The sequence below is a fragment of the Mucilaginibacter pineti genome (genome assembly GCF_900101875.1).
GTDB classification, from domain to species: domain Bacteria; phylum Bacteroidota; class Bacteroidia; order Sphingobacteriales; family Sphingobacteriaceae; genus Mucilaginibacter; species Mucilaginibacter pineti.
The window spans coordinates 57672-148316 of record NZ_FNAI01000016.1; the positions used below are offsets into that span (position 1 = coordinate 57672).

At 41.8% G+C, this 90645-nt stretch carries 77 protein-coding genes and 1 tRNA gene (1 of these 78 cut by a window edge); 30 read left to right on the forward strand and 48 right to left on the reverse strand.

The window, feature by feature from the left end; translation table 11 throughout:
- The 12 genes from BLS59_RS25725 to BLS59_RS25780 all read right to left on the reverse strand — a co-directional run.
- A protein-coding gene (locus BLS59_RS25725) for an NADP-dependent malic enzyme (RefSeq protein ID WP_091154644.1) crosses the window boundary here: on the reverse strand, nt 1-1066 show its start. Its footprint begins 1247 nt before the window's first position; only the first 1066 of its 2313 coding nucleotides appear in the window; the start codon lies at nt 1064-1066; its stop codon lies off the left edge, out of view.
- 159 nt (nt 1067-1225) lie between these two features.
- On the reverse strand, nt 1226-2500 hold the full coding sequence (locus tag BLS59_RS25730) for a lytic transglycosylase domain-containing protein (RefSeq protein ID WP_091154648.1): 1275 nt from the start codon (nt 2498-2500) through the stop codon (nt 1226-1228).
- Nucleotides 2501-2563: 63 nt separating this feature from the next.
- On the reverse strand, nt 2564-3988 hold the full coding sequence (gene gatA, locus BLS59_RS25735; protein WP_091154652.1) for an Asp-tRNA(Asn)/Glu-tRNA(Gln) amidotransferase subunit GatA: 1425 nt from the start codon (nt 3986-3988) through the stop codon (nt 2564-2566).
- A 109-nt stretch (nt 3989-4097) separates the two neighbouring features.
- Entirely contained in the window at nt 4098-4280 is a 183-nt protein-coding gene (locus BLS59_RS25740) for a Sec-independent protein translocase subunit TatA/TatB (RefSeq protein WP_091154655.1), read from the reverse strand.
- A gap of 78 nt (nt 4281-4358) precedes the next feature.
- The gene (locus tag BLS59_RS25745) at nt 4359-4799 is read right to left on the reverse strand and encodes a Sec-independent protein translocase subunit TatA/TatB (protein ID WP_091154658.1); all 441 of its coding nucleotides are present in this window, start codon (nt 4797-4799) and stop codon (nt 4359-4361) included.
- Between the two features lie 54 nt (nt 4800-4853).
- Nucleotides 4854-6143, reverse strand: coding sequence for a murein hydrolase activator EnvC family protein (locus tag BLS59_RS25750; RefSeq protein WP_091154662.1), 1290 nt, complete (start codon nt 6141-6143; stop codon nt 4854-4856).
- A gap of 16 nt (nt 6144-6159) precedes the next feature.
- Nucleotides 6160-6951, reverse strand: coding sequence for a lipoprotein insertase outer membrane protein LolB1 (locus tag BLS59_RS25755; RefSeq protein WP_091154665.1), 792 nt, complete (start codon nt 6949-6951; stop codon nt 6160-6162).
- Nucleotides 6929-8557, reverse strand: a complete 1629-nt coding sequence (locus BLS59_RS25760) for a tetratricopeptide repeat protein (protein WP_162842776.1) — start codon at nt 8555-8557, stop codon at nt 6929-6931. The genes BLS59_RS25755 and BLS59_RS25760 overlap by 23 nt, the downstream gene beginning before the upstream one ends.
- 170 nt (nt 8558-8727) lie before the next feature.
- Nucleotides 8728-9162 carry a dUTP diphosphatase gene (gene dut, locus BLS59_RS25765; protein WP_091154671.1) on the reverse strand — a complete coding sequence of 145 codons (435 nt, stop codon included), beginning with the start codon at nt 9160-9162 and terminating at the stop codon, nt 8728-8730.
- Nucleotides 9162-10664 carry a lipopolysaccharide biosynthesis protein gene (locus BLS59_RS25770; RefSeq protein ID WP_143014245.1) on the reverse strand — a complete coding sequence of 501 codons (1503 nt, stop codon included), beginning with the start codon at nt 10662-10664 and terminating at the stop codon, nt 9162-9164. The genes dut and BLS59_RS25770 overlap by 1 nt, the downstream gene beginning before the upstream one ends.
- Nucleotides 10665-10705: 41 nt before the next feature.
- Nucleotides 10706-10984, reverse strand: a complete 279-nt coding sequence (locus tag BLS59_RS25775; protein WP_091154675.1) for an acylphosphatase — start codon at nt 10982-10984, stop codon at nt 10706-10708.
- Between the two features lie 116 nt (nt 10985-11100).
- Entirely contained in the window at nt 11101-12273 is a 1173-nt protein-coding gene (locus BLS59_RS25780; protein ID WP_091154679.1) for an amidohydrolase family protein, read from the reverse strand.
- 153 nt (nt 12274-12426) lie between these two features.
- Here BLS59_RS25780 and rlmN point away from each other — a divergent pair, with 153 nt between their 5' ends.
- Nucleotides 12427-13494, forward strand: coding sequence for a dual-specificity RNA methyltransferase RlmN (gene rlmN, locus BLS59_RS25785; RefSeq protein ID WP_091154681.1), 1068 nt, complete (start codon nt 12427-12429; stop codon nt 13492-13494).
- A gap of 23 nt (nt 13495-13517) precedes the next feature.
- Nucleotides 13518-14216: a ComF family protein gene (locus BLS59_RS25790; protein WP_091154684.1), complete on the forward strand. Its 699-nt coding sequence runs from the start codon at nt 13518-13520 to the stop codon at nt 14214-14216.
- Between the two features lie 187 nt (nt 14217-14403).
- Here BLS59_RS25790 and BLS59_RS25795 read toward each other — a convergent pair whose 3' ends face one another.
- The 3 genes from BLS59_RS25795 to BLS59_RS25805 all read right to left on the reverse strand — a co-directional run bounded on the left by BLS59_RS25795 (nt 14404) and on the right by BLS59_RS25805 (nt 19825).
- The gene (locus BLS59_RS25795) at nt 14404-17532 is read right to left on the reverse strand and encodes a PAS domain S-box protein (RefSeq protein WP_091154687.1); all 3129 of its coding nucleotides are present in this window, start codon (nt 17530-17532) and stop codon (nt 14404-14406) included.
- Between the two features lie 3 nt (nt 17533-17535).
- Nucleotides 17536-18822: a serine hydroxymethyltransferase gene (gene glyA / locus BLS59_RS25800; protein WP_091154690.1), complete on the reverse strand. Its 1287-nt coding sequence runs from the start codon at nt 18820-18822 to the stop codon at nt 17536-17538.
- Between the two features lie 250 nt (nt 18823-19072).
- Nucleotides 19073-19825 carry a segregation and condensation protein A gene (locus BLS59_RS25805; protein WP_091154694.1) on the reverse strand — a complete coding sequence of 251 codons (753 nt, stop codon included), beginning with the start codon at nt 19823-19825 and terminating at the stop codon, nt 19073-19075.
- 231 nt (nt 19826-20056) lie between these two features.
- Here BLS59_RS25805 and dxs point away from each other — a divergent pair, with 231 nt between their 5' ends.
- From dxs to BLS59_RS25820, 3 genes are all read left to right on the forward strand, one after another.
- On the forward strand, nt 20057-21988 hold the full coding sequence (gene dxs, locus BLS59_RS25810) for a 1-deoxy-D-xylulose-5-phosphate synthase (RefSeq protein ID WP_091154697.1): 1932 nt from the start codon (nt 20057-20059) through the stop codon (nt 21986-21988).
- Between the two features lie 108 nt (nt 21989-22096).
- Nucleotides 22097-22963 (forward strand): ABC transporter ATP-binding protein, encoded by an 867-nt coding sequence (locus BLS59_RS25815; RefSeq protein ID WP_091154700.1) that lies wholly within the window; start codon nt 22097-22099, stop codon nt 22961-22963.
- 4 nt (nt 22964-22967) lie between these two features.
- A complete protein-coding gene (locus BLS59_RS25820) occupies nt 22968-24551 on the forward strand; it encodes a hypothetical protein (protein WP_091154702.1) in 1584 nt (527 codons plus the stop codon).
- 11 nt (nt 24552-24562) lie between these two features.
- On the opposite strand, the gene BLS59_RS25825 is transcribed toward BLS59_RS25820, so the two are convergent.
- From BLS59_RS25825 to upp, 16 genes are all read right to left on the reverse strand, one after another.
- Nucleotides 24563-26152 (reverse strand): gliding motility protein RemB, encoded by a 1590-nt coding sequence (locus tag BLS59_RS25825; RefSeq protein WP_091154704.1) that lies wholly within the window; start codon nt 26150-26152, stop codon nt 24563-24565.
- Nucleotides 26153-26170: 18 nt separating this feature from the next.
- Nucleotides 26171-27307 (reverse strand): GDP-mannose 4,6-dehydratase, encoded by a 1137-nt coding sequence (gmd, locus tag BLS59_RS25830; RefSeq protein ID WP_091154710.1) that lies wholly within the window; start codon nt 27305-27307, stop codon nt 26171-26173.
- A 195-nt stretch (nt 27308-27502) separates the two neighbouring features.
- Nucleotides 27503-28066, reverse strand: a complete 564-nt coding sequence (locus tag BLS59_RS25835) for a DUF3109 family protein (RefSeq protein ID WP_091154714.1) — start codon at nt 28064-28066, stop codon at nt 27503-27505.
- A gap of 8 nt (nt 28067-28074) precedes the next feature.
- Nucleotides 28075-28851: a DUF3108 domain-containing protein gene (locus BLS59_RS25840; RefSeq protein WP_091154717.1), complete on the reverse strand. Its 777-nt coding sequence runs from the start codon at nt 28849-28851 to the stop codon at nt 28075-28077.
- 167 nt (nt 28852-29018) lie between these two features.
- Nucleotides 29019-29534 (reverse strand): DUF2480 family protein, encoded by a 516-nt coding sequence (locus tag BLS59_RS25845; RefSeq protein ID WP_091154720.1) that lies wholly within the window; start codon nt 29532-29534, stop codon nt 29019-29021.
- 288 nt (nt 29535-29822) lie between these two features.
- Nucleotides 29823-31943, reverse strand: coding sequence for a peptidylprolyl isomerase (locus tag BLS59_RS25850; RefSeq protein ID WP_091154724.1), 2121 nt, complete (start codon nt 31941-31943; stop codon nt 29823-29825).
- 93 nt (nt 31944-32036) lie between these two features.
- Nucleotides 32037-32621: an LPS export ABC transporter periplasmic protein LptC gene (gene lptC, locus BLS59_RS25855; protein ID WP_091154727.1), complete on the reverse strand. Its 585-nt coding sequence runs from the start codon at nt 32619-32621 to the stop codon at nt 32037-32039.
- Nucleotides 32622-32632: 11 nt separating this feature from the next.
- On the reverse strand, nt 32633-33823 hold the full coding sequence (locus BLS59_RS25860) for a BamG family beta-barrel-assembly machinery protein (protein ID WP_143014246.1): 1191 nt from the start codon (nt 33821-33823) through the stop codon (nt 32633-32635).
- A 124-nt stretch (nt 33824-33947) separates the two neighbouring features.
- A complete protein-coding gene (locus BLS59_RS25865; RefSeq protein WP_091154733.1) occupies nt 33948-34691 on the reverse strand; it encodes a type III pantothenate kinase in 744 nt (247 codons plus the stop codon).
- Nucleotides 34691-35383, reverse strand: a complete 693-nt coding sequence (gene purQ / locus BLS59_RS25870; protein WP_091154737.1) for a phosphoribosylformylglycinamidine synthase subunit PurQ — start codon at nt 35381-35383, stop codon at nt 34691-34693. The genes BLS59_RS25865 and purQ overlap by 1 nt, the downstream gene beginning before the upstream one ends.
- A gap of 45 nt (nt 35384-35428) precedes the next feature.
- Nucleotides 35429-36415 carry a DUF6427 family protein gene (locus BLS59_RS25875; protein ID WP_091154741.1) on the reverse strand — a complete coding sequence of 329 codons (987 nt, stop codon included), beginning with the start codon at nt 36413-36415 and terminating at the stop codon, nt 35429-35431.
- Between the two features lie 44 nt (nt 36416-36459).
- On the reverse strand, nt 36460-37467 hold the full coding sequence (locus BLS59_RS25880; RefSeq protein ID WP_091154744.1) for a glycosyltransferase family protein: 1008 nt from the start codon (nt 37465-37467) through the stop codon (nt 36460-36462).
- 237 nt (nt 37468-37704) lie between these two features.
- Nucleotides 37705-38559, reverse strand: a complete 855-nt coding sequence (locus BLS59_RS25885) for a UDP-2,3-diacylglucosamine diphosphatase (RefSeq protein WP_091154747.1) — start codon at nt 38557-38559, stop codon at nt 37705-37707.
- Nucleotides 38560-38815: 256 nt separating this feature from the next.
- Nucleotides 38816-39337, reverse strand: a complete 522-nt coding sequence (locus BLS59_RS25890; protein WP_091154750.1) for a DinB family protein — start codon at nt 39335-39337, stop codon at nt 38816-38818.
- On the reverse strand, nt 39334-40023 hold the full coding sequence (locus tag BLS59_RS25895; protein ID WP_091154755.1) for a YjjG family noncanonical pyrimidine nucleotidase: 690 nt from the start codon (nt 40021-40023) through the stop codon (nt 39334-39336). The genes BLS59_RS25890 and BLS59_RS25895 overlap by 4 nt, the downstream gene beginning before the upstream one ends.
- 194 nt (nt 40024-40217) lie before the next feature.
- The gene (gene upp / locus BLS59_RS25900) at nt 40218-40862 is read right to left on the reverse strand and encodes a uracil phosphoribosyltransferase (protein ID WP_091154758.1); all 645 of its coding nucleotides are present in this window, start codon (nt 40860-40862) and stop codon (nt 40218-40220) included.
- Between the two features lie 130 nt (nt 40863-40992).
- Here upp and BLS59_RS25905 point away from each other — a divergent pair, with 130 nt between their 5' ends.
- The 8 genes from BLS59_RS25905 (at nt 40993) to BLS59_RS25940 (ending at nt 48159) form a co-directional block, all read left to right on the forward strand.
- Entirely contained in the window at nt 40993-41490 is a 498-nt protein-coding gene (locus BLS59_RS25905; RefSeq protein ID WP_091154761.1) for a GNAT family N-acetyltransferase, read from the forward strand.
- A gap of 12 nt (nt 41491-41502) precedes the next feature.
- Nucleotides 41503-41982 carry a MarR family transcriptional regulator gene (locus BLS59_RS25910; protein ID WP_091154765.1) on the forward strand — a complete coding sequence of 160 codons (480 nt, stop codon included), beginning with the start codon at nt 41503-41505 and terminating at the stop codon, nt 41980-41982.
- Nucleotides 41983-42170: 188 nt separating this feature from the next.
- A complete protein-coding gene (gene uvrB, locus BLS59_RS25915; protein WP_091154769.1) occupies nt 42171-44195 on the forward strand; it encodes an excinuclease ABC subunit UvrB in 2025 nt (674 codons plus the stop codon).
- A 167-nt stretch (nt 44196-44362) separates the two neighbouring features.
- On the forward strand, nt 44363-44611 hold the full coding sequence (locus BLS59_RS25920; RefSeq protein WP_091154773.1) for a DUF4834 family protein: 249 nt from the start codon (nt 44363-44365) through the stop codon (nt 44609-44611).
- A gap of 3 nt (nt 44612-44614) precedes the next feature.
- Nucleotides 44615-44911: a hypothetical protein gene (locus tag BLS59_RS25925; RefSeq protein WP_091154776.1), complete on the forward strand. Its 297-nt coding sequence runs from the start codon at nt 44615-44617 to the stop codon at nt 44909-44911.
- A gap of 176 nt (nt 44912-45087) precedes the next feature.
- A complete protein-coding gene (locus tag BLS59_RS25930; RefSeq protein WP_091154780.1) occupies nt 45088-47574 on the forward strand; it encodes a YfhO family protein in 2487 nt (828 codons plus the stop codon).
- Between the two features lie 122 nt (nt 47575-47696).
- Nucleotides 47697-47894 carry a DUF2683 family protein gene (locus tag BLS59_RS25935; RefSeq protein WP_091154784.1) on the forward strand — a complete coding sequence of 66 codons (198 nt, stop codon included), beginning with the start codon at nt 47697-47699 and terminating at the stop codon, nt 47892-47894.
- A 34-nt stretch (nt 47895-47928) separates the two neighbouring features.
- On the forward strand, nt 47929-48159 hold the full coding sequence (locus BLS59_RS25940; RefSeq protein WP_240315344.1) for a Txe/YoeB family addiction module toxin: 231 nt from the start codon (nt 47929-47931) through the stop codon (nt 48157-48159).
- A gap of 4 nt (nt 48160-48163) precedes the next feature.
- Here the strand turns inward: BLS59_RS25940 and BLS59_RS25945 are convergent, their stop codons facing one another.
- The gene (locus tag BLS59_RS25945) at nt 48164-48916 is read right to left on the reverse strand and encodes a glycosyltransferase family 2 protein (RefSeq protein WP_091154790.1); all 753 of its coding nucleotides are present in this window, start codon (nt 48914-48916) and stop codon (nt 48164-48166) included.
- A complete protein-coding gene (locus BLS59_RS25950) occupies nt 48909-50201 on the reverse strand; it encodes a glycosyltransferase (protein WP_091154793.1) in 1293 nt (430 codons plus the stop codon). The genes BLS59_RS25945 and BLS59_RS25950 overlap by 8 nt, the downstream gene beginning before the upstream one ends.
- An 89-nt stretch (nt 50202-50290) precedes the next feature.
- Between BLS59_RS25950 and BLS59_RS25955 the strand changes: the two genes are divergently transcribed.
- Nucleotides 50291-50773 (forward strand): hypothetical protein, encoded by a 483-nt coding sequence (locus BLS59_RS25955; protein WP_091154796.1) that lies wholly within the window; start codon nt 50291-50293, stop codon nt 50771-50773.
- A gap of 3 nt (nt 50774-50776) precedes the next feature.
- On the opposite strand, the gene BLS59_RS25960 is transcribed toward BLS59_RS25955, so the two are convergent.
- From BLS59_RS25960 to BLS59_RS25970, 3 genes are all read right to left on the reverse strand, one after another.
- Nucleotides 50777-51676 carry a glycosyltransferase gene (locus BLS59_RS25960; protein WP_091154799.1) on the reverse strand — a complete coding sequence of 300 codons (900 nt, stop codon included), beginning with the start codon at nt 51674-51676 and terminating at the stop codon, nt 50777-50779.
- Between the two features lie 15 nt (nt 51677-51691).
- A complete protein-coding gene (locus BLS59_RS25965; RefSeq protein WP_240315345.1) occupies nt 51692-52465 on the reverse strand; it encodes a class I SAM-dependent methyltransferase in 774 nt (257 codons plus the stop codon).
- Between the two features lie 230 nt (nt 52466-52695).
- Nucleotides 52696-53706, reverse strand: a complete 1011-nt coding sequence (locus tag BLS59_RS25970) for a glycosyltransferase (protein WP_091154802.1) — start codon at nt 53704-53706, stop codon at nt 52696-52698.
- A gap of 55 nt (nt 53707-53761) precedes the next feature.
- Here BLS59_RS25970 and BLS59_RS25975 point away from each other — a divergent pair, with 55 nt between their 5' ends.
- Nucleotides 53762-55237: a lipopolysaccharide biosynthesis protein gene (locus BLS59_RS25975; RefSeq protein WP_091154804.1), complete on the forward strand. Its 1476-nt coding sequence runs from the start codon at nt 53762-53764 to the stop codon at nt 55235-55237.
- A 226-nt stretch (nt 55238-55463) separates the two neighbouring features.
- Here the strand turns inward: BLS59_RS25975 and typA are convergent, their stop codons facing one another.
- Nucleotides 55464-57275 (reverse strand): translational GTPase TypA, encoded by a 1812-nt coding sequence (typA, locus tag BLS59_RS25980; RefSeq protein WP_091154808.1) that lies wholly within the window; start codon nt 57273-57275, stop codon nt 55464-55466.
- Nucleotides 57276-57463: 188 nt separating this feature from the next.
- The gene (locus BLS59_RS25985) at nt 57464-58279 is read right to left on the reverse strand and encodes an alpha/beta hydrolase (protein WP_091154812.1); all 816 of its coding nucleotides are present in this window, start codon (nt 58277-58279) and stop codon (nt 57464-57466) included.
- 132 nt (nt 58280-58411) lie between these two features.
- Between BLS59_RS25985 and BLS59_RS25990 the strand changes: the two genes are divergently transcribed.
- From BLS59_RS25990 to BLS59_RS26010, 5 genes are all read left to right on the forward strand, one after another.
- Complete coding sequence (locus BLS59_RS25990) at nt 58412-59119, forward strand: esterase family protein (protein WP_091154816.1); 708 nt, start codon at nt 58412-58414, stop codon at nt 59117-59119.
- 95 nt (nt 59120-59214) lie between these two features.
- Nucleotides 59215-60297 (forward strand): ATP-grasp domain-containing protein, encoded by a 1083-nt coding sequence (locus tag BLS59_RS25995; RefSeq protein ID WP_091154819.1) that lies wholly within the window; start codon nt 59215-59217, stop codon nt 60295-60297.
- 2 nt (nt 60298-60299) lie between these two features.
- On the forward strand, nt 60300-60758 hold the full coding sequence (locus BLS59_RS26000; RefSeq protein WP_091154822.1) for a DUF4262 domain-containing protein: 459 nt from the start codon (nt 60300-60302) through the stop codon (nt 60756-60758).
- A 149-nt stretch (nt 60759-60907) separates the two neighbouring features.
- Nucleotides 60908-62005, forward strand: a complete 1098-nt coding sequence (locus BLS59_RS26005) for a carboxylate-amine ligase (RefSeq protein WP_091154825.1) — start codon at nt 60908-60910, stop codon at nt 62003-62005.
- A 207-nt stretch (nt 62006-62212) separates the two neighbouring features.
- Complete coding sequence (locus BLS59_RS26010) at nt 62213-63043, forward strand: type 1 glutamine amidotransferase (protein ID WP_091154828.1); 831 nt, start codon at nt 62213-62215, stop codon at nt 63041-63043.
- Between the two features lie 207 nt (nt 63044-63250).
- Here the strand turns inward: BLS59_RS26010 and BLS59_RS26015 are convergent, their stop codons facing one another.
- A complete protein-coding gene (locus BLS59_RS26015) occupies nt 63251-64600 on the reverse strand; it encodes an efflux RND transporter periplasmic adaptor subunit (RefSeq protein ID WP_091154831.1) in 1350 nt (449 codons plus the stop codon).
- 99 nt (nt 64601-64699) lie between these two features.
- Nucleotides 64700-66145: a TolC family protein gene (locus BLS59_RS26020; RefSeq protein ID WP_091154902.1), complete on the reverse strand. Its 1446-nt coding sequence runs from the start codon at nt 66143-66145 to the stop codon at nt 64700-64702.
- Nucleotides 66146-66240: 95 nt separating this feature from the next.
- Between BLS59_RS26020 and BLS59_RS26025 the strand changes: the two genes are divergently transcribed.
- The 3 genes from BLS59_RS26025 (at nt 66241) to BLS59_RS26035 (ending at nt 70115) form a co-directional block, all read left to right on the forward strand.
- Entirely contained in the window at nt 66241-66861 is a 621-nt protein-coding gene (locus BLS59_RS26025; protein WP_091154906.1) for a polysaccharide deacetylase family protein, read from the forward strand.
- A gap of 409 nt (nt 66862-67270) precedes the next feature.
- Nucleotides 67271-69538 (forward strand): aconitate hydratase, encoded by a 2268-nt coding sequence (locus tag BLS59_RS26030; RefSeq protein WP_091154834.1) that lies wholly within the window; start codon nt 67271-67273, stop codon nt 69536-69538.
- A gap of 181 nt (nt 69539-69719) precedes the next feature.
- Nucleotides 69720-70115, forward strand: a complete 396-nt coding sequence (locus BLS59_RS26035) for a hypothetical protein (RefSeq protein WP_091154838.1) — start codon at nt 69720-69722, stop codon at nt 70113-70115.
- Nucleotides 70116-70220: 105 nt separating this feature from the next.
- On the opposite strand, the gene BLS59_RS26040 is transcribed toward BLS59_RS26035, so the two are convergent.
- Nucleotides 70221-70787, reverse strand: a complete 567-nt coding sequence (locus BLS59_RS26040; RefSeq protein WP_091154841.1) for an REP-associated tyrosine transposase — start codon at nt 70785-70787, stop codon at nt 70221-70223.
- A 233-nt stretch (nt 70788-71020) separates the two neighbouring features.
- Nucleotides 71021-73933: an excinuclease ABC subunit UvrA gene (gene uvrA, locus BLS59_RS26045; RefSeq protein ID WP_091154843.1), complete on the reverse strand. Its 2913-nt coding sequence runs from the start codon at nt 73931-73933 to the stop codon at nt 71021-71023.
- A gap of 509 nt (nt 73934-74442) precedes the next feature.
- On the opposite strand from uvrA, the gene BLS59_RS26050 reads away from it, so the two are divergent.
- From BLS59_RS26050 to BLS59_RS26070, 5 genes are all read left to right on the forward strand, one after another.
- Nucleotides 74443-75027, forward strand: coding sequence for an RNA polymerase sigma factor (locus BLS59_RS26050; protein ID WP_091154847.1), 585 nt, complete (start codon nt 74443-74445; stop codon nt 75025-75027).
- Nucleotides 75028-75263: 236 nt separating this feature from the next.
- On the forward strand, nt 75264-75458 hold the full coding sequence (locus tag BLS59_RS26055) for a hypothetical protein (protein WP_091154850.1): 195 nt from the start codon (nt 75264-75266) through the stop codon (nt 75456-75458).
- Between the two features lie 269 nt (nt 75459-75727).
- Nucleotides 75728-76492: an endonuclease III gene (gene nth / locus BLS59_RS26060; RefSeq protein WP_091154853.1), complete on the forward strand. Its 765-nt coding sequence runs from the start codon at nt 75728-75730 to the stop codon at nt 76490-76492.
- 158 nt (nt 76493-76650) lie between these two features.
- Nucleotides 76651-77670 carry a recombinase RecA gene (gene recA, locus BLS59_RS26065; protein ID WP_091154910.1) on the forward strand — a complete coding sequence of 340 codons (1020 nt, stop codon included), beginning with the start codon at nt 76651-76653 and terminating at the stop codon, nt 77668-77670.
- Between the two features lie 350 nt (nt 77671-78020).
- Nucleotides 78021-79652 (forward strand): ABC transporter substrate-binding protein, encoded by a 1632-nt coding sequence (locus BLS59_RS26070; RefSeq protein ID WP_091154855.1) that lies wholly within the window; start codon nt 78021-78023, stop codon nt 79650-79652.
- A 14-nt stretch (nt 79653-79666) separates the two neighbouring features.
- Here the strand turns inward: BLS59_RS26070 and BLS59_RS26075 are convergent, their stop codons facing one another.
- The 3 genes from BLS59_RS26075 to tsaD form a co-directional block, all read right to left on the reverse strand.
- Entirely contained in the window at nt 79667-80065 is a 399-nt protein-coding gene (locus tag BLS59_RS26075; protein WP_091154858.1) for a contact-dependent growth inhibition system immunity protein, read from the reverse strand.
- A gap of 35 nt (nt 80066-80100) precedes the next feature.
- Nucleotides 80101-80271: a hypothetical protein gene (locus BLS59_RS31845; protein WP_162842778.1), complete on the reverse strand. Its 171-nt coding sequence runs from the start codon at nt 80269-80271 to the stop codon at nt 80101-80103.
- A gap of 130 nt (nt 80272-80401) precedes the next feature.
- Nucleotides 80402-81403, reverse strand: coding sequence for a tRNA (adenosine(37)-N6)-threonylcarbamoyltransferase complex transferase subunit TsaD (tsaD, locus tag BLS59_RS26080; RefSeq protein WP_091154861.1), 1002 nt, complete (start codon nt 81401-81403; stop codon nt 80402-80404).
- Between the two features lie 171 nt (nt 81404-81574).
- On the opposite strand from tsaD, the gene BLS59_RS26085 reads away from it, so the two are divergent.
- Nucleotides 81575-86011 (forward strand): translocation/assembly module TamB domain-containing protein, encoded by a 4437-nt coding sequence (locus BLS59_RS26085; RefSeq protein WP_449406546.1) that lies wholly within the window; start codon nt 81575-81577, stop codon nt 86009-86011.
- Between the two features lie 280 nt (nt 86012-86291).
- Here BLS59_RS26085 and BLS59_RS26090 read toward each other — a convergent pair whose 3' ends face one another.
- The 3 genes from BLS59_RS26090 to BLS59_RS26100 form a co-directional block, all read right to left on the reverse strand.
- Nucleotides 86292-87497 (reverse strand): bifunctional 3,4-dihydroxy-2-butanone-4-phosphate synthase/GTP cyclohydrolase II, encoded by a 1206-nt coding sequence (locus tag BLS59_RS26090; protein WP_091154867.1) that lies wholly within the window; start codon nt 87495-87497, stop codon nt 86292-86294.
- Nucleotides 87498-87622: 125 nt separating this feature from the next.
- The gene (locus BLS59_RS26095) at nt 87623-89044 is read right to left on the reverse strand and encodes an LptF/LptG family permease (RefSeq protein ID WP_091154870.1); all 1422 of its coding nucleotides are present in this window, start codon (nt 89042-89044) and stop codon (nt 87623-87625) included.
- A gap of 110 nt (nt 89045-89154) precedes the next feature.
- On the reverse strand, nt 89155-89535 hold the full coding sequence (locus tag BLS59_RS26100) for an START-like domain-containing protein (RefSeq protein WP_091154873.1): 381 nt from the start codon (nt 89533-89535) through the stop codon (nt 89155-89157).
- A 163-nt stretch (nt 89536-89698) separates the two neighbouring features.
- Between BLS59_RS26100 and BLS59_RS26105 the strand changes: the two genes are divergently transcribed.
- Nucleotides 89699-89772 (forward strand) — tRNA-Met (locus BLS59_RS26105).
- The last annotated feature ends 873 nt before the right edge of the window (nt 89773-90645 follow it).

Here is a 90645-nt window from a genome sequence, read left to right on the forward strand (position 1 = left end):
TAGCCATTTCGGCAATAGCATGGGTGGCGGCTATTTTCATTTCCTCGTTAATAGCGGTGGCTCTTACATCAAGCGCACCCCTAAAAATGTATGGAAATCCTAATACGTTGTTTACCTGGTTAGGGAAATCAGACCGGCCTGTAGCCATGATGATATCCTCGCGGGCATTAATAGCCAAATCATAATCAATCTCTGGTACCGGGTTTGCCATAGCAAATACCACGGGCTTTTTGGCCATTGATTTAAGCATATCTGGCGTTACCACGTTGCCTGCCGAAAGGCCAACAAAAACGTCGGCATTTTTCATCGCATCGGCAAGGGTTTTAACATCGGTACGATCGGTGGCAAATTCCATCCTGATGTCGTCAAGATCGGTACGGTCCTGAGACAATACCCCGTTGATATCAAACATTACGAGGTTCTCTTTTTTAACCCCTAATGACAGGTACATTTTTGAACACGACACCGCGGCGGCACCTGCTCCGTTAACCACCATTTTTATCTTATCCAGCTTTTTGCCCTGAATTTCGCAGGCATTCATTAAGGCCGCGCCCGATATGATGGCTGTACCGTGCTGGTCGTCATGCATTACCGGGATTTTCATTTCGGCCTTTAACCGGCGTTCAATTTCAAAACAGGTTGGTGCCGAGATATCTTCGAGGTTAACACCGCCGAAGGTTGGCTCTAACGCCTTAACTATATTTACAAAGTCATCAACACTTTTGGCATTTACCTCCAGGTCAAAAACATCAATATCAGCATAAATTTTAAATAGCAGACCTTTGCCTTCCATTACGGGCTTGCTGGCTTCGGGGCCTATATTACCTAATCCTAATACGGCGGTACCGTTACTGATCACGGCTACCAGGTTGCCCTTAGCGGTATATTTATATACGTCGTCTACGTTTTCGGCAATCTTAAGACAGGGCTCGGCAACACCGGGCGAGTAAGCCATAGTAAGATCACGTTGCGAATTGGTAGGTTTGGTTGGTACTACTTCTATTTTTCCCGGACGGCCTTGTGAGTGGTAGTTGAGGGCGTCCTGTTTACGGTTATTCTTGTTCATCTTCTTCTCAAAATTATCAAGCGCCCAAAATTACAATTCTTTTTACGGTAACCTCAAATAAAAAAGCCCGGCTTTGAAACATATCAAAATCGGGCTATCGGATGGTTGTATTTTAACTGATGCTTATTTAAACACAGTCATCAAAAACTTATCTGTATATTATAACTCTGCACGCCTGTTACCAGAAACATTTGCAGATATAACACCACCGGCAGTTACCTTAATGGTTTTGCCAACAGGTGCCCGGTTACTTTCTAAATTATTCCAAACCTTCAGGTCATGTACCTCAACACCGTATTTATCGGCAATGACGGCCAGCGTTTCACCCTTTTTTACTTTATGATGGGTTGGCATCCGGCGCTCGGGTTTACTTTCAGACTCTTGTACCTGGGCATAAACTGCCTTTGGCTGCATAGCTATAGGCGCTACGGCATCACCTGTTCCATTCAATACATTATATAAAGCCGCATAGTTTTCTTTCGCTGTTTGCGGTAATATCAACCTGCGCGGGGTTGCCGGTGTTCCGTTCACTATTAATCTGCGATAGGCGGGATTTAATATAGCCAGTTCACTTAAACTGCAATTTAATGCCTGCGAAACATTGCTTAGCGAAACAAACTTTTTTACCATAACCGTATCTGTACGAATGGAGAAGTTACAAGCCTGTTCAACAATATTATGCTTGCCAAAATAGTTCATTACATAGTTCATGGCTATAAAGGCGGGCACATAACCACGGGTTTCGTTTGGCAAATACTGGCGGATGCTCCAAAAATCATTGGCGCCGCCTGCTTTTTCAATAGCATGTTCTACATTGCTTTTACCGCAGTTATAGGAGGCTATGGCCAGCAGCCAATCGCCAAATTCCTGATAGGCATCTTTTAAGTAGGCTGCAGCTGCATAGCTGGCCTGTATAGGATCGCGGCGCTCATCTACGTAATTATCTACATTTAAGCCGTACAGTTTACCTGTCGTCGACATAAATTGCCACGGACCGGTAGCCCCTACTCTTGATACCGCGTTAGGATCAAGCTTTGATTCAACTATGGATAGGAATTTTATTTCTTCGGGAATGCCCGCATCGCGAAAAGCCTTTTCGTAGATAGGGAAATAATATTTTGAAAGCCCTGCAACCATCCCCATTTCATCGCGGTTGCGCATGTACAGGTCTATATAGCTTTGCACAAATTCGTTATAGTCAAGCGGAATATCCTTGCGGATAGAATCAAGGCGGCGTTTATAAATGCCTCCCTGCGAACCGAATGATAAAGGTTGATTTATAACGGGAACTAAAGTGGTATCGGCATTGGTGGATTCACCATGAAAAGCAGCAAAGTGACTGATCTGTTTTGATGATACTCCAGAAAAAGAAGTTTTTGCGTGAACGATTTGCAGTAACAGAAGGCAGATGGTAAGCGTAAATAATTTCTTCATTCTTTAGTATTTTGTTAACTAAGCATAAAAACAGGATATATATTCTACTAAAATATTACTTTTTTATAGTTCAAGGAAATATTTAGCAAAATCTAACAGCTGTTGTTCGTGAAAATGTTTGGTTAATAATTGTAAACCTAACGGCAAACCCTGGCTATTATTGCCGGCAGGCAACGATATGGCGGGTACGCCGGTTAAAGATGCTTGTACGGTAAATATATCAGAAAGATACATTACTACAGGGTCTTTTTCTTCGGTGCCCAGTTTAAATGCCGGTTCCGGGGCTGTTGGTACTAATATAAAATCGTATTCATTTAATATCTGGATAGTTTTTTCTCTTATCAATCGGCGTACTTTTTGGGCCTTTGCATAGTAAGCATCGTAATACCCGGCACTTAATACAAATGTACCCAACATGATACGGCGCTTAACCTCCTTACCAAACCCTTCAGAACGGGAACGTTTGTAAGTGGACTGCAGGTCCTCCGCCTGTGGGCTGCGGTAGCCATAATGCACACCATCAAACCGGGCAAGGTTTGACGAAGCTTCGGCAGTGGCTAAGATATAATAAGTGGGAACTAAGTAATCCAGCTGCTCAAAAGCTATTGGAGTTACGGTATGGCCTTCGTCGCGTAGTTTATCTATGTATTTTACCAAGGTATCTTTTACCTCGCCGTCTACACCGGGGCTTGAGATGGCTTCCTGCAGATAGGCAATTTTCTTTTTTCCGGGCTTTTGTATGTTGATTGAAAACGATGGCACCGGCTCGCGCGACAAAGTGCTGTCGTAGTCATCCGGGCCTGCCATAACTTCCAGCAGTAAGGCTGCATCTTCTACAGAGTTTGTTATTGGACCAACCTGGTCAAACGACGACGCGTAGGCAATGATGCCATGCCTTGATATACGGCCGTAAGTTGGCTTTAAACCAACTACCCCGCAAAACGAGGCTGGTTGTCTTACCGAACCACCGGTATCGGTACCGATAGCAGCATGGCACATACCGGCCTGAACCGCTACTGCCGAGCCACCGGATGAACCGCCAGATACACGCGTTTTATCGGCATAGTTTTTTACAGGACCATAGTAAGATGTTTCATTGGCGCCACCCATGGCAAATTCATCGCAATTGCAGCGGCCTATGATGATAGCATCCTCGGCAAGCAAGCGCTCAACTACTGTTGAGGAGTAAATTGAATTGAAACCTTTAAGAATTTTTGACGAAGCGGTTACTTCGTGTCCTTTGTAGCAGATGTTATCCTTTATCGCGATAACCATACCAGCCAGCTTACCTGCCGTACCGGCTTTTATACGATCATCAACAAGTTTGGCATTTTGTAATGCCTCGCTTTCAAACACTTCATTGAAAGCATTTAACTGGGCGTTCTTCTTGATCTCGCCCAAATACCCTTTTACAAGGGTTTGTACCGTAAACTCCGCACGCTGCAACCCGCCCTTTATTTCACTTAAAGAGGAATAAAATTTAGCCATGGGGCTAAAATAAAAAACTTATCCGTTGAAATAAGAAATAAATCAACAGATAAGTTTATATCATAGCGAAAGCTGCAAGCAAACCCTACCTGGGGCGTAGCCTAAAGTATTAAACTTTAGGTTTTTCTTCGGTTGAGGTAGTAGTTGTGTTGCTTTCGCCGTTTTGCGCGTCTTTAAATTCTTTAACGCCTTTGCCTAAACCTTTCATTAGTTCGGGTATTTTTTTACCACCAAACAATAAAAGTACTACTCCAAGAATAAGAATGATTTCTGGTGCTCCAAATGACCCCATGATTTTTAAGTTTTATGTTATGTTAATATTATTATTAGGACTGTGTATTCTCTTGTTGTTGTGCCCGTAAAGGGCTTATTATTTTTTGGTAAGATCAATTTTTGTTTCACTTACCGCAGCGCTTTCACTACCTACGTGATTATCACCTACAGGGATTGTATGCGCCACTTTATTTTCTTCCATTACCGGCGTGTATTGGGTTTCGCCAATTGAATAGCGTTCTCTATCATCGGCAGCATGCTCTTCAATAAGCGGGGTGCTGTTGTGCTCCACGCTATTTTCAATAAGCGGCGTTTGTGTGGTAAGGGGTTCGTTCTTTTTCTCGTCGTAATTATTGATCTGGTTATTGATCTCGCGCTTAACATCTTCAGATGCATCTTTAAAATCACGTATTCCCTTGCCTAAGCCACGTGCTAAACCCGGCAACTTATCACCCCCGAAAAGCATTAATGCTGCAAAAAGTATCAGTATCATCTCTCCTGACCCGATATTTAAAAATAAAAAAACTGTACTTAACATCGCATTTTTTTAAGGTTACAAATATAAACAATTAATATCTCTTATAGTTTACAACTAATTAGGCGCCAGCCATGTTTTGGGATTTACGGCGTCTGATACCTTGTAAACTTCAAAGTGTGCTTCGGTTTCCCCGGTCGAAGGATCGGTTGCAACAACTCCCAAAATTTGCTTGGTTGTTACTTTTTGCCCCTTTGCTACACTTACCGACCGTAAATTAGCATAAGCTGTAAAATACTCTCCATGCCTGATCATTACCAGGTAGGTACCGCTTACATCAACCACCCCAACAACGGTTCCATCAAAAACAGCCCTTACCGCGCTGCCCGGGTTTGTGCGGATATCAATACCAGGGTTATTGATCTTGATACCCTCTGGTGATGTATACATACCAAAGCCCTGTGTTACTGCTCCATTAGCAACCGGCCATGGTAAACGACCGCGGTTACCCAAAAAGTCGTTTGATAACTTAGCCGCCTCTGGCGTAGCGTTCAAATTGCTTGATTCGCTACGTACAACGGGTTTGGCTGCTACCACTGGTGCCGGCCTATTCTCTGCCTTTGCCTTAGCAGCCGCTATCCTTGCTGCTTCCTTAGCCTCTGCATCAGCCTTGCGCTTAGCCTCTTCAATTTCCCTGCGAATAGTGGCAGCAATCTCTCTGTTGGTTTTGGCTATCTTAGCCAGAACCTCTCGTTGCTGTTGTTTTAACTGCCCCTGATGTTCAGAAAGGTCGCTCACTACCTTTACCTGGTTGTTTTTTTCTTTACCAAGCGTTGCCTTTTCTTTTTCCTGATCTTGCAACAGGGTACTTTTTTCCTGCTTTGTTTTATCAAGCTCGGTTATTTTTACATGCAGTTCTTTCTGCGTGCCTTGTATGTAGCCGGCCTGCCGCTCGCGGTAGGTACCAAACTGCTGTAAATACTTTAAACGTTTATAAGCCTGGTTAAAGTCTTTTGATGCAAAAAGGAACATCAGTTTATTATAAGCACTTTGGTTACGATAAGCAAAAAGCACCATAGCGGCATATTCCTTTTTAAGCTGATCTAACTGGCTTTGTAAGCTATGTACGGTATTATTGCTCTCAGAGATCTGATTATCTAAATTTCTTACCTCGGAGTTGATTACGTTGATCTTTTCTTCACGCAGGTTTATCTGCGCCTTTAAAATACTCAACTGTTTTAACGTTGTTTTTTTGTTGTTAGCGGTTTCCTGGTAATCCTTATTCAGCTGCTCCAGCTCTTCAGATAATTTATCACGACGACGTTTTAATTCGGCGCTGCTTTGAGCATGAACATCTACAGCTATAAATACTGCTATAATTAGGAAAACTGCTTTTAATAATTTCATCAAACAAAAATATGAATTAATTGGCCTGCTCATACCGTTCAGGTATACTAAACGGATATTCCTGCTGTTGATCAAAGTCAACCTTGGTATAATGCAAATTAACCTGTATTTTTTTATCTTTCACTACCGATGCAATATCTATTTGCGACGGCATTATTCTGTTGGCAGCCTGTATAAATGTATTATTGGCCACTTGTAATGATTGCCCCTGTGCCTGGTTGCTAAGGTTAGTCTGTGTAACCTTATAATCGGCACCTATTACCAGTTTGTATAACAGATCCTCTAAATTACCGCTGATAGTGAGGTTATCATTAACCTGTGTAAACTCGGCATTTTCATCTAAAAGCTCTGGTATGGCATTACCTACCAGTAACGATTCAATTGTTTTATAGTTAACCTGTTTGCTTGCATAATTGTACACATAGCTAAAAGGTTTACGGGTATACACGCCTTGCAAACGGTTAACCACTAAAATACTATCGGGCGTTATTACCGCGCGGGCAACCTCCACACCTAAAATGGCGGTAATTGATACCCATATTTTTTTATCCTTCGCTATGCGGATATTAAGCGTTACATCATTACTGTTACCGTTGATGTTAAGGTTAGTTTTTGCTTTACCGGCAAAGGAGTTAAAGCTTACCTGCTTTGACCTTATGCTGGCCAGCTTACTGCTGTTCTTATTATCAGCCGGCTTCGTTGTCGAATCGGACTTACGGGCCACTACCAGCGGCTTTCGTGTCTTACAGCTTACAACCGCAAGTACGCAGCATACTATCAGCAGCTTATTCAGTATATTTTTTTTCATTTATCTTACGATCTAAAACCGGTGAATGACCGCCGGCGCTTTTAGCCTTTTTCCAATTTTGCACGGCCTCATCTATGTTACCCAGGTAAAACAAAATATCGCCATAATGTTCGTACTTGGCCGAACTATTATCTTTATCGTGTGCCAGCGCCTTCTCCATCCAAACCTTTGCATCGGCATATTTTTTTTGTTTGAACAATACCCATGCATAAGTATCTTCAAACGATGCCGTGTTGGGCTGCAACTCATTTGACCGGGCCGACATTTTTGCCGCCTTATCCAGCTGCTCATTTCTTAACGATAAATAGTAAGCATAATTGTTTAGGGTAAATGCATTATCCGGAATATAGCTCAATGCCTTATCATAGGCTTCGTCAGAACTTTTATTGTTCTTCAGGTCATGATAACAATCGCCCAGTAATGAAAAACTAAGCGAAAGTAAATCCTTATCCTGAAGTTCTAATGAAGTTGCATTTTTTACATAACCCAACGCCTTGCCAAAATCTTTTTTCTGTGCCCATGCCACGCCTACAAGATAATTCATCCACGCCTGGTTAGGGAATAGCGATAAAGCATTTTCGCCATCCTTAATAGCGCCATCAAGGTCGTTATCACTTAAATCGATACGCACCAGCTGATCATGCACAGTATATACCTGTTCATTAAGCTCGATAGATTTTTTATAGGCCATCTTGGCATCTTTAAATTTTTCGCTTTGCAGCAGCATATCGCCATATATAGCAAAAGCCTTTGAGTCGGCAGAATGGGCAATAGTCAGGATACGGCTTAGTTCAAGCGCGCTGGCCTTGGCATTAACATCTGGAAACTTGGGGAAATAACCGGCAATTATATTTATCTTTTGATCGATGGCTACATCCGGATTTTTAAAGGCCAGCATTATTTCATCAAAGCTGGCATCGGTATTCTTTTTATCCCGATAAATATCGGCAAGGGCCAAATGTATCATCCCATTATTGGTATCTACCTTTTCGGCCTGCAATAAAACCTTCAGCGCTTTATCATTAAAGCCATTTGAGTTATAAATTTCTGCCAGCAGCAGGTAATAACGTACCTGACCGGAATTTGCAGCTATTGCTTTTTCAAGATCTGCAGCGGCAAGATCAACTTTGCCTTGTTTAAGGTAGATTTTTTGCTTATTTACCAGAATGTCATCCGACGGACCATCTATTTGTTCCAACTGATCGTAAACCTTCAGTGCCTCGTCGTACCGTTTTAAAAGAAAATAGGCATTAGCCTTATCAAAATAATATTCGGGCTTATCGGGATTTATACGAATAAGCTGGCTGAACACATTTTCCAGCTTATCTAAATTATTGCTTTTCTCATAGCTATCCGCAAGTGCCGACCAATACCATTCGTTATTGGGTTTTATGGCTACAGCACGCTCCAGCAATGGCTGCGCATCGGTATATTTATTCTGTATTTTTTTAAGGTTAGCCAGTTCGTAAAGCGAAGCATCATTCGAAGGATCTGTTTGCAGCACACGTTCAAACATTTCGCCGGCCAGTTTAAGATTTTCAATGGTTTTTTCACGCAGGGCCGAAAAAAACAGCTGTTTCACCATAACACTGTCGCCAGCGCTCATAGACTTAACCTGCTTTTGAGCATACGCATTTGGAGCAAGGAATAAGGACAAAAGACAAAAGACAGCTACGATCCTGTAGCCGTTGCTTTGTATGATAGTATGATGTAACCGCTTATCCTTCATCCTTTTTTCCTTTATCTTTTATCCCAAAATCCTTGTTCAAAAAGGGCTTACTTCACTGCCGTATGCCCAAAACCGCCTTCTCCGCGTGTGGTATCGTTCAGGGTTTCTACCTCATCCCAATTTACGGTTTCATGTTTGGCAACTACCATCTGGGCTATCCTGTCGCCGTTATTTATTTCAAAAACTTCTGTACCTAAATTAACAAGCAGCACTTTTATTTCGCCGCGATAATCGGCATCAATAGTACCTGGCGAATTAACAATGCCGATACCGTGCTTAAACGCCAGGCCGCTGCGCGGCCTTATCTGTGCTTCAAAGCCTACAGGCAATTCAATATGTAAACCGGTGGGGATAAGTTTACGCTCCATGGGTTTAAGCAATATAGTTTCGGCAGTATCGGCACGCAGATCCATACCCGCTGCGTGGGCGGTTTCGTAAGCCGGTAAGCTATTCTTCGATCTGTTGATTATCCTGATGGTCATTATCTTTTTAAGATGGCTATTAGTTGTTTACGTTCAAAATAAAAAGCTCCTGCCGCAAATAACAGCAAAAGGCCGTTACCAATAAAAATGTTACGCTTAAATATCGTAAATGATACAAAAACCATCACTATGGATGTAACTATATATGCCAGATTTTTTTTAAGGTTGTATGGAATAGGATAATTTTTCTGTCCCCAAATATAAGAAAGCATCATCATACTGGCGTAGGCGGTTAATGAGATCCAGGCAGAAGCTATATACCCATAATACGGGATAAAGATCAAATTAAGTATTATGGTTACCAGTGCACCAACTCCCGAAATATACAAGCCGTATTTTGTTTGATCGGTTAATTTATACCATACCGATAAATTCATATATATGCCAAGGCTTACATAACCAAACAGCAGCACAGGTATAACATCAATACCCGACCAATATATCGCAGTCTGGGTAGCATCCTTACCTTTTATAAAGTATTTAAGCAATTCAATATTGGCAACCAGCGCTACAAATATCATACAAACTGCTATCACAAAATAATTCATGATGCTGGCGTAAGTTTGGGTAGCATTTTTATTTTTTGCGTGGCTAAAGAAAAAGGGCTCGGCCCCAAGTCTGAAAGCGTTTACAAATATGCTTAGGAAAATAGATATTTTGGCACAAGCCGTATAAATGCCTACTTGCGTAGCGCTAACATTAACCGGCAAAAGTTTACCTAATAATATTTTATCGAGGTTTTCATTTATCAGATATGAAAAATTGGCTATCAAAACCGGCCAGCTATAAACCAACATTTCAATAAATAATGCTTTACTAAACCTTGGCCGCAGTTTCATAAACTCGGGCAAAAGCATTAACAAGGTTGCCACACTTGCTATAAGATTTGACATGAATACGTAACCCAGCCAACCGTGTTTATACCAGCCGTTTAGCCAAATTGTACCTGGCAGGTTATGCTTTATGATAAATGGCAGGCCGTAAATAAAAATCAGATTTAAGCCAACGAAAATTACAATGTTCAAAAACTTTATTAATCCGTACCGGCCGGGGCGACCGTCTGCGCGTATCTTGGCAAAGGGGATAACGCATAGGGCATCGATAACTAAAATGCCAATAAAATATTTTGTATACAAAACATATTCGACAAAAGGAGTGGTGGAATCAATTTCTATCCATCCGGTTATAATGTTCGAAAACGGAAAGGTGACCAGTAAAAAAAGTAAAGCCACGGCAAGTATTGCACCGAAAGCATTATTATAAACCTTTTGTTTATCATCAGGCCTTTTATTAAGATAACGAAAAAAGGTGGTTTCCATTCCAAAAGCCAGCAACGCGTTAAGCATAGACGCATAGCTGTATAAATTACCAAATATACCGTATACTCTGGCAGAATAAGCCCTTGTATAAACCGGTGTAAGAAAGAAACTTAATACCCGGCCTGCTATAGTACTTAAACCATATACAGCAGTTTGCCCGGCAAATTTTTTAGCTGTTGACAATGTAGATGTTCGGTGTAATTAATAATTGCTAACCGTACCCGTTACGGACGCCTTTTTACAACCTCAAAATTACGATAGTTTTTTAATTCGCCCTCATGGGTTTCAACAGAAGTTACTTCGCCATACTCGGGGCCTTCATTGCACCAATCCATAAACATATCCATCGCAAAATCATCGCCTTCGGCCTCAATATATACATCGCCGTTGGACTCATTTACAATAAAGCCGCGTACACCCAACTGATCGGCAGTTGCCTTGGTTGATTTGCGGAAGAAAACGCCTTGTACCTTACCTTTAACAGTTATATTGAGATGTTTCATTTTGATTTGAAGATTTGGTAATTTGAAAATTTGAAAATTATCACAAGACTTATGCCTGTATTATTTCAAGTGCAAATTACTTCATTTTCAAATTACCAAATCTTCAAATTTTCAAATTAAATTAAGCGACGTACTTTACTCTCAGGGGTTATCTTAAAACCATCCAGGCCGGTAATAAGGTTCAAGCCAGGTGTTTTGCCTGCTTCAAGCGATCCTTTTTCGTCATCGATACCTAAAAACTCTGCACCGTTTAAAGTACCCCATTGAATTAACCTGGCAGTACTTATAGCCGGAAATTTTTGCTGAATGGTACGCATTTCGCTCAACAGGCAAAGTTTATCGTTTGATGCCAGACTATCCGTACCCAGGGTAATATTAAAACCCTGGTCAACAAACAGTTCAATTTTAGGCAGCTTGCCTTCTATATATAAGTTTGCCTTGGGGCAAAAGCACCAGTTTATTTTACGGTCGAAACGTTTTATGAAATAAATATCCTTTAAGTTGGTACAGGTATTATGCACCAGTAAAACCTTCTGTTTGTTGGTTAACAACGGAATGATTGATTGCATGGAGTTACGCGCCTGTGGCTTAAAGTACTCTATATCGATACCAAAATGCTTGTACAGATCAAGAAACCCACCCAGTTTGTAGCGGTAAAACTTATTCTCGTCCTCACATTCCTGGTTGTGGATACTAATGAGGTTATGTCCTATTTCGCTATGTTTCCTGATGAGTTTAAACAGCTCCTTTGATACCGAATATGGCGCGTGCGGGGTTATAGAAACCGGCAATGGCTTAAACTCATTAAGCACGTTAATAGCTTTATTGAACACGTCCTCGGCATTTTGCGGTAAAAAGCCAAACGTTTCTACAAAAGTATGGTAATATAGTTTGCTTTTGGTTTTTACCGGAATGCTGTGATTGGTATTGGAGATATCGCCAACGGCAACTATACCGTTATCATACATATCATTATCTGCCTTTTCAATAGCATCGTTCACCAACTGCTGATCGGCACCCCTAACGGTTTGGATATCTTTAATAAAGGAAACTAATCCGCCACCTGTTTTAATTTTATCTTTAAGATGCGATAGTTCTGTATGGCAATGGGCATTTATAAATCCGGGGGTAATAATACCACTTAACTGTTCAATTGGGCCGCCATCTGGCGGTGGATTATTGGAATCGGTAACGGAGATGATTTTTCCGGCATCATCAACAGTAACAATTCCATTCTTAACAGGATCGGCATAAACGGGAAAAACGTAATCGGCTCTAAAACTTTTCATTAATGTTTAACTTAGTATCAATCTCAATACGTTTTCTCCAAAGTAAAACTTTTTACAATTAAAAGCAATTAACTTTTAGTTATTGTTTTTAGCCGATCAAAAGAATGACTTTAAATAAAGACAGATTTTTTTAAATTTAAGTACTTTTGCAATGTGAAAACAGCAAAAGATAAAATAGACATCCGCAGCCTTACCCTGGAAGCCTTGCAGGAACATTTTATCCGTATGGAGGAAAAAAGCTTCAGGGCTAAGCAGGTGTATGAATGGCTTTGGAAAAAATCATGCTTTTCTTTCAACGAAATGAGCAATATTTCAAAAGAACTGCGTAATAAGCTGGATGAAAATTTTGTTATAAATAACGTTAAAATAAATTCATCGCAGATTAGTGCTGATAAAACTATAAAAAATTCTTTTATTTTACACGATACGCATTTAATTGAGGGCGTTTTAATTCCTACTCCGGGCCGAATGACCGCCTGTGTATCATCCCAGGTGGGTTGTAGCCTTACATGTAAATTTTGTGCTACAGGATATATGGAGCGCAAAAGGAACCTGAATCCCGATGAAATTTACGACCAGGTGGTACTTATAGACCAGCAAGCACGCGAACATTACGGCGTTCCGCTTTCAAATATTGTGTACATGGGCATGGGCGAACCTTTGCTTAATTATGCCAATATGATAAAATCGGTAGAGCGTATAACTGCTGAGGACGGACTCAATATGTCGCCAAAGCGCATTACTGTATCAACTGCGGGCATTGCAAAAATGATAAAAAAGCTTGGGGACGATGAAGTAAAATTCAACCTGGCCCTGAGTTTACATGCCGCTAACGACGAGAAACGTAACACCATAATGCCTATTAACGAGCAAAACTCATTAAAAGCATTGGCAGAAGCGCTGAAATATTACTACGCTAAAACTAAAAATCCGGTTACTTACGAGTATATAATTTTCGACGGAGTTAATGACAATATTCAGGATGCGATTGAACTGGTTAAGTTTTGCAAACACCTGCCCTGCAAAGTAAATATCATTGAATACAATCCTATAGCTTTTGCCAGCTACATTAATGCCGGCGAAGATAAGGTGGAGGCTTTTGCCAATCACCTTATTAAACATGGCATTAACACCCATTTACGCCGTAGCCGGGGTAAAGATATTGATGCCGCCTGCGGACAGCTTGCTATCAAAGAAAAAGCAAAAACCGTCGAAGTTTAAAAAATCTGCACTAAATTCATGGCGTGAAATTACCCGGCGGCTATCTGGCCGATTTTGTGTCGTTGCTGTTTCCTGAACTTTGCCCCGCCTGCAATGCCAGCCTGGTTGCAAACGAGCACATTATCTGTTCAGATTGCAGGTATAATTTACCTTACACCGATTTTCATTTACAGGCCGATAATATTGTTGCCCAGCAGTTTTACGGCAAAATAAAGGTGGAAGCTGCTTATGCCCTTTACTACTTTAACAAGGGCGGCAACGTTCAAAACATGATGCACCACTTTAAATACAGCGGAATGCACAAAATAGGTAAAGTGTTAGGCGGCATTGCCGGCAGTCAATTAGCACAAAACACCATTTTTAATACGATAGATTATATTATTCCCGTACCCTTGCATAAAAGCAGGCTCCGGAAGCGGGGCTATAACCAAAGCGCCTGCTTTGCCGATGGCCTCGCCGAAAAGTTAAATGCCGGAGTGGAAATTGATAACCTTGTACGGGTAGTGGCTACAGATACCCAAACCCATAAATCGAGGTTTGCCAGGTTTCAGAATATGCAGCAAGTGTTCAGCATAGCTAACCCTGAGAAGTTGGCAGGCAAACATATTTTATTGGTTGATGATATAATAACCACCGGTTCAACGCTGGAGGCCTGCGGTATGGAACTGTTAAAAGTACCGGGGCTAACGTTGAGTATTGCTACTATTGCCTATGCGGTGTAAATTCAAAAGGGAAAATCAAACTATTTTGTCATCCTGAGGAACGAAGGATCTGTTGTACTATTTGCAAATCCGAATTACTTGGGCATGAATAGATTCTTCGCTACGCTCAGAATGACAGAATTTAAAGTTTTAAAACTTCATAAATCTGGTATCAAATCTGAAATCTGCCCATCTATAACTTGAAACCCTACTGCTGCTGGTAACGGCTTAGTTTGTCGTAAAGCACTTTAGGATCAAATGGCTTCAGGATGTAGTCATTCATGCCGGCGTTGCCAATTTCGCCCATTTGATTGCTCAGCATTGAGGCGGTTAGCGCTATGATAGGTAGTTGCTGAAAATACGGCTCCTGCATAGCCCGGATAACCTGCGTAGCTTCAAGCCCTCCCATTTCTGGCATGTGGATATCCATTAATACAACATTATAGTTACGGTTAGCTTCTATTTTATTAACTGCTTCAACACCGTTTTCTGCAAAATCGGCATTTGCACCCCATTTTTTCAGGATCTTGTTTATCAGTAACCGGTTAATCTGGTTATCATCAACTACCAAAACGTTAATCTTTAATCCCTCTTCCACGTTGTTATAATTTGAATTTAAATGGTTATCAGCCTTGTTAAACGTTATAGTAAACCAAAAGGTTGAGCCCTGCCCCAATACACTATCTACATTTACCCTTGAATCATGCAGCTCAATTAACCGTTTACTTATAGCAAGACCTAACCCGGTGCCGCCATATTTGCGTGTGGTATCAACTTCGGCCTGTTTAAATTGCTCAAATATGGTATTAATCTTATTACTTGCAATGCCTATCCCAGTATCTGAAACCGAAAACCTGATCCTTACATCTTTATCACTTTGCTGTATAACCTTCAGATCAATGTTTACGCCGCCGGTATCTGTAAATTTAACCGCGTTGCCAACCAGGTTTAACAATATCTGGCATAGCCGCGTACGATCACCTAAAACATAGGCCGGTATGGCATCATCAATACTTTTGCTAAGGTATATATTTTTTTCGGCCGCCTTATACTGCATAGATGCAGTGATACTTTGAACAAGTTCGCCCATATCTACCCGCGTTTTTTCCAGTTCGATATTACCTGTTTCTATCTTCGCAAAATCCAGCACATCATTTATCAGCGTCATCAAATTCTCAGCCGAAAACTTCAATATCTGCAGGTTTTCCTTTTGTGAATCTAAAGGACTTTCCTCCAGTAACAGGTGCGACATTCCTATCACCGCGTTAAGCGGCGTACGGATCTCGTGGCTCATTACCGAAATAAACATATCCTTGGCCCTGCTTAATTGCAGTGCTTCTTCCTTTGCAGTAATCAGCTCAATTTCAGTTTTCTTTTTGGCCGTGATATCAATAATTACCTCAATGTATTTATCCACATCGCCTTTATCATCAAGAATTACGGAATTGATGACAGAGATCCACAACGGCTGCCCGTCGCTGCGATAAATCAGCAGATCAACCTCAAAAGATTGTTTGTTTTTTGACAACTCACGCGCTTTTTGAATGCTGGCCACATCGGTAAGTTCTCCTTTAAGTACATCGCCCAGATGGGCACCGTTCACCTCGTGTAAAGTATAGCCAGTAATATTTTCAAATGCCTTATTTACCCACTCTACCTGGCCATCGCTGTTATTAATTACCACGCCACTGGTAGCCCTGCTTGCCACTAATGAAAGTAATGTAAGCTCTGCTTCGTTCTTTTTACGCTCGGTAATATCAACCATTACGCCAATCTGCCTGTCAACTTTCCCCACCTCATTAAAAATAGGACTGTTGGACAAAAACACCCATATAGGAGTACCATCCTTCTTGTATATCTGTATCTCTACCTCGTAGGGTTTATTCTCTTTAACAGCCTTAACTGCACTTTCAAAAACGGCAAGATCAGTACCGGGACCAATTAAGGTGGTGCCTATGACTTTACCATATAGCTCTTCAAAAGAATAGCCTATAATATCTTCAAGAGCTTCATTTGCCCATAAAAACTTGCCTTGTATATCCCGTATAAAAATACCACTTGGGGATTTGCGCGCAGCGAAGGATAAGATCTCCAGGTCCTGCTCAATTTTTTTACGCGGAGTTATATCTATAATAACGCGTATAAATTTATCTATCTGCCCTTCGTTATTATAAATAACCGAGTTAATAACCGAAATCCACAACGGTGAACCATCCTTGGTAGTAACCAGCAGATCAGTTTCGTATGATCGCCTGTCGCGAATGGCTTCATCAAGTTTGCGGGTAGCTTCCGCATCAACAGGCACACCTTTCAGCACATCGCGCAGTATTTCATTTTCAACATCACGCTGGCTATAACCGGTTATTTTTTCAAATGCCTCGTTAGTCCAGATGATCTCGTCAATACCGTTACTTATTACAACACCGTTGCTCACCTTGCTGGCCACTAATGATAATAGTTCCAATTCCAGTGATATCTTTTTTTGATAGCTGATATTACGACCGCTGGCAAACCACTTATCATTTTTAAAGGTAACCGACCAGCTAACCCATTTTTCCGTCTCTCCCGGTATTAAAACGCGGGTTTCGATTTCAAATTTACGCTGCTGCCTGCTTAAGCCTTCTTTTAACGTTTTTAATGACGAAGCTCTTTCTTCCTCGGGGAAAAAATTCCAGATGGGCTGACCTGTTACCTCCTGGGAACTATAGCCCAAAGTAGCTTTAACAGCTTCGTTGATATGTTCAATCCTGAACTGCCTATCCATAATGCAATGAATATCTGGCGAGCTATCAAAAAGATCATAAAATTCTTTGTAGCGGGTAAGGCTTTCTTCCAGCGCGTACTGTTGCCTGCGTAATATCAGGTGCGACATCACCTCGTCGGCCAGGGTGCGCAGGGCATCGCGCTGTTCTTCACTAAGTTTATGGGGTACCGAATCAATAACACAAAGGGATCCTAAACGATAACCATCCGGGTCAATCAGCGGGGCGCCCGCATAAAACCTAACATTATGACTGGTAACGTATTCGCTGTATTTAAAGATTTCATCCTCCAGCGTATCGTTTATTTCCAGGATCTCGTTGGATAAAATGGTGGTATTGCAAAAAGCGCCGACACGGGGGGTTTCACCCAGGTCGGCGCCAAATTTTGATTTAAACCACTGCCTGTCGGCATCTATTAAGGTGATTAAGGCAACAGGAACACTGCAAATATAGGATGCCAAACGGGTGATGGCATCATACTGCTTCTCAGGCAATGTATCCAGCACATGGTATGATTGCAGGGCCGCTAAGCGCTTATCTTCTGCAGTTAAAAATCCATGTTGCCTTATTGTCATTTACTATTCAGAGCCGTTCTCTCTGTACAACGGATAGTCGTACATCAGCTTATGAACCCTTTTACGAATTTTCTTTATAGAATGTTCGTTTTCAGGATCAATTAATACAGCATCTATCAGTTCCACAATATGTTCCATTTGCTTCTCTTTCATACCACGGGTTGTGATGGCTGCGGTACCTACACGGATACCTGAGGTTACAAACGGCGACTTATCATCATAAGGAACCATATTTTTATTTACGGTGATATCTGCACTAACCAAAGCATTCTCTGCAGCTTTACCAGTAATATTTTTATTGCGCAGATCAATCAGCATCAGGTGGTTATCTGTGCCGCCAGATATGATCTCATAGCCCCGGGCTACAAATGCTTCGGCCATGGCTTCGGCATTCTTTTTAACCTGTACAATGTATTTCATGTAGCTATCGCTCAAAGCCTCGCCAAAAGCAATGGCTTTAGCGGCAATGATATGCTCTAATGGACCACCCTGCGTACCGGGGAACACGGCCATATCCAACAATGACGACATCATGCGGATTTCGCCTTTTGGTGTTTTTACACCGAAAGGATTTTCAAAATCTTTTCCTAACAAGATTAGTCCGCCGCGTGGACCGCGTAATGTTTTGTGAGTAGTAGTAGTAACAATGTGGCAATGCGGCAGTGGATCGGTAAGTAAGCCACGGGCAATTAAGCCAGATGGATGCGAAATATCGGCCAGTACCAAAGCACCCACTTCATCGGCCACTTTACGTATAAATTCATAATCCCAATCGCGCGAGTATGCAGATGCACCGCAAATGATAAGCTTTGGTTTTTGCTCTAAGGCTACTCTTTTAAGTTGTTCGTAATCAATTAAACCGGTTTCTTTAACTACCCCATAAAAATGAGGTTGGTATAATTTACCAGAAAAATTAACCGGCGAACCATGTGTTAAGTGACCGCCATGTGAAAGATCGAATCCTAATATTTTATCGCCTGCCTGCAAAACTGCCAGCATTACTGCCGCGTTTGCTTGTGCACCTGAGTGCGGTTGTACGTTTGCCCACTCGGCATTGAACAATTGCTTAGCGCGTTCAATAGCTATGGTTTCAATTTCGTCAACAACCTCGCAACCACCGTAATAGCGTTTGCCCGGTAAGCCTTCGGCATATTTGTTGGTAGCAACAGAACCGGCCGCTTCCATTACCTGACGGCTTACAAAATTTTCAGATGCTATAAGTTCAATGCCTTCTTCCTGGCGTTGCTGCTCTTCATCTAAAAGTTTAAATATTAGTTTGTCTCTTTTCATTATGTGTATTTAAGCGCCGCTAAGATAAGCAATTGATATAGATTTGAGATGTGAGATATGAGATTTGAGGCTGAAGTGATTAGATTTTACCTACAAGATAATCAGCGCAATATAATTTGCCATACAAACATTTCTCACTAATAAGTTTTTGTAAAAATCACCTTCGGGTACTATACGGGTAAATTAATTGATGATATCAGTTTTGTAGAATCCTGTTTTCCATTCTGTCTCACATCTCAAATCTAATATCTCACGTCTTAATTTCCCTCGCCGAAATCCAGAAATTGTTATAGCCCAAGCCTATCTGTATATCAATCAGTTCCTGCTGCAGCATTTCAAGCACGGCTAAAAAGTTGTAAACAAAATGCACCTTATTTTCTGATTCTTTGGCGAGGCCCTTAAAATCGAGCATTTTGTTGATCTTCAGCAGATCGGCAACAGCTTTTTTTTGCTTTTCAATGGTGTACGGGTATTGTACAACAGTATGCTTTACCTCTTCGCTGCGGTTGAGGTAGTTGCGCATCAGCCGGTCATGCACCATCATGAGCCGATAAAGGCTCAGTTCCGATAGCTCCTCGCCCGGTTGGGTAACTTTTTCAATCTGCTCCAGGTCGGGCTTAATATTGCCGCGTTTCTCCTGTTTAAAGCGTTCTTCTTCAAAGGGGCGCAATTCATCGCACAACTCTTTGAACTTTTTATATTCAATCAGTTTCCTGATCAGGTTTTCTTTGGTGTCGGCTTCATCAGCGCCATTTTCGGCCTCATAGCGGGGCAGCAACATTTTGGCCTTGATGCGCATGAGCGTAGCAGCCACAAAAATAAACTCACTGGCCAGTTCCATGTTAAGGCTGCTCATCTGGTGAATGTAGTTCAGGAAATCGTCGGCAATTTTGGCGATGGGGATATCATGGATATCAAGCTCATCGCGCTCAATAAAAAAAAGCAACAGATCAAACGGACCTTCAAACTGGGGCAATCTTATGGCAAAACTATCGTCGGTCATAACTGTAAAAGTATAAAGGAGAGTTAAGAATCAAGAATCAAGCGTCAAGATTTTTTGCAGCTTCGTCGTAATTCTCTGCTCTCTATTCTTGACCCTTATTTTGAATAAGTAAACCGGTGCTCCTCTTAATTCTTGATTCTTAACTCTTGATTCTATTTTTAATACATTTTCGTGTCAAGTATTTATAAATAAATAGTTTACTTTGTAAGTTAAATACCTTTACAAATGTCAATGCAGGTACCGGCCGGAGATTTACTACAAACAATAAACTACCCATCTGATTTAAAGCAACTTAATGAAGATCAACTGGAGAAAGTTTGCCAGGAGCTACGCCAGTATATAATTGATGTGGTATCAGTAAATGGCGGCCACTTTGCCGCCAGCCTGGGTGTTGTTGAATTAACTGTTGCCCTGCAATATGTTTTAAATACCCCATACGATCAATTGGTTTGGGACGTTGGCCACCAGGCTTACGGTCATAAAATACTTACCGGCCGCCGCGAGGCATTTCATACCAACCGGATTTATAAAGGCATCAGCGGTTTTCCAAAACGGTCAGAAAGTGAATACGATACCTTCGGTGTAGGTCATTCTTCTACCTCTATATCCGTTGCGCTGGGCATGGCGGTAGCTTCGCAATATAAAGGCGAAACCGACAGGCAGCACGTAGCCGTTATTGGCGATGGTGCCATGACTGCCGGTATGGCTTTCGAGGCGCTTAACCATGCCGGTATTGAAAATTCAAACCTGTTAGTGATCCTGAACGACAATAACATGTCTATTGACCCCAATGTGGGTGCATTAAAGGAATATCTTACAGATATCACTACCTCAAAACCGTATAACCGTTTCAGAGACGATATTGCCCATGTGCTGGCAAAGCTATCGGCCATAGGACCTGATGCTTTCAAAATTGCCCAAAAATTAGAGAAAAGCGTTAAAGGGACCCTGCTTAAACGCAGTAACTTTTTCGAAGCCCTAAAATTCAGATACTTTGGCCCGATTGACGGACACGATGTAAATCACCTGGTTAAAGTACTGAAAGACCTTCGGGATATCCCCGGACCCAAACTATTGCATTGCGTTACCACAAAAGGTAAAGGCTATGCCCTGGCCGAAAAAGACCAAACCAAATGGCATGCGCCAGGCCTGTTTGATAAAATTACCGGCGAAATTAAAAAAACCAAGTACGATAAGCCACAACCGCCTAAATACCAGGATGTATTTGGCTTATCTATAATTGAACTGGCCGAGGCTAACCCTAAAATAATGGGTATCACTCCGGCTATGCCATCGGGCTGCTCGCTTAACCTCATGATGAAAGCTATGCCAACGCGTGCTTTTGATGTGGGTATTGCCGAACAGCACGCGGTAACATTCTCTGCCGGTTTGGCTACTCAAGGACTGATCCCTTTTTGTAATATCTACTCCAGCTTTATGCAGCGCGCGTATGATCAGGTGATCCATGACGTTGCTATTCAAAAGCTTAACGTAATATTTTGTTTGGACCGAGCAGGTTTTGCCGGTGCCGACGGGCCTACCCATCACGGCGCTTATGACCTTGCTTTCATGCGTTGCATACCCAACATGACGGTATCTGCCCCCATGAACGAAGAGGAACTACGTAACCTCATGTATACCGCCCAGCAAGACAATATGGGCCCGTTTGTGATCCGTTATCCGCGCGGTAACGGAGTTATGGTTGATTGGCAACGCCCTTTTAAAGCAATACCAGTTGGTAAAGGCCGCAAAGTATGCGATGGCGAAGATGTCGCCATTTTATCTATCGGCGCCATAGGTAACGAAGTTGTAAAAGCCACTGCCGATTTGAATAATGAGGGTTATTACCCTGCTCATTATGACCTGCGTTTTGTGAAACCGCTTGATGAGGCTTTGCTGCATGAAGTATTCAAGAAATTTGATAAAGTAATAACTGTAGAAGACGGTTGCCTTGAAGGCGGCATGGGCAGCGCGATATTAGAATTTATGGCCGATAATGGCTACCAGAACACCCAGGTAAAACGCTTAGGCATCCCAGATCGCATCATTGAACACGGCGAACAGCCCGAGCTATGGGCCGAATGTGGTTTTGATGCCAAAGGTATTGCCCAACAGGTTAAAAACTTAGGCGCTAAAAAAAACGCCCATACAATAGCATCGTAAATAATAACAATTAAGATAATCGGGAGCGGCAATTAGCCGCTCTTTTTGTTTAAACGAGGTGTAACTTACGCTGTAATCCGGTGTCATACGTGCATATATAAAATCCCCATGTCCTTAGTCATAAAAAACCTTACCAAACAGTATAATCAGCATAAAACCGGTCTTAGCGATTATTCGATCACCATTGAGAAAGGAATTTTAGGTTTATTAGGACCAAATGGTGCGGGTAAATCAACGCTGATGAAAATTATTGCTACCATCAGCAAGCCCACAAAAGGCACTTTGTTTTTAGATGGTGAGGACATTGTTACCAACCCGGATCATATCCGCAAGGTGCTGGGTTATCTACCTCAAGACTTTGGTGTATACCCCAATCTTAACGCATACGAGTTTCTGGAGTACATAGCGGCAATGAAAGGCGTTGGCGGCAATGGCTTGCGCAAACGGATAGATATGCTGCTGGAGGGCGTTAATTTAATTGCAGATGCCAAACGACCGATAGGCACCTACTCGGGAGGGATGAAACAACGCATAGGCATTGCGCAGGCTTTACTTAACGACCCCAAAGTTTTAATTTTTGACGAACCCACCGTTGGCCTCGACCCGGAAGAACGGGTACGGTTCAGGCAGCTGATCTCTGATATGGCGGATGATTGTATTATCATCCTGTCGTCGCACATTGTATCAGATATTGAAACCATTGCCGATGAGGTGGCCATTATGAAAAACGGAATATTGTTAACTAAAGGCATCCAGGCTGATATCATTAATCACGTAGAAGGAAAAGTGGTTGAAACATTAGCCAGTACAGATGAAGTTGCACAGATAAAAGCAAAGCATTTAATCATCAATACCAGCCGGCAAAAAGATAAAACACGGGTACGCTACATCACCAACCAGCCCGAAATGGGCGCAGCGCCTGTAAACGCCGGCTTAGAGGATGCTTATTTGTTTTTGACACACAATAACGCCTAAGCCCGTGAAATACATTTACAGCATTATAAAGGCCGATTACCAACAACGTACGCGCAGCTACAGTTTTCTTATTACGCTTGCTATTACCATGTATGCGGCCTATTCCTTTGTACCGCCGCCAACAGCCTCCTACACCACATTAACCATTGTTGGTTATAAAGGCATTTATAACTCGGCATGGGTGGGTTATGTGTCGGGAATGATGACCGCCATTATGCTTTCCATGTATGGCTTTTTCCTGGTGAACGGCGGTATTAAAAAAGATATAGATACAGAAGTGGGGCTGATCATAGCTACCACTCCTATCACTAATTTCGGCTACCTGCTTAGCAAAATGCTCAGTAATTTTATGGTATTGCTTACCATTGCAGGAGTAACCTTTTTGGTGAGCATTGTGTTGTTTTTCTTGCGGACTACCGGCTATCCGTTCCTTATCAGCACTTTTTTAATCCCGTACCTGTTATTTGTTGTACCTGCCTTATTTTTCATCTCTGCGCTTGCGGTGGTTGCAGAGGTATTTTTAAAAAAAGGGGCCATGTGGCAGTACATCGCGTTCATTTTCCTTTTTGGCATAATCATGTCAAACGTAACCAATACCAAGAGCAGCTCAGCCATTATTTTTATGGATTCCTTTGGTATTAAAACCATGACCGGCAGTATTGAAAATAAGATAAATAAACAGTACCATACCACATTAAGTAAAGGCGTTAGCATGGGTTTTATATTTAACACCAAACACACCGACGTTAAACTTTTTGAATGGAATGGCATAACTATAACCGGTCTGTTTTTGATAAGCCGCCTGTTCTGGTTAACATTTCCTTTGGCACTGGTTTACCTGTCCTCCTTCTTTTTCCACCGCTTCGATTTTAGGCAGAGCCCGGGCAAAAAAATAAAGAAATTAAAAAACGAGCAAATAGCAGATTCCCCTTTACCCGCACTTGCAGGTTTCAACAGGGCATTACTACCTCCGGTAGTTACAGACTATGGCATCCTCCCATTCATAAAAACCGAATTATTACTCTTGCTCAGAAAAGGATCAAAATGGACCTGGCTTTTTTTAGGTAGTATATGGGTAAGTATATTCTTTGTTCCTTTAGATATAGCACATGCCTACATCCTGCCCATATTATGGTTTCTGCAGGTAACGCGCTTGTCGGAGTTGGCAACCAAGGAGGAAACCTACCGGCTGCACTATTTTACTTATGCATCTTACAAACCCTTGCAGCGTATGCTGCCCGCTCAGATACTGGCAGGGGTTGTATTGGCTATAGCACTGGCATCGCCATTGATTGCCCGTTATCTTATTGCTTCAAACGGTAATGCCATTATCGATATTCTTGGCGGCGCGGTGTTTATCGTTCTGTTCGCAGTTTGCCTTGGCATATTAAGTCAGGGTAAAAAGCTTTACGAGATCCTGCTATTTTTAATAACCTATGCGCTTATTGAAAAAGCACCAATGGTTGATTACCTGGGCGCTATAAAACACAATAGCCATATTGGTTATATGGCTATTGTGTTGGTGATCAATATATTTTTATTGCTGGTTAGCCTTACAGTTCGCCAATACAGGTCGAGGCATTTATAGCGATTGTTTATTTAGTGATTTTTATAGCTCACCAGATCATTATACATACTGCGGAACGAACTGCGGATGCCAAAGGTTAGTATACCGGTTTTATCGTTAAACTGGTCGTTTTTATCTCTGCGGATTATGCCGCCAAGTTCTAAACGCAGGTTATATTTCGGATTTAGCAAATAAGCTACTTTACCTTCGGCATATACCATATTGGTAGTTAAACCCTGGCCTGTGTAATTGCCTGTTTGCCTTGCAGGGTCAATATATCCCTGAAACAGATCTTTACCGTAGTTAAGTCCGTTTATGTCCAAGCCGTAGTGCCCATAATCGGCTTCGAAAGAAAAATCAAAACGTTTGTACGAGTAATTAAGCAAACCAACCACCTCGCGGAAGTTTGCGCCCCATGGGTGTGCCAGCGGCTCGCCATTTTCAGAGTAGTTAATTACAGATGCACGTTCAGAATAGGTGTAAGGTTTTACACTATTACTTTCAACCAAATAATTCAAGCCTTTTATATTGAACAGGTTTGCCCCTCTGAAACCCAACTGCCAGCCATATTTATTACGCGAGCTTCCATTGCTGGAAAAAAAGTTTTTGGCTTCAAATTCATCCAACGCAAACTGACCGTAAATGGTAATACCGTCGGTAATTTTGTATTTACCTGTAAGGCCAATCAAGGCATTATCCGGCGAGCCGTTGGATGCTTCTACCGGCCTCAAGAATATAACCGGGTTTATGTAGGTAAAATCAAACCCGCGCTGGTGGCCGGCATCATCTTTTGCACCCCATACTATGGCATCAAAGAAACCGAAAGATAAACGGTTGCTCACATTCCAATCGAGGTAATGGAACACCCCAAATTTCTTCCGCTGACCATCGCCTGCTATTGGAGTAGACCTGGGATCATTAAAATATGCCCACATGGCCATGTATTTTACATTACCTAATGTAGCGGTTAGTTTTATGAAAGGATAGGGCGATGCATAATCTGACAATAATTCTGACCGATAGCCATCACCTATAAAGGTTTTATCATTACCACCGCTAATGTTCAGGTATTTATTGGGCGTGTAAGATAATAAAGCCGTAATGTACGACCAACGATACTCGTTACCATAAATGCTTGCGTATGCTTGCCCACGTGCAATACCTGTTTGGTTGGTATAGGTAGCCAGATAATCTGGCAATACTGCCCTGTTTTCGTATGCGCTTACATTGTAGTAAAATTTACTGCCAACGGTACCCCCTATTTGCAAACCAAGCGAACCGAAATTGGTATTCTTTTTACCCGAAAAATCGCGGCTTACATTAAAATCGGGCAGCAGATCGGCATAAAAAGTTGAATTGGCATTCTTTACATCTATTTGGTGTTCGTTAAAAAACTTACCGCTAAGGCCGCTAATGTTCATTATAGAATCATAATGCGAGCGCAACAGCGAATCGTCTGCAAACATCGGTTTCAGAGAACTGTGTACCCGTGTTTTGGTTGAGTAAACATCCTCATTAAGTTTTTGATAAAACTGATAAGAGTACGGTTGATAAACAGACTGTGCCTTTACGACAGCGCCAGTTAAAAACAATAAAATAATGCAGGTAAATATTTTCTTCATGTAGTATTAAATTATTGTTTATTCAAAATAATTGAGCGTTTTAAAACCGCCTTTTTTTAAGTATTCGTCTTTTTTAATCAGGTGCAGATCTGATGCCATCATATCGGTAACTAAAGCTTGCAGGTCATATTTAGGTTTCCAGCCCAGCTTTTCAAAGGCTTTGGTGGCGTCGCCTACCAAAAGATCAACCTCAGTAGGTCTGAAATATTTAGCATCAACCTTAACCACGGTTTGGCCAAAGCGTAAATTATCTATGTTTAAACCAACTTCAATAGCTTTTTGTTCGTCGATATCTATAATAACACCACGTTCATATTGATCTTTGCCGCTAAACTCCACCTCGATACCCAGTTCATTAAAGGCCATTTTTATAAAATCACGCACAGTGGTTGTTACGCCTGTGGCTATCACAAAATCTTCGGGCTTATCCTGTTGCAGCATCAGCCACATAGCTTCAATATAATCCTTGGCGTGGCCCCAGTCGCGCTGAGCCGATAGGTTACCTACATACAGGCAATCCTGTAAGCCTAAAGCTATTTTTGATGCAGCACGGGTTATCTTACGGGTAACAAAGGTTTCGCCGCGGATGGGGCTTTCATGGTTAAATAAAATACCGTTGCATGCATACATACCGTAAGCTTCGCGGTAGTTTACAATTATCCAGTAACCATACATTTTAGCTACCGCATACGGCGAGCGCGGATAGAAGGGTGTGGTTTCACTTTGTGGTACTGCCTGCACCAAGCCATAAAGCTCTGAAGTGGATGCCTGGTAAATGCGTGTTTTTTTTGTGAGCCCCAATAACCTGATAGCTTCGAGGATGCGCAGCGTCCCGATGCCATCTGCATTGGCGGTATATTCCGGCGTATCAAAGCTAACCTTTACATGACTTTGGGCAGCCAGGTTATAAATTTCGTCGGGCTGAACTTCTTGTATAAGTCTAATAAGATTGGTGGAATCGGTAAGATCGCCGTAATGCAGGGTAAACTTTACATTGGGCTCATGCGGATCATGGTACAGGTGATCAATACGTTCGGTATTAAATAATGAAGAACGCCTTTTAACACCATGCACCTCATAGCCTTTTTTCAGTAAAAACTCGGCTAAATATGCACCATCCTGACCAGTAATACCTGTTATTAAAGCTATTTTCATTAATGATACCGCGCAAATGCGTATGTATTACAATATTATCCAAATTAATTGTAAAAACTGCATGACGGATAACTTATGTTAATCCCGATTTGGGAATTCGAATGTTCGGATTCGGATTTAAAACCCAATTTTAGGATTTAGAATTTCAACTTTAGAGTTTAGAATTTAGAATTTGATATATAGAGTTTATCCTCCTTAACTTCCCGCTACCTGGTTCTCCAGTTCTTCATACCATTCGGCTCCGTATTTACGGATCAGCGGGCCTTTCAAAAATTCGTGAACACGTACTTTTAATTCATCGCCAAAGGTACAAGCCGGGCTACAAATACTCCAACGATCGTAATTTAACACATCAAACTCGGGGTAAGTGGTAATGCGGATGGGATACAGATGGCAAGAGATGGGTTTTTTCCAGCTTATTGCGCCTTCTTCGTACGCTTTTTCGATACCGCATTTAGTGATACCGTTTTCCCAGATCACATATGCGCACTCTTTATTTACGTCAACGCATGGAGTAGTAAAATCACCTTCAAAATCTTTCACATAAGTACCAACCCGTTCAATGGTCTTGATACCTTTTTCGGTAAGGTATGGTTTTACTTTTGGATATATTTCATTCAGGATATCCAGTTCGTCGGCATTAAGGGGTGCACCAGAATCGCCTTCAAGGCAGCAGGCCCCTTTGCACTTGTTAAGGTTACATACAAAATTCTCTTTTACTATATCTTCATGAACCAAAACATTACCAACCTCGATCATATTTTTTCTTAATTACTTATAGGGTTTAACGGATATTTAAGTCCGCTTGCCGATTTTAGCTCCATTGTTATACTACCTAATATAACTTCCACATGTGCCCTTACGGGAATGCGGTTGCCATCATTGGTGATCCAAAGGTACAACTTACTATCCTTTCTGAAAATTCGACCGGGGATAATTGTAGGGTTAAATTTCAAACAGTTGAATTTACCCATATCGCACTTAATGGTTTCGGTGCCAGAATAGGTGATACTCATTTTATGAAAGCCATCTTCCAGGAAATATTGAAGATCGAAAGTTTGTCCAACTTTAAGCTTTGACACATCAATAGTACGGGCAAAATAATAGGCCGATACAAAATCGAACGTTTTTCCGGTAAACGCGAATGTGCCTTTATTGGCGGTTACTTTTTTGTCCTTTTGATCGAAGGTTACATTATCGCTATGCTTCCATTTACCTTCGCGCCTGTTTTCAGTATAAAAAAGAGGTTCAAGCGTGGTTTGATCAACGTATGACTCGTACTTGTTACGCACCTTATAAAACAGATCAAACGAGCCGGCGGTATTCCCCTCGGCTATCAGGTGAAGAGCGGGAACATCGAATTTCTTGTCGCTGGCCTCAACACGTATATTGGCTTCGGCGGCGGTAAAAAAACCATATTTCATTTTATAGCTCAGCTTTTCGCCCGCCTTAAAAACGGGTTCGCTTATTTTGGTTAGCTCCTGCGAGAAAGCGGCACTACAATATAAAATAAGGATTAGCGTATAAAAAAGATATCTGTGCATTAACAGGGTTTGCTTTTCTTTGTAATAAATCTGCCTCAACAAATTACATTAAGTTTCAGTTGCGGCGTACATGTATGACGGTTGCTACTATAAATGGTTTAAATCCACTTTTATTGTACCGGCATGCAAATTATCATCGCGGCAGATTCATTAGCAAAAAGCAAGCCTTAATCTTTACGCTTATAAATTGGCACCGTTGAACATGGCTCGCCAAACATAAGGCTTTTTACAATGGGGGTTAATTTTTTTGTGAGCTCAACATAAGCCGAAGTAGGTACATCAATATCGCCGCAGCCTTTTAGTACAATACGCTGCCCGGCATATTGCTCCAGGTTGGCTTTGGCAATTTCCTTTTCAAACAGTACAGTTTCCAAAACGTCGCTATTACCGAAAACAACTTCGCGGGCGTATGGCGCCATGCGGTTGGCCAGCAGCATGTAGGCCCACGCAGGTACAATAGCGTCGGCGCTGCAGGTGATGCCTACGTTTTTACCTTCGTATTGCGTCCAATCGTGTTCTTTTATAAACTCCCTGAAATCCTTTTCGCGCAGCATAAGGCCATGAAACAGGTTATCTTTTATATCATAGATAACACGTTCGCCCACCGGATAAAAGGCAGCAGGATCTAACGTAACCAGACCACTTTGGGCCACTTTATTCACTATATTTTCCTGTATATCCATCTTTGTAAAATCAAATTCTAAACACGAAATTCTAAATCCTAAATGTGAAATTCTAAACTCTAAAATGAAATTCTAAAACAAAAACCTTAAAGGTTAAACTCCCAACCCTCAATGCTTGTCATTCTGAGGAACGAAGAATCTGCTAATCCGCTTCATTTATCGCCTGATAGATCCTTCGCTACGCTCAGGATGACATAAGGCCTTACTTAAACCTCAATTTCAAAGCAAAAAAAAATCCGGGAACAGGTTTTAAACTGCTCCCGGATGTAAAATTACTTTAAAATTTGCTTATAACAGTTTTGCTCTGTTATCTTTTACATTGGCATTATCTTTCAAGGCATCCAGTACCTGTCCTTCTGAACGTTGTAGCAATACCTGGGCAATTTGTTGTTTTTGTTTTGTAGCATTTGCAAGCGGTGCCGGGTTTGTGAAACCATCAACAACAAATACATAAACACCTTGCGCTCCGTTTATTGGTTTTGAAAGCTTATTAGGCTGTGAACCAAATATAGAACCTACAACTTTGTACTCTGCAGATAAACCTGGAATCATAGGGTTTGCAAAAACAATATTTTGAACGGGAACAACTTTAGCACCTGCCTTTTGAGCAGCCTGATCTATAGTTGAAGCACCAGCAAATTTTGCGGCAAGCTGTTTAGCTTTAACATCGTTACGTACAGCCGGGGTAATTTGAGTTTTAACGGCTTCAAGCGATAAGGTACCTTTTGGCTTGATAGCACTTAAACGGGTAATGATGAACTGATCACCTACGGTAAATACTTTATCGGTAAGATCACCTTTTTCTGCTTTGTATGCCCATCTTACAACGTCACGCGCATTATCTAAACCTGGCAAACCAGATGCAGTACCGGTAACATCATCAGCAGTACGTTTTGTTAACCCTTCTTTTTTAACTTCGGCATCAAAGTTATCTTTTGTTAAATTACCTAAAAATGCCTGCGCTTTGCTGTACGCAATAGTTTGCGTTTTGCTGCTGGCAGTTATCGGTTTATCAACAACGGCAACTTTAACAACCTTTACAGATCCTTTCTGATCTTCAACCTGGATAAGGTGAACACCAAATTGTGAGGTTACCACAATAAGCTCGCCTTTAGCCGCTTTATAAGATGCATTGGTATATTCAGCAGCAATCTGGCCCTGGCCACCGGCCATTAAACCGTTAACATCAAATGGAGGTATCTCACCACCTTTAGATGCGCTGCCTTTATCTGTTGAATACATTAAGGCCATCTCAGCAAATGATTTACCGCCTTGTATCAGCTTTTTAACTGAATCGGCTTTTGCAATTGCCTTTTCAACGCCACCTTCTGTTGCAGGGTTAAACAAGATATGTTTTGTTTTAACCGAATCAAAAGTGCTTTTTACATCCGCAAGCTTAGCAACCTTGTAGCTGCCACCTGAAATGTATGGACCATAAATGAAACCTTTAGCGGCATTAAACATGGCCGAATCAAGTCTTGGTTCAAGCGCTCCTTTTTTCTGGAAAGCAAGCGGTGTTTTTGTTTCAGAGTTTATCTGAACAAAAAGCGAATCATTAGTGCTCTCTTTAAATTTTTCGGTTACTTTATCAATATCTGTTTTTATAGCTGCAGTATCTTCTTTTGATGGTGCAGCGTTAAAGCTCACATATTCAAATGATCTTAATTCCTGCTGATTTTTAAATTCGCCTTTATGCTCGTTGTAATAAGTGTTAAAATCGTCATCACTTAAAGTAACTTTTGCATCAGGGATAGATGCGTAATCAAGCATGGCATATTTAAATGCAACCAGTTTGTTTTTCGCTTCGTAATCATCTTTAGCTTCCAGCGCGTTTACATACAGGCCATTGGTAACAAGTGCCATGTATTTTGTAGCTTTTTTAGCCTCGATTAATTGAATTAAAAAATCTGCCCATTGCTGTTTAGCATCGGCCGGGGCCTGAGCCGAGTTTAGATAGCTTAAATACTGGTTAAGTTTAGCTTTATCAAACTGACCGGTTTGCGGGTCAGTAAACTGACGGGCAATTTGAGGATCGGGGTTGTTACCGCTAACCATTGCCGATGCTTCGTCGCCGCCAACAATTATTCCTAACTTTTCGATCTCTTTTTTCAGCAACAGGGTGCTCAACGTTTGGTTCCAGGTAGTTTCCTGAATGTAGTTGGTTATCTGCGGAGAGATAGCCTGACCAGACTGTTGTTTAAACTGATTAGTGTTTTGCTCAAGTTTTTTATTAAACTCGTCAAGAGGAACCTTTTCGCCATTTACAACGGCAAGTTGGCTGTTATCGTCCCTGAAAAACGAACCACCTGATCTTACAACTTCGCTCACAATAAACGCAAGCAGCGCGAAACCAATAAAGAATGCGAGAATTTTCCCCATTCTTTCGCGCAAGAAACCCATTAAACCCATATACTTCTATAATTTTTATATTCTTTTAAAAGAGGGCGCAAGATACAATTTTTAGTAAAATTCTATAACACAAAATTTTCCTGTAAAAATTTACTATTGCGTGGCGGTTTTTTCATCTACATGATACACCCCTCTCGTGTGCGTCATGTTTTGATGTAAAAAGTTATCATCGCTTTCAAAATCATCACCGTTCGTCACGCTGCCATCGCTCATCACAAAAGATACAGATTTATGCGAGTAGATTTTTTTTGTCCCCTGATCCCAAAAAAGTTCGTCGGATCTAAAGGTATCACCTTGGGCGTTAACAGCTACCACGTTTTTACGAAACTCTATTATTTTGCCATCGCCATGGCGTATGCCGGTATCTGCAGTAATGGTACCCTGTTCCAATTGGGTTTTTTTATCATAAAGCACCACTTTAACGCCTTTTGGCATTACGGTATAGGGTGGTTTTGCTTCGTAATCTAATGATAATGGAGCGGTAAGGTGCATTTCAACTTTCGCCGAATCGCTCATAATAAGGTCGACGCCTTTGGTTTCGTCAACAACAATTGCTTTTTCGTTAGAAGCGATCTGTTTAACCTTATTCAGGTCGTTTTCACAAGAGGTTATGAAAAGCACAAGAATGGGCAGTAACAGCAGGCGCAAGCCCGTAATATGTTTCAACCCCTTATGCATAGCAGATATGGTTAGTCAAATTTATATCTTGTAAACCACTTGTCGTTAAGTGTAAAGCCAAGGTGCAGGTTAATGTAGTTTTCCTTTACCAAGCCATTAACTAACGATCCTCTTTTACCAACTTCGGCAGAGATGTTGATCTTGTAGATGCTGGTATTGCCTGGTCTTAATGGCAAACCTAAACCTACAGTAGCAGCAATTCTTTTCACTTTGGTGTTATTAATGTTCATGTAAGTTTCATCATATATAGCACCCAGGCGGTAATCAACCGTAGCAAGGTAGTTACGTATGGTATTTATGTTTGGTGTATATGAACCACCCACGTTTATGGTACGGCTATCCTGCAGACCCTGGTTAACCCCAGAAATGCTCAGATCAGACCATTTACCCATGCTGTAATCGGCACCTACCAGGAACTTGCCATCACTTTGGAATGATATACCAAAACGGTTCATGTGCGGCAGTACTAATTTTCCTTTAGGGTCAGTTTTGTTGATAACACTATCAATAGCCACCTGCTGGTTGCCATTGGCATCATTTAAATACTGGCTTACTATAAAGCTGCTCTGCGAACCAATTTTTGATCCTATAGAACCTGAATATCCCAAAGTAATACGTTTGGTATCGGTAACCGGGATAGCATATTGAACACCGTAATCATAATTTAAACCGCCTATTGAGGTACTTTCTTCAATGCGTGAATTTATAGTACCGTATAGGCCAGGAATTTCTGTTGTGCTGATATCTTTCAGGTTACCAAATATGTATGATACGTTGGCTCCAATTAACAAGTTTTTACCTATACCAAAACCATAACCTAAATATGCTTTTGATAAACCGCCATCGCCGCTGTAAGTATAGTTGGTAACATTGGTATCTGCCGGCGATGCGTTGCCGCCAAATTTATTGATTGACTGTTTGTAGTTGTAACCACGCTCGCTGTATGGCAACAAACCAAAGCTAAGGGCCGATTTTTTTGAAACCGGTACCGCGAAAGCCAGGTGACTAAGCCTGAAGTTGCTGTTACTTTGACTGGCTGAACCGGTTTGGCTAAGGGTAGAAATGTTACTATACAAACCAACATCAAAAGTAGTAAGCCTGATAGCACCGTATGATGCAGGGTTTATAACGTTGATATTGCTAAATAAACCTATTTGGTTTGTTGCAACCGCTATACCACCCATACCCAGATTTTGTGGCATCAGTTGTGGGGCTGTTATACCCAAACCGTACCTTGAATATGGTGAACTTGAAGTTGCTGTTGATTGTGAATATGCTGCAAATGCACTAACAGCAAATAAAAGTGTTAAAAAAAACCTGGTATATTTAATCATTATGCTTTTGTATAGCTGCGTTTAATCCTTTTAAAACCAAATAAGGTTCAATTTTTATATAGGGGGCAAAGGTGCTATTTTTTAATAGCTTATCAAAAAAAATACTGTCGCCCCCGCTCAGTATAATATTTAGTTGTGGGTTAAGCTTTTTATAGCTTTCAATAAACCCTGTTAACTCGTATTTTATGCCATTCTGCACGCCCGAGCGTATGGCGGTTTCTGTGTTATTTCCGTGCCCGCCGATAAAATTGTCGTCGGCAGTAATAAGCGGTAAACCCGCTGTATAATAATTTACTGCCTTATAACGCATATTTAAACCCGGCGATATACTGCCACCAAAATAATTTCCGCCGGCATCAACATAATCATACGTAATGCAGGTACCACCGCTAATTACCAGGTTATTTTGGCCCGTATAACAATCCTTTGCACCTATTACAGCAGCCAAACGATCGGGGCCAAGTGTTTCTGGGGTTAAGTAATGGTTTATTATGCCACCGGTTATTGTTGTATTGAAATACGTTAACTGAAGTTTTGTTGCCAGATCAGTTTGCCAGGGCTCAACGGCTTTTTTAACCGATGATATAATTGCCCTACCTACTTTGTAATCATTCAAAAAACTATCCAGCGTATTGTTTTCAACAGCTTCAAACTGCTCAACTGCAAGCAATTCATCGTGTTTAAAAACCGCAATTTTTGTTAACGTGTTACCAATATCGATAACCAGATTGGTCATCAGGCCCTAGCAATTGATAATATAGATTCAAAAATAGCCAGTCCATCTTCATTAGCCAGCAAGCTATCGGCAGCACGCTCAGGGTGTGGCATTAAGCCAAACACGTTACGGCCCGCATTACAAACGCCCGCAATGTTCTCTAACGATCCGTTAGGGTTTGCATCATTGGTAATGTTACCTGCTTCATCGCAATACCTGAAAATTACCTGGTCATTATCATTAAGCCTTTTAATTACATCGGCATCGGCAAAAAACTTACCCTCGCCATGAGCTATAGGGATACGTAAAGCCTGCTGCTGATCTAATTGGGCCGTAAGTAATGATTGGGTTGTTTGCGGTTTTAAGTAGATGTTGCGGCAAATGAACTTGCGGCTTTCGTTGTGCAGTAATGCACCATCAACCAAACCTGCTTCGGCCAGTATCTGAAAACCGTTACAGATACCCATAACATAACCGCCTTTTGCAGCAAATTGGATAACCTCCTGCATAATTGGGCTGAAACGGGAAATGGCACCTGAGCGAAGATAATCGCCAAAAGAAAAACCGCCTGGTAAAACAACAAAGTCAACACCTTGCAGATCATGGTCTTTATGCCATAACCTAACTACCTGCTGACCCATTATTTTTTCTAATACATATATGATATCTTCATCACAATTAGACCCGGGAAATATAACTACTCCAAACTTCATGGTACAAAACTAATATAACCGCTGAAATTTGAACGAATGTAAAAGTTAAAAATTGTTAAACTGAAAGCAGATAAGGCTGATTAGCAGCAATAAATACAAACTTTCATAGAACCATTTTTTGCTGGCATATAAAAAATAATAGGCAAAAAACACCGCTGCGGGCACAATACACAATATAAAGTGATTTAAATGGAATGCGGAGTTCACATAAAATGAAAAGGCGGCTATTAAAAAAATGAAAAATAACAACTGAAAAGATTTTCTGATCTGCACGTAACTTTTGAAGAAGTTTTGCTGTAATTTGAAAAAACAGAGCACCAATATCAAAATAACAGGTATCAGCAGTAGGTAACTTTTAACGTTGATACTGATGTGATCTGGAAATTTTGTACCAAGCGGCAGGAATATATTAGAGAATTTCCCCAATCTATCATTAAGGTAATAAAACACGGCCAGAAAGAAGAAAATGGTACCATAACCTAATACGCCAGCCAGCCACTCGCGCCAGTTGAAGGGTTTAAAGAGTACCAGCGCTATCCAGATGGCTAAAAACAAATAGATAAAAGGGAAATAAATAAGTGAGCCGAGCGCCACTATCATCCCCAGATCATAGGAGGTTGATTTGGCATCATCACCCTTGTATAAATTAAACAGCTTAAACAGCATCCATATCACCAGAAAATTGCAGATGAGCGGCGCGCTGAGCATTAAAAACGGCGCGAATAACCCTGATAGCGTTACATACATTAACGCGGGCAAAAACGTAGGCTTGCCCAGCAAATTATAAAAGTTTATTAAGTAGTTAAGCAGTAAGGCCTGTATAAAAACCAGCACCCCGGCTATCAGTACATTTAATACCGGCGAAAATGCGTACTCATAAGCTACCGGCACCAGCAGCCGGGCAAAGGGTTCCACAAAAACAAATTCCAGCTTATCGGGTACATGAAATAAATAGCCCAGGCGCGAAAGAAATAGCACTACCACCAGCCATATAACATTCAAAGGATTAAACGATCGGAAAATATTGATCATACAAGGCGGTGTTTTGCGCGGGGTAAAATTAGCACAAAAACCTATTATGAAACAATGCTTTGTGGTTTTGCATATCGCTTTACCAAATTATCAACTATCTGCGCCGTTTCATCAGGAAAATCGACTATAATTCTTTTATCATCACGAATCCAGTTATCCAGATGCGCACCAAACTTGTCGTTTATTTCGGAAACCACGGGCACACCCAATTTTGAGGCCGATAATGCATTACATTGCTGCTCGTATTGCCCTTTCATCGGTATCATCATCACCTTCTTTTTCAGGAAGAGGGCTTCGGCAGGGCCTTCAAAACCGCCGCCGGTAAGCAGCCCTTCGCAATTGGCCAGGCTTTTATTAAAGGCCTCGTTATTTACCGGAAAAATCTCCACATTGCCTGACTGATAAGGTGTTTTTTGGCGTTTTGAAAAGATCTGCCATTTAACATCAGTAGCCTTACTAAGGTGTTTCAGCAACGTTTTATCATCATAAGCTGGTAGGTAAACGCTGTAATGCCCCTGGTTTGATGTTTCCATCTGCCTTATTTCGCTGCGGATAACCGGGGTATTTATAAAAGTATCGTAACGCTCAAAATGGAAGCCAACGTGATGCGTGGTAGGCGAATAATTCTTTAACAGCCATTGCGCAAAAGGATCTTTTTTTGATGGCCGAGGTGAATTTGGCGATACAAAAGAACATTGGTGACTTAATGATACCGCCTGCACCTTTTGCAGTTTGCATGCCCAGGCACTTACTGGTTCAAAATCATTAATAATTAAATCGTACTGCTTTAAGGGCAGGCTGTGCATATCGCGCCAAAACTGGCGCAGGTTCATTATTTTCCAGGTGGCCCAGTTATCAACGCCGCCGTTGGTGCCAAATACAAAGCTTACGCCATGGAATTTATATTTAAGGGGTTGCGCCAATGAAACCTCGGCCTCGGTACCGCTTACTAAAAGATCAACCTCGCCATATTGCTGCAACAACGGCACAATTTCTCGGGCCCGGCTAATGTGCCCGTTACCGGTTCCCTGTATGGCGAACAATATTTTCATTGGTAGTTATAATTGGGGCAATTTAGTAAAAGAAATGTTTTGAGGGTAAAGAAAACAATAGTTGAGCATGTTTTATCAAAGATGAGATTGACTTAATGAAACATTAAATCTTCGTGTCATTGCTGGTGTAGCCTGACAGGTAATAAACCTTGCAATGTCAATCTACATGATGAGATTGCTTCGTTCCCCGCAATGACAATAAGCGATTTTTTTACCGGGACCCGGATTTAAATAAACCTATTCCGCTTCCTGCTTAAATCTGTCCAGTAAACTTTTCACATCCATTTTTGCGTCGAGGTCTTCGGCATCGGTTTTATCGTCTTCGTCGGCATCAGTATTGAAGTCGTTGGCGTTATATTTAAATATCGTCCAGTTTTTATTGTGGTACTCCAATGCGGTAAGGCTTTCTACCCAATCGCCAGAATTCAGGTACAACACCGAGCCGGTTTGCTCTGTATCGGTTATCTCTCTGATCTCGGCATGGTGGATATGCCCGCAAATAACATATTGATAATTTTTATCAACAGCCAGATCGGCGGCTGTTTGCTCAAACTGATTTATGAATTTCACCGCCTCTTTAAACTTAGCCTTTATCTTTTGCGAAAAGCTCATTTTTTGCCTTCCGAAAGCTGTTAAAAACCAGTTAGTAAAGCTATTAATGAGGATCAATGTATCATACCCAACGGCTCCCAATTTCGCCAGCCATTTGGAGTGCTGCATGGTTACGTCAAACACGTCGCCATGAAAAATCCAGGCTTTTTTGCCATCTATATTTAAAACTACTTTATTGAGGAGTTTGAAGGAACCAAGGTCAAAATCAGCAAATTTGCGCAGCATTTCATCGTGGTTACCGGTTAAGTAATACACTGGGATGCCTTCGGTTACAAATTTAAGGATGCGGCGCACCACTTTCATGTGTGCCTCTGGCCAATACGATTTGCTAAACTGCCATATATCAATAATATCGCCGTTGAGGATGAGCATTTTGGGCTTTATGCTTTTTAAATATTTAAGCAATTCTTTTGCGTGACAACCATAGGTACCAAGGTGCACATCAGATATTACTACGATATCTACTTCACGTTTTGCCATTAAAGTTTGGGGGTTAGTTTTTTACCCGGCATGTTTTGCCGGCGAGTGCTTTGTGTTGGATTACTTAACAAACGATTACTCGTCGTCTTCGTCTTCATTAACATTTAATTCATAAGGGCTGAGATAGAATGCGCCTACTAAAAGCAGCAAACTAATGACAACCAGATATGTATATTCAAAATTCATTTTAAATGATCTTTACAAAGATTGAAAACTAACATTACTTTATTGTTATGACTCCGTTAAATGTAAAAGGTTACTTCGTACTGTTAAATTTATTTTGAATCCGGTTTAATTGCTTTAAATGATGCTCCAGATGAATCCGGATGAACCTGAACCACTGCCTTGCATTAAGCATCCCCATACGCGGATGCTTGTACCTGCTTGCTGCCGATGACGCCTGTATAAGCGGAGCGGTTGTCTCCATTCGTTTGCGGCATTTTATGATAAGATTTTTCGCATCTTCCTTAGTTATCTTATTCACAATCAACGTATCAGGCGCCTGGGTTTTTGCCCTCGGAAAGCGACCAAACAATAGTAAAATCCGTCCCTCCCACGTAAGCCCATCTTTTGTTGGCGGGCAGCTACCGTGGGTACACCTTTCTAAGGCTATTGATGAACCCAGCGTTGCTTGAAGTATATGACTGTAAACTTCGGCAAAAGACCAGCCACCACCCGGCGGGGTTTCTGTAAATAGTTCATCAGGAATAGTATCCAGTTCCTGGCGATAACTATCAAGAGCTGCTTCAATGGCTTGGCGTTCTTTGGCGATACTCATAATAATAAAGTTAGCTCTTTTAAATGAGTAATCTGCATTGGCACATCATCGGGCTTTGGGGCATTAAAGGGATTGAAGAAAATGGCGTCCATACCAAAGTTTATTGCACCGTAAACGTCGGCTTCCAGGCTGTCACCAATCATCAGGCTCTCGTCAGCCGTTGTCAGTGCGATGTCAACAGCGTATTTAAAAATAGCAGGGTCGGGTTTGTTAACCCCCACATCTTCGGATATAATAATGTGCTGAAAATACGGGGCCAGGTTGGTGCCGGCAATTTTTATTGCCTGCGATTCCTTAAACCCGTTGGAAATTAAATGCAGTGTATATTTTGATTGCAGGTAGGTCAGCGTTTCATGCGCGTGCGGAAAAAGATTGGTTTTGGTAGGACAAAGTTTTACATAAGCATCCTCAAAACCATCAGGCATTACATCGGGGTGCAGGCCAAGCTGTACAAACGTTTTTTTGAAACGCGCCTCACGCAACTCCTCTTTGGTGATCTCGCCCATATGGTACTGCGCCCAAAGCTGGTGATTATTGCGGGTATAAGTTTCGATGAACACATCTGCAGAGGTTAAACCGATACTATCCAGTTTATGGATATGATAAAGTTCATGCAGGGCCTCCTCGGCATTTTTATCAAAATCCCAGATGGTATGATCAAGATCGAAGAAGATGTGCTTTTTCATTTCGGATTTGTATTCATTTCGGATCCTGTCTGAACCACGATTTTCCTGATTAAGGGGTTAAAGGATTTTTATTTTCAAACCCGAATCATGGAAATCCTATTAATCCCATAAATCATAGTTCAGACAAAAAAACAAAATTAAAAAATCTTAATTACTAATTCCGAAATGGACAATCCGAAATCCCAAATCCAACGCTAAACCTTATCCCCAAATGCCAGGTCGCCTGCATCGCCCAGACCGGGTACTATGTAGGCTTTGCTGGTCATCTCGTCGTCTATAGCGCATAGCCATAGTTTTGCCTTGGGCAGGTTGGCGCGTACATGGGCTACACCTTCGGTACTGGCTATTACAGCGGCAATGTGCAGCTCTTTTATGCTGTATTGCGCCATCAGTTCCTTACAGACTGCTACTATGCTTTGCCCGGTGGCCAGCATGGTATCGCACAAAATAAACACCTTATCGTCCAGATTTGGGGCCGAGATATGATCAACCTGGATAATAAAACTACCATTACGTTTTACTTTACGATATGCGGTAACAAACGCCGATGCCGACTGATCAAAATAATTCATAAAGCCCTGGTGAAAGGGCAGTCCGGCACGCAGGATAGTCCCCAAAACGGGCTCATCTGCCGGTATATTTATATTGGCAGTGCCCAGCGGGGTTTGAATTTCTTTAGCCTCGTACTTTAGCGTTTTGCTTAGCTCATAGGCCAGTATTTCGCCAAGTTTTTCCTGGTTTTTCCTGAAACGGGCCTTGTCCTGCTGTATATCGGCATCGCGCAGCTGCGCCAGAAACTGGTTGGCAATGCTGTTGGTTTTATTAAGGACGAAAATCATACTTAAAATTAACGTTTTTAAACAACAACAGCATTTTTATTTTCCTGCTCTGTCACAAAAATATCTTTTTAATAATTTCACTTTGATTATATGTAGTTAACTACGTAGATTTGTACATAAATAAAACATCATGAACACAATAACAACTATAAACACATTAAATAATAGTCATTGCAAACAGATAATTGATATCATCCTGCCCATACAACAGATAGAATTTAACGTACCCGTAACCCTTGAAGGCCAACCCGACCTGCTGGATATTGAAAGCAATTACCACCAAACGGGCGGTAATTTCTGGGGTGCTTACCACAACGGCGAGTTGGTTGGCACCATAGCTCTTATTGCAATTGGCAATAATGCCGGCGCACTGCGTAAAATGTTTGTGCGTAAAGAATACCGCGGCAAGGAGTTGGGGATAGCGCAATTATTGTTAGATAACCTGCTGGCTTATTGCAAACAAAACCAAATAACCGCTGTGTATTTAGGTACGGTTGATTTACTAAAGGCCGCACACCGTTTTTACGAAAAAAACAACTTTACGCAACTACCCAAAACAAACCTACCTAAATCATTTCCGCTGATGGGTGCCGATAATATTTTTTATGAGTTACATTTGGATAACTAATCAGTGCACCAAATGAACGTTATTGACGAATCGGGAATCTTAGCAATATCGACAAGGCTGCAACGCCTTGCCGATACAATTCGTAAAGATGGCGTATTGATTTACAAAGCAAACAACATTGATTTTGAGCCCAAATGGTTCCCGGTTATTTATACCCTGCACTTTAAACCTGTTTTAAGTGTGGTTGAAATTGCCAACGAAATTGGCTATACCCACCCATCCACCATCAGCCTGCTCAAGGAGCTGGAGAAAGAAAAACTTATCCGGTCAAAAAAAGATAAGGCCGATGAGCGTAAGCGGCTTGTTCAATTAACAACCAAAGGGCAAGACTTAGTTGAACAAATGAAACCCGTTTGGAAAATAATAGAGGCCGCCACTGCCCAACTTATCGACACCCAAAACAACCTCATGAAAGCCATTACTGAAGTGGAGGAACAAATAAGCGAACAAAGCTTTTTTGCCCGGGCGCAGCGATTGAAGGCTGCTAAGTAGATTGGTTGATCCGTAAATAAAATTTGTCTTCCGAAACCCCGAATCGAACATAAAACATCCCGGCTTGTTGTAATCTTAATAACAAAATATTGGTGATAATAACACTGTTGACATACGGTTGTCATTATCATGTACTTATTTTGATTTGCAAACCCTATTGTAGTATTATTCGTATTTTTACATTATACATGGATTTTAATTTAACCTCTCAATACTTCCCCACCGGCGACCAACCCGAAGCCATACGCCAGTTGGTTGAAGGTGTAAACAACGGCGATCCGTTTCAAACCCTGCTGGGTGTTACCGGATCGGGAAAAACTTTTACGGTTGCCAATCTTATTGCGCAAACACAAAAGCCTACGCTAATATTGAGCCATAATAAAACGCTTGCGGCACAGCTTTACGGCGAGTTTAAACAGTTTTTTCCTGAAAACGCTGTTAACTACTTTGTATCCTATTACGATTACTACCAGCCCGAGGCATTTATACCCACCACCAATACTTATATTGAAAAAGACCTGCAGATAAACGAAGAAATTGAAAAACTTCGTTTACGTACTACATCGGCGCTTATGTCTGGCAGGCGCGATGTTATAGTGGTATCGTCCATCTCCTGCATTTACGGTATGGGTAACCCCGAGGATTTTGCGGCTTCAGTTTTCAAATTCGCGGTTGGCACCCGTATTAGCCGAAATGCGTTTTTACATCGACTTGTAGAGATTTTATATGCCCGCACCACTGCCGATTTTAAGCGCGGTACCTTCCGGGTTAAAGGCGATACGGTAGATATTTTTCCGGCCTATATGGACCACGCCTACCGCATTTCGTTTTTTGGCGATGATATTGAAGAACTGACCACTTTTGATGTGAGCACCGGCAAAACCATCGAAAAAATGACACATATGGTGGTTTATCCGGCCAACCTTTATGTAGCCCCACGCGATCGTTTTGTACAATCCATCTGGGCCATACAGGAAGAGCTGGAAACCCGTAAAAAGCAATTTATTGACGATGGCCGTTTCCTGGAAGCCAAACGTTTGGAAGAAAGGGTCAACTACGATCTGGAAATGATCCGCGAATTGGGCTACTGCTCAGGGATAGAAAACTATTCACGCTTTTTTGATGGCAGGCAACCCGGCGCAAGGCCTTTCTGCCTGTTGGATTATTTCCCGGATGATTACCTGATGGTGATTGATGAAAGCCATGTTACCGTTCCGCAGATCAGGGCAATGTATGGCGGCGACAGGTCGCGCAAGATCTCGTTGGTTGATTACGGTTTCCGTTTGCCTGCCGCTTTGGATAACAGGCCGCTCAACTTCCAGGAATTTGAACGTTTGGCTCCGCAAACCGTTTACGTGAGTGCAACCCCCGGCGATTTCGAACTGGAAAAATCGGAAGGTGTGGTAGTGCAGCAGGTAATTCGTCCAACTGGCCTGCTTGACCCCGTTATAGAGATCCGCCCGGTTATAAACCAGGTTGATGACCTCCTTGATGAGGTTGACCGTACCATTAAAATGGGCGACCGCATACTGGTAACCACCCTCACCAAACGCATGGCCGAAGAACTGGCCAAGTATATGGACAGGCTGGGTATCAAATGCCGTTACATTCACTCCGAGGTAAAAACCCTGCAACGGGTAGAGATTTTAAGGGGATTACGATTAGGCGAATTTGATGTGCTGATAGGGATCAACCTATTACGTGAGGGGCTCGATTTACCGGAGGTATCATTGGTAGCTATTTTGGATGCGGATAAAGAAGGCTTCCTGCGTTCGGAACGTTCACTGATCCAGACTATTGGCCGCGCCGCCCGTAATGATCGGGGCCGTGTGATTATGTATGCCGATAAGATAACCGATTCGATGCAGGTAACGATGGATGAAACCAACCGCCGCCGCGAAATCCAGATTGCCTACAACACTTTGCATGGCATAACGCCGACAACCGTAGGTAAAACGCGTGAGGAAATTATGGAACAAACATCTGTTGTTGACTTTCAGGGTGGTGTACAAAAAGCTTACGTTGAAGCCGATGTAGCCTCGTTAGCTGCTGATCCGATTGTACAATACATGACAAAACCCGAACTAAAAAAATCAATAGATAATACTAAAAAAGAAATGCTGGCCGCCGCCAAAAACATGGATTTCCTGCTGGCAGCCAAACTACGCGACGATATGTTTGCTTTAGAAAAAATGATGGAAGAGAAGTTTTAGATTTCAAATGTGCAAATTACAGATGTGCAGATGATTAAAAACAGACGTATATGTTTATACAATGAAGTTCATTTGCACATCTGAAATCTGTAATTTGCATATCAGCACATCATATTAAAACAATTTTATCGTTATATACTTATATTTGTACGCGTAAAATTAATCAAATGCTTTTAATTCGTTTCCTGCTCATATCAGTTTGTGTTTTATACATCATCCGCAGTTTGATGCGGTATTTGATACCTATGCTGTTTCAAAGTGTGGTAAATAAAGCCCAGCAACAGGCACACCAACAAAATACCCGTCAGCAAAAAAGACCCGAAGGTGCCGTTAAGGTAGATTACATTCCCGAAGGTAAAAGAAGCACCGTGCCCGATTCTGAAGGTGAATTTGTTGATTATGAAGAAGTAAAATAATTTATGGTACCAGGCGGAATTTTTAAAAGAAGACCAAACCACAACAATACCCCCGAGTCTATAACACTCATTATTGCCAACTTTATAGTATTTATTGTTGCAATGCAGCTTTTTGCCAATTGTACCAAAATCAATACCTTTTTTTGGGTGGTATTGGGGGCACTGGGCGTTTATAACTTTTTCTCCATTCGTAAATACCGCGAAGATTACGGAAAGCCGCAGGTTATAGCCTACATAGTGAGCCTAATAGCCCTTATATTACTGTTTGTTTTGCTGCGCAGCCGCCCGCAAAGCTGCTAATTGAAAACGCCCTATTGTGAACTTTAACTCTCGAAACATCGATAGTTTTCTTCATTATACACATTCCAAATCCCCTATTGGACATTTAACCGCCGCAAATCGTTAACTTAACACTTAATTCTCATTCAAATTTCTATTTTTGAGGATTATAATATTATCCATTTCAAAAAACTTAAATGAATAACTGGTTCAAGCGTAATAGTGTTCACCTCATTATTGTAGCAATTTTAATCGTCATTTCCTTTGCTTATTTTTTTACTCCAATAATCCAGGGAAAAGTGTTGATGCAGAGCGACGTGCTACAGGCGCAGTCAATGCAAAAAGAGATCAATGATGTTAAAGCGGCAACAGGTCATGCCCCATTATGGACTAATCAGATGTTTGGCGGTATGCCGGCTTACCAGATCTGGGCGTCATTTCCATCAAACATCGCATCACATGTTATTGATATCCTGAAAGCGGTATTCCCTAATCCGGTTGATACCGTGTTGCTATACCTTTTAGGAGGCTATCTATTATTCAGCGTTTTACGCCTTTCGCCATGGCTTGCCGCGGCGGGTGCTATTGCCCTGGCTTTTACATCCTATAACTTTATTTACATTACGGCCGGCCACGCCAACCAGGCCTATGCTATAGCGTTCTTCGCGCCGATACTTGCGGGTATAATTTTAACCCTTCGTGGTAAATACCTGCTGGGTGCATCCATAACGGGCCTGTTTTTAGCCATGGAGATTCGCAGCAACCACGTACAAATGACGTATTACCTGCTGCTTTGCATAGCTATATTATTGATCATCGAGCTTTACCACGCTATTAAAGACAAACAAGCCAAACCTTTCCTTAAATCTATGGCGTACCTGCTTGCAGGTGTTGTACTGGCTATAGCAGTAAATGCAAGTGTTTTATGGACAACCTATGAGTACAGCCAATACACTATCAGGGGCAAGGCTAATTTAACTACCAAAGGTACAACCGGACCAACTCATGGTTTGGATAAGGACTATGCTTACACCTGGAGCCAGGGCGTGAGCGAATGCCTTACCTTTTTAATACCTAATGCTTACGGCGGCGGTAGCAGCACAGCTGTTGGCGATGATTCAAAAGCTGTAAAAACCCTTGTTGATGCAGGTGTTGACCCGGCGCAGGCACATGGCTTTGTATCCCAGTCGTTATATTACGGTAATAAATCGGTCACATTTGGCCCATGGTATTTCGGTGCCGCGGTATTCTTCCTGTTTGTATTAGGATTACTGATAGTTAAAAACCGCATCAAATGGTGGTTATTAAGCGCGGTGCTATTGAGTATGTTCTTATCCTTCGGTAAAAACCTACCCTTCATTTCCGACTTTTTCTTCAACTATGTACCCATGTACAATAAATTCAGGACGGTTGAATCAACATTGGTAATAGCGGCATTGTGCTTCCCTATACTGGCTTTATTGGCCATTAATGAGGTAATAACCAATACAGATAAAGCGCTGATCTTTAAACGCGCCAAAATAGCTTTCTATATCACAGGCGGTTTGCTGCTTATTATGATAGCCGTCCCTGATGTTCTTTTAAGCTTTAAAGCCGACGATCATTTAGGTTTCATTAACAACCTTACCCAGATGTTTAGAGGCAACAGCGGCCTGGCCACTACCGTAGCCGCCCAGATAGTTGACGACAGGATAAGCCTTGAGCGTGCCGATGCTATCCGCTCGTTAATTATCGTATTGTTAACAGCAGGTTTGGTATGGCTGATTATTAAAGATAAGATCAAAGTAAACATTGCCGCGTTGATTTTGGCAGCTATTATACTGTTTGATATGTGGGGCGTTGACAAACGTTACCTTAAAGATTCAAATTTTGTTGAAAAATCTGAGATGGCGCAGCAATATACCCCGCGCGAGGTAGATCAATTTATCATGAAAGATCCAGACCCCAACTTCAGGGTGTTTGATATGGCTTCGGGCGATCCTTTTCACGATTCGCATTCATCATATTTTTATAAAACAGTAGGTGGTTTCCACTCGGCCAGGTTAAGGCGTTTTGATGAACTGGTAGAAAACCAGTTTACCAAAAGCGTAAACCAGGATGTACTGGACATGCTGAACACCAAATACATCATAACCGCCGATCCTAAAACCGGCACCGCCAGCATGAGTGCCAACCAAACCGCGTGCGGTAACGCCTGGTTTGTAAAAAGCGTAAAATTTGCCGACAACGCCGATCAGGAAATGCAGGCTATCAGCAGCTTTACACCAAAAGATGAGGCTATTGTTGATAAGCAGTACAAAAGCTTTATCAACGACGGCTCAATTGGCAGCGCTACTACAGGCACCATTAAACTGGTAAATTATGCTCCGGAGCACCTGGTTTATGAAAGCGGTTCAACCTCAGCCCAAATAGCTGTATTCTCTGAAATATACTACGATAAAGGCTGGACGATGCTTATCGACGGCAAAGAGCAACCTTACTTCCGTGCCGATTACCTGTTACGTGCCGCGCAAATCCCGGTAGGTAACCACAAAATTGAGTTTATCTTCCACCCTACATCATACTATGCAGGCGAGAAGATCTCTTTAGCAGGTTCCATACTTTTAGTACTTGCACTTGGCGGCGCGTTATACAACGAAACCAAAAAGAAACAAGCAGCTAAACCAGCTACTAAAAAAGCATAAAAGCTTAATAAGTTTCAAAATGCAAAAGAGCGATGGATTAATAAACTCATCGCTCTTTTTTATGTATTTGTATTCCACTGGATGAGCTATCTCATTTTGTGTATTTTTATGTATTTTTGTGTATGGAAACGCTAATTGTACAACCAAAAACTAAAGAACAATTAACTGCTTTAAAGGCTTTTATTAAAGCTATGAAAATTGATTTCAAATCTGAAAAAAGCCCATACGATCCTGCCTTTGTTGAGAAAATAAACCAGGGAAGAAAAGATATTAAAAATGGAAAAGGTGTTAAAATAGACACTAAAGATCTATGGAAATAATCTTTAGCCCAAGGGCTTTTGAAGATTTAAAATATTGGAAGAAACTGGCAATAAAGCTATCCAAAAGAAAATAGAGCAACTCCTTGATGCAATAGTAGTTAATCCCTACGAGGGAATTGGTAAACCAGAACCGCTAAAACATAATCTTTCAGGAGCGTGGTCACGCAGAATCACCTCGGAACATCGATTGGTATATGAAATAAATGAAAATAATGAGATTATTGTTCTCGATGTGCTTTCGCTAAAAGGCCACTATTCTAAATAGCCCCCTAATCATTTGTCCGTCTATTTTTCAACCAATACCAGCCCAGGTTAAACGCTATCACAAAATGGTTTAATACAGTTGGCACTAAGCCGTAATAGCGTTTCATGATATCAAAACGTTCCTTCAGGCTTTGGCGATGCTTTGCTTTAGACATCCCCCCTACCAGGTATTTAGCCACGTAGCGGTTTACATTAACTATAGTTTTTGCCTTTTTCGCGGCGCGGATAATCCAGTCGATATCAGCGCTTAACTGATATTTTCTATCGTAAGGTTCTGCAAGCGTTCGTTTCACATAGATGGCCTGGTGGCTGATACTCATACCATATTTAAAGTCCCTCCATATAAAGTTGGCCGGCGCCTTGTGCCTGCGCTGGCCAAGGCTTTCACCTTTGTCGCTTATCATTTCGGTTTCGCCGTAATAAATATCGGCATCATTGGCCGACGCAAAAACGGCGGCTACTGTACCGGCATAATAAAACTCATCGCCGGAGTTCATGAACATTACATAATCACCGGCGGCCGCTGCAAGTCCCTTATTCATAGCATCATAAATACCATTATCTTTCTCGCTGATAAGCTTACTGATCCCGCTGTCGTATTTATGTATAATATCCAGTGTACCGTCGTTAGAGAGGCCATCTACCACAATATATTCAATATTAGCATATGTTTGCCCTAAAACCGATAGCATGGTACGTTCAATATCACGTACATTATTATATACAATGGTAATAACACTAAGCTTTGGATTAAACATTGATACTCTCCTTCTTAGGTTTCATTAGCAGGCTTTGGTATAGTTCGATATGCTTTTTCCCTATAACCTCCTCCGAAAAAACGTCTATAACCGTTTGGCGGGCCTGTTTTTGCAATTGTTGCCTGTCGGGATGTTTTATCACCCACTCCATACCTTCAGCAAAGCTCTCTGCCGAACGATAGGTAGCCAGATAGCCATTGTATCCATGCTTAACCATATCGGGAATACCACCCGTGGTAAAGGCAATTACAGGGGTGCCGCAGCTAAGACTTTCCATTACCGTATAAGGCAGGTTATCTTCCAGCGAGGGGATCAGAAAAGCGTCGGCGGCAGCGTAGTGCATGGCCAGTTTTTCATCGTTATTAATGGTACCCAGGAAGGTGGTTTTAAAAGGAAAATCGGGCACGTCTTCGTCGTTTTTATTGCCGAAAATGACCAATTCTATGTCGTCAGCATCCGTCAGCAGGGCGTCAGCAAGCAAAGCCATACTGTCAAGCAGGTATTGAGTGCCTTTATGCAGGTCTTTACGCGATGGCATAAAGCCGCTCAGGAAAATAAATTTATCCGTTGGCAACCCGGACTGTTGTTTAGCCAGTTGTTTATCGGTGGGTTTAAAAATATCTGTTTCTAAAGTGTTAGGGATATGATGCACCGCCTTGCCCTGCATCAAACTGCTGGCGTTAACCGAAGTCTGCATCCAGGTGCTGGGTGCGGCAATGGCAAAATTCAATACCTCGTAAGCCTTATGTTTTTGCTGCCAGATGCGGTGCGAAATATCATCAGCAGCAGCATTGATGAGCAGCGGACAGTTACCGCATGCGCGCTTGAAATGATCGCAAGTGTAGCGTACGTGGCAGCCGCCGGTAAAGGCATTGCTATCATGAAAAGTCCACACCACGGGTTTCCCGAGTTGGGCAATTTCGGCAAGATGTTTAGGGTCCAGAAAACCGTGATTGATCCAGTGCAGGTGGATGATATCGGCAGCCTTAACATCGGGATGGTTAATAACCGACCTGCCGAACCATGCAAATGAAAACGGTGTTTTCATTAAAGGTTTTAAAAAACGTTTGGCCAGTATCCGCTCCAATATTATTGTAAACGCGGTGTATGATTTTTGGAGTTTATTTTTGTTAAAAGTACCTATTTGCGGATTTTTCCCAAACTTATAGTGCACCACTATTTTTGAATCGACACCCTGACTTATCAACGCCCGATTAAGGCGCATACAGCCCCTGCCGGCCCCGCCATTGCCATCATAAGTATTCAGGTGCACTACTTTTAACATGCTTCAAAAATACATTATTCATTTAAACCTATATATTTATAGTGCAGGAATGCGCAAATTAAAATAACTAACCTGTTACACCATAAATAATGAACGGCATATATAAAATCGAACAAGAAAAAATAAAACAGGTAGCGCTACGGGCTATAAAAAAGGTGATTTTTATTTTGTTGATTGTAATGGTGATAGGTACCATACCTGCTATGCAACTAATGGCAAGAGAAGGAAAACCGGAAAACCATATACCCTCTATGCTGTATTCCTATTTTTTTACTATACCCGTTTTCGGCCTCATATTGTGGCTTGCCTATAAAAACTTGATAAAGCATTTTAGTGGTCCCTTACTGGAAATTAACGACAATGGAATTTATAAATGGAACAGTGGCAAAAACCCTAATGTATTTATTAGCTGGGCCGAAATAACAAGCATCGAAGAAAAAAAGCATAGCTTACTAATAAAAACTTCAAAAGCAAGCGGCTGGAGTGGTACGGGATTAATAGATATTCCTAAAGAATTGGAAGGATATGAAACAGTAAAAAATACAATTAACCTTAAAGCCGGCCGAGCTTAATCATCAGGCTACCTTTTGCTTTACAAAACGTACCGCACGTTGCCATAGGTTGCCTTTGCGGTGCGCCAGGAAATGTTTAATAGCGTTATAGGCCTTTTCGTTTTCGGTAATTATATCAGGAAATTTCTTAACGGGCTGCTGCGAGATATGCACATCGTACATATTTTCGCGGTTGGAGTGTACCCCGGTACCATCATGCCCTATATTATTGATGAGCGAACGTGCGGGGTTAAGCGTTAAACCGCCTTTTAAAAATATGGAGGCATACCAGCGGATGGCCCAGGAATTATTTTTCCCGGCCTTAAATTCCTGAATTTGTTTCCAGAAATTCATTTTACCTTCTATGGAAAAACGGAGGATACCCAGCGTATCAAACCGGGCAATCAGCTTATCAATATCGGGTTCAAAGCTGTTCCAGGCGCGGGCCCAGGTTGCCCAGCCCCAACTGCTGGCGGCCCGGTAAAAAAAGGATTCGGGCAGCTCTTTTTCTTTGAGGTTATACATATAGGCACCAATGTGCATCACCTTTTCTTCGGTGGCGTAGCGGGTAAGCGCCTCATTAAAATATTGCAGGGTGTAGGGCGATGACAGCAAATCGTCCTCAAAAACTATTACTTTGCCATACTCATAAACCAATTGGGTAACACCGCTGATGATGGATTCGGCCAGGCCGAGATTATGATCGCGCAGGATAACTTTTACGGTTTTAAAGCCCGTGGTTTCTTTTGCTATTTCGCGAACCTCGTTAACTTTTGCCTTATCGGCATCTGTTTTAGGGGCATCGCAAAAAATATACAGTCGGGATTCATCGGCAAGCGTATTTTTTTGCAAATGAATAATGGTACGGCGCGTATGATCTGGCCGGTTATAAACAAATAAGGCAATTGGGGCAAGTTGCTGCATTTATCAGGAAAAAAATCAGAATAACTCGGGTTGCTGGCTGGCTTTTTTACATAGAACGGTGTAAGCGTTTGCAAATTGTTCGCTCACCTTTTTTCCCATCAATTTACTTAAAGTCTGTTTCACGGTAAACTCGGCCGCTATACGTATATTCTTCAAAAGGCTTTTGGATTTCTTTTGATTAACGTACATATTAAACCTGGTTACCTCGGGCTCAATCATTGATGTAAGATCATTTTCTACCTCCAAACCCTCGGTGCTTAGCAGGTAGCGCAGGGATGTTGGGGTGTATACATTAATGTGGCCGTAAGCCAAAAAATGTTTAATGCGGGTATCAACCCCGGCTTTATAATCTCTCGGTACTTCAATAACGCAGCGGTGGGCTACTCTTTTAAGTTCGCGCAGCAGCATACGTTCATGTTCTACATGTTCCAGCACGTGTGAGAGGATGATAAGATCGAAGCTATCATCGGCAAAGGGTAGTTTATAGCCATCAAACACCTGCACCGATTTAAGATTTTTTATCTCCCGCGATTGGATATATTCCACCCCGCTACCTGAGATCTCTACCGCATAGTACTCGGGTGCAAAGTTTTTATCAGACAGGTATTTTAAAATACTGCCGTCGCCGGCGCCAACCTCCAGTACATTTTTAAAGGTAAGCCCCTTGCATACCTCAATAATATGCTCGGCTTTATACCTGGCCCCCAGCATTCGCCAGGCCTCATCGTGCTTTTGATAAAATTGATCGTATGCGGTTTTAAATTCGCCGCCTATAATTGATTCCTGCATTTAATACGAAGGTAAATTTTATTATTTAATTTCTTTAGCGATTAAGTGTTTTGCCTTTGTGAAGAAACGCACCGCTTTTGATAGTCACTTCCAAGTTCCCCTCTTGAGAGGGGGCGAGAAGGAATTGTGAAATGGCAGGGGTGTGTTCTGCGGCAAGAAACACACCCCTCCGCCCCTCTCGAGAGGGGAATCGCACAAGGCCCTGGCTTTGATATTCGTCATTCTGTCCGCTAATACTTATCGGCGCTTACCTTGCCCAATTTACCGGCAAGGCCGTCATTTACCGCTGCAACCAGTTTTTTATATTCTTTTTGTTTTGAGCTGATGATGCTTACTAACCATAAATAAGCCAGGTACAATCTTTTATTAAGGTTGAATGTGGCTTCGGATCGCACGGCTACCTTTGAATAAAAATACATCCGGTTGCGCACTGCGTAATAGTTCCTGAAACCCCAAAGATCCAGCAGGTGCGAATGAAATGGTTTCTGCTGATAATTTATCCCCTGCGACATATCGATATCAATAACCTTACATGCCGGGACCAGCCAAATAGTAGCTCCCGACTGGGTAATCCTATACGTATATTCCGAATCATCTACATAAACAAAAAAACGTTCATCGGGATAGCCGATTACTTTTATGAGCGCCCGGTGCATAAGCAAACCACCATAGGGTACGTAAGGCATCATGGCTTTATCCTGGTATGGCGCATTTTTTCCAAACCTGTCCTGCTGCTTATATTTCCGGTTGTTGAGGATGTTGAACGCACTGAAGCCCATGAAATTGTCGGGTACCAGGTAGTAGCGGGCGGGGTTTTCGCCGCGAGCTATTTTTACGTGGGGCAGCCTGTCTTCGCGTAAGCAATAGAGGGCTTTTTTATCATCGGGTTGGTTTATTTGCTCCCACTTGGCAAGCAGACCGCTAAGTGCCTGTTCGTCGGGCAAGTTATCATCATCCAGCAGCCAAACCATATCGGCACCGGTATTATTATAAGCGTATTCAATAGCCTTCTTATATCCTCCTGCCGAACCTTCATTTTGGGCATTGGTTAACACGGTAACACGGTTATCGCCTAAACCGGTAACGTTGGCAGCTACGCTGTAGGCCGAAGCGTTATCAACCACAACAACCTGCGTTACCTGTTCAAACCCAAGCACACGCTTTAGCACCTGCTCTAAAAATTGCCACCTATTTGCATAGGTAACAGTTAACACACACACTTTATATTTTATATTTGCCATTGAATGTTCCAAAATTATCATTTTACAACAAACAATACAGCGGTTAATAAATTGAATGGGAATAATTAAGCAACAAACTATTAAGGGTTCCCTTTATTCGTATCTGGGTGTATTTATTGGTTTTTTAACGGTAGTTATCATTCAGCCCCATTCATTAACTAAAGAACAAATAGGGCTTTTAACTATATTAACTTCGTTATCATTAATGTTTGCCCAGTTTTCTATATTGGGTTTTAACGGTACTGCAAGGTATTTCCCCTACTTTCGCAGCGAAGAAAAGAAGCACCACGGCTATTTATTTTTGGCCTGCATGGTATCATTACTCGGCACCATCCTTTTTGTTTTATTGGCCTGGATTTTTAAAGATGAGCTGGTGGGGCGGAATGCTAAAACTGTTCTTTTTGAAGATTATTACTGGTACCTGATCCCGCTTACCGTTTTCACGCTGTTTTTTAACGTTTTTGACCTCTATGCCCGTTTGCTCTATAACATGACTACCGGACTGATACTGCGCGAGTTTACCAAACGGATATTTATATTGGTACCACTTATACTTATCTATTTTCATTTGGTGAGCTTTAACACGTTCATGCTGCTATGGCTTACTGCCAATATTATTACAACGGTACAAATAGTAATAAGGCTGATAAAAGACAAACACTTTTCACTTAAACCCAACTTTGAATTTTTAACAAAGGATATGGTGAACAAGCTGGTGGGTATTTGCTTTTTCACCATACTAACCGGTACATCACCGCTGATCATTCAAAATATTGACAATTTGCTCATTTCCAAGAAACTGGGGTTGGATAATACCGGAGTTTACGCCCTGGCCTTTAGTTTCGGGAGTATTATTTCACTGCCTTCACGCTCGTTGTACAACATCGCTTATACTATTGTTGCCGAATCGTTTAAAACAAATGACCTAAAAAACATCAGTACGGTTTATGCTAAAAGCTGTATTAACCAGATCATTAGCGCCTTATTCATATTTATAGTAATGTGGGCAAGTGTCGACAATATTTTCGCCATAGAACCTGCCGGTTTTAAGGCAGGCAAGTATGCCATTTTTTTCGTGAGTTTAGGTTACTTTATTGACTCGGCCACAGGCATAAACCTGGTAATACTGGCTACATCAAAATATTTCAGGTACGAGGCGCTGTTTAACCTGTTGTTGGTGCCCGTTATTATAATTGCCAATATAATCCTGATACCCATGTACGGCATCACAGGTTCGGCAATAGCATCGGCATTAACGTATTTTATTTTTAACCTGTTCAGGTATATATTTATATGGGTTAAATTCAAAATGCAGCCGTTTACCATCCAGTGCCTGCTGGCGCTTATTACCGGTGTAGGCGTTTATTATTTATCTGTTTGGGTAATACCACACCTGCAAAATTTTATTATTGATACCATTGCACGCACCGCTTTTATCACTGTGCTTTATTTGCCGGCGGTTTATTTCATGAAACTATCTGAAGATATTAATGGAATTATTGATGGGTTAGTTGCTAAGGTGAGAAGGTAGGTATTTTAAAGTTAGCAGCCTTTCCCACTTCCGCGAGGTTAACGCAGCGTAACTCGTGGTTGATATGGTGTAAGCCTCCGGCTTACCTCAGCTGCAAGCTGAAACCATGCGCCCCACGAGCTGCAAGCTCGCGGGAGGTTGCAGTATCCCAAAAAACTTCCCCCAACAAAAAAGCCCTCCGGAAATAATCCGGAGGGCTTTGTATTTTTATTTACTTACCTGGTGATTATTGGTTTGTAAATTTCTTAGCGTTAATACGGCGTTCGTTTTCGTTAAGGAATATTTTACGTAAACGGATGCTTTGCGGGGTTACCTCAATGTATTCGTCGGCTTGTATGTATTCCATTGATTCTTCTAACGAAAATTTGATAGCAGGCGCTATACGTACGTTGGTATCGCTACCTGATGCACGCATATTGGTTAACTGCTTGCCTTTGGTTAAGTTAATAACCAAATCGTTATCGCGGATGTGCTCGCCTAAAACCTGTCCTTCGTAAACATCAACTCCCGGATCTATGTGGAAACGACCACGATCCTGTAATTTATCAATTGCGAAAGCAGTGGTTTTACCAGTATCCATTGATACCAATACACCATTTAAACGACCAGGGATAGTACCTTTCCAAGGCTCATATGCTTTAAAACGGTGAGCCATAATAGCCTCGCCACCGGTAGCGGTTAATACGTTGTTACGTAAACCTATAATACCGCGTGCAGGGATATCAAACTCAAGGTGTTGTAAGTCGCCTTTTGGCTCCATGATCAACAAATCGCCTTTACGTTGTGTTACCAGCTCAATAACTTTACCGGCTACTTCGCCTGGTACATCAACAATAAGGGTTTCAACCGGCTCGCATTTAACACCGTCAATTTCTTTAACGATAACCTGCGGCTGACCAACCTGCAATTCGTAACCTTCGCGACGCATGGTTTCAATTAATACAGATAAGTGAAGGATACCACGGCCATAAACCAGGTATGAATCTGGTGATTCGGTTTCAACAACCTTAAGCGCCAGGTTTTTCTCCATCTCTTTGTATAAACGATCGCGCAGGTGGCGTGATGTTACAAACTTGCCTTCTTTACCAAAAAACGGTGAAGTGTTAATGGTGAACAGCATGTTCATGGTAGGCTCGTCGATTTTTATAACGGCCAGTTGTTCTGGTTTTTCAAAATCAGCAATGGTATCGCCAATATCGAAACCTTCAATACCAACTACGGCGCAAATATCACCGGCGTCAACCTGGGTTGCTCTTACTTTACCCAAACCTTCAAAAGTATAAAGTTCTTTTATACGTGATTTTTGGATAGTGCCATCGCGTTTTACCAACGATACCGGCATGTTTTCTTTAATAACACCACGGGCAACACGGCCTACAGCAATACGACCAACAAAAGATGAATAATCTAATGAAGTGATCTGCATTTGCAAAGTACCTTCGTTAATAGGTGCCGGCGGAATGTTTTCCAATATGGCATCCATTAAAGGGAAAATATCTTCGGTAGGTTTTTTATAATCGGTGCTCATCCAGCCTTGTTTTGATGAACCGTAGATAACCGGGAAATCCAGTTGATCTTCAGTTGCTTCAAGGTTGAAGAACAACTCAAATATTTGTTCGTAAACTTCTTCCGGACGACAGTTTTCTTTATCAACCTTGTTTACAACCACAATTGGTTTTAAGCCTAAAGCCAAAGCCTTTTGGGTTACAAAGCGTGTTTGAGGCATGGCGCCTTCAAACGCATCGCAAAGTAATAATACGCCATCGGCCATTTTCAATACACGCTCAACCTCACCACCAAAATCGGCGTGACCAGGGGTATCAATAATGTTGATTTTAACGCCTTTATACATTACCGAAACGTTTTTTGAAACGATGGTAATACCACGCTCACGCTCCAGGTCATTGTTATCAAGTATCAATTCACCAGTGTCCTGTCCTTCACGGAAAATGGCGCAACTGTGTAAAATTTTGTCAACCAATGTAGTTTTACCGTGGTCAACGTGTGCGATGATCGCAATGTTTCTTATTTTTTGCATGAAAAATGCTCTTCTAATTTTGGCGCAAAGGTACGTTTAATATATTAGATTTTAAAGCATTGTCAAGTTATATAGAAGATTTTGTGCGATATGATGGGTAAATGACATTTGCAAGGCATCATTAAAAGGCTGATGGGCAGGTATAAGGATTGATTTAGTCCCACTAAATGCCTTTTATATTCAATCACCTATCCCCCAAACGCCCAAACCAAAAACTTACCCATAGCCCTGCCCCAAGTTGCCGGGTCATGCGTACCGCCAACCACTTCAAGGTATTGAATATCGGCAGGCCGGGTGTAGCCTTTATTTTCCAGTTCTTTGATCAGATCGATGGTGTCGTCAATGGCATCTATGATGCCGTTCTTGTTGCGGTCGGTAGTTTCGTCTTTAGTGCCGGTTTGCAGCCAGAATTTAAGGTTGGGCTTATCCTTGGTGTTTTTAATAACCGAGTGCATAATACGGTCGTTATCGGTATAGCCTTTTACCAGGTCCTTGCTGCGCCACCAGAACGAGCCGGAAAATACACCTACCTTATTAAACACATCGCTGTTATTCCAGGCAATATCAAAAGCCGAGAGGCCCCCTAAAGAAAAACCCGCATAAGCAGTAGTTTCAAAATGCTCAATACCGGTTTGAGCGGTTATCTGCGGCAATAGCTCGGTTTTAATGAATTGGGTATATACATCGGCCTTGGCGCCGCGTTTTTTAAAGTCGGGCTGGCCGGCCACGCCGTATTCCTGCAGGCGGTCGTCGCCGGCATGAATGGCCACTATGAGTATCGGTTGTATGCGATTTGTACTGTAAAGCTGCTCCAGCGTTTGTTTAAGCTGCAGGTTTTCCAGTTCCTGCGCGTCGTTCAGCAACAGCAGGCTTAGCGGCTCGGCAAGGTCGCTTTCATCGGGCATAAGCAGGGTGCAGGTAACCTCCCTTTGCAGCAGTTTTGATGTTATGTTTATATTTTTTTCGATGATCGTCATTTCAGTTTCAGCCCAGCCCAGGTACATCTTTATTTAAATTTTAAGGGCGCAAAAGTAAGGTATACTTTTTTATTTATCAGGCTAAATATTAATTTATCAGTTAGTTGCCTTTCTCAAACAAACCACTTAACTTACATTCAGAAACCTGAATATACTATTTTGACTGAAAAATATCACCGCTGGTATTCGCCAAACCTAAACACCCATCTTGAAATGCTGGTATTCGGCGACAGGGGTTTTCCTGTCATCCTGTTTCCAACAACCAGGGGGCGTTACCACCAGAATAAGGATTTCGGACTCATAGAAAGCGCAAAATGGTTTATTGACGAGGGCCTTGTAAAAATATACTGCCCCGATACCATCGACGACCGCAGTTGGTACGATAAAGGCATCCATCCTGCCGATCGCGCCCGCAACTACACCTGGTACGATAAAATGTTGGTAAATGAACTGGTGCCCTGGGCCATGCACGAAACCGGTGTTGGCCAGGTAGCCATGGCCGGTTGCAGCTTTGGCGGTTATCATGCCGCCAACTTCGCGTTCAAACATCCCGAAAAAGTAGCGCACCTGTTTTCTATGGGCGGCGCCTTCGACATAAAAATGTTTACCGATGGCCATTATGACGATAACATATTTTATAATAACCCGGTAGATTACCTGCCCGGCGGCAACCAGCACGAATTATGGCAGATGAACATCATCCTCGGCACATCAGAGCATGACATCTGCAAAGATTATAATATCCAGCTGTCAAACATTTTAGCGCAAAAAAACATTAATCATTGGTTGGATATCCGCCCCTTTGCCCATCACGACTGGCCAATATGGAAGGAGATGTTCCCGCATTATTTATCAACGATAAAATAGATTGAAGAATAATAGAGTAAGGACAAAGGATTAACTTATTTATTACTATAAACACCGGCAACAGGCAACCCGCCACCGGCAACCGAAACACCCCCATGAAAAAAATAGGCATCTTATTCGGACAAGAAAACTCATTTCCACAGGCATTTGTGGACAGGATAAACCAAAAGGCCGAAAAAAACATATCGGCAGAGTTTGTACGCATTGATAAAGTAATGCAGGCCGAGCCATTAGATTACGCGGTAATTGTCGACCGGATTTCGCAGGATGTGCCCTTTTATCGCGCAGCACTTAAAAACGCTGCCATATGTGGTACGGCGGTAATCAACAACCCCTTTTGGTGGAGCGCCGATGAAAAGTTTTTCAATAACGCCCTGGCTGTTAAAATTGGCGTACCCGTACCTAAAACCGTTATCCTGCCATCAAAAGACCTACCCGATGATACTACCGACAGATCGTTCCGTAACCTGGCCTACCCGTTGGATTGGGAGGGGATTTTCAATTATGTTGGTTTCCCGGCCTACATGAAGCCTTTTGACGGTGGCGGGTGGAAAGAGGTTTATAAGCTGGATGATAAAGAAGATTTCTTTGACAAATACAACCAAACCAAACAGTATGTAATGATGCTGCAGGAAGAGGTTGTTTTCGACGATTATTTCCGTTGTTATTGCATTGGCGGCAAGCATGTGCGTATTATGCAGTACGAGCCCCGCAATCCGCATCACCTGCGCTACGAACATGGCAAGGCCCCGGCATCAAAAAAACTACTGGAAACAGTAAAAAACTATGTTATAAAACTCAATCAGTTTTTAGGCTACGACTTTAATACGGTAGAGTTTGCCATTCGTGATGGTATCCCCTACGCTATTGATTTTTGCAATCCCGCGCCCGATGCCGAAGTAACCAGCGTAGGCCAGGAAAATTTTGAATGGGTAGTTGAAACTGCCGCCGACTACGCGATTGAGCGCGCCAAAAAGCAAAAGCCTAACGTTGATAACCTCACCTGGGGCGAATATGTAAAAACATCAGCCGCAAAATTACCGCTGATCAGCGCCAAAGCAAAACCTGCTAAAGAAGATGTTTCGGTTGGTAAAGTTGCCCATACTATTGAGGCTGAGGGTAAAGTGAAGAAAGAGAAAGTGGTGAAAGCGGCGGCACCCAAAAAGGCAAAGAAATAAAGATGATAGATCCGACTGTAATTGATAACAAACTTCAGGACGACATAAAAAATTTTGGTCTTCAGGTGTTATATATAATGGAAGACGAACAGGGGCCTGGCTTTAGCTATTCTATTGGGTTATATGAAAGTTACGGCCATCCTGAAATAATTATGGTAGGGCTTAAACAGGATCTGATGCATACCCTCATAAATAATATGGCTTATGATATTAAAGACGGCAAGGTATTTATCCCATTCAAATATGAAGCTGACATTCTTGATGATTTTGAATGTTATTTTGTTGAAGTAGAGAAATCAAATTATGATGCCTATGTTGGTCAGGCGCAGAAATATTATAAGAGAGATGGGTTTCCTTTATTACAATGTATCTATCCAACAGTTAAAGGCATTTATCCCTGGGAAGATGAGTGGCCTGAAAGCATTAAAGATTTACAGCCCATATTAGGGCCATTAAAATAAAAATTGTCATTTCGAACGAGGTACGAGGAGAAATCTTGTAGCCATTGCATGTCGGAAATACATAGCCTGCACGCAAAACCGCATAAGATTTCTCCTCGTACCTCGTTCGAAATGACAACACAATTAGTGTATATAACCCCTAACCAATTATGAACGAGTTTACCTTAGGTGTTGAAGAAGAATTTATGGTGATTGACCCTGTTACCAGGGAATTAAAATCACATGAGCAAAAAATTGTGGATAGCGCTCAAAAGATCCACGAGGATCAGGTAAAGGCCGAAATGCACCAGGCTGTTGTAGAGGTAGGCACCCACATTTGCAAAAACACGCAGGAGGCCCGTAAGGAGGTAAGCAAACTACGCACTACCGTAGCCCAGTTAGCCGGCGATATTGGCCTGCGCATCGGTGCAGCGGGAACGCACCCGTTTTCACTCTGGCAGCACCAGCTTATTACAGATCATCCGCGGTATTTTGAAATTGTTGATGAAATGCAGGAGGCCGCCCGATCCAACCTTATTTTTGGGTTGCATGTACATGTGGGCATCCAATCTCGGGATATGGCCATTCATATAGCCAACCAGGTGCGATATTTTTTGCCGCATGTTTACGCTTTATCCACAAATTCGCCATTTTGGGAGGGGCGTAATACGGGCTTTAAATCATTCCGCACTAAGGTGTTTGACAAATTCCCGCGCACCGGCATCCCCGATTACTTTAGCAGTATTGAAGAGTACGACAGCTACATTAAGCTGCTGGTAAAAACCAACTGTATTGATAACGCCAAGAAGATCTGGTGGGATATCCGGGTTCACCCCTTTTTTGAAACCATCGAATTCCGCATTTGTGATTGCCCTATGCTGGTTGATGAAACTATTGCCTTTACCGCGCTTTTCCAGGCGCTTTGTGCAAAGCTGTACAAGCTAAGGCAGCAAAACATGAAATTCATCACCTACTCACGTGCGCTTATCAACGAAAACAAATGGCGCGCTGCCCGCTATGGTATCGACGGTAAAATGATTGACTTTGGCAAGGAAATGGAAGTGAACACCCGCTCGCTGATTTTGGAGCTGCTTGACTTTGTAGACGATGTAGTAGATGAACTTGGCTCGCGCGATGATCTTCAATACGTACACAAAATACTGGAGCATGGCACCGGCGCCGATAGGCAACTCGCCATTTACCAGCAAAACAGTAGCTTTGTAGATGTGGTGGATTACATAACTTCGCAAACTTTAAAGGGATTGTAGGCCACCCAGTCAAATTTAAAAAGTGTCATTTCGATAGAGCAAGGTGGATTGTGCGCCGGGGCGAAAGAGAAATCTTATACGCCCGCAATGCACGATAGTAGATTTAGCACATGAAGTATAAGATTTCTCCTCACGGCAACCGCACATCTCCCAACGAGTTCGTCGAAATGACATTAAATTAAAAAATTGACAAAAGTATTTTAGTATATGACAAATAAACCGGAAATAAAAGTAGCAATACTTGATCTGTACGATGGGATAGCAAACGAGGGGATGCGCGGTTTCCAGGATATTTTAAACAGGTACAAAGCACAGCACGATTTAAATTTAAGCTATAAAATATTCGATGTACGCCGGGGCGGCGAAATGCCCGGCCTCAATTTCGACATTTATATATCAAGCGGCGGACCGGGCAGTCCGCTGGCTGAAGGTACCGAGTGGGAGAAAAAATATTTCAGGCTGACAGACAAACTGGAAGATCATAACCTATCCAACAATACCGATAAAAAGCACGCTTTTTTTGTGTGTCATTCCTTTCAGCTGATGTGCCTTAAATATGACCTGGGCGATATCAATACCCGTCGTTCGCCTTCATTTGGGGTATTACCGGTAAACCAAACCTCGGCAGGTGCCAATGAACCCATTTTAAAGGGACTGGCTGATCCGTTTTACGCAGTAGATTCGCGCAGCTGGCAGGTGATCAACCCAAATGAAAACCTCTTTAAAGAACTGGGGATGCAGCTGGTAGCCATTGAAAAAGAGCGCCCGCACATTGACCTGCCTCGCGCTATGATGGCTGTCCGTTTTAACCCGTACTTTTTCAGCACGCAGTTCCATCCCGAGGCAGATGCCGATGGGATGCGATCGATGCTTTTGCGCGAAGAAAAAAAGGATGAAGTAATAAACGAACACGGCGAAGTTAAATATGCAGAAATGCTGCAACGCCTTGCAGACCCAGACAAAATAACCCACACACAACAAACCATGATCCCCAATTTTTTAGACCGGGCCGTGATGGATTTGCAGGGGTTAGTTTAGGGTAATAGAAAGAAGGTTGTCATTGAGAGCGAAGCGTGGCAATCTCGTCATACTATTCCACCGTGCTGGGTGTATAACTTGTCCTGTGAGATTGCTTCGTTCCTCGCAATGACAAGTTTCTATAAATAGACAAGCTAGCATATCACCGAAAACAACAAAGCCGCAACCAAACTGGCCGCGGCTTTGTATTCAAATTGTATATTATTGTTAATTGCCTTTGGCATCTTTATTATCGGTATTGAATAATTTAGATTTATCAACCTTTTCAATTACCATACCATCGGAAAGTGTTTTTGAAATTGCCGAATATGGTGCCGATACCACTTCTTCGCCACCTTTAAGGCCGCTCAAGATCTGGATGTAGGTATCGTTTTGGATGCCTGTTGTTACCTGTACCTGTTTTAGCTTGTTGCCGTTAAGTACAAATACATATTCTTTCACCGGCGCGGTTATCTGTGGTTTAGTTTTATCGTCGTCCTTTTTAGGTGGACCATTGCTTTCTTTCTTTTCTTCGCGGGTAGTTACCGATTGAATGGGTACCGACAAGGCCTTGGCCTGATTAGTATTGATATCAACAGTAGCGGTTAATCCCGGGCGGAATGGCGAAGGGTTATCGGCTGTCTTTTTCAGCAATGCGGCGTATGATGCAGCGTTGATACGTACCTTAACCGTAAAGTTAGTAACCTGATCGGCAGTGGTACCAACCACATTGGCCGAGCTTCCTATTTCAGAAACCACACCGGTAAATTTCTTACCTAAAAAAGCGTCAATCTCAATATTTGATGAATCGCCCAAAGCAATGCGGTTAATGTCGTTTTCGTTCACATCAACGTTTACGTCCATTTTGCTCAGGTCGCTAATGGTCATGATCTCGGTACCGGCAAATTGCTGGGTTCCTAAAACACGCTCGCCCAATTCAATTGAAAGTTTAGATACCACACCATCAACCGGAGAATAAATAGTTGTTTTGGCAAGGTTATCCTGCGCTTCTTTAACAGAAGCCTGTGATTGCGCCAAACCATATTGCGATCCTATTACGTTTTGCTTGGCTGCTTCATAGCTGGCCTTTGCGCCTTCATAAGCTGCTTTTGCATTTTCAAACTCAGATATGGTAAGTACTTTATTTTTATAAAGCTCCTGGCTACGTTTAAAAATACCGGTCTGGTTAGTAAAAGTGGCTTCGGCTTGTTTCAGCATCTGGCCAGAGTTGCCTACGCTTGCTTTTTGAGTGTTGTACGATGCAATAGCGCGGTCATAACCAGATTTTAAGATGTCGGGTCTTATTTTACACAACAGCTGGCCTTTTTTAACCACGTCGCCTTCTTTAATTGGCAACTCAACAACCTCGCCCGATACTTCGGGGCTTATTTTAACCTCAATGTGGGGTTTAATTTTTCCGCTGGCCGATACCGTTTCGTTAATTACCCGCACGTCGGCTTTTTCAACAGCTACCTGCGTTAGGGCTGGTTTGCCAATTATGCCTGTCGCTTTGCCAATAATAAGCAATACAACTATTACGCCCAGGGCGATTAAAATATATTTAGTAGTTTTTCCCATGACTTTGTAATTTCTGAATTCGGGTTTTCGACTTCGGATTTATTTTTGTTTTAAGTTTAGTTTCTTTCAAATCTTCCGGTATCTCCGGAATTTCGACCTTTATAATGTTATAGGGTTACCCAGATAATAATCAATCACTTTGGCCCTGAATATCACCATGTATTGTGCCGATATCATATCAAACTGCGATTTATTAAGATTGGTTAACGATGTATTGTAATCAAGCGAGTTTACAAGGCCAACGGTATAACGCTGCTGTATAATGTTAAACGCGTCCTTATTGGCATTGTACGTTTGCGTTGCCGATTGATAGGATTTTTGTGCCGCCTGCACATCCCATACAGCCTGGTAAATAATCTTGCTTAAGTTATTTTTAGCCAATTGCGTGGTAACGGCGGCATTTTCAGCCTGTATTTTTGCTTTGCGAACAGATGTACGTGCTGTAAACCTGTTGAATATCGGTATCTGCAAGCTTAACCCAACCGCCTGGTTAAAGTTATCGCTCAGTTGTCTAAAGAAAGGATATTTGGAAAAGCTTTCAGTATATATTGGAGAAACAACGTTTTGATTTGTTCCGTCTACCTTACCTATAACTTGTGTTTGGCCGGTATTTACACTCCCGCCAAACAAGGTGCGTGCATCTGAATAGTTTGAACCTGCCTGACCAAATAATACTATGGTTGGGTAATAATTACCACGCGCTACTTTTATAGCCTGCTCATATGATTTTTGCTGAACTTCAGCCAGTAAAACATCAGGGTTTACAGCCAATGCTGTTTTTAGAACATCCTCAGGATTAAACAACGTTTTAACGTCGGATATTTTGCTGATGTCGGGCCTTTCGATAGCAATATCAGTACTTGGCGGCATTTCCATATACTGTTTTAAGGTTAATATGGATAGCTCCAACTGGTTTTCGGCAGTGGTGTAGTTAAGCTCGGCAGTGGAAACCGATGCTTTAGCCTGCGACAGATCAGCAAGGGTTTGGTTACCCACATCAAAGTTTTTTTGCGCCCTGTCTAAAGTTATTTTTGAAACATCTATTTGCTGTTGTGATGCTTTTACCAAGTCCTGATTGGTTAATACCGACAGATAGGTGGTAACAACATTCAATATTAAATCATTCTTGGCTTTAGCTGTGGCCGATTTATTGGCATCAAGCAAAATCCTGTTCTGGATAATCTGGTTACGTAATTGCCCGCCCTGGAACAAAGTTATCTGGGTAGATACGTTACCATTTAACGCAAAAATGCGCTGGTTGATGAACTGATTGGTTGAAGGGTCAATATTACGACCGAAATTAAATGACGCCTGCGGACCAGCTGTAAGGTTTGGCAACAGGTTATATTTTGATTGCTTATAATCCTCATTGGCTAAGGCCTCGCTAAATTGCGATTGCTTAATGGTTAGGTTACGGTCAAGCGCAAGGTCTACAGCCTTTTGCAGTCCTATTACCTCCTGGGCATGGGCCTTAAAACCCATTGCCGAAAATATAATGGCGCAGGCAAGCGTTGTTTTAACCGGTAGTGATAATTTTAGTTTCATAAAGTTTTTGTATGCGTTGGTAAGCAACTGATGATTACATTGCAATGCTGATTTTTGTTAACTGTAATATCAAACATCTTACTTTTATTTTGAATATGTACCTGGTTAAAACACCCCGGCTGCTTAAAAAGCTTTATCCCGAGCTAATTTGGAACATAAACCAACCTAACCGTTGCATTTATCTCACTTTTGACGATGGACCCATACCAATTGTTACACCATTTGTGTTAAATATTTTAAAACAATACAATGCCAAAGCCACTTTTTTTTGCATCGGCGACAATGTAAGCAAGCACCCCGATGTTTTTAAACAGGTAATTGATGACGGCCACACCATAGGCAACCACACCTACAATCATTTAAAAGGCTGGAAAACCGATAACAAAACCTACCTCGAGAATTTTTTACTGGCCGATAAGCAGTTGAATACCCCGCTGTTTCGCCCCCCTTACGGCCGCATCAAAAAGCAGCAGATAAAAGACCTTAAAACTGCCCGTCCCGATCTGAAGATCATTATGTGGGATGTGCTCAGCGGCGATTTCGATATCAACCTGAAACCCGAAGCCTGCCTCAAAAATGTACTGAAACATACTCAACCCGGCTCCATCATTGTTTTCCATGATAGCCTTAAAGCATTTGACCGGTTGGAGTATGTTTTACCAAGAGCAATGGAGGTATGGAGTAAGGAGGGGTATGAGTTTGGGGTGATGAGTTGATGGAGTTACCTTCGGCCCGCGCTATACGCTCATACTGCACAAGGCCTTATTCACGGGCTGGTATCCGCTCCTATCGCTAACGCTTTGTCTGAACCAGGATTAAGCAGATTTACAGATTAAAGTATTTGTTGGATTGATTTTAAAATCTTTTTAATCTATAAATTTCCATTACTCAATAAAATCCCGGCAATCCCTTAATCTGTTTTAATCCCGGTTCAGACAATCAACCCAATGCTAACTGCAAACCGTCAACCGCCAACTCCCATTCTCCCTATTTAGAATATCTCCAAATAACATTTACACAATTGGCTGACAGCATTTAGGTGTAATTTTTGTAAATTCGCCGCACTACATCCGGATAACGGGTTTAGTGTCAATTCTTTTACTTTCACCTAAAAATCAAATACAAATGGCTTTTGATTTAGATATGATCAAAAAAGTTTACGACCGCTACAGCACCCGTGTGGATGCTGCCCGCAAAGCGACTGGTAAACACCTTACTTTAACCGAAAAAATATTATACGCCCACCTTTCCGAAGGCGATGCTAAAGCAGCATTTGGCCGTGGTGTGGATTATGTTGATTTTGCACCAGACCGCGTGGCCATGCAGGATGCTACCGCGCAAATGGCGCTGTTACAGTTCATGCAAGCTGGCCGTCCGCAGGTTGCGGTACCATCTACCGTACATTGCGATCACCTTATACAAGCCAAAGTTGGCGCTGTTGCAGATTTAAGTACTGCGGTTGACGTTAACCGTGAGGTTTACGACTTTCTTGCTTCGGTATCTGATAAATATGGTATTGGTTTCTGGAAAGCAGGTGCAGGTATCATTCACCAGGTTGTGCTTGAAAACTACGCCTTCCCGGGCGGTATGATGATCGGTACCGATTCGCATACGCCTAACGCAGGTGGTTTAGGTATGGTTGCTATTGGTGTTGGCGGCGCCGATGCCTGCGATGTTATGGCCGGCTTACCATGGGAGCTTAAATTCCCTAAACTTATTGGTGTTAAATTAACCGGAAAATTATCTGGTTGGACATCTGCTAAAGACGTTATACTTAAAGTTGCCGGTATCCTTACTGTAAAAGGTGGTACAGGTGCTATTGTTGAATATTTTGGCGAAGGTGCCCGTTCACTTTCTGCAACCGGAAAAGGTACCATCTGTAACATGGGTGCCGAAATTGGCGCTACTACATCTATCTTCGGGTATGATGAAAAAATTGCTGCTTACCTTACAGGTACAAAACGCGGTGATATTGCCGAACTTGCCAACGCCATTGCCGAACACTTGACCGGTGATGACGAGGTTTACGCCAACCCTGAGCAATATTTCGATCAGGTTATCGAGATCAACTTATCTGAACTTGAGCCGCATGTAAATGGTCCCTTCACTCCGGATCTGGCATGGCCTATCTCTAAATTTGCTACCGCGGTTAGAGAAAATAACTGGCCTGCTAAATTAGAGGTTGGTTTGATTGGTTCTTGTACCAACTCCTCATACGAAGATATTACCCGTTCTGCTTCTATAGCTAAACAGGCTATCGATAAAAAGCTGATCAGCAAAGCCGAGTTTACCATCACCCCAGGATCTGAACTGGTACGTTACACGGTTGACCGTGATGGCTACCTTGATACATTCGCTCAAATGGGCGGTGTGGTATTGGCAAATGCTTGCGGTCCGTGTATTGGTCAGTGGGCACGTCATACCGACGATCCTACCCGCAAAAACTCTATCATCACATCGTTTAACCGTAACTTCGCTAAACGTCAGGATGGTAACCCTAATACCCACGCATTCGTAGCTTCGCCAGAAATTGTAACAGCTTTTGCTATTGCAGGTGATCTTACCTTTAACCCGCTTACTGATACCCTTACCAACGAAAACGGTGAGCAGGTGAAGTTTGATGAACCACAAGGTATTGAAATGCCGGTTAAAGGCTATGCTGTTGAAGATGCCGGCTACCAGGCCCCTGCCGAAGATGGCAGCAAGGTGGAAGTTTTGGTTGATCCAAAATCATCACGCCTGCAATTGCTGGCACCGTTTGCCGCATGGGAAGGTACCGACATTAAAGGTCTGAAACTTTTGATAAAAGCTAAAGGCAAATGTACTACCGACCATATTTCTATGGCTGGTCCGTGGTTAAAGTTCCGTGGTCATTTGGATAACATATCAAACAATATGCTTATCGGTGCTATCAACTACTTTAACAATACTGCCGATAGCGTTAAAAATGAACTAACCGGCGAATATGGCCCTGTACCGGCTACCCAGCGCGATTACAAAGCGCATGGCATTGGATCAATAGTTGTTGGCGACGAAAACTATGGCGAAGGTTCATCACGCGAGCACGCGGCAATGGAACCCCGCCACTTAGGTGTACGTGCCATACTGGTAAAATCATTTGCCCGTATCCACGAAACCAACCTTAAAAAACAAGGCATGCTTGGTATCACCTTTGCCGATACCAACGACTATGATAAAATACAAGAGGACGATGTTATCGACATTACCGGCTTAACAACGTTTGCCCCAGGCCAGCAGTTAACCGTTGTGTTAAACCACAAAGATGGTTCTGTTGATTCGTTCCCGGTTAACCATACTTACAACGCTCAGCAAATTGAGTGGTTTAAAGCAGGCGGCGCGCTGAACATCATCCGCAAGCAAATGGTATCTTAATTAGCTAAAAACCGAAAGGTTAAAACTGAAAGCCTTCCCAATTTTGGGGAGGCTTTTTTGTTGGTTGTTTTTGAACGATATTTATTCCAAAACTACGGTCTGATATTTCACATTGACCTTCAAATTATTTGCTTACAGCCATCTGGTGACATAACTTAGCTATCAAATTCTCGCTTTGTTTATGAAAAAATTTATAACTACTTTTTGTGTTTGTTTGATAACGACACTGACCTTTGCGCAAACCAACAAAACGACCCCGATAATAACTACTGCTTTTACTGATTCTTTAACACTTCAAATAAAACGCATTGCACCATCTGATCTTAGTATAACCAAACTGGTTTACACCAGTACCATATCTGCCGATGGCATATTAACCAAACCGCTTATCATGCGTCAGTTTGGTGGTGGTACCATTGCCGAAAATAACTTTGTGGTTACATTAAGATCCTTGATCAAGGCTGCGCCCGCCTGGAAACCGGCTTTAGATGCTGACACAGGTAAAGCCGTGGAAGATAAGGTATCATTTACCGTTGAGTTCGATAATAAAGAAATTAAAATTGAGCAAAACAAATAGGCTGCGTTTGGGACACTTAAATCTATTACTTGCGCTCGTTTGTAACGAGTGCTTAATATGTCTTAGCGTTTGCAACGCTTCTACTTGCGCCTATTTAAACAAGTTTTATACAACACCAAAACCAGTATCAATTAATATTATATCTATTAATCCTTTTTCGCCTGCATAAGTTGCTGCAGAGCTGTATAAGTAATGTTCGGGAGATGCAACTATCCCAGCTCTTACAGGATTATTATGGATATAGTCTAATTTTTGCGAAAGGATTTGGATAGTGTCGCAGGCTATTCCATGATATCCATCCTGCCAAACCTTGTAATCCTGTATCCGGCTGTTATATGTTGCATGATATTGAAAACGGAAAATCATCCACTCTTTACGGCTCTCATCTTCGTCGGTTATTAACTTTATAAGTTGCTTATTGGTATGCTTTTTAAAATCGCGAATAATATCGGTCAGTTTATTTGGATGCCGGGCCGATACGAGTAAATGTAAGTGATTGCTCATTAAACAATAGGCATAAATTTCAAGTCCTTTTTGTTGTTGACAATAAGCAAGCGAATCAATTATTAATTGCTTATAAACAGGTCTTGTAAAAACATCTATCCAGTCTACAATAGTGAAGGTAACAAAGTAGATTTCTTCAAGATTCCGAACGCGGTATTGATCCGACATGACGATTTAAGGTTTTGGCTAAAATACTTATTTGAGGTTAAATAAAAAGCGATGCAATCGCTAAAACATGTTAAGCACTCGTTAAAAACGAGCGCAAGGGAAGATTAAATAAGAGGCGATACAATCGCTAAAACACGTTAAGCACTCGTTAAAAACGAGCGCAAGGGTAAAACGCAAGGATATTCTACAAAAAAAGCCCTTCGTAAACACGAAGGGCTCTAATATCTATCAACTTATTTACCGAACCGCTCTTTTAAATAATGACCGGTGTGTGATTTCTTTTCTTTTATGAGGGCTTCGGGTACGCCTTCAAAAACAACTTTACCACCGCGGTCGCCACCTTCGGGGCCGATGTCTATAACCCAGTCGGCACATTTAATAACGTCCATGTTGTGTTCAATAACAATGATGGTATTGCCATGATCAAGCAGCGCATCAAATGATTTCAGCAGCTTTTTAATATCGGCAAAATGCAAACCTGTTGTTGGCTCATCAAAAATGAACAGCGTTTTATGGGTATTATTTCCCTTAACCAGGAAGGATGCCAGCTTAATACGCTGCGCCTCGCCGCCCGAAAGGGTGTTTGACGACTGTCCCAATTGCACATAGCCCAAACCAACCTCAACCAAAGGTTTTATTTTGGCGATGATCTTTGGCTCTTTGGCAAAAAACTCAAGGCCTTCGTCAATGGTCATGTGCAGTACTTCGGCTACATTCTTTTCGTTGTAGGTAACATCAAGGATGTGCTGTTTAAAACGGTTACCGCCGCAGGTTTCGCAGGTCAGGAAAATATCTGCCATAAATTGCATCTCTATTTTCACTTCGCCTTCGCCCTGGCAAACATCACAACGCCCCCCCTCTACGTTAAAAGAAAATGCCGATGGTTTTAAGCCCGCTGCCTTAGCTACCGGCTGCGAAGCATACAGGTTACGAATCTCATCCCAGGCCTTTACATAAGTAACCGGGTTTGAACGCGATGAACGGCCGATAGGATTTTGATCAACCATTTCTACCTGTTCAATTTTAGCGTAATCGCCCTCAATGCTATCATACGAACCTGTTTGCTCGCCCGAGTAATTACCCAGCGTTTTTTGCAGGGCAGGCGCCAGGATACGCTTAACCAAACTTGTTTTCCCGGAGCCGGATACGCCCGTAACCACGGTTAACACACCCAATGGAAATTTAGCATCAACGTGTTGCAGGTTATTCTCGCGACCACCTTTTATTTCAATATAATCGTTCCATTTGCGGCGGGTTGCGGGAATGGCAATTTCTTCCTTACCGCTCAGGTAACGACCTGTTAAACTATTATCGTCTTTTATGATCTCCTCATAAGTACCGGTAAATATCAGCTCGCCGCCATGTGTACCTGCCTCCGGGCCAATATCAATAATGTGGTCGGCAGCTTTCATGATCTCTTCTTCGTGCTCCACTACCAACACCGTATTACCTACGTCGCGCAGCGATTTAAGTACACTGATGAGGCGCTGTGTATCGCGCGGGTGCAGACCAATGCTTGGTTCATCCAGCACGTATACCGAACCCACCAGGCTGCTGCCCAATGAGGTAGCGAGATTAATACGCTGCGATTCGCCGCCCGACAGGGTATTTGATAAACGGTTAAGGGTTAAATAACTTAAGCCAACATCATTTAAAAACACCAGGCGGTTGGTAATTTCCATCAGCAGGCGCTTACCCACTTTCGCATCGGTTTCGTTCAACTGCAATCCCTGGAAAAAATCCAGTGCCTTATCCAGCGGCATCAAAACCACATCGGTAATGGAACGCTCGTTGATTTTTACATAAGATGCATCCATGCGCAGGCGGCTCCCCTTGCACTCAGGACAAGTGGTTTTACCCCTGTAGCGCGATAGCATAACCCTATATTGAATTTTATAGGTTTGCGCTTCCATCTCCTTGAAAAATTCATCAAGTCCGCGGAAATATTTATTGCCGGTCCACAGCAGTTTTTGCTCCTTGGCTGTAAGCTGATTGTACTGGCGATGGATAGGAAAATCAAATTTAAGGGCATTCCTTACCAGGTTATCATTCCATTCGCGCATTTTTTCGCCGCGCCAGGGGGCAATGGCACCTTCGTAAATACTTTTACTTTTATCCGGGATCACCAGATCCTCATCAATACCAATCACCTTGCCGTAGCCCTCGCATTTTTTACAGGCACCGTAAGGATTGTTAAAGCTGAAGAAATTAGGTGTTGGCTCTTCAAACTTAATCCCGTCCAACTCAAAACGATCGCAGAAAAAGCGTTCTTTTTCGCTCTCAGCATCGGGTTCCTGGTAACGTACATAGCAATCGCCTTTGCCTTCAAAAAACGCTGTTTGGATAGAATCGCCTAAACGGCTAACGGTTTCGTCCTCTTCGCTTTTGCTTACCCGGTCAATCACTATTCTAACGCCCGGATACTGGGTAAGTACTGCAGGTTCTTCTGTAGTAGGTTCTTCGCTTTCGGCTTTCAGCTTTTTGCCTTTGACCTTCTTCTCGCCATGCACTTCGGCCACTAACGACGTATTTTCGATGGTTTCATCTTCCAGCAGCGCTTCAATTTTTGAAAGCTTGCCATTAAACTCTACCCTTACAAAACCTTTTTGCATTAACACGGCAAGCTCTTCTTTTAAGCTGCGGTTGTTATGCGGATATAATGGTGCTAATATGGTAACCTGTGTTTCGTTGGGTTGCGACAGGATAAAGTTCACCACATCGGTAACAGAATCTTTTTTAACGATAAGCCCTGATACCGGCGAAATAGTTTTACCAATGCGCGAAAACAGCAGCTTAAGGTAATCGTAAATTTCTGTAGATGTACCTACAGTTGAACGCGGATTGGAGGTAATTACCTTTTGCTCAATAGCTATAGCGGGGGCAATACCTTTAATATAATCAACATCGGGCTTGTTCATACGGCCCAAAAACTGGCGGGCGTATGAGGAAAGGCTTTCTACATAACGGCGCTGACCTTCGGCATAAAGCGTATCAAACGCCAGGGATGATTTGCCCGAACCCGACATGCCTGTTACTACAACCAGCTTGTTTTTAGGGATGGCCACATCCATATTTTTAAGATTATGTACCTTGGCACCCTTTATAATAATATGTTTCTGCGGATCTTTTTCTGCTTCTTTGCTCATTCTTCAAATTAGTTCATGGTTCATGGCTCATTGATCATAGCCATTAGCTAATTAGTTGATACGGCAAAACCTGTACCATGAACTATGATCTATTATCTATGAACTTTTTTGCGAATGCAAAAATCCTAAAATATTTAGCAGTATCCAAATCGGTTTCAATTGTTTACGGCATTTTAAGTATTTATTTAGCCGAGTTTACAGTTTATTGACTTTTAGTAATTTACAGAGCTTTTTCAGATGTACAGGTTGTAACATTTATTTAGGTGCGCATTAAACCTTAGTGTATCCAAATCGTCTAAACCATAAGTATCAAAATAATTAATGGCAAGGCCTTAAATTATCCCAATCAACCTGATAAACAGAAGTAAATAAAAAAATATAATTTGTTTTTTAGCGCAGAAATTGTTTTATTTGAAGTAACGATTTTTCAAACCCCTAAGGAGCATACTATAGAATACACTTTACTTCATACGTTTTTAACTAAAAATTAAGTTTAAGTAGTACTTTCTATGGATTTTCAATTGAAAAGTGATCAGGATCTAATCCATCTATACATTGCCGGTGATGAAGCGGGGCTGGTAGAATTGATCAGACGTTATCAATCTAAAATATACACCTCTATTTATTTACTGGTGAAGGACGAATACCTTGCAGAAGATATTTTTCAGGATACTTTTATAAAAGTGATTAATACCCTAAAAGCCGGAAAATATAACGAAGAAGGTAAGTTTTTGCCTTGGGTAACCCGCATTGCGCATAACCTGGTGATTGATCATTTCCGCCGTGAAAAACGTGCGCCGATGATCAACAATGGCGACGACTTCGATATTTTTGAGGTATTGGGTAATTACGACGAAAGTACCGAGGATAAAATGGTACGCGAGCAAACCCACAAAGATCTTAAATCGCTCATACAGCTTTTACCATCAGAGCAAAAGGAAGTACTTATTATGCGCCACTTTGGTGATATGAGCTTTAAAGAAATTGCCGATATAACCGAGGTAAGCATTAACACCGCCCTTGGCCGTATGCGTTACGCTCTTAACAACCTGCGCAAAATGATGCAAAGCAAAGAAATGAGCCTCAAAAATTAGCTGTTAGCTCACTATTTCATAGGTATTAAATCATTCATATAAGGAAGCAGATTAATTAGTAATTAATCTGCTTCCTTATTAATACGTATTATAAAATAATTATAATCCTTTCATTCAATGACTTAATTGTTAATAATCTGCTGATCAAATAAAAAATTTCATTTAATTTTCATTTAACAAAATATTATCTTTAAGCCACCGTTATAAATCGTATAAAATTTATAGTAAAAAAGCTTATGGATGAAACCTTTACAAAAACGTTAAATGGAATTGCTAATCAAGCTCAGATGAACGAGAATGCCCAAGAAAATCTGGATGCCGACGAAGTGATATTTTACAATTCAATTCGTGCCGATTTGGACCTGTTGAACAGGAAACCCAAATTACAAACCATACACCAGATACTCGATTACTCAAAAAGCTTACGCTAAGCATTTGCCAAACCCACTGGTTCATAGATCATAATTGTTGATACGGTTGGTGCTGATAAAACAGCATAAATCCAAAACCCAATAAATGATTTATGAACCTTTCTATTTTTTATCCGGTTCACTGGTTCATTTGTTCATTGGTGGATAGTTCGATATTTTTACAGCGAATAATTTATGATAATTTTACAGTGGTAAATATGGCTAGTGCGATACTTATCACGCGTACAAATACCAATGAACTGGTGAACTAATGAACCAATGAACTAAAAATGCTAAAAGCCGACCGTTACCGCCATTTTGTTGACTACTTTTCTAAAAACCAACCCAACCCTGTTACCGAACTTCATTATGGCAATCCGTTTGAGTTATTGGTAGCGGTTATCCTATCGGCGCAATGTACAGATAAGCGTATTAACCAGGTTACCCCCAAACTATTTGAACGTTTCCCCACGCCGGAGGCCTTGGCGGCATCTACCCCCGAAGAAGTTTTTACCTACATACGCAGCGTGAGCTATCCTAATAATAAGGCCAAGCATTTAGTAGGTATGGGCAAAATGCTGGTCGAGGTTTTTAACAGCGAGGTACCATCAGGTATAGATAACCTGCAGAAAATGCCGGGTGTTGGCCGTAAAACAGCCAATGTTATAGCCTCGGTAATTTTTGAAGAACCGGCCATGGCGGTAGATACGCATGTATTTAGGGTGGCCAACCGTATAGGGCTCACCAATAATGCCACCACACCACTTGCCGTTGAAAAACAGTTAACCCAGCATATCCCTAAAGAATATATAGGTGTGGCCCATCACTGGCTTATACTGCATGGCCGTTATATATGTGTGGCCCGCAACCCCAAATGCGAAATTTGTCCGCTAACGTGGTTTTGCCGCTATTATGAACGCAATAACACCGAAACGGCGCTGCTAAAGGCCGAAGCCGCCAAAGTTAAAAAAGCCAAAGAGGCCAAAAAGAAAACCGCGCTTAATAAGATCAGCAAAGAGCTGAAGAAACGCAGTGCGGGGAACAGTGAGGAGTGATTTGTCATTCTGAGGCACGAAGAATCTAATCACCGACATTCGCAGCGTACAATAGATTCTTCACTACGTTCAGCATGACATTTATAATAAAAAATAAATTACTAAAAAAATTAGTATTATTAAATAAAACATTTATATTTGTTGAACATAACAAGAAGATGAGCACAGATAAAAACAATTCAGATAAATTAAAAGCGCTGCAGCTTACATTAGATAAGCTTGAAAAATCATACGGAAAAGGCACCATTATGAAACTGGGCGATTCTGTTATTGAAGCTACTGAAGTAATATCAACCGGATCATTAGGGTTGGATATTGCATTAGGTGTAGGCGGTTTACCAAAAGGCAGGGTTATTGAAATATATGGCCCGGAATCATCAGGTAAAACCACTTTAGCTATCCATGCCATTGCCGAATCGCAAAAAAAAGGTGGTATAGCTGCCTTTATTGATGCGGAGCACGCTTTTGATCGTTTTTATGCTAAAAAATTAGGCGTTGATGTAGAGAACCTACTGATCTCCCAACCCGATAACGGTGAGCAGGCTTTGGAAATTGCCGATAATCTTATCCGTTCGGGTGCAATTGATATCCTTGTTATTGACTCTGTTGCTGCCTTAGTACCCAAAGCCGAAATTGAAGGTGAAATGGGCGACTCAAAAATGGGTTTACATGCACGTTTAATGTCGCAGGCTTTACGTAAGTTAACCGGTACCATCAGCAAAACCGGATGCTGCTGTATTTTCATTAACCAGCTGCGCGATAAAATTGGTGTAATGTTCGGTAATCCCGAAACTACTACCGGTGGTAACGCCCTTAAATTTTACGCTTCGGTACGTTTAGATGTACGCCGTATATCACAAATTAAAGATACCGACGAGGTTTCAGGTAACCGTGTTAAGGTAAAAATTGTTAAAAATAAAGTTGCACCGCCGTTCCGTATTGCCGAGTTTGATATTATGTTTGGCGAAGGCATTTCCAAAGCTGGTGAGATCATTGACCTGGGTGTTGAATACAACATCATTAAAAAAGCAGGCTCATGGTTTAGCTATGGCGAAACCCGCTTAGGCCAGGGTCGTGATGCGGTTAAACAATTAATATTGGATAACCCCGAATTAATGGAAGAACTGGAAGTCAAGATCAAAGCAACCGTAACCGGCGATCATTTAGCCGAAGTATAATTTTGATTTCGGATATCGGAAGTTTAATTTCGGATTTATAATATAAAGACAAACGGCCCTCCACTTGGAGGGCTGTTTGTTTTTAATAGTTTTTTTGGCAAAATTGGATACGCAAAAGGACTGATATATGGATTGTAAAACCTCACTACTTTGTCATTGCGAGCGTAGCGTGGCAATCTCATCATACGCTCTCCCCAAAGTGTACCAACCATCCTATAGGATTGCCACGCTACGCTCGCAATTGACAAAGCGGCAAAACATAAGATCCGTTACCGCCTATCCTCATCACAGCGTAATAAATCACTAAACCACCAATTCGCTAACTCACTAATTAATACCTTAGCTATTGGATGAAAAAACTGGTTGTATTGGTGTTATTCGGGTTGATTAGCCAGCTTTTGGCTTGCAAATCCGATAGCGCCGATTCACATAAAACAGTGTTTAATATTAATCTCGAAGAGGGACTCACTTCACTTGATCCGGCGTTTTGCCGCAACCACTATACTATTTGGATGGATAACCAGATCTTCAACGGTCTGGTACAAATAAACGACAGCCTGAAAGTTACACCCTGCATAGCCAAAAGCTGGGAGGTATCTTCCGATGGCTTGCTGTATACATTCCACCTACGCAATGATGTTTATTTTCATAACGATCCACATTTCAGGAATGGGATCGGCCGCAAAGCCACAGCTGCAGATTTTGCCTATAGTTTCGGGCGTTTAATTGATCCCAAAGTTGCTTCCTCGGGTTCATGGATCTTTAGCGATAAAGTACAGGATAAGTCGGCCTTTCAAGCCCCAAACGATAGCACCTTTGTTATCAAATTAAAACAGCCCTTTGCCCCTTTTTTAAGTATGCTTACCGCGCAATATTGCTCGGTAGTTCCCAGGGAAGTTGTTGAGTTTTACGGCAAGGATTTCAGGAGCCATCCAATTGGCACCGGTCCATTCAGGTTTAAATACTGGAAGGAAGGTGAAGTGCTGGTGCTGCTCAAAAATGAAAAATATTGGGAGGCTGATAACAAGGGACAACATCTCCCCTACCTTGATGCTGTTAAAGCCACTTTTATTGCCGATAAACAAACCTCCTTTTTAGAATTTGTAAGAAAAAAGATCGACTTCCTGAATGACATTGACGGCAGCTATCGCGATGATATACTCACCAAAGCAGGTAAAGTAACGCAAAAGTATAAAGGCCGGTTTATTTTAAACACTGCACCCTACCTCAATACCATGTACCTGGGTATATTGGTAGATAGTAACCTATCCATCGTAAAAAAATCTCCGCTTAAGATTTTGAAGGTAAGGCAGGCCATAAACTACGCTATCGACAGGCAAAAAATGATCAAATACCTGCGCAACAGCATGGGAACACCGGGTTACGCGGGCTTTATTCCCGAGGGTATGCCTGGCTTTGGAAAAGATGTAAAAGGATATACTTATGATCCAGACAAAGCCCGCCGCTTGCTGGCCGAGGCCGGATTTCCGGATGGCAAACATTTGCCGGAAATTTCACTGGCAACTACAGTTGGCTATCGTAGCCTCATTGAATATGTACAGGGGCAACTGGACAGAATTGGAATTAAAACCAGTGTGGAAATTACCCAGGGTGCCAGTTTACGTGAGCTGGTATCAAAAAACGGCATCAACTTTTTTTACGGCCAATGGATAGCCGATTACCCCGATGGTGAAAACTACCTGTCGGTTTTTTACTCAAAAAACAAAATACCTTACGGGCCAAATTACACCGGCTTCAACAATAAACAGTTTGATGCATTGTTTGAGCAAACCTACCAGGTAAAAAATGATACCGAACGCTACGCACTGTATCGCCGAATGGATAACCTGGTAATGGAACAATCGCCGGTTGTGGTGCTATATTACGATAAGCTGGTGAACATTTACCAGAACAATATCTCGGGCTTTAGCTTAAACGGACAAAATTTACTGGTGCTTAAACGGGTTGTTAAAACACAGTAAAAGAAATTACGAGATCAGAGACTGTAGAATTTTTCTGAGGAGATATCCATTTCGGCCAGCTTATCTCCGCCGTCGGCAATAAGGAGATCTATCTGTTTATGCAGATCGGGATTTTGTTTCCAAAAGTTAATATCAATTGCTAATACCGCAGCCAGCAGATCACCTTCGTACAACTCCCCTTCTACAAATAAATTGTCTTGAAGTTTTTCAATAGTCAGTGGAACAAGGTAATTCAAACCAAATCGCTGCCCCACCATTAGCCTTAAATCTTCAATGGTGTATTCAACAAGTGAAATTTTTATCAACTCTCGGCAACGCTTCACTAAGCGAGTGGGCGGCTCATCCAAAGTATCTGGATATGTTTTCTCTAAATTAAAAAGAGATTTATATTTCCAGTTGTTTTCGGGTTTCACGCTTGATGCTCTTTACAATCAATCAAAGAAAAACCTTACTTACCGCCGGTTTTAACGTACATGTAAATAATGCCACCAACAACGGTTACGGCTAATACAATAAGGCCGGTTACGCCTTTTTTCTTATCCTGGCGCATAAGCCAAACTAAAAAAACAACCAGTGGCAGTACAAATACCGCCCAGAATATTAATGATGGAATGTTCATCTTTTTAATTAGTGAATTACTGAGTTTGTGAATTAGCGATTATTTAATAGTTATGAATGTTTTTGAATTGCAAAGTTAATAATAGCTGTCTTTTCTTACTCACTAAATCACAAACTCAACCATTCCCTAATTAAAATATCATCCTCGCCAGCGGTGCAATTTCCTGTCCGGCAAAATCTCCGTTTAAATATTTATAATGACCGGCAATGGCAATCATCGCGGCGTTATCTGTACAATACTCCATTTTAGGGATAAAGCTTTCCCAGCCTTTTTCCATACAAAGAGCCTGCAAGCCTAAGCGTAAACCCGTATTGGCCGATACACCGCCTGCCAATGCAATTTGCTTTATACCGTTTGCTTCGGCGGCTTTTTGCAGTTTATTTAGCAGTATGGTAACTATCCGTTTTTCTACAGATGCACAAATATCGGGTAAATTTTCGCTTATAAAATCGGGGTTCTTAGCTACGTTATCGCGGATGAAATACAGGATAGATGTTTTCAGGCCGCTAAAGCTAAAGTCAAGGCCGGGAATTTGCGGCTCGGGAAACTTGTAAGCATCGGCATTACCCAGGCGCGCGTATTTATCAATGAGCGGTCCGCCGGGATACGGAAGACCCAAAATTTTACTGGTTTTATCCATTGCCTCGCCGGCGGCATCATCAATGGTTTGGCCAATAACCTCCATATCAAAATAATCCTTCACCAGCACAATTTGCGTATGCCCGCCAGATACGGTAAGGCACAAAAACGGAAATACAGGTTTATGATCGCCAATAAAATGCGCCAGAATATGCGCCTGCATGTGGTTAATATCAATAAGCGGCAGCTTTTGGGCCAGCGCAAAAGCCTTAGCGAACGATACCCCAACTAATAAAGAGCCTAAAAGGCCGGGCCCGCGCGTAAAAGCTACTGCATCAATATCATTTTTGTTTACTTTTGCGTTCAATAGTGCTTGTTGAACGGCAGGAACAATATTTTGCTGATGAACCCTTGAGGCAAGCTCAGGGACAACGCCTCCATATGCTTCGTGAATGGTTTGATTTGCAATAACATTGCTCAATATCTGGCCATCAACACAAACAGATGCTGAGGTTTCATCACATGAAGATTCAATTCCTAAAATTACAGGCACGTTTTACAAGTCAAAAATCAAAAGTTAAAAGTCAAAAACTGACCCTAACTTTTTAAATGTTATAAATAAATTCATAAAGTAAAACCTTTATGGCTTTTTTGAATTTTTACTTTTGAATTTTTAATTAAACACAAAGTTATTAAAAAAGTACTCAATATAGCGTTAAGCATAGTGTTGTTCATTTTATTGACACTAAGCATACTTTTATTGGTGTTTCAATTTAAACCTGTACAAACATGGGTTGCAAAAAAAGCAACCAAATATTTGTCGGACGAGTTGCACACTACAGTGGCTATAAAAGCCTTGTACATAAGGCCATTCACATCTGTAGTGATTGAGGGCCTTTACGTGCTCGATAAAAAACAGGATACCCTGCTTAATGTACCAAAGCTGGCGGTAGATATTAAAGACTTCACCATATTTAGCAGCATCAAACAAAAGGTGCTGAATTTTGAGCAGATTGAATTGGATAACGGCTCCTTTTACCTCAAAAAGCAAAAGGACAGCACCACCAACCTTAAATTCATATTAGATTATTTTAACTCGGGCGATACCTCCAAAAGCACCAGCAAACCCTGGACGCTTAATTTCGACCGGATAGCTATTAACAATTTTCATTTCAGGTATAAAAACCAATTGATTGACACCGTTGAAAATAAAGTAAACTTTAACGACATTGATGTAAGCCATTTTAGTACAGTAGTTACCGGGATGGACATTAAAAACCACCTGTTTAAAGGAAACATCCAAAACCTTACCTTAAAGGAAAAAAGCGGTTTTTACGTAAAAAACTTTAGTTCAAATGCTACCATTGATACCAATATGGTGTTGCTCAAAAAGCTTACCATTAAAACCAACCATTCCGATTTAAAAGATTATTTTAAAATGCGTTTTAAATCGTTCAACGATTTCGACGATTTTGAGAATAAGGTTACTATGGATGCCGATTTTAAATCGTCGCGCATATCATCTTCAGACATTGCTTATTTTACCAGCGGACTGGAAAAAGTAAGTTTTGACCTGGGTGTTGAAGGCCGGGTTAAGGGGATGGTAAATAACCTTAAAGCCAAAGGCGTAACTATAACCGGCGGACAGGCTACTTACATTAAAGGTGATTTTAATTTACGTGGATTACCGGATTGGGACAATACCTTCCTCGAGCTGAAATTTGATCAGGTGGCATCTAACAAAAAAGACCTGGATTACCTCATTAGTCATTTCTCGGGCAAGCCAACACAAAAGGTACCAGACATAATAGGCAAATTCGGCAATATTAATTTTAGCGGGAGGTTTACCGGCTTACAGAATGATTTTGTGGCTTATGGGGTATTTAAAACAGGATTAGGTCGCTTTGACTCGGATATAAACCTGAAGATAGATAAAAAAGGAATCCCGAGTTACAGCGGCAAATTGGATGCCTTTAACTTTAATTTGGGCTCCCTGCTTGATGAAAGCACGCTTGGACGCACCACCTTTACGTCAGACATAAAAGGCAGCGGCGATGCGCTTAAAAACCTTACCGAAAAAGTAAATGCCCGCATTAACTACATCGATTTTAAGGGTTACACTTATAATAAACTTACTGTTAACGGTACCTTTATCAAGAAACTGGCCAACGGGCACATCACCATTAATGACAAAAATATCAAGCTCGATTTAAGGGGCTCGGTAAATCTAGCCCCAACCCTGCCAGTGTATAACCTTGCTGCCACCATTCAGGATGCAAGGCTTAATAAGCTTAAACTAATAAAAGATACCATAACCATAAGCACGCAGTTAAAAACCGCTTTCTCGGGCAATAGCCTGGCAAATATACAGGGCAACATACTGCTCTCGCCTGCAAGGGTTGTTGATCCACGTAATAATTACCTGGTAGATTCGCTTTATCTTTCATCAAGCGGCGAAGGTAACAGCCGGGAAATCGCTTTAAAGTCGGATTTTGCTGATGCCAATATCAAGGGTACCTTTGATCTGGCTACGCTGCCATCATACTTTAAAACTATTGTTAAAAAGTATATCCCATCTATAAAAACCACTATTGTACAACCGAAGCCTGAGCAGTTTGATTTTAACCTTACACTTAAAAACCTCGATCCGCTTACGGCTATATTTATGCCTAAGCTAAAAATACCCGATCGCGGTACGTTTACAGGGCAGTTTAACTCTACTGATAAAACGGCTACCCTATCCGGCTACATAAAAACTATAAAATTTGGAAAGATCATTTTCCATGATTTTATTATTGATGAAACCACATCAGACAATCTGTTGGGCCTCAACTTATCGTTAAGCCGGGTTGACCTTACCGACAGTTTGTTTATAAAGGACATTAACATAACCAATTTCCTGAAACATGATAGCCTGAATTTTAACGTTAAACTATCTGACAAGAACGCGGTTAACCAGCTGGATTTGTACGGATTGGTGGAGTTTGGGCGCGATACCACCGCCAAGTTAAAACTGCTGCCTTCTGATGTGATCCTTGAAAAAGAAAAATGGAAGATCCAGGACCAGGTACGCATTCGCCTGCTGGATGGTAAAACCCAGGTATCTGGCTTTGAGCTATCAAACGGAGCACAAAAAGTGCGTATAAACGGTTTTATATCCGATAACCCGGCCGATGAGCTTAAACTTTCGTTTGAGAAATTTAACATGCGTACGCTTAACCAACTTACCAAAACATCGGGCATATATTTAAAGGGTTATTTAAATGGCGATGTTAAAATGACGGGGATCACCAAATCACCAGGCGTAAGCGCCAACCTGGGGATAGATTCGCTTACAATGAATAAAACGTTGGTGGGCGATGTAAAAATAGTATCAACCCTGGGTAACGACCGTAAGCAGGCCGATATGAAACTGAACATCGTAAACCGCGGACTGGAAACCATGAACATTGCGGGCATTTATGCTTTTACCGAGGATAATCTTGACTTTGATGTTAAAATGAACCAAACCGAGGCCATTATTTTTGAACCATTTATAAAAGACCTGGTATCCAACATCAAGGGCAATATTTCTACTAACTTAAAACTTACGGGTAAGCCCTCAAAACCGCAGCTTAACGGTGATATTACCCTTGTGAACACCGGTGTTACCGTAAACTACTTGCAAACACCTTATACCGTTAACAGTAAGCTAAATGTTGATAACAGCGTTGTTAAAATTGACAACATGATACTGAAGGATAGCCATGGCGGCACGGGCACAACCAATGGTACAGTAGATCTTAACAATCCATCTAACCCGAATATACAGGTTGTGCTGGATGCAAGAAACCTGCTTGCACTTAACACCACGTTTAAGAACAACCATATTTACTATGGCACAGCTTACGGTACAGGCAAGTTTAGCTTTAAAGGCCCTGTTGATAACATGAAAATTGATATTAAAGCCAATACGGAAGCAGGTACCGTATTCAATATCCCTTTAAATACTTCATCGACAGCGAGCGAGTATGACTTTATAAAATTTGTAAGCCATAGTGATACAGCAAAAGTGGTTGATAAAACACGTGCATTTAACGGTGTTACCCTGAATTTTGACCTTACGGCCGATGAAAAAACTGTGGTGAAAATTGCTACCGACTATGGCCAGCTGGAAGGAAGCGGCGTGGCAAACAATTTAAAACTTAACATCAACAGCCTTGGCGATTTTGAAATGTTTGGCGACTTTTTGATAACTACGGGTAAGTTTGAGTTTACGGCTAAAAACTTTATCAGCAAAAACTTTACGGTGAGCCAGGGAGGTACCATCCGCTGGACGGGCAACCCCGCCAATGCCGAAATAAACCTTAAAGCGCTTTATGAGGTGCGTACCAGCAAGGCCCCGCTTTATACAGCGGCGGGCTTACAAACGCCAACATCGGCACAACAAACGCTGGTACAGGCGCAACTGATTCTTACCAAATCGCTATTGCAACCAAATATCGATTTCGACTTTAACTTCCCTACCGATCCATCGGTGAAGGATGATTTGGCTACGTACCTGGCCGATAACAATAACCGCAGCCAGCAGGCCATCAGTATTATTGTACGCCGAAGCTTTTCATCAAACAACAACAATAACTTAACCAACCAGGTGGTTGGCGTAGCCGGCGAGGCGGTAAGCGAATTTGCTTTTAACAAACTCAACAGCCTGATATCTCAATCGAACATTAAAAACTTCGATTTAAACATCAGGTCGTTTAATGAGGCCAGCGCATCGCTAAGGTTTTTTAACAGCAGGTTATCTTTTAACGGAAGTTTGTTCACCAACACCGGCTCAAACGACTTATTTAACAACAACACCAGCTTGTTCAACCAAAAGTTTAACGCACTTACCAAGGATTTTGAAGCACTGTACCAGATAAGGAAAGATGGTAACTTAACCGCAAGATACTCTTACCGGCTTTTAAACAATACCACGCTCAACACCCTAAGCAATCAACTGGATTACCAGTACGTTAATGGTTTGGGTTTGGTTTACCAGCGCGATTTTGACACCTTCGGTGAGTTCATCCGCAGTTTATTCAGGAAAGCCCGTAAAACTACTACCCCGGTAACGCCACTGCCGGCAACATCAACACCTAATAATACGCCCGCAATTAAAAACGATGATGAGGATTAGGGTTTAGATGTGCAGATGTTAGATGTGCAGATTTCAAATTCCAGATGTGCAGATGATTTTGTCTGAACGAGGATTTTTGGGATTAAAAGATTACCATTATTTCATAAAAAAAGGAGATGAAAATTGATCCGAAAATCAATCATTATCTCCTTTTTTATCTGCAAATCTGGAATTTGAAATCTGCACATCCGAGGTTTATCTGCACATTTGAAATCTATAATCTGAACATCCAAAGTTCATCTGCACATCTGGAATCTGCACACTTGCACATCAAAAAGACTTAATGATCGCGCATAATGGCATGATCCATTTTATCTCTTTTGGTGCGCAGGTATACTTCGTTATGTGGGTTTGATGCAATTTCGATGGGTACGTTCTCTACCACTTCTAAGCCGTAACCAATAAGGCCTGCGCGTTTTTTAGGATTGTTGCTCATCAACCGCATTTTTGAAATGCCCAGGCTACGCAATATCTGCGCGCCGATACCATAGTCGCGCTGATCCATTTTAAAGCCAAGTTTTACGTTTGCTTCAACAGTATCGTAACCGTTTTCCTGTAGGTGGTAAGCTTTAAGTTTGTTGATAAGACCAATACCCCGGCCCTCCTGGTTCATGTAAACCACAACACCTTTACCTTCTTTACTTATCATCTCCATGGCCTTATGCAGCTGTGGGCCACAATCGCAGCGACATGAGCCAAATATATCACCGGTAACGCATGAACTATGCACCCTTACCAAAATTGGCTCACCGGGCTCCCAAGTACCTTTCACAAGGGCAAGGTGATTCTCGCCGGTGTCTACCTGGGTATAAGCCACCATTTCAAAATCGCCCCATTCGGTTGGCATTTTCACTGACACCTCTTTTTTAACCAGCGATTCGGTATCCAACCGGTAAGTTATAAGGTCTTTTATAGATATTATTTTAAGATCAAACTCCTTAGCCATCACCAGCAAATCGGGCAGACGGGCCATATCACCATCCTCTTTCATGATTTCGCATATTACGCCTGCAGGTTCAAACCCGGCCAATACAGCAAGGTCAATAGCGGCCTCGGTATGGCCGGTTCTGCGCAGTACGCCGCCATCTTTTGCTATAAGCGGGAAAATATGCCCTGGTCTTCCTAAATCTTCGGGACGGGTTGCGGGGTCTATCAAAGCCAAAGTGGTTTTTGACCTGTCGGTGGCCGAGATTCCGGTTGTACAGCCATGACCCAACAAATCAACAGAAACCGTAAAATTAGTTTCATGCGATGTGGTATTATGGCTCACCATCGGCTCAAGATTAAGCTCGCGGGCCCTATCTTTTGTAATAGGCGCGCAAACCAAACCACGACCATAACGTACCATAAAGTTGATCGCTTCGGGCGTTGCATTACGGGCGGCAGTTAAAAAATCGCCTTCATTTTCGCGGTCTTCATCATCAACTACGATGATCATTTTACCGGCTTTTATATCGTCAATTGCTTCTTGTATCGTATTTAACATTGTATAGGTATTACGGATGACACCTGTTAAAGGGTGCCATGCAGTATAAATTTTCACCCAAATTTAAAATATATAAAACTGATTCTGGTCGGCACTGTGTAAAATAGCTGGATGGGAAAATCTTGCTATGCCTCTTTGCGTTTAAAAATTTTATTGAACACTCGTTTGTATGCTTCCATATCAAACAAAGCCGAATCTGTAGCGGCCTTGTACGAAAGGAACAAGCCAATGGGCGTTAGCACGATGATGGCCACCCACATGCCAAAAAAGGTAGATACGTTGCCTGCCCTTACAGACTTTTCGCCAATGGTGGAGATGATGTAATAGATGAGGAAAAAGACAACCGATATTACCACCGGCAAGCCTAAGCCTCCCTTGCGGATGATGGCCCCGAGCGGCGCGCCAATCAAAAACAGGGCTATACAAGCAGCAGAAAGAGTATATTTTTTTTGCACTTCAGACGCATACCTGCGAATGGTCATCGCATCGGCTTCATATCTTTCTGAACGGTTTTTCAATATATCTTTAACTGAACGAACTTCGGACGAAGCATTTGACAACGCCATCAGTTGATTTGTAGGCGTCATACTTTTTAGTACATCCTTATCTGCAGCAATAAATTTTTTGAATTTTGGTTTTGCCGGAAGCGAAAAATATTTGATATAAGGCGAAATAAGCCTAAAGTTCAACGCCACATTAGAATCTACCTGCTTTTGCGATGAATCAACAAAAAACTTAAGCTGCTTTAAGTTCATCATTTGCGATGCCTGCTTAAATTCATTTTCATCGGTACGGGCAAGTTTAAAGCTCGAAAGATCAAACCGTTGCTCGCGCTCAGCAAACCGGAAACGCATTAAACGCTGCTGCAGGTTATAGGACGCATTATCGGCAGGAGGCTCCTCGTACCTTACGCCGTTTTTAAGTTTTAAGACCAGCATTTTATCGCCCATGGTGCGGTACATAATGCCTTCTTTTGCCCAGGTTACGGTAGTATTATTCCCCGCAGGGTTTTTTTCGTAAATAACGATATCATAAAGCCTTTGCCCATCCGGGTCTTTACGGTTTACACGGATAACATAGTTAGGAAAATTGGTACTGAAGATCTTCTCGGGCAGTAAATCGGCCGATTTTTGTTTACGGGCATCATATAGCAGTGAAAAGTATTTAAGGTTGGCCACCGGCAACATATAATCTGAGAAAAAGAAAGCGGCAGTAGCCAGTACAGATACGATAACGATCATAGGGTACATAGCCCTGCGCAGGGAAATACCGGCCGCCTTAATAGCCACCAGCTCATAATTTTCGCCAAGGGCGCCGTACGTCATGATGGTGGAGAGCAGTACCGAAAGCGGCAGTGCCATAGCCACGTTGGTGGCCGAGTTGTACATCATCAGCTCAAGAATGGTGTACCAGGCAAAGCCTTTGCCAATAAGATCGTCAATGTATTTAAACAAAAACAACATCAACAGCACAAACATTACGATGAACAGCGTAACTGCAAAAGGCCTTATAAATGATTTAAGCAGTAAAAGATGGATCTTCTTCATCAGCGCAGTTTGTACATTAAAGGGTACGGAACTTTGATTTTTGGTCCGTTAATTTTCATTAACGCAAAAATACAGTTCCACAATACAAAATTAGCTAAAATTAAATTCCCTTAGGCGCCTAATACACTTATGAGATACTCAATCTGGTTATCCCAAATGAGCCTGCGCTCGGCAATAAGATCTTCGGTTGCAAAATCGGTGATGCTTAGTGCAACATCATTGGTAAGCTCGTCCTGCAGAATTTCCATCTCAAAATAGGTCTGCGGCTCATCGTCAACCCACTTAAAACGTACCAGTTTGTTTTCTTTTACGGTAACAAGCTTGGCTTTTTGCGGTTCATCATCCCAGGTAAAAGTATAAATCTGATCCCTAATGCTTACATCATCGGCAAACCACTGAGCTAAGCCATTAGGCTCATTTAAAAAGGTATACAGTATTCTTGGAGATGATTTTATCTCGTACTCAATGGTAAATTTCTTTTTTTCGGACATTGGGGTTTATACTTGAAAACGGGGTTAAGCCGTAAATGTTAACATTTTTTCTAAAGAAAACGAATTTCTGCTATATTTGCAAACCTTTTTAGGAAAGGCCACGGTTTTAAAGCATGGCCGCTCTTTTAATAACCATACTAAAAGAGTAATAATAAATAAAAACGGCGGGGTAGCTCAGATGGTTAGAGCGTAGGATTCATAACCCTAAGGTCGGCAGTTCGATCCTGCTCCCCGCTACTTTTCAGATAAAAAGCCTTGAAGTTCGAACTTCTCTATTGAGAATCAATAACTTACAAGGCTTTTTCATTTTCTAACAAGGCTTATTGATTCAATGGGTATTCAAGTAAAAAACTGATAATCAACTTCTTAGTTGTTCGATCCTGCTCCGGTTACCCAAGCAAGTTCAAAACCAAAACAACTTACTACAAACCAGACAGTTACAAGTTCGAACTTTTTTAGCGATTATAAATGCTATTATAATTCAAAAAAGCAAGTCAGTATCTTAGTTAGGGTTATTTACATAGTGCGACATTTCTACTTAAAGGTTCTTTTCCTTTTATATCTTTAATTTGAATTGTATCATTATATTGTTTAGACCACTAATTATGAATGGTAAATAAGTTTCATAGCCAATCCATACTGCTTTATATCAAAATCGGTTCCATTAAAAGTGAGATTTGCCGGAGAAATTAGCCCTATTAATCTCCGCTGGTCTTTTGTGTTTGCCATCTTAAAAAAATCATATAGTCTCAATATTGAGCTCCCTTGATTATGTACAGATACTCCGAATTTCTCTACGTAATCTGGGTTATTATCCACAATTTCCTGTAGCGCTTGTAGTTTCGTTATATAATCTGTTTTGATAGTTTCGAACTCGTTCAAGCTTAAGTTTTGACTTAACAAAAGTTCACGAGCGCGATTAAACCTGGAATGTTCTATATTCAATTGCTTAATTGCAGTAGACCGTTTCTCTATTTTTAAGCACATTTTGATTTCATAACATTCTTTAAGTATTGTGGAGATTCCGCTCAAACTGACCACCCCATTCCGGTTTAAAGTGACCACCCGTTCCGGGTTCAAACTGACCACCCCATTCCGGAGCAAACTGAC

Bases quoted from the DNA above. Each gene is read 5' to 3' on its own strand.
- BLS59_RS25850 (WP_091154724.1), bottom strand. From the start codon at position 31,943: ATGGGTTTAATGGGTTTCTTGCGCGAAAGAATGGGGAAAATTCTCGCA.
- BLS59_RS26090 (WP_091154867.1), bottom strand. From the start codon at position 87,497: ATGTTAAATACGATACAAGAAGCAATTGACGATATAAAAGCCGGTAAA.
- BLS59_RS25935 (WP_091154784.1), top strand. From the start codon at position 47,697: ATGGAAACGCTAATTGTACAACCAAAAACTAAAGAACAATTAACTGCT.
- BLS59_RS25775 (WP_091154675.1), bottom strand. From the start codon at position 10,984: ATGAAACATCTCAATATAACTGTTAAAGGTAAGGTACAAGGCGTTTTC.
- BLS59_RS25955 (WP_091154796.1), top strand. From the start codon at position 50,291: ATGAACGGCATATATAAAATCGAACAAGAAAAAATAAAACAGGTAGCG.
- BLS59_RS25965 (WP_240315345.1), bottom strand. From the start codon at position 52,465: ATGCAGGAATCAATTATAGGCGGCGAATTTAAAACCGCATACGATCAA.
- BLS59_RS25945 (WP_091154790.1), bottom strand. From the start codon at position 48,916: ATGTTTAATCCAAAGCTTAGTGTTATTACCATTGTATATAATAATGTA.
- gatA (WP_091154652.1), bottom strand. From the start codon at position 3,988: ATGGCTAAATTTTATTCCTCTTTAAGTGAAATAAAGGGCGGGTTGCAG.
- dut (WP_091154671.1), bottom strand. From the start codon at position 9,162: ATGACCATCAGGATAATCAACAGATCGAAGAATAGCTTACCGGCTTAC.
- BLS59_RS25805 (WP_091154694.1), bottom strand. From the start codon at position 19,825: ATGACCGACGATAGTTTTGCCATAAGATTGCCCCAGTTTGAAGGTCCG.
- typA (WP_091154808.1), bottom strand. From the start codon at position 57,275: ATGCAAAAAATAAGAAACATTGCGATCATCGCACACGTTGACCACGGT.
- BLS59_RS25950 (WP_091154793.1), bottom strand. From the start codon at position 50,201: ATGTTAAAAGTAGTGCACCTGAATACTTATGATGGCAATGGCGGGGCC.
- BLS59_RS25970 (WP_091154802.1), bottom strand. From the start codon at position 53,706: ATGGCAAATATAAAATATAAAGTGTGTGTGTTAACTGTTACCTATGCA.
- BLS59_RS25920 (WP_091154773.1), top strand. From the start codon at position 44,363: ATGCTTTTAATTCGTTTCCTGCTCATATCAGTTTGTGTTTTATACATC.
- BLS59_RS26000 (WP_091154822.1), top strand. From the start codon at position 60,300: ATGATAGATCCGACTGTAATTGATAACAAACTTCAGGACGACATAAAA.
- BLS59_RS25730 (WP_091154648.1), bottom strand. From the start codon at position 2,500: ATGAAGAAATTATTTACGCTTACCATCTGCCTTCTGTTACTGCAAATC.
- BLS59_RS31845 (WP_162842778.1), bottom strand. From the start codon at position 80,271: ATGAACATTCCATCATTAATATTCTGGGCGGTATTTGTACTGCCACTG.
- BLS59_RS25795 (WP_091154687.1), bottom strand. From the start codon at position 17,532: ATGACAATAAGGCAACATGGATTTTTAACTGCAGAAGATAAGCGCTTA.
- BLS59_RS25840 (WP_091154717.1), bottom strand. From the start codon at position 28,851: ATGCACAGATATCTTTTTTATACGCTAATCCTTATTTTATATTGTAGT.
- lptC (WP_091154727.1), bottom strand. From the start codon at position 32,621: ATGCATAAGGGGTTGAAACATATTACGGGCTTGCGCCTGCTGTTACTG.
- purQ (WP_091154737.1), bottom strand. From the start codon at position 35,383: ATGAAGTTTGGAGTAGTTATATTTCCCGGGTCTAATTGTGATGAAGAT.
- BLS59_RS25890 (WP_091154750.1), bottom strand. From the start codon at position 39,337: ATGAGTATCGCCAAAGAACGCCAAGCCATTGAAGCAGCTCTTGATAGT.
- glyA (WP_091154690.1), bottom strand. From the start codon at position 18,822: ATGAAAAGAGACAAACTAATATTTAAACTTTTAGATGAAGAGCAGCAA.
- BLS59_RS25825 (WP_091154704.1), bottom strand. From the start codon at position 26,152: ATGAAGAAAATATTTACCTGCATTATTTTATTGTTTTTAACTGGCGCT.
- BLS59_RS26010 (WP_091154828.1), top strand. From the start codon at position 62,213: ATGACAAATAAACCGGAAATAAAAGTAGCAATACTTGATCTGTACGAT.
- uvrB (WP_091154769.1), top strand. From the start codon at position 42,171: ATGGATTTTAATTTAACCTCTCAATACTTCCCCACCGGCGACCAACCC.
- BLS59_RS26095 (WP_091154870.1), bottom strand. From the start codon at position 89,044: ATGAAGAAGATCCATCTTTTACTGCTTAAATCATTTATAAGGCCTTTT.
- nth (WP_091154853.1), top strand. From the start codon at position 75,728: ATGCTAAAAGCCGACCGTTACCGCCATTTTGTTGACTACTTTTCTAAA.
- BLS59_RS25865 (WP_091154733.1), bottom strand. From the start codon at position 34,691: ATGACCAATCTGGTTATCGATATTGGTAACACGTTAACAAAAATTGCG.
- BLS59_RS25975 (WP_091154804.1), top strand. From the start codon at position 53,762: ATGGGAATAATTAAGCAACAAACTATTAAGGGTTCCCTTTATTCGTAT.
- BLS59_RS25740 (WP_091154655.1), bottom strand. From the start codon at position 4,280: ATGGGGTCATTTGGAGCACCAGAAATCATTCTTATTCTTGGAGTAGTA.
- BLS59_RS25880 (WP_091154744.1), bottom strand. From the start codon at position 37,467: ATGAAAATATTGTTCGCCATACAGGGAACCGGTAACGGGCACATTAGC.
- BLS59_RS25875 (WP_091154741.1), bottom strand. From the start codon at position 36,415: ATGATCAATATTTTCCGATCGTTTAATCCTTTGAATGTTATATGGCTG.
- BLS59_RS26020 (WP_091154902.1), bottom strand. From the start codon at position 66,145: ATGAAACTAAAATTATCACTACCGGTTAAAACAACGCTTGCCTGCGCC.
- BLS59_RS25930 (WP_091154780.1), top strand. From the start codon at position 45,088: ATGAATAACTGGTTCAAGCGTAATAGTGTTCACCTCATTATTGTAGCA.
- BLS59_RS25750 (WP_091154662.1), bottom strand. From the start codon at position 6,143: ATGAAATTATTAAAAGCAGTTTTCCTAATTATAGCAGTATTTATAGCT.
- BLS59_RS25780 (WP_091154679.1), bottom strand. From the start codon at position 12,273: ATGAAAAGTTTTAGAGCCGATTACGTTTTTCCCGTTTATGCCGATCCT.
- BLS59_RS25905 (WP_091154761.1), top strand. From the start codon at position 40,993: ATGAACACAATAACAACTATAAACACATTAAATAATAGTCATTGCAAA.
- BLS59_RS26050 (WP_091154847.1), top strand. From the start codon at position 74,443: ATGGATTTTCAATTGAAAAGTGATCAGGATCTAATCCATCTATACATT.
- BLS59_RS26070 (WP_091154855.1), top strand. From the start codon at position 78,021: ATGAAAAAACTGGTTGTATTGGTGTTATTCGGGTTGATTAGCCAGCTT.
- BLS59_RS25815 (WP_091154700.1), top strand. From the start codon at position 22,097: ATGTCCTTAGTCATAAAAAACCTTACCAAACAGTATAATCAGCATAAA.
- BLS59_RS25755 (WP_091154665.1), bottom strand. From the start codon at position 6,951: ATGAAAAAAAATATACTGAATAAGCTGCTGATAGTATGCTGCGTACTT.
- upp (WP_091154758.1), bottom strand. From the start codon at position 40,862: ATGATTTTCGTCCTTAATAAAACCAACAGCATTGCCAACCAGTTTCTG.
- BLS59_RS25910 (WP_091154765.1), top strand. From the start codon at position 41,503: ATGAACGTTATTGACGAATCGGGAATCTTAGCAATATCGACAAGGCTG.
- BLS59_RS25760 (WP_162842776.1), bottom strand. From the start codon at position 8,557: ATGAGCGCTGGCGACAGTGTTATGGTGAAACAGCTGTTTTTTTCGGCC.
- BLS59_RS26055 (WP_091154850.1), top strand. From the start codon at position 75,264: ATGGATGAAACCTTTACAAAAACGTTAAATGGAATTGCTAATCAAGCT.
- BLS59_RS25860 (WP_143014246.1), bottom strand. From the start codon at position 33,823: ATGCCACAAAATCTGGGTATGGGTGGTATAGCGGTTGCAACAAACCAA.
- BLS59_RS25845 (WP_091154720.1), bottom strand. From the start codon at position 29,534: ATGGATATACAGGAAAATATAGTGAATAAAGTGGCCCAAAGTGGTCTG.
- BLS59_RS26005 (WP_091154825.1), top strand. From the start codon at position 60,908: ATGAACGAGTTTACCTTAGGTGTTGAAGAAGAATTTATGGTGATTGAC.
- dxs (WP_091154697.1), top strand. From the start codon at position 20,057: ATGCAGGTACCGGCCGGAGATTTACTACAAACAATAAACTACCCATCT.
- uvrA (WP_091154843.1), bottom strand. From the start codon at position 73,933: ATGAGCAAAGAAGCAGAAAAAGATCCGCAGAAACATATTATTATAAAG.
- BLS59_RS25895 (WP_091154755.1), bottom strand. From the start codon at position 40,023: ATGAAAAAGCACATCTTCTTCGATCTTGATCATACCATCTGGGATTTT.
- BLS59_RS26035 (WP_091154838.1), top strand. From the start codon at position 69,720: ATGAAAAAATTTATAACTACTTTTTGTGTTTGTTTGATAACGACACTG.
- BLS59_RS26025 (WP_091154906.1), top strand. From the start codon at position 66,241: ATGTACCTGGTTAAAACACCCCGGCTGCTTAAAAAGCTTTATCCCGAG.
- recA (WP_091154910.1), top strand. From the start codon at position 76,651: ATGAGCACAGATAAAAACAATTCAGATAAATTAAAAGCGCTGCAGCTT.
- BLS59_RS26015 (WP_091154831.1), bottom strand. From the start codon at position 64,600: ATGGGAAAAACTACTAAATATATTTTAATCGCCCTGGGCGTAATAGTT.
- BLS59_RS25835 (WP_091154714.1), bottom strand. From the start codon at position 28,066: ATGATCGAGGTTGGTAATGTTTTGGTTCATGAAGATATAGTAAAAGAG.
- BLS59_RS25985 (WP_091154812.1), bottom strand. From the start codon at position 58,279: ATGTACCTGGGCTGGGCTGAAACTGAAATGACGATCATCGAAAAAAAT.
- BLS59_RS25885 (WP_091154747.1), bottom strand. From the start codon at position 38,559: ATGGCAAAACGTGAAGTAGATATCGTAGTAATATCTGATGTGCACCTT.
- BLS59_RS25925 (WP_091154776.1), top strand. From the start codon at position 44,615: ATGGTACCAGGCGGAATTTTTAAAAGAAGACCAAACCACAACAATACC.
- BLS59_RS25995 (WP_091154819.1), top strand. From the start codon at position 59,215: ATGAAAAAAATAGGCATCTTATTCGGACAAGAAAACTCATTTCCACAG.
- BLS59_RS26100 (WP_091154873.1), bottom strand. From the start codon at position 89,535: ATGTCCGAAAAAAAGAAATTTACCATTGAGTACGAGATAAAATCATCT.
- BLS59_RS25745 (WP_091154658.1), bottom strand. From the start codon at position 4,799: ATGTTAAGTACAGTTTTTTTATTTTTAAATATCGGGTCAGGAGAGATG.
- BLS59_RS26040 (WP_091154841.1), bottom strand. From the start codon at position 70,787: ATGTCGGATCAATACCGCGTTCGGAATCTTGAAGAAATCTACTTTGTT.
- gmd (WP_091154710.1), bottom strand. From the start codon at position 27,307: ATGAAAATAGCTTTAATAACAGGTATTACTGGTCAGGATGGTGCATAT.
- BLS59_RS25960 (WP_091154799.1), bottom strand. From the start codon at position 51,676: ATGCAGCAACTTGCCCCAATTGCCTTATTTGTTTATAACCGGCCAGAT.
- BLS59_RS26030 (WP_091154834.1), top strand. From the start codon at position 67,271: ATGGCTTTTGATTTAGATATGATCAAAAAAGTTTACGACCGCTACAGC.